The following is a 111681-nucleotide window of genomic DNA, read 5'->3' as shown; positions in this document are numbered from 1 at the left end:
GATCGTTGGCCACGGTAGGCGCGATGATCTCGCCATCGGGCAGGGCCGGACCGTCATGGATGGTGACGATACCGATCATGTCCTCGGCATTGTGGATGACGACCGGCTCGAAGCCGCCCCGCTCCGAGATCAAGCTGGACATGTTGGAAAAAAGGCTTTGTTCCGACGAGCTCAGGTTGACGGCATAGGTCGATTGAGCGGTGAGCACGACGAATTGCGCGAGATTGATGGCATAGGTGCCCTCACGCAAGATCTTGCGCTGCGGTCCTTTCTGTCCGCCCTTCTCGAGAAAGCCGCGCACATCCTGAAAATCATCGGCTTCTGTGTTGGAAGCAAGTGTCTGCGTCGGAGGCAGCGGCTTGCCGTCACGCGCAAAGACATAGCCGATTTGGCCCTGCGGGATGGTGACAAGATTGGCGCGGTGCATCGAATATTGGAACGGCATGAAGAAATGCAGGCCGCCGCGCACGACTTCCGGCTGGTAGCCTGCCTCACGGTTGAGCGCTATGAAGCCATCACTGACGGAGCCGCGAAAGCTCCATAGTTTTTCCAGGATGCCGAGCCTGTCGTTCGGGATGTAGCGGACCATGCCGCTCCGCCAGAACAGGATCGCCAGCACGATAACCGGCACGGCGATCTCGATCGCCGTCCATTTCATCGGGCCGAGATATTCTAGGGCTTCCATCTCTTGTCTCCTAAGGGCGCGCGGGTTCGTTCACCCGACCGCCACCCGGCTGGTGTTGATTGACAAAGCGGGGAGATTTCGCGCCGAGATGCTCGACGCACCAAAGGGCGTGTCGAACGTTCGGGCTGCTCATTGTTTGGGAAAGTGGCCCCGCCTCCCGAGTCCCCCGTGAGAAAGGCGTGGCCATAAGCGATGTTACATCGGTGTTGCCTTGCTAGACATAACAGCGATGACGTAGGAATAGCGCCAACAGGTTTAAAGATACTTCACGCCGAAATCGTATAAGTATTTTCAATGCTCTGTTGCTTCGAAAGCGTTGGCTTCTAGAAAATTAGCAGAGAGCGGAACGGCGCTATTGACGAGTCAAAACGCCGGCTTCCGATCCGACCTGACGCGGCATCTGGAAACCAACAGCACCTCAATATACCGCGCCATCGCCGACGCAGCATATTAATTTCAAAAGCGTTTTACGACCTAGCGCCGCAGCGCGTAGACATTGTCCATCGACGCGCCACTCAGTGGCAGCGCCATGTCGTCGTCCAGCAGCCGGGTGATGCGGGCAAAGCCGACAAAGGCTTTCCTCGCTTCCTCGGCCGACATCTTGCCCGACATAGCCGCCGCACAGCAATTCAGGGCGCATTGATAGACAGGGCCACGCCGTCCCGTGGGCCACTTCCGCAGGAACACCATCGCCTCGGAGACGCTATCGACTTCCTCCACAGGGTATCCCTGCCCACGCGCAATTCGCACTGGGGTAAAGAAATGCAAGCGATCCATGATTATCCTCCCGGCCGACCGCAGCGCAGTCGAACCAGCATAAACGCACGTCCGGCGGATTGGTTCCAAACAAATTTGGTTGCCGATGGAAAAAGTTCGGAACCCGCCCTCCGGCACCCGCGTGATCAAAGGCGTTATTGCGACTCAGCCCGATGCAGGCTTGGCGGCGGCGGATAACGGCGATTCTCATTGAATATCTTTAAGGCGAAAGCCGGCAAATGGATTGCTTGCCGGTTCCCCGGCGTCAGGCTTAACCTTCGCGGTCAAACGCGTGAGGGCGCGTTTGCAACAAGGGGAACACTTGCAATGACCATTCAAGGCGCATCGCCTGACCTCTATAACGAGGATCTGGCACCCGCAACGGTCAGGAACTGGGGACCGTTTTCGATCTTCAATGTCTGGACCTCGGACGTCCACAGCCTCTGGGGCTACTATCTGGCGGCCAGCCTGTTTCTGTTCTGCGGCGGCTTCGTCAACTTCATCATCGCCATCGGCATCGGCTCGCTGATCATCTACGCGCTGATGAACATGGTCGGCTATGCCGGCGTGAAGACCGGTGTGCCCTACCCCGTGCTTGCCCGTGCCTCCTTCGGCATCTGGGGCGCCAACATTCCGGCGCTGGTGCGCGCCATCGTCGCCTGCTTCTGGTACGGTGCCCAGACGGCAGCCGCATCGGGCGCCATCGTGGCGCTGCTGACGCGCCTGCAATGGTTCGACGAGTTCAACAAGAGCTCGCATCTTTTGGGGCACTCGACCCTTGAGGTGATCTGCTTCGTCGTCATCTGGGCGCTGCAGCTCCTGATCATCCAGAAAGGCATGGAGACCGTGCGCCGCTTCCAGGATTGGGCCGGCCCCGCCGTCTGGGTGATGATGCTGCTGCTTGCGATCTATCTCTGCGTGAAGTCGGGCAGCTTCGCTTTCACCAGCGACATCCCGATGGATGTGCTGCGCGACAAGACCGCCGATGCCGGCATTCCGGGCGATCCGGGATCTTGGACCGCGCTCTTCGGTGCCGCCGCGATCTGGGTAACCTATTTCTCGGCGCTCTATCTCAACTTCTGCGATTTCGCCCGCTACGCGCCGGACAATGCAGCGCTGCGCAAGGGCAACATCTGGGGCCTTCCGGTCAACCTCATCCTGTTCTCGCTGGTCGCCGGCGTCACGACGATCGCCGCCTACGACGTCTACCATGAAGTGCTGCTCCACCCCGACCAGATCTCGGCCAAGTTCGACAGCTGGTTCCTGGCAGCCCTTGCCGCGCTCACCTTCGCGGTGGCGACGTTGGGCATCAACGTGGTGGCGAATTTCGTTTCGCCGGCCTTCGACTTCTCCAATGTCTTCCCGCGCCAGATCGACTTCAAGAAAGGCGGCTACATCGCGGCATTGATTGCGCTGGTGCTCTATCCCTTCGCGCCGTGGGAAGGCAGCGCAGCGCACTTCGTCGGCATCATCGGCGCGACGATGGGGCCGATCTTCGGCGTGATGATGGTCGACTATTACCTGATCCGCAAAAGCGAGGTCGATGTCGAAGCGCTCTACCGCGAGGACGGCGAGTTCCGCTTCCAAAGCGGTTGGCACGTCAACGCCTTCATCGCCGCCGGCATCGGCGCGATCTTCTCCTCGGTCCTGCCCAACTTCACCAACTGGCTGCCCGCTTGGTGGGGCGTCTATGGCTGGTTCTTCGGTGTGGCCATCGCCGGCGCCGTCTATTACGTCCTGCGCACCATGGCGCTCGGCGCGGGTGCAAAGGTGGCAAAGGCTTGAAAGTGAGGCAGTAGGAATTAGGCAGTAGGCGATAGCAGGCTCTCGCGCCTACTGCCTAGTGCCGACCATCTCCGCCAGCCGGCGCACTGTGTTCCAGTTTCGCGACGTGCCGACGCCGAATCGCTTGTGATTGGCGGCTGCAAGCAGCCGCGAGTTCGGCCGCTCGCGTGAGAAGACAAGCCAAATGTCGCCGTCGACCAAAAGCACCTTCTCATCGTCGGCCGCGCGGGCCTGAAGTCCCGATAGCGCTTCGTCGGCGACAGGTTGGCGCATCACCCGAATCGCGACCTGGTCGCCGGCTTCCGCCGATTCGGCAGGGAACGGATTAGACGCCGCGAGCTTCAACCAATCCTCTGCGCGGCGCACGATAATATCGACATGGCGGCCGAAAGTTTTCTCGAAGGCCTTTTCCAGCCGACGCTCAAGTCTCGAAATTTCGCCAGCTCGCGCCTCGAAGACCAGGTTGCCGGTCGATACCAGCGTGCGGATATTGTTGAAGCCGAGACCTTCGGCCATCGCCTTGAAGTCCGACATAACGAGGCGCCGGCCCTCGCCGAGGCCTATGCTGTAGAGCAGCGCGACATAGGTTTGCATAGCTGGTTCGCCAGCCGATGGTTCAAACCAGGCGCGACTGGTCCACTGCCGCCGAGATGAAGCTGGCGAACAGCGGGTGCGGCTCAAGCGGCCGGCTCTTCAGTTCAGGGTGGTATTGCACGCCGATGAACCAGGGATGGTCGGGATATTCGACCGTCTCCGGCAGCACGCCGTCGGGCGACATGCCGGCGAAGACCAGGCCGCAATCTTCCAGCCGCTGCTTGTAGTCGACATTGACCTCGTAGCGGTGCCGGTGGCGCTCGGAAATCTGCGTGTCGCCGTAAATGTCGGCGATTTTCGAGCCCTTGGCGAGTTCGGCCTGGTAGGCGCCGAGCCGCATTGTGCCGCCGAGATCACCCGTGGCACGGCGCTTCTCCAGCATGTTGCCTTTCAGCCATTCGGTCATCAGGCCGACGACCGGCTCGTCTGTCGGGCCGAACTCGGTCGACGACGCGTGATCGACGCCAGCCAGCGAGCGTGCCGCCTCGATGCACGCCATCTGCATGCCGAAGCAGATGCCGAAATAAGGCACTTTCCGCTCACGCGCGAACTTGGCGGCCAGGATCTTGCCCTCGGAGCCGCGCTCGCCGAAGCCGCCGGGAACGAGGATGCCATGCACCTTTTCCAGCCAGGGAGCGGGATCCTCCTTCTCGAAGATCTCGCTCTCGATCCAGTCGAGCTTGACCTTGACGTGGTTGGCCAGGCCGCCATGCGACAGCGCTTCGATCAGCGACTTATAGGCATCCTTGAGGCCGGTGTATTTGCCAACGACGGCGATGGTCACCTCGCCCTCCGGATTGTGGATGCGCTTGGACAGCGCCTGCCACGGCTCCATGCGCGGCTTCGGTGCCGGATCGATGCCGAAGGCGGCGAGCACCTCCGAATCGAGCCCTTCCTGGTGATAGGCCATCGGCACGTCATAGATGTGCGGCACGTCGAGCGCCTGGATGACGGCGCTTTCGCGCACGTTGCAGAACAGCGACAGCTTGCGGCGCTCTTCCTTCGGGATCGGCCGGTCGGCGCGCACCAGAAGGATGTCGGGCGCAATGCCGATACCGCGCAGTTCCTTGACCGAATGCTGCGTCGGCTTGGTCTTCAGTTCGCCGGCGGTCGGGATGTAGGGCATCAGCGTCAGATGCACATAGACCGCATTGTTGCGCGGCAGGTCGTTGCCGAGTTGGCGTATAGCTTCCAGGAACGGCATCGCCTCGATATCGCCGACCGTGCCGCCGATCTCGCACAGCACGAAGTCGTAGTCGTCATTGCCATCCAGCACGAAATGCTTGATCTCGTCGGTGACGTGCGGGATCACCTGCACGGTCGCGCCGAGATAGTCGCCGCGCCGCTCGCGCTCGATGATGTTCTTGTAGATGCGGCCGGTGGTGATGTTGTCCTGCTGGTTCGCAGAGCGCCCGGTGAAGCGCTCGTAATGGCCGAGATCGAGATCGGTCTCGGCGCCGTCATCGGTCACGAACACTTCGCCGTGCTGGTACGGCGACATCGTCCCGGGGTCGACATTGAGATAGGGATCGAGCTTTTTGATCCGCGCGCGATAGCCTCGCGCCTGCAGAAGAGCCCCAAGAGCTGCTGCGGCAATGCCTTTTCCGAGTGAGGAAACCACGCCGCCTGTGATGAATACATATCGCGCCATGGGAGTCATCGCTTAACGCGGCCTGATTGATTCCGCCAGAGAAAAAACCGCCGCGAAGGCTTTTTCCCAAAATGGCGCCGGTGCCGATGATCGGCATTTTCACTATTCAAAACAAAAGGGCCGGCGGTGCCGGCCCTTTCGGCAGTATGATTCAACGCGTCAGATGATAACGACCAGTTGTTATATAATAACAACTTTGGTGCCGATCTTGACGCGGCTGTAGAGGTCCATGACGTGCTCGTTGATCATGCGGAAGCAGCCGTTCGAAGCGCTGGTTCCGATCGACTGCGGCGCGATCGTGCCGTGGATGCGCAGATGCGTGTCCTTCTTGCCGTCATAGAGATAGATGGCGCGCGCGCCGAGCGGGTTCTCGCCGCCGCCGGGCATGCCGTCCTTGTACTGGCCATAGTGCTTCGGCTCGCGCTTCTGCATATCGAGCGTCGGGATCCAGCGCGGCCATTCCTGCTTGTCTCCGACCGCCACGGTACCCTTGAACTGCAGGCCTTCGCGGCCGACGGCGATGGCGTAGCGGCGGGCAGTGGAAAACGACTCGACGAGGTAGAGGCGGCGGGCACTGGTGTCGATGACGATGGTGCCCGGCTCATAGCCGGTGAACATGACGTCCTGCGGCACGAATTCGGGCTTCACTTTGAACGGCCGCTTGGCGTCCTTTTTGGCGAGCGCCGAATCAAGTGCGCGGGTCTCTGGCAGATAGCTGATCGAAGACACCGAGGCACCGCCGAACAGGCCTGCGAACAGCCCGCCGCTGCTCGTCTGCTTCTGCCCGGGTTGCTCGCTGCGGAGCTCGCCATTGTTGCCGGTGGCGGTGATGTTCATGGCTTCGGCGGGGATCGGCTCTTCGGCCTTGACCTGACCGAGCGGCGCTATCGGCTCCAGCGGCGCGAGGATATTGGTGGTCTTCTTGGCCGGTTTGGCGGCGGCGACTTCAGATGCGGCCGCCCCGCCGCCCTTCTTGGCGATCCATTCCTGGCGCGCTGCGTCCGCCTTGGCCTTCGCCGCTTCCCGCATCGCCAGCTTGCGAGCCTCGAGCGCCTTTTCCTTGGCGGCCTCCTTGTCGGCCGCGATCTTGGCCTCGAGCTTGCTGATCTGCGCAAGGTCGTCCGAGGTCGGGCTTTTCTTCTTCTTGAGAAGCTTCAGCTGCGATGCGTCGCTCTTGGCGGCGACGACTGGAATTGCGTCGGTCGTCTCTACCGACGGGGAAGTGGCCAGGTTTGCCGGTCCGGCAAAGGCCGCGGAACCCATGCCGAGGACGGCACAGACTCCCAGGAGGATGAAGCTGCGAAGCTGCATGGCGAAGATCCGATTGTTCAAAAGCAAGTTGCCCACGGCGTCGCCCGGCGCCCCCCAAGGACGCCGATAATGTGCCGCGCGCAATCTATAATCGATTAGCCGTCACCGCCTCAAGCTGAGGCAGGCGCCACGCCCAGTTGAATCTTTGTGATCGGACGCGCATTTGCCGCGACTGTGTTCAAAGAACAACAGGTCGCGGCCCGGTCCTTGGCCGGCTATTGGTTCGGAACCTGCGGGGTGACCGGCAGTGTGACGCCGTTGGTTGCCGGCGCCGGCGCAGCCGGAGCAGGCATTGTCGCCGGAGCCGGCGCAGGCGCAGTGCTGCCGTTGGCAAGAGGCGTCGTGGTCGTCGTACCGCCCGACGGAGCCGCGGGAGCCGTGCCGCTGGCCGGAGCCGCGAGCTTGGAGGTGCCCACCGGTCCATTGGAACCCGGCAGCTGGTTGAGCACGCCGCTGCCCTGGCTCGACGTCGCCGGACGGTCGAGAATGTCGATCGGCTTTTCGCCGTAGCGGGCAAGGATCGACAGCGCCAGCGATGTCACGAAGAACGCAGCCGCCAGGATCGCCGTCGCGCGAGTCAGCGCATTCGCAGCACCTCGCGCGGTCATGAAACCGGAACCGCCGCCGATGCCCAGGCCGCCGCCTTCGGAGCGCTGCAGCAGCACCACGCCGACAAGGGCGAGCACGACCATGAGGTGGATGACGATCAGTACGGTTTCCATAATTTATCCTGGCGAGGCCTTGCGCGGCCGCGCATACGACCGGTGTTTTGGAGGCGGCTCCTTACAATGCTTTGGCGGCATTTCCAAGCCCGTGGCCGGGAATATGGGAAGCAATGCGGCCAATACAACGATTTATGCCGCGGAAGCCCGGGCGACGGTCTCTAGGCAATGTTCATGTAGGCTTCCGCGATAGCGAGGAAGTCGGCCGCCTTCAGGCTGGCGCCGCCGACCAGCGCGCCATCCACATTCTCTACGCCGAGCAGTTCCACCGCGTTGGACGGCTTGACCGAGCCGCCATAGAGAATGCGCATCCTGGCCGCGGCATCGCCGAGCAAGCCGGTCAGCTTGCCGCGGATATGCGCATGCGCCTCGGCGACGTCGGCCGCCGTCGGGGTCAGGCCGGTGCCGATCGCCCACACCGGCTCATAGGCGATGATGGTGTTCGCCGCGGTGGCGCTGCTCGGGACGGAGCCCTCGAGCTGACGCGACAATATATCGAGCGTGGCGCCCGCCTCGCGTTCGGCGCGCGTCTCGCCGATGCAGATCATGGCCACCAGCCCTGCCCGCCAGGCGGCCGAAGCCTTGGCATGGACCATCGCGTCGTCCTCACCGAACAGTTCGCGGCGCTCGGAATGGCCGACAATGACGTGGCTCGCGCCGGCATCCTTCAGCATCTCGGCGGAAATCTCGCCGGTAAACGCGCCGCTTTCCTTGGGATGGCAATCCTCTCCGCCGGCCCGCACCGGCGTGCGCGACAGGATCTCGGCCGCGCGCTGGAGCAACGTCGCCGGCACGCACACCACCGCTTCGGTCTCGGCGTCGAGTCCGCTCATGAACCCGTTGCCGATCGACCGCAGCTCGTTGAGCGAGGCGCTGGTGCCGTTCATTTTCCAGTTGCCGGCGACAAGCGGGCGGATTCCAGGGGTCATGGGACGCGTTCTCCGAGCGACATTAAGCAGCGCCCTCACTACCAAAATCAGGTCACAAAGCAATCGACAGTGGACCGGAAGGGCGCTATTGCGCTTGTTTCAAACTCGGCGCATGCGAAAATGCGCAAAACTCGGAAGTATGCATGCTTGGTATATTGAGAAGCGCGGCGGGCACCTGGGTCGCGAAGGCGTTGCTGTCCTTGCTGGTGGTGAGTTTCCTCGCCTGGGGCGCCACCACACGCATGGTGGGTGGCGTGCTGGGCGGCCATCACGCGGTGATCACCGCCGGCGGCACCGAGGTCTCGATCAACGAGTACCGCCTGGCCTATAATCGCCAGCTCAGCCTGCTTTCCCAGCAATATGGCCAGCGCGTTACCCAGGAACAGGCCAAGCTGCTCGGCGTCGACAATCAGGTGCTGGCGCAGCTCGTTTCGGGCGCCGTGCTCGATGAACAGGCGCGCAAGCTGGGCCTCGGCCTTTCCAAGGACCGGCTGGCGGAGCTGACGCGCGAGGATCCGGCCTTCAAGGGCCCCAGCGGCCAGTTCGATCGCCGCACCTTCGAGTATCTCCTTCGCCAGCTCGACATGCGGCCGGAGGACTATCTCAGGAACCGCTCGCAGGTGGCTGTGCGCCAGCAGATCGTCGAGGCGATCTCCGACGGCCTCAAGGTTCCGCAGACCTTCTTGAAGGCGGTCTCGCTCTATCGCGGGGAGGATCGCACGATCGACTACCTCGTGCTGCCCAAGACGCTTGTGCAGCCGATCGAGGCTCCGTCCGACATCGCCCTCAATGCCTATTTCGACGCCAACAAGAAGAACTACGCCGCGCCGGAATACCGCAAGTTCTCCTATGTCCGGCTCGAACCGCAGGACATCACGGATCCATCCGCGGTGACCGACCAGCAGGTCAGCGACGAGTATAAGAAGAATGTCGCGCGCTACACGACGCCCGAGATGCGCACCATCGATCAGCTGGTGTTCAAGACGCCGGACGCGGCCAAGGCGGCTTTGGATTCGCTGAAGGCTGGCGCCACCTTCGACAAGCTCGTCACCGCCGAAGGCAAGACGCAGGCCGACACGCTGCTCGGCACGCTTTCCAAGGACAAGATCGCCGACAAGGCGGTTGCCGACGCGGCCTTCTCGCTCAATGCCAACGAGGTAAGCCAGGTCGTCCAGGGCGCTTTCGGTCCCGTGCTCCTGCGCGTCACCGAGATCAAGCCGCAGGTCGTGAAACCGCTTTCGGAAGTGTCCGACCAGATCCGCAAGGACCTGGCGCTCGGCGAGGCAAGCCGCATCCTGCTCGACGTGCATGACAGCTACGAGGACACCCGCGCCTCGGGCGCCTCGCTTGCCCAGGCCGCCGACAAGCTGAAGCTCAAGGTCGTCACCATCGACGCTATCGACCGCACCGGCCAGCGGCCGGACGGCACTGTTGTCAACGACCTGCCGCAATCGGCCGATCTCATCAAGGCAGTGTTCGCGGCCGAGCCCAATACCGAGAATGAAGCCCTGACGACCGCCGACAACGGTTTCGTCTTCTACGAGGTGCAGTCGATCACGCCGGCGCGCGACCGCACGCTGGATGAGGTCCGCAAGAAGGTCGTGGCCGACTGGACCGAAGCCGAGACCGAAAAGCGGCTCGACGCGAAGGCTAAGGAGCTCGAGAAGCGCCTCAAGTCCGGCACCACGCTCGACGTCATCGCCGGCGAGCTCAAGCTCGACAAACAGACCAAGCGCGGCCTGAAGCGCGAAGCCGACGATGCCGATTTCGGCAAGGAGGGTGCCGCGGCCATGTTCGGCGTCGGCGAAGGCGGCACCGGGCTGATCCCCTCGCCCACCGGCGACGGCCAGATCCTGTTCAAGGTCGCCGAGGTCTTCGAGCCGGCTGGCGCCGACGGCAGCACCGTGCCGGACGAGGCGCAGAAATCCTTCGGCGCCGGCATGTCCGACGACCTGCTCGACCAGCTGGTGGCGCAGCTGCAGTCGCAATACAACGTCCGCATCGACCCGAACGCCGTTTCGCAAGCACAGACACGATGAGCGAGCTGAAGACACACATAGCCAAGGTCGCGACCGGCACCGCGCTGTCTTTCGAAGAGGCGCGCGAGGCGTTCGACATCATCATGTCGGGCGACGCGACGCCCGGCCAGATCGGCGGCTTCCTGATGGCGCTGCGCGTGCGTGGCGAGACGGTAGGCGAGATATCCGGCGCGGTCGCCACGATGCGCGCCAAGATGCTGCGTGTCGAGGCACCGCACGGCGCCATCGACATCGTCGGCACCGGCGGCGACAATTCGCACTCGGTCAACATCTCGACCGCTTCGGCCTTCGTCATCGCCGCCGCCGGCGTGCCAGTCGCCAAGCATGGCAATCGCGGCCTGTCCTCGCTGACCGGCTCCGCCGATGTGCTGACGGCGCTGGGCGTCAAGATCGATATCTCGCCGGAGATGATCGGCCGCTGCATTCACGAAGCCGGTGTCGGCTTCATGTTCGCGCCGGCGCATCATCCGGCGATGAAGCATGTCGGGCCGACCCGCGTCGAGCTCGGCACGCGCACCATCTTCAATCTGCTTGGACCGCTGTCGAACCCCGCCGGCGTCAGCCGCCAGATGGTCGGCGTCTTCCTGCCGGAATGGATCATGCCGGTGGCCGAGACGCTGAAGGCGCTGGGCGCCGAGCACGCCTGGGTCGTCCATGGCGATGGCTATGACGAGATCACAACCACGGGCGAGACCCAGGTTGCGGAGCTTGCCGGCGGCGAGATCCGCACCTTCACCCTGACGCCGGAAGCCTTCGGGCTGAAGCGGCACACCAAGGAAGAGCTGCGCGGCGGCGACGCAGCCTATAATGCCAAGCAATTGCGCGATATGTTGGGTGGCGCCGCCGGCGCCTATCGCGACACGGTGCTGATGAACGCCGGCGCCGGTCTGGTTGTGGCCGGCAAGGCGACGACGCTTGCCGACGGTATCGCGGCGGCAGCGCAAGCGATCGACAGTGGCCGCGCTCTTGCGGTGCTGGACAAGCTTGTCGAGATTTCGAACGGATAAGGCCTTGTCGGACATCCTGCGCAAGATCGAAGCCTATAAGCGCGAAGAGATCGCCGCGGCAAAGGGGCGCGTGCCTCTGGCCGAAATCAAGGCGCGTGCGAAGGACGCGGACGCGCCGCGCGGCTTTCTCGCGGCCCTGGAGGCAAAGCGCAGGTCCGGGAACTTCGCGTTGATCGCCGAAATCAAGAAGGCGAGCCCGTCCAAGGGCCTGATCCGAGCCGATTTCGATCCGCCGGCTCTCGCCAGGGCCTATCAGAAAGGTGGCGCCGCCTGTCTTTCGGTACTGACCGACGCGCCATCCTTCCAGGGCGCGCCGGAATTCCTGACGGCCGCGCGGGCAGCCGTGCGCCTGCCGGCCCTGCGCAAGGATTTTCTCTTCGACACCTATCAGGTCCACGAAGCGCGCGCCTGGGCCGCCGATGCGATCCTGATCATCATGGCTAGCGTCGACGACGCGCTGGCCAGGGAATTGGAAGCGACCGCCTTCGAGCTCGGCATGGACGCGCTGATCGAGGTGCATGACGAAAAGGAAATGCGGCGCGCGCTTACCTTGTCGTCGCGGCTGATCGGCATCAACAACCGCGATTTGAGAACCTTCGAGACCAGCCTCGATGTTTCGGAGCGTCTGGCCGCCATGGTGCCGGCGGACCGGCTGCTGGTCAGCGAAAGCGGTATCTTCACCCATCAGGATTGCCGCCGGCTGGAGAAGAGCAAGATCGGTACATTCCTCGTCGGCGAGAGCCTGATGCGGCAGGCGGACGTGGCCGCGGCGACCGGGCTTCTGCTGACGGGCAAGGCGCCGGCCGAGGCCATCTGAGCATGGCCCTCACCCATCTTGGCGCCAAGGGCGAAGCCAACATGGTCGATGTCGGCGACAAGGCCGAGACGACCCGCACGGCGATCGCCGAAGGTTTTGTCTCGATGCGGCCGGAAACGCTGGAGATGATTCTGGCCGGCGACGCCAAGAAGGGCGATGTTCTGGGCACCGCCCGCATCGCCGGCATCATGGCGGCGAAGAAGACGCATGAGCTGATCCCGCTTTGCCATCCGCTGCTTCTGACCAAGGTCGCTGTCGAGATCGAGCCGGACCGTGCGCTGCCCGGCCTCAAGGTCACGGGGCTCGCCCGTGTCACCGGCAAGACGGGGGTAGAGATGGAAGCGCTGACCGCCGCCTCGGTCGCCTGCCTCACCATCTACGACATGGCCAAGGCGGCGGACCGCGGCATGGTGATTTCCGGCATCCGGCTGGTCGAGAAGACCGGCGGCAAGTCGGGTGACTACAAGGTCGGTTCCTGATGGCGCTGGTACCGGTCGCCGAAGCGCTCGCGCGCCTGCTCGACGGCGCATCCCCTTTGCCCGGTGAGAGCGTTCCGCTGGCGGAAGCGGCGGGGCGGGTCCTGGCGGAACCGGTCGTGGCTTTGCGCACGCAGCCGCCATTCAACGCCTCCGCGATGGACGGCTATGCCGCGCGTTCCGCCGACGTCGCTTCAGCGCCAGCGCAACTGGAAGTGACAGGCATGGCGCCTGCCGGGCGCGGCTTCTCCGGAACAGTCGGCGAAGGCCAGGCCGTACGCATCTTCACCGGCGCGCCACTGCCTGAAGGCGCCGACACCATCGTCATCCAGGAAAACGTCCGCGACCTCGGCAACCGCAAGATCGAAGTGACGGAACCGACCGCGGGAGGACGCAACATCCGTCGCCGCGGGCTCGACTTCGGCGAGGGCGATGTGCTGCTCGAAAAAGGTCGCTTGCTCGATGCGCCGGCTCTTTCGCTGGCGGCTTCTGCCAACCACCCTGCCTTGAATGTCGTGCGCCAGCCGGTGGTCGCGATCATCGCCACCGGCGATGAATTGCTGCCGCCGGGCAGCACGCTCGGCCCAGATCAGATCATTTCCTCCAATGCCTATGGCGTTGCCGCCGCCGCCCAGTCGGTCGGCGCGCGGGCGCTCGATCTCGGCATCGCCGCCGACCGCAAGGAGTCGATCGCCGCGCTGGTCCGGAAAGCGGTCGAGGCGGGCGCCGACGTCATCGTCACGCTGGGCGGCGCCTCGGTCGGCGATCACGACCTGATCCATGACGTGCTGACCGGCGAAGGCATGCGGCTCGACTTCTGGAAGATCGCAATGCGCCCCGGCAAACCGTTGATGTTCGGCCGGCTCGGCAATGTCCGCTGCATCGGCCTGCCAGGCAATCCGGTGGCAAGCATCGTCTGCTCGCAGCTCTTCCTGAAGCCGCTGCTTGCCCGGCTCGGCGGCCGCAATTTCAGGCAGGACGTGCGAACGGCCAGGCTGGGCGCCGCGATGCCGGCCAACGATCTCAGGCAGGACTATGTTCGCGCCGTCGTGCGCGAAGATGCCGGCGCGCTGAACGCGACCGCCTTCGGCATCCAAGATTCCTCGATGCTCAGGATGCTCGCCGACGCCAACGGCCTGATCGTGCGCGAGCCCTTCGCTCCGGCCGCGGAAGCCGGCGCCGAATGCAGCGTGCTTATGCTGCGCTGATACATCGACAACGCCGATCGTTTGTATGTCGACGAAGTCGATCGTTATTCGTCCACCAGCGTTCGGGTCAGGGGATGGTCCGGATCTGCGAGACCATCGACGACGTTGAAATGATGCCGGTCCGGCTCGACAACTGACTGGGTAGCGGCGCCAAGCCCCGTCCAGATGTTGGCGAGCAATGCGCTCTGGCGCAGGAATTCCGAGCGCTCGCCGCCGCCGACCCAACAGGTGATGCGGGTTCCTTGCGCGGGCCGCAGCAGCGCTGGGCTTTCGCTCAACGCTTCCCGTTCGTCGATGTTCAGCGTCTCGTTCAAAGCCGTGAACATCAACGGCCGAAGGTCGTGCAGGCCTGAAATCGAAACGACCTTGCGTATGCGTTGCGCCACCATGGCGCCCAGCGGCGAAGTCGCCGTCACCATCCGGCTGGCGAGATGTCCGCCGGCCGAGTGACCGGTCAGCATCAGCGGGCCATCGACCATGGCCGCCGCCTTGCCCATCGCGGCCGCGACTTCATTGACGATGCCGCCGATCCTGGTCCGCGGGCACAGCGTATAGGAAGGCATGGCGACGGCAAAGCCGCGACCGACAGCGCCGGCGGCCAGATGCGACCAGGATGTCTTGTCCGATTCCATCCAGTAGCCGCCATGGATGAACACGACGAGCCCCTTCGGCGCGGCAGCCGGAAGGAAGAGATCGAACCGGCTGCGCGGCGCCTCGCCATAGACGATGTCGAGCCGCGCCCTGCCCTCTGCCAGCAGCCTTTCGCGAAATGCCTGAGCTGGGCCGTCCCAGGCCGCCGGCCAGCGGTCGCCGCCAGCGATGTTCGCGCCGTTGGCATAGGCGTCATCCCAGTCGACAATGCGGTGTCCCAGCATCGGCCCCTCCAGCGATCAGATCAAATTCGAGTTGTCTTTGTTCGGCAAGCCATTGGAAGTCAGGTGACGGCCTCCTTGATCGCATAGCGCGCTTCCTGCCAGGCGCCCGTGCGTAGTATGTCTTCCAGCACCTCGACGGCGTTCCAGACATCCCTGTAGCCGACATAGAGCGGCGTGAAGCCGAAGCGGACGGTCGACGGCGCGCGGAAATCGCCGATCACGCCGCGCTCGATCAAGGCGCGCATCACCTGGTAGCCATGCGGATGAGCGAACGACACCTGGCTGCCGCGCTCGGCGCCATCGCGCGGGCTTTCCAGCTCGAGACCGAACGCGCCGCATCTCGCTTCGACAAGCCGGATGAACAGATCCGTCAGCGCGACGCTCTTCTCGCGCACGGCCGTCATGTCGACCTCGTCCCAAAGATCCAGCGCGCCTTTCAGCGCGCGCATCGACAGCACCGGCTGCGTTCCGCACAGGAACCGCCGGATGCCTGAGCCGGCGGCATAACCCTGCTCGAACGCGAACGGCCTGGCATGGCCCCACCAGCCGCTGAGCGGCTGGCTTATGTCGGGATGATGGCGGGTGGCGGCATAGATGAAGGCCGGCGCGCCCGGCCCGCCATTGAGATATTTGTAGGTGCAGCCGATGGCGAAATCGGCATTTGAGCCGTCGAGATCGACCGGCAGGGCGCCGGCCGTGTGGCAGAGGTCCCAGACGATCAGCGCACCGGCGTCATGGGCCTTGCGGGTCAGGGCGGCCATGTCGCGCAGCCGGCCGGACTTGTAGTTGACGTGGTTGACCAGGATGACGGCAACATGGTCGTCGATCAGGTCCTCGATCGCCGGGGCATCGACGCCTTCGAGCCGCAGCACCGTGCCGGGCCGTGTCGAGGCAACTCCTTCCGCCATGTAGAGGTCGGTCGGGAAGCTGTCGCCCTCGGCAACGATCGTCGGGCGCTCGGGCCGGATCGCGAGCGCCGCATGCAGGACCTTGTAGATGTTGATCGAGGTTGTGTCGCACACCACCGTCTGGCCAGGCGCGGCGCCGATCAGACGCCCGAGCCGGTCGCCCAGCTGGACAGGCATGTCGAACCAGCCGGCGGTGTTCCATGCGCGGATGAGATCCCGCGCCCATTCCTGCTTCGCTGACTTCTCGATCTCGTTGAAGACATTGATTGAAGCAGCGCCCAGCGAATTGCCGTCGAGGTAAATCACCCCTTCCGGCAGAACGAAGCGATCGCGCAGGGCGCGCAGCGGATCCGCGGCATCCATAGCCTCGACCTCGGCAAGATCGGGAATTCCCCTCATTGTGCTACCGCCTCCGCTTCGAACCAGGCCGCTACATCCTCAGGCGACCGAGCGGTTGTCTCATCACCGTCCGCGGCACGGCAAGAACCTTCTGTCCTATGTTAGCTGGTCCATAGACGGCAAAGGCTGAGGGCCGGAATCGTCGCCAAGGTTGGCATTTTGGGTTCGTTTCGTTCACGGTACGGTGCATGCATGAATGAGCCGACGCGAAACTCTCGGTGCCTCAGCGACGGTGTCGCCTCTCAATTTCAGCTTAAGGAGAATTGCAAAATCGAGCGGAATCAATGACACAGCCCAGCCGCCGGCGGCCGGGCACCGTCGGATGCAACATTCTTTCGGCAGCCTTAAGAAATTCATTAAACTTTAAACGGTTGCGGAACACAACTGGAACAGATAGTGTTTGTTCTGGGTTTGTTTTTCTGATTCTGGTTTCTGAACCCATGGGGGCCGCCAATGCTGACGCGCAAGCAACATGAACTCCTGATGTTCATCCATGAACGCCTGAAGGAGAGCGGGATTCCTCCATCCTTCGACGAGATGAAGGAAGCGCTGGACTTGGCCTCGAAGTCCGGCATCCACCGGCTGATCACGGCGCTGGAAGAACGCGGCTTCATTCGCCGGCTGCCAAACCGGGCGCGCGCGTTGGAGGTCTTGCGGCTGCCCGACTCGATCGCGCCCGGCCTGAATGCCGCAAGGAAATTTTCGCCAAGCGTCATCCAGGGCGGCCAGGGCAATCTAAGCCGCCAGGTCAAGCCGGCAGCGCCTTCACGTACGCCGACGCCGAGCAATGACGACGACGCCGTTTCGGCCGTGTCCATTCCGGTGATGGGCCGCATTGCCGCCGGTGTGCCGATCGACGCCATCCAGCACCAGACGCATTCGATCTCGGTGCCGCCGGACATGATCATGGGCGGCGAGCATTATGCGCTGGAGGTCAAGGGCGACTCGATGATCGAGGCCGGGATCTTCGACGGCGACACCGTCATCATCCGTAACGCCAGCACGGCGAGCCCGGGTGAGATCGTTGTGGCGCTGGTCGACGATGAGGAAGCGACGCTCAAGCGCTTCCGCCGCAAGGGCGCCTCGATCGCGCTGGAGGCTGCCAACCCGGCCTACGAGACCCGGATCTTCGGACCGGATCGGGTCAAGGTGCAGGGCAAGCTCGTCGGGCTGATCAGGCGCTACTGATCCGGCTGCGAGGGCTTGGCCCTCTCAGGGCTTTTCATAAGGCGGCAGCCCCCTCGCCTCGCGCGAGTATTTGCGCTGCTCGTGCCAGGGCCGATATGGCTTTTCGACGGCATATTGGATGGCTGGGCGGGCCGTTGCCGATTGTGGATCGAAGAAGACGGCGGCGCTGCCGTCACGCGCCAGCTGGCGCTTGGTGACGACAAGCACACGCGGATCCCAGCAGGGATTGTAGGCCGTCGCATCGTTGATGACGATGAGGTCGGCAAAGCCGCAGGCAGGCCGGGCGCTGTCGCGGTTTTCGGCAAGCGCGACGATCGCGCCGGAAGGGTGCCGGCCGATGCAGAGGTCACCGGTGCAATAGAAGGGCGATCCTGGTGGCAGGTCGACAGGATCGGCGATGTCGAGAGCGTCTTTGGCAAACGTCTCCGGCGGCACGATTTCCTCGGCTTTCAGCGCCCGCTTCCAATTGTCGGTGGTGAACTCGTTGGAGCGTTCGCGGTTGACGGCAAGTTCGCCGCCGCCGATCGGCATCGCCACCAGATGCGCATCCTCCGAGATCAGCACATCCGGCGTGCGCACATGCGGGATCGCCAGCAGCGCGGCGAGGGCGAAGGGAACAGCGGCGAGCCTTAGCCAGGTGGTGGCCATGGTCGCGATGACCAGCGCGATTGTCGCCAGCAGCACCGACTGGATCGAGATCAATCCCACGGCATCGACCGGCGAGCGCTCGGAAATCCATGCCGAAATGGCAATCATCGCTGTCAGTCCCTTGCCCATCACATAGAGGAAGGGACCGTCGAAGCCGAACGGCATGGCCAGCGCGCTCAACACGGCGAACGGCATGACGATCAGCGAAACGATCGGCATCACCGCCAGATTGGCGAGCAGGCTGAGCGGCGACACGCGCTGGAAATGCCAGATCGCAAACAGCAATGTCGCGCTGCCCGCGATGAGCGAGGTTACAGCGGCGCCGCCCACGCCAACCGCCAGTTTTCGCGACAGGTATCCGAGGAACGAACGCTTTGCCGGCGGCGCGGTCGTTTTGCCGGCGCGATAGTCGGCAAAGCCGGCATAGGCGCCGACCAGGGCCGCGGTGGCCGCGAAGGACATCTGGAAGCTCGGGCCGACCACTTCATGCGGCGAGACAATGATGACGGCAATCGCCGAGATCGCCAGGTTGCGCATCGTCAGCGCCGCGCGGTCGAAAAGCACCGCGATCAGCATCACAGCGAGCATGATGAAGCTCCGTTCGGCCGCCACCACGATGCCGGAGATGACGAGGTAGGCGGCAATCGAGGCAAGCGCAATCGCAGCGGCGTATTTCTTCACCGGGCGGCGCGACGAGAAATCCGGAAACAGCGCGAAAGCGCCGCGCAGCAGGAACATGATCGTACCGGCCACCAGCGCCATGTGCAGGCCGGAGATCGAGATGATGTGATAGATGCCGGTGCGCCGCATCGACTCGTTGATTTCTTCCGGAATGCCCGCGCGCACGCCGACGATCAGCGCCGCCGCGATCTCGCCTTCGGACCCGCCGATGCTGCTCCGGATGTGGTCGGCGATCCCTTCGCGCGCATTTTCCACGGCCGATGCGATGCGCGCTCCGAAAGGTGCTCCCGTGGGCGCCGTCGAAGCCGGAGCTAACAGCTTTGGATCGCCCAGGAAAAAGCCGCTACCGCCGATGCCGCTAAAGTAGCTGTCGAAGGAAAAATCGTAACTGTCCGGCCGAACCGGGCCGGTCGGCGGCAGCAGCTTGACATAGCCGATCAGCATCGACCCAGCCGTCATGCCGGACGGGATTCTGCGCGCCGAAACCCTGACGCGGTCCGGTGCGTAACGCAGCGTCGGGTGCTCGGTGGAGATGAGATCGATGGTCAGCCGCACACGGCCATTGGCCATCGCTTCGGCGGTGACCAGGCGGCCGGTCAGCCGTGTCTGGATCTCGGCCCCCAGCATCGGCGTCGCCATCCGCCAGGTCTCCACCTTGGCCGCCAGAAAGCCGAGCGCGCAGAAAAGCGATGCCAGGAAGACAAGGTGCGTCCGCTGCCAGGAACGCGAGACTGCCGCGCAGACAGCCATCAAAGCCACCGCCGCGAGCGGCCTGTAGAGATCAGGCTCGGTGCTCAGCGAGAAATAGTAGATCACGCCGGCGGCCAGGAACACCGGCACCAGCAGGAAGCCGACGCCGCGGTCGAGCTCGGTGGTGGCAGCGACCGCAACGCTTCGCCGCAGCGCAGGGAGCGAAGCGCGGCCAAGCTGTTTTCGGATCCTGCCGACGATGGCTGTTGCCGAGGCTGGCTGCAGCGCACCGCCACCGGGTGGCGGTAGCTCGGCGGGCGGATGGAGTTCCGGAAGCGAAACCGGCACTTCTTCCGCAGGCTCGGCATGGGCAAACATCAGGCGTTCGCTGACGCCAGCTGTCATTCCCTCGCCCTCTCCTGCGCCCCGGCCACGTCCAGCCATCGGGTCTGCCCCTTGCGCCCCAGACCGCCTATGCTACATGAACGCGCAAAGCGCGAAAGTCCGCGCGAAACATGCATTTTTTCAGTGCTTCTTCGAGAGTTCCATGTCCGACAAGGTCGTCACCCGTTTTGCCCCCTCGCCCACCGGCTACCTGCATATTGGCGGGGCGCGCACGGCGCTGTTCAACTGGCTCTATGCCAGGCATACCGGCGGCACCATGCTGCTGCGCATCGAGGACACTGATCGCGAGCGCTCCACCGAAGCCGCTACGGCCGCCATTCTCGACGGACTGACCTGGCTTGGCCTCTCCTGGGACGGCGACGCCGTATCGCAGTTCGAGCGCGCCCCGCGCCATCGCGAGGTGGCCGAGGAGCTTGTGCGCTTGGGCAAGGCTTACTACGCCTTCGAGACGCCGGCCGAGCTCGAGGCAATGCGCGAGGCGGCCCGCGCCAAGGGCCTGCCGCCGCGTTACAACGGCCAGTGGCGCGACCGCGATCCGTCCGCGGCACCGGCAGGCGTCAATGGCGCGATCCGCATCAAGGCGCCGACCGAGGGCGTGACGATCGTCAACGACCGCGTTCAGGGCGAGGTTCGCTTCCCGAACAAGGATCTCGACGACTTCATCATCCTGCGTTCCGACGGCGTCCCGACCTATATGCATGCCGTCGTCGTCGACGACCACGACATGGGCGTCACGCACATCATCCGCGGTGACGATCACCTGACGAATGCCGCGCGCCAGACGGTGATCTACAACGCCATGGGCTGGGACGTGCCGTCGATGTCGCACATCCCGCTGATCCACGGCGCCGACGGCGCCAAGCTGTCGAAGCGGCACGGCGCGCTCGGCGTCGAGGCCTACCGCGCCATGGGCTATTTGCCGGAGGCGCTGCTCAACTATCTGGCCAGGCTCGGCTGGAGCCATGGCGACGATGAGGTCATGTCGATCAAGGACATGGTCGCCTGGTTCGACATCGGCGACGTCAACAAGGGCGCTGCCCGCTTCGACTTCGCCAAGCTCGAGGCGCTGAACGGCGTCCATATGCGCAAGATGGACGACCAGGCGCTGTTCGACATCTTCGTCGCCACCTTGCCCTACCTCGAAGGCGGTCCGGCGCTCGCCGCAAAGCTCGATGACAAGCGCAAGGCGCAGTTGCTTGCCGCCATGCCCGGCCTCAAAGAGCGCGCCAAGACCCTGGTCGAGCTGGTCGACGGCGCGGCTTTCCTGTTCGCCGAGCGGCCACTGCCCCTGGACGAGAAGGCGGCGGGCTTGCTCAACGCGGATGCGCGCGCGATTCTGCGCGGCGCGCATGGCGCGTTGTCTTCCGTTCAAGGCGAGTGGAGCGCGGCCTCGGCGGAGGCTTCGATCCGCGAGTTCGCGCAGGCCGGCGGGCACAAGCTCGGCGCCGTGGCCCAACCGCTGCGGGCCGCGCTGACCGGCCGCAGCACCTCGCCCGGCGTGTTCGACGTGCTTGCCGTGCTGGGCCGCCAGGAAAGCCTGGCGCGCATTGGAGATCAAATCGATTAGGAGCGAGCTGGCCCAAAAAGATTGGCATTGAAAGGTGTGTTTCGCAGTGCAACATTAGGCCTTGGCCCAATCTGGCACGCACCTCCTAAAATGCGGTGGCGAGTTCGCGCATTCCGGTGACTTCGACGTGCCGTTTGCAGGAATTGCCTTGCCGGCATGAGGACACAAAAGGAGTTTGAGAATGAGCGAAGCTGCGACAAAACTGGAACCGGGCAGCAAGGCGCAAGGGTCGACCGCCAGGCTCGAACTCGCCGGCAAGACGCACGAATTCAAGGTGCGAAGCGGCTCGACCGGGCCTGACGTGATCGATATCGGCGCGCTCTACAGCACGACCGGCGCCTTCACCTACGACCCCGGCTTCACCTCCACCGCAAGCTGCGAGTCGGCGATCACCTTCATCGACGGCGATGCGGGTATCCTGCTGCATCGCGGCTATCCGATCGACCAGCTTGCCGAACATGGCGACTTCCTCGAGGTCTGCTACCTCCTGCTCTACGGCGAGCTCCCGACCAAGGCGCAGAAGGAGGATTTCGACTACCGCGTGACCCGCCACACCATGGTGCATGAGCAGATGTCGCGCTTCTTCACCGGTTTCCGCCGCGACGCGCATCCGATGGCCGTCATGTGCGGCGTGGTTGGAGCGCTGTCGGCCTTCTATCACGACTCGACCGACATCTCGGACCCGTATCAGCGCATGGTCGCCTCGATGCGCCTGATCGCCAAGATGCCGACGATCGCCGCGATGGCCTACAAATACCACATCGGCCAGCCCTTCATTTATCCGAAGAACGAGCTGAACTTCGCGGCCAACTTCCTGCACATGTGCTTCGCCGTGCCCTGCGAGGAGTACAAGATCAACCCTGTTCTGGCACGTGCCATGGAGCGCATCTTCATCCTGCACGCCGACCACGAGCAGAACGCCTCGACCTCGACCGTTCGCCTTGCCGGCTCGTCGGGCGCCAATCCCTTCGCCTGCATCGCCGCCGGCATCGCCTGCCTGTGGGGCCCGGCGCATGGCGGCGCCAACGAAGCGGCGCTCAACATGCTGGGCGAGATCGGCCATGTCGATCACATCCCGGAGTTCATCGCCCGCGCCAAGGACAAGAACGATCCGTTCCGGCTGATGGGCTTCGGCCACCGCGTCTACAAGAACTACGATCCGCGCGCCAAGATCATGCAGAAGACCGCGCATGAGGTGCTGGGCGAGCTCGGCATCAAGGACGACCCGTTGCTCGACATCGCGATGGAGCTGGAGAAGATCGCGCTGACCGACGCTTACTTCATCGAAAAGAAGCTCTACCCGAACGTCGACTTCTATTCCGGCATCACGCTGAAGGCGCTGGGCTTCCCCACCACCATGTTCACCGTGCTGTTCGCGGTTGCCCGCACCGTCGGCTGGATCGCGCAGTGGAAGGAAATGATCGAGGATCCTCACCAGAAGATCGGCCGTCCGCGCCAGCTCTACACCGGCGCCACGGAACGCGATTACGTGCCGATTGCGAAAAGGTAATCGAGCGAATAGCGAGGTAGCGAGTAGCGAATAGGGGCAGAAGGGCAAAGCCGACACAGCCCTACTCGCTATTCGCTACTCCCTATTCGCTTTCTTGACGCACCCCAGCACCACTTCCGCGGCGATCTCGCCGGCAGGCCGCTCGGTCGCCATGCGCCGGGCAATTTCGGCAAAGCCGGCCTTTTGCCAGGCGCGCATGCCGGTGTCGGCAAACAAGGCTTCCAGCTGCCGGGCGAGGTTCTCCGGCCGGACATACTGGTCGTAGAATTCCGGAACCAGCGTGCGGTCGGAGATCAAATTGGGCAGCAGCGCCGACCATGTCGTGACCAGATGCTGCAGAAGCTGGCGCGCAATCGGATCGAGCTTGTAGCAGGAAACCATCGGAACGCCGGCAAGCGCCAACTCGAGCGACACCGTTCCCGACGCGATCAATGCCGCATCGGCCTTGCCGAAGGCCTGCCATTTGCGCTCCGGCTCGGTGATGATTTCCGGCTTGTCGTCCCAACTGGCGACCGAAGCCTTCACCAGCTCGGTGACATGCGGCACCGTCGGCAACAGCAGGCGCAGCCGATGGCCGCGTTGGCGCAGCGCCGACATCGCCTTGCCGAAGGGTTCCATCAGCCGGCGGACCTCGCCGCGGCGCGAGCCGGGCAGCACCAGCAGCGTCTTGACGCGGTCGTCGGAGAGGTCGCGCGGCTGGCTCTGCGCCTTGGCGGCGCCAAGCACGCCCGGATCCCGCGTCAGCCGGTGACCGACATAAGTGCCCGGTGGTCCGCCGAGACGGGCAAGCGCCTTCACCTCGAACGGCAGGATGCACAGGATATGGTCGACATAGGGCTTCATCGCCACCGCCCTGCCCGGCCGCCAGGCCCATACGCTCGGGCAGACATAGTGAACGATAGGAATGGCGGGCGCCGTTGCGCGGACCTTCCTCGCCACGCGCAGCGAAAAGTCGGGACTGTCGATGGTGACGAGGCAATCAGGCCGCTCGGTCGCGATCATCGCCGCCGTCTGGCTGATGCGACGCATCAGCCGCGGCAGGTCGCGCAGCACCGCGCTGAAACCCATCAGCGCGATCTCTCCGCCGTCGAACAGCGGCGTCAGCCCTAATTGCTGCAGGTGCCGGCCACCGATGCCGACAAGCTGAACCTTGCGGCCAGTCGTACGCTCGAGCGCCCGCACGATATCGGCACCGAGCAGATCGCCGGATTCCTCGCCGGCGACGATCGCGAGCTTGAGCGGCTTGTCAGCGGCCATCAGCCGGCTCCCGTTTGACCAGCTCCGTCGCGGGCAGGCCGACGATGAACAGGCCAAAGGCATTCGCGCGGGCAAGCGTGATCGGGCCTTCAAGGATAAGCGAACGGCCGGCCTCGACGGCTATGCCGGCAAGGCCTGCCGCATGCGCGGCCTCGATCGTCTGCGGGCCGATGGTGGGCAAGTCAGCCCGCAATTCCTGACCCGGCTTGGCGCATTTGACCAGCACGCCGCGCGTCTTGCCGGCGAGCCTGCCATGGTTGCGCAATTGCCTTGTTCGCTCGAGCAGTCCGTTGGTGCCTTCGATGCCTTCCAGCGCGATCGCCCGGCCGCCGATCGCGACCGCGGCCTGGCCGATATCCAGCGCGCCGATCGCCTTCGCCGCAGCCCGCGCCGCCTCGATGTCACGCCAGTCGGATTTGCGCGGCTCCGCCTTGGTCAGCGGGCCGCCGCCCGCAAGCAGTTCAGGCACGATCTCGTGCGCTCCGACGACCTTGATGCCCCGCTTTTCCAGAAAGCGCGTCAGGATCTTCAGCAAGCCATCGTCGCCGCGCGCCAGTCCCATGACCACTGTAGGCACGACGGCCAGCAGGCCAAGGCTCGGCCGCATGCCAGTCAATTTCGGCCTGCGCCTGATCTCGCCGGCCAGCACGAGATGGCTGATCCGTTTGCGCTTTAGCAGCGGCACCAGCGAGCCGAAGTCTTCAAGAGCAAGCTTCTCGGTTTCGTAAGCGGCGAGGTCCGACTTGCGGTCGACTTCGCCCTCGGCCGCGATGATGACAGGCGGGTACCCTTGCTCTGCCAAGCTCGCGGCGACTTCCACCGGCAGACTGCCGCCGCCGGCGATAATGCCGATCCTGGCGCCCGGCGCGAAGTTTAGTTTCGTCCCGGCCGCCTCAGCCTTCGTCATCTGCATCGTCGCCGCCACCCTTCAGCGGCGGGACCGCATAGTGCCGCTTGCCGCCGCTGGCGATGAAGTCGATCATCTTCGTGGCGGCAGGAGACGAGGAGCCGAATTCCGCCCTGGCGAGATCGATATTCTCCGCGACGCTGCGGGAACGGTCGAAAATCGACCGGTAAACCTTGCGCAGCAGGTAGATTTCCGAGCGCGGCAGGCCGGAACGCTTCAGCCCGACGATGTTCAGGCCGCGCAGCTTGGCGCGATTGCCGGCGGCGATCGCATAGGGAATGATATCGCCGACAACCGCCGAGCAGCCGCCGATGAAGGCGTTGTCGCCAATGCGCACGAACTGGTGAACGGCGGTCAGGCCGCCGATATAGACGTTGTCGCCTATCTCGCAATGGCCGCCGAGCGTCGCGCCATTGGCGAAAGTCGCGTTCTTGCCAACGACGCAATCATGGGCGATGTGGGCATAGGCAAGGAAATTGCCGTTGTCGCCGACACTCGTCTCGCCACGGCTGGAATCGGTGCCGACATGCATCGTGACGGCTTCGCGGATGGTACAGTTCTCACCGATGACGAGCGTGGTGCGCCCGCCCTTGTGCTTGGTGTTCTGCGGCGGCGCGCCGAGCGTCGCCATCGGATAGACTTTCGTCCCCGCTCCGACGGTCGTGGCACCCATCACCGACACATGGCCGACCAGCTCGACGCGGTCGCCGATGATTGAATCGGCGCTGATATGGCAGAAGGGTCCGATGCGGACGCCCTCGCCGAGCCGGGCTCCTTCTTCGACGACCGAGGAAGGATGGATGAATGTCGCGACTTTCATGAGCATTTCGAACCGTCAGCCGGTAACCATCATGGCCGAAACCTCGGCTTCTGCCGCCTTCGCGCCGTCAACCATCGCCTCACAGGCGAATTTCAGCAGGTTACCGCGTTTCTTGATCTTCTTGACGTGGATCCTGAGCTGGTCTCCTGGAACCACCGGCTTGCGGAATTTGGCGTTGTCGATGGTCATGAAATAAACCAGCGAGGGCTTTTCAGCATTGAGGGTGCGAATGCAGATCGCTCCGGCGGTCTGGGCCATCGCCTCGATGATCAGCACGCCGGGCATGACCGGCTGTTGCGGAAAGTGGCCCTGGAAATGCGGCTCGTTGATGGTCACGTTCTTGATGCCGATGGCGGATTCGTCGCCGTCGATGTCGACGATGCGATCGATCAGCAGGAACGGATAGCGGTGCGGCAGGAGCTTCATCAGCCCCATGATGTCGACCGCCTCGAGTGTAGTTGCCACCATATCAGCCATTTCCGCCGCCTTGCTTGCGCGTCCTGGCCATCTTGCGCAGCATCGCTATCTCGCGCATGGCTTCCGCCATCGGCTGTGCCGGATAGCCTCCCCAAATCTCGCCTGCCGGCACGTTGTTCATGAATCCACTTCTCGCAGCAAGCTTGGCCCCCGGCCCGATGGTCAAATGATCGGCGAGGCCGACACCGCCACCCATGGTGACGTTGTCGCCGACGACGACGGAACCGGAAATACCCGAAAGGCCCGCTATAATGCAATTGCGGCCGATGCGAACATTGTGGGCGATCTGCACCAGATTGTCGATCTTGGTGCCTTGGCCGATGATGGTATCGGACATCGCGCCGCGGTCGACGGTCGAATTGGAGCCGATCTCGACGTCGTCCTGGATGATGACGCGACCGATCTGCGGCACGCGTTCAGGCCCCTTGGCGCCGCCCACGAAGCCGAAACCGTCCTGGCCGATCCTCGCGCCGCCATGGATGATGACACGATTGCCGACAAGCGCATATTGGATGCTGGCGCCCGGACCGACGAACCCGTCGCGGCCGATCTGGCAGGAGCGGCCAACAACGGCGTGAGGCGCGATGACCGTGCCGCTGCCGATGGACACGCCGGGACCGATCACGGCGCCCGCTTCGACGATCGCCCCTTCCTCGATATGTGCGGACGGATCGACAAAGGCGTGCGCCGAGATGCCGGTTTCTCCGGTCATCGGCCCCGGAGTTGCGGCGTGCGGAAACAAAAGGCGCCCGACCATCGCGAAAGCCTGTTGCGGGCGAGGATGCATAAGCACCGCGACCCCTGGCGGTGCCTTGCTGGCAAAATCGACGGGGCACAGGACCGCGGCCGCCCTCAGCGACTGCATCAGCGCGAAATTGCGCTTGCCGTCGACAAAGACGAGCGCGCCGTCGCCGCCCTCATTGGCGGGAGCCAGCGCCTCGATGGCAATTTCAGCCTGGGCGGTATCAAGCAGGCTGGCGCCGGTCAGATTCGCGACCTCGCCAGCCGTATACCGGCGTGAAGGCGCGAAGAACACCGGATCGGTCATTCCAGAAGCAATATCCAGCTGGGTCGGATCAGTCTAGTCCGGGCCGTCAGCCGGCCCGGAAACTCGCGACCACGAAATCAGAAGCGGGTCGCGATGCCGAAGTTGAATTCCTGCACGTTGTCGGTCGACTCTTTCTTGACCGGGATCGCATAGTCAATGCGGATCGGGCCGAACGGCGAAGCCCACATCAGGCCGACACCGACCGAAGCGCGGAGCTTCATGCCTTCTGAAGACGGCTCGACACCGGCAAGCTTGTTGCCATAAAGCGTCGCCGCATCCGCAAAGACGGCCCCGCGCAGTCCGAAGCTCTCCGGAATAACTGGAAGCGGGAACTGGGCTTCCGCGGAGGCATTGAAGTAAGTCGTGCCACCGAGATGGTCCCCGCTGCCGTCGTTGGCAACGGGACCAATACCCCCATATTCGAAGCCCCGGATCATCCGATCGTTGCTCTGGAAGTAGTCAAAGATACGCAGATCGCCATTGCCGTAGCCCGCAATGTAGCCTGCTCCACCCGAAACCAAGCCGACGAGATCAAGCTGTTCGGACAACGTCTGGTAGACGCTTGCGCGCCCGGTCACCTTGACCCACTTGGCATCGCCGCCCAAACCGGCGAACTCGGTCGTACCGGTGACATAAAGGCCTTCATGCGGATTCTTCATGTCGTCGATGGTGTTGTAAACCAGACCAAGGCTGACCGACGACTTGAGCCAAGGGCTTTCTGCCACACCATCGCGAATCGCCTGGGAGATGGTGCACTTGGTTGGATCGTAGATCCCGTTGGTCGTGCAATTGTCCGCAAGCGAGTACTTCTCCTGCGAGATATTGTACGCCAGCTGCGTCGAAATGCTGTCGGTGATCGGCAGACCGAAACGGATAGTCGCGCCTGTAGTGTCGGTGTCGTAGTGGTCGTACTCGCGCGTCGATTTGTAGATATCGAAACCCGCCGCGATGCGCCGGCCGAGGAAGTAGGGCTCGGTGAAGGAAACGGCATAGTCGCGCGAATGCCTGCCGCCGCCCGCCGACAGCTTGATGTACTGGCCACGGCCGAGGAAGTTGCGCTCGGTGACCGAACCCTCGATCGACGGGCCGGGCGTGTCGCCACCGGTCGAATAGCCGGCGCCGATGGAGAACTCGCCGGTCGACTTCTCGACCACGGTCACGACCAGCACGACCTGGTCGGGCGCCGAGCCAGGAACCGTCGAAATGTCGACAGACTGGAAGTAATTAAGGCCCTCCAGCCGCTTCTTCGCGCGCTGGATGAGAACCTGGTTGAAGGCATCGCCCTCGCTGACATCGAATTCGCGACGGATGACATAGTCGCGCGTGCGGTCGTTGCCGCGGATTTCGATGCGCTCGATATAGGCCTTGGTGCCTTGGTCGATGGTGTAGACGACCGAAATGGTGTGGTTCTCGAAATTGCGATCGCCGCGCGGCGTCACCTGGGCGAAGGCATAGCCCGAGCCCGCGACCTTCTCGGTCAAGGCGACGATCGAATCCTCGACATCCTTGGCGTTGTAGACATCGCCCTTGTGGGTTTCGACGACGGATTCCAGCGCCTTCGAATCGACCTCCGGAATGGTGCTTTCCACGCTGACGTCGCCGAACGTGTAGCGATCGCCCTCCTGAACCGTGATGGTGACCGTGTATTTATTGGTGGCGTCGTCAAGCTCGCCGACGGCCGAGACGACCTGGAAGTCGGCATAGCCATGATTGTAGTAGAAGCGGCGCAGCAACTCCTGGTCGGCGCGCAGCTTGTCCTCGTCATAGACGTCGTCGCGCAGCACGAAGGACAGCCAGGACGAACGCTTGGTGTTGATGACGTCGGACAGGCGGCGGCTGGAATAAGCGTGGTTGCCGACGAAATTGATCGCCGCGATCTGCGTGCGGCCGCCTTCGTTGATGTTGAAGACCACGTTTACCCGATTGTCGCCGAGATCCATGATCTGTGTGGTCACGGCGGCATCGTCACGGCCGATGCGCTTGTAGGCGGACTTGATCGCCTCGACATCGGCATCGAGCGTTTGCTGGGAGAAGGTCGCCCGCGGCTTCAGCTGGATACCCATCTGAAGCGCGTTATCCTTGATCTTCTTGTTGCCCTGGAAAAGGACCTGGTTGACGACCTTGTACTCGGAAACCTTGACGACCAGACTGGAACCGACCTGGTTGATCTGAACGTCCGAGAACAGCCCAGTGCCGAACAACGCCTTGACGGCTTCGTCGATATCGGAGCTGGAGAAGGGCTTGCCCGGCTTGATCGAGATGTAATTGCGGATGGTCTCCGCATCGACCCGCTGGTTGCCGCTGACCTCGACACGCGAAATGACCGCGGCCTCGGCCACCGAGGTGGCAGCGAACTGCACTGCGAGCGCGCCTGGCACGACCAGAGCGGCGGACAAAGCCGCCGCGGAAGCGGCGCTCAGAAACTTGGATGCTGCCTTCATCGGGCTTTTGTACCTTTTTCTCGTAGTCCCCACGGCGAGAAAACCGGACGTGCGGTATTTTCCCTTACCGTATTAACCGGATTTTCCCTACACGCAAGGCTCCCGGTTAATTTGTATTTACTTAACCGTACCGCGTGGCTTTCGCGTCACGCATATCCCCACGCATGGTAAACGGCATCTCAATATGGGTGGGGCTGAAGCCAAATTTCTTCATGATTTCAGCACCCAAACAGATCATTCCAAAAAACGAAGCCCATGAAACCGAGCACCAGGAACAGCCCGGTCCGATAGGCCATCTCCATCATTCGCTCCGAAACGGGCCGCCTTATGACGGCCTCCACGCCGTAGAACAACAGGTGGCCGCCGTCGAGAGGGGGAATCGGCAGGAGATTGAGAAATCCTATCCCGACTGACAGAAATGCAACAAGCTGCACCAGCCACTCGAAGCCCAGCTTTGCCGCCTGACCGGACATCTTGGCGATCTTGATCGGGCCGCCCAACTGGCATTTGTCCTCGCGTCCAAGCGCAAAGCGCTGCAGGAACTGACCGGTGCGCTCGATCACATGGCCGGTTTCCTCGACCGCCGCCACCACGGCGCCGGCCGGCGTATAGGAGATCAAACGTGGCTGGCCGAGCTCGGCATTGTTGACGACGCCGATAACCGCGACCTTGACCTTGTTGCCCAGCGCATCCTGCTGCTCCATGGGCTCCGGTGTCGCCGTGACGGCGATTTCCTTGCCGTCGCGCAGCATGGTGAAGGTGATGGCATCGCCTGCCCTGCCTGAAACCAGGCGCTGCACATCGGCAAAGGTCTCCACCTTGCTGCCGTCGACTTTGACGAATCGGTCGCCAGGCAGGATTCCGGCTTTCTCGGCCGGACTGCCCGCGGTGACCTGGGCCACCGTAGGTTCCAGAACCGGACGGCCATAGAGGGAAAACAGCACCGTAAACACGGCGATCGTCAGCAGGAAATTGAACAGCGGCCCCGCAACGACTGTCGCGGCGCGTTTCCATATGGGCTGCGTGTGGAAGGCGACCTCGCGCTCGGCGTCGGTCAGCGATTCGATCTCCTCGGCGCTCGGCTGGCTCGACGTCGCATTCATGTCGCCGACGAATTTGACGTAGCCGCCGAGCGGAATGGCGCAAAGCTTCCAGCGCGTCCCGTGGCGATCGTTAAAGCCGACGAGCTCGGGGCCGAAACCGATGGAAAAGGCCTTCACGCCGATGCCGCACCAGCGGCCGATGAGATAGTGCCCCATCTCGTGGACGAACACGACGACGGTCAGCACGAACAGAAACGGCACGAGCGTGCCAAGGACGAAGCCTTGCGTGCTGAAGACCGCGTGAAAAATATCGTTCAAGTCATGCCCTCAAATTCGCCCGCACACGACACTCCGCCGCGACTGTGGCATCAATCCGGGCGAAACCGTGGCGCGCGCCATTTTTCGCCTTGACCGTATCGTCGTTCAGTTCGGAAACAGCCCCAATGCCGGATGCTCGGCGCCCGCCGCGACCCAACCAATGACGTACAGCGCGAACGCGGCCGCGACAAGCCCGTCGACCCGGTCCATGACGCCGCCATGACCGGGAATGAGGTTGCTCGAATCCTTGGCACCTTGCCGGCGCTTGACCCAGGATTCGAACAGATCGCCGATCTGGGAAACGATTGACAGCACCAGCGCCGCGAGGCCGAGTTGGACGAGATTGCCGGCGCCGGCTGCAATTGCCAGCAGCAGTCCGGCGGCAAGGCCGCCAACCGCGCCGCCAAGCGCGCCGCTCTGCGTCTTGCCGGGCGAAATCGACGGCGCAAGTTTCGGGCCGCCAACCGCGCGGCCAACGAAATAGGCCGCAATATCGGTCGCCCAAACCACGGCGAACAGGAAGAGAATCGCAATCAGTCCGGAATGGTTGTCGTCACGAAGATAGGCGAGCGAAAAGCCGGATAGCGCCGCATAGGCCACGCCGGAGGCTTCCCACTGGGCAGCACCCCTGATCCGGGCGGCAATGGCCGCGACCGCCACGAGGATCACGACGAGGAGCACCAGCCACAAGGCCGGCAGTCCGGCGATCATCGCGACGATGAAAACCAGAATCAGCGCTTCCGGCAGGAAGCCGAGCGCCGCGCCGTTGCCCGAGCGCGCCATGCGCGTCCATTCATAAAAGATCAGCGCCGCTATTCCCGCGCAGAACAGCCGGAACGGCAATCCGCCGAGCCAGGTGAGCACAAGCGTCAGCGCCGCCATCACGATTGCCGAGATGACACGTTGCTGAAGGTTGCTCATGCGTGGCGGCGCCTAAAGCGCGACATCGCGGGCGGCAAGCCCGCCGAAGCGCCGTTCGCGGCCGGCAAAGTCGCGCAAGGCATCGGCCAGATGTTCGCGGCTGAAATCCGGCCAGTAGCAAGGCAGGAAGACAAGCTCGCTATAGGCCGCCTGCCACAAAAGGAAGTTCGACAGCCTGAGCTCGCCGCTCGTCCGGATCACAAGCTCAGGATCAGGAATGCCCTTTGTATCTAGCGAAGCGGCAAAGCTCTCCGCCGTTATCGCGTCGCTCGCCATGTCGCCGCGCGCGACGGCATCCGCCAGCTTGCGGGCGGTGCGGACGATCTCGTCGCGGCCACCATAGTTGAAGGCGATGATGAGCGTCAGCGACTCGTTGCCCGCCGTCAGCGATTCGGCTTCCTGCAGCAGGCCTCTGATGTCTGGCTGCAGCCCTTGCTTGTCGCCAATTATCCTCACCCGCACGCCGTTCTGATGCAGTTCGGCAAGATCGCGGCGGATGAACAGCTTCAACAGACCCATGAGGTCGCTGACCTCGGATTTCGGCCGCGACCAGTTCTCCGAGGAAAAGGCGTAGACGGTCAGGTAGGAGATGCCGAGCTCCGGCGCCGCACGGACTGTCTTGCGCAGCGCCTCGACGCCCGCCCGGTGGCCGGCAAGGCGCGGCAGACCGCGCGCCTTGGCCCAGCGTCCGTTTCCATCCATGATGATCGCGACATGCGCGGGCGTTGCCATAATCTCGCTTTCGAGCCGGAAAACCCGACCCTAAACCTGCATGATTTCAGCTTCCTTATCGGAAAGCAGGTGATCGATCGTGCTGATCATCTCGTCGGTCAGCTTCTGCACCTGGTCGGAGCGCTTGCGCTGATCGTCCTCGCTGATGGTGCCATCCTTCTCGGCCTTCTTGAGGAAATCCATGCCGTCGCGGCGAACATGGCGAACCGCGACGCGCGCATTCTCGGCGTAACCATGCGAGATCTTGACCAGCTCCTTGCGGCGCTGCTCGTTGAGCTCGGGCAGCGGAATCCTGAGCGTGGTGCCGTCGACGATCGGGTTGAAGCCCAGATTGGCTTCGCGGATGGCACGGTCGACCGCGCTGACCATCGACTTGTCCCAGACCGACACCGAAATCATGCGCGGCTCCGGCACCGATACGTTAGCCACCTGGTTGATCGGCATCGCCGTGCCATAGGCCTGCACCTGGATGGCATCGAGCAAGTTGCTGGAGGCTCGGCCGGTGCGCAGCGAAGCCAGATCGTGCTTGAAAGCGGCGATCGCCCCGTCCATGCGTCGCTTCAGGTCTTCGTACTCGCCACTCATGATCATCTCCTCGACCCGTTAGCCGGGTTCACTGCTTCTATCGTTTCTCGCCCGCGGTTCCGTCGTCGCTTGGCGGATCCCGGCGCCTGTTACTTGTCGGTGACGACCGTGCAATGGCCGCCGCCCCTCAGAATATCGCCGAAACCACCTTTTTCGTGGATCGAATAGACGATTATCGGAATGTTGTTTTCGCGCGCAAGTGCAATCGCTGCGGTATCCATGATCGCAAGCCCGCGTTTGATGACTTCGGCGTGGCTGATGCGGTCGAAGCGGACCGCGTTCGGGTCTTTCTTGGGGTCGGCCGAATAGACGCCGTCGACCTGCGTGCCTTTGAACAGCGCATCGGCACCGATCTCGGCGGCGCGAAGCGCGGCGGCCGAATCGGTGGTGAAGAACGGATTGCCGGTGCCGCCGGCGAAGATGACCACCTTGCCCTGGTTCATGTAGGCGGTCGCCTGGCGCTGCGAGAAACTCTCGCAAAGTTCCGGCATGGCGATCGCCGAAAGCACCACGGCGTCGACGCCGATCTTGTTCAGCGAGGTGCGCAACGCCAGCGAGTTGATGACGGTGGCGAGCATGCCCATGTGATCGCCGGTGACGCGGTCGCCGCCTTTGGAGGCGACGGCGACGCCGCGAAAAATGTTGCCGCCGCCGATGACGACGCCCACTTCCACGCCCAGCGCGCGCGCCTCGGCGATGTCTGCGGCGATGCGGTCGACCACCGAGACGTCGATGCCGAAATGCTGCTCGCCCATCAACGCTTCGCCGGAAGCTTTCAGCACGACACGTCGATAGAGGGGCTTATCCGTCATCTTGATCCTCGAAAATCTCGGCGCGGCAATTTTGGAGGCAAAACCGCCCCCGCTTCACCTGGCGATGCTGTCATGACTGGCTGACCCGATACACGAAGGGCGCGGCGATGTCACGCCGCGCCCTCGTGCAAAATCCCAGGCTTTTTCGGTCAGTTGCTGGCTTTTGATCTTTGCCCTTTTCAATCAGTCGCTTGAGATGCTGACCGCATCGCCTTCGATCACGACCGCGGGCGAATAGCCGGCCGGCTTGTCACCGGTGACCGCGCCGCCGGTCACCCGCACCTGGATCTCGGAGCCGAAATAGGGATGCGGGAACGGCGCCGGCGTGGCGCTGACCTTTTCCAGCCGCGTGCGAAGCTCCGCGGGGATCGAAAAATCGAGCGCGCCAAGATTGTCCTCGAGCTGGCTGAGCTTGGTCGCTCCGAGGATGACGGAGGCGACTCCGGGCCGCGTCGCCACCCAGTTGAGCGCAACCTGCGCCATGCTGCGGCCGAGCTCGGCCGCCACCTTCTCGAGCTCCGCCACGATCGCCCAGTTGCGGTCGCTGAACTTCTGGAAGCCGGGATGCGTGGTGTTGCGGAAGCCATCGAGACGCCCTGCGTTGCCGTCCTGTATCGGTTTGTACTTTCCGCTGAGCAGGCCGCTGGCTAAAGGGCTCCACACCATGATCCCGGCGCCATGACGGGTCGCGAACGGCACATACTCATGTTCGATCGTTCGTTCCGCCAGCGAATATTCGAGCTGCAGCGCCGAGACCGGCTCGTAGCCGCGCAATTCGGCGATCGCCTGGGCGCGGCCGGCATACCAGGCCGGCACGTCGGAAAGGCCGATATGGCGAACCTTGCCGGCGCGCACGAGGTCATCCAGCGTGCGCAGCACCTCCTCCGCCGGTGTGATCCTGTCCCAGACATGCAGCAGGTAAAGGTCGATATAGTCGGTGCCGAGCCGCTTCAACGAGGCATCCACCGCACGCAGGATGTTCTTGCGGCCATTGCCTCCGGTGTTGGGATTGCCCGGTTCCGCGTTGAAGGTGAATTTTGTGGCGATCACCGCCTTGTCGCGCAAGCCACGCTCGGCGACGAACTCGCCGAGCCAGGTCTCGGCCGTGCCGCCGGTATAGAGGTCGGCGGTGTCGAAGAAGTTGCCGCCCGCTTCGACATAGGCGTCGAATATCGCACGGGCGGTGTCCCTGTCCGCGCCCCAGCCCCACTCGGTGCCGAAGGTCATGGTGCCGAGCGCCAGCCGGCTGACGCGCAGCCCGCTGTTGCCAAGCGTGTAATAGATCATGCTCATGGTTGTCTTCCGATTCTGAACTGATGTGCTGCCGGTCACTGTCCAGGCGTCGCCTTTACCCAGGGATTGCCGCGCTCATGCGTCATGCGGAAGGGGAAGCCGTCGACCTTCCAGCCGGCAGCCGAGCGCGTCAGATGGTGCTCATAGGTGCCCCAGACCTCCCAGAGCGGGTCGCCATTGCCTTCCATGCGGTTCCAGGCATACCCGTTGGAATGAACGGTCGCGGCATTGGCCTCGAGCACAACCTGATGGTTGGTGCGCAGATGCAGGCTGGTCTTGCTGCCCTTGAGGTTGCCCGCCCAGGCGCCGATCAAGTCGTCGGAGGCGATGTTGGCCGCGGGCTGACCGGACAGGCTGCTGAAATCGGCGGTGACGCGGTCGGCGAAATAGCTGCGCGCCAGCGTCCAGTCCTGTGCATCCACCGCGCGGTCGATGGCGTCGGCGATGCGGATCACCGCGCGCTCGTCGGCAAGCGCCTGCCAACCGGCCGGTTCGGCGCCGCCGGCATCGACCGGCGCCAGCGCCATGCCTGCAACGAAAGTTACGTGTCTCAAGGCGTTCATGTCTCTTCTCCTTGTGTGGGTAGCTCTGCGAACGGATGGATGATTGTCGGCGCGGGAGGGTTTGCCTTCAGCCCTTCGCCAGCGCGTCAACCACAACCTGAAACCGGCGCGGGTCGAAATAGTCGTGGTAAGCGGCGATAAAGCCGTTTTCGAAACGGAAGACCGCGATGTTGCTGTTGGTGTATTCGGTGCCGCCCTTGATCACGGCGCGATTGCGGTATTCGACCACGACGGCTTCGGAGTCCGCCGCCGGATAGATGGCTGTCAGCTCGGATTCGAAGGATTCGAAATTGCCGAACAATCCTTTGAAGGCGTCCACGATCGCGGCCTTGCCGTCTATGCTGTCGCCAAATCCTGCCGACGGATAAGGCACGATGATCCGGCCGTTCTCGGCCCAAAGCCCAGCCCAGTTGTCGATGTCTTTATTGTGCAGCAGGTCGAAGAAGCTGCGGACGGTTTCGAGATTGCGGGCCTGATTGGCGTGTAGGTCGGTCATTTGAGGTCTCCCTGGCTCGGCTCGATCTGTGCTGTTTGATGCGCCTTAGATGCACCTCATTGGCTCCCTCGATAAGGTTGCATGATGCGATATCATTCATGAATGGATCGCGATCTGCTCACACATCTGCCGGTCATCGTCGCCGTGGCGCGGCGCGGCGGCTTCGCGCTTGCCGCGGCTGAGCTCGGCATGAGCCCATCTGCCGTCAGCTATGCGGTACGGTTGGTGGAGGAGCGTATCGGCCAGCCGCTCTTTGCCCGCACGACGCGCAGCGTCTCGCTGACGGAAGCCGGCAAAGCGCTGGTGGAGACGGCGGCCCCAGCGCTCCAGGACATCGCCGAGCGGATGGACCGCATCCGCGGCGTGAAGGGAAGGCCGACCGGCCTGCTCAGGATCAACGCCTCCAACATCGCGATTCCCCTGGCGGTGACGCCGGTGGTCGCGGCCATGGCCGAACGCTTTCCAGATGTGACGGTCGAGGTCGTCGCCGACCAGGGACTTATCGACATCGTCGGCGAAGGTTTTGACGCCGGCATCCGGCTCGGTGAAATGATCGCGCAGGACATGGTCACGGTCAGGATGACGCCGCCGTTCAAGGCCGTGATCGTCGCCTCTCCCGCTTATATCGGAAAGCACGGCCGCCCACGCGACGTTGCCGATCTCGCCAATCACAACTGCATCGGCTACCGGCTGGTTCGGTCCGGCGCGCTTTACCGCTGGGATCTGAGCGAAAACGGCAAGGACGTCGTCGTCGAGACGCGCGGCACGGCCGTCGTCACGGATTCGCTTGGCGCCGTCGACTTGGCCCTGGCCGGCGTCGGGCTCGCCTATGTCTTCGAGCCGCTTGCGCGCGCCGACCTTGCCGCCGGCCGCCTCGTCCAGATCCTGCCGCAGACGGCGATCGAGGAGCCGGGTCTCTTCCTCTATTTCCCGCGCCGCGCGTCGATGGCGCCGAAGCTCAGGGCCTTTATCGACACCGCACAAGAAATCGGCCGGGCATCCATGCGGACACCCGGCCGAGTTGCCTGAGCTTGTAAGCTCTCATTTCAGGGAGCGCGGCGCGTCCCCTGGATCGGAGCTATTTCTTGACCGCTGCCGCGACTTCCGCCGCGAAATCGGTCGTTTCCTTCTCGATGCCCTCGCCCAGCGCGTAGCGCAGATAGGCAGTGATCTTCGCCGGAGCGCCGATCTCCTTCTCGGCATCCTTCAGCGCCTTCTCGACGGTGATGTCGGGATTGAGCACGAAGGCCTGCTTCAAAAGCACCACCTCTTCGTAGAACTTGCGCAGGCGGCCCTCGACCATCTTCTCGATGATGGCTTCCGGCTTCCCGGACTGGCGCGCCTGGTCGGAGAAGATCGCCTTCTCGCGCTCGACCAGCGCCGGATCGACTTCCTCCGCGCTCAACGCGACCGGGTTGCTGGCGGCGACATGCATCGCGACCTGGCGGGCAAAGGCATTAGCGGCGTGTTCGTTACCCGTGGTCTCGATCGCCACCAGCACGCCAAGCTTGCCGAGGCCGTCGGCAACCGCGTTGTGGACATAGGTCGCCACCGCGCCATGCGGCACGGTGAGCTTCGCCGAACGGCGGAAGTTGATGTTCTCGCCGATCGTGCCGACCGCGTCCTTGACGGTCTCGGTGACCGTCTTGTCGGAGCCCGGATATTTCGCGGCGGCGACGGCCTCGGTCGTGCCATAGGCGAGCGCGACCTTGGCGATGTTGCGCACCAGTTCCTGGAACTGCTCGTTGCGGGCGACGAAGTCGGTCTCGGAATTGACCTCGACAATGGCCGCTTCACGCACACCGGCGTCGACGCCGATCAGCCCCTCGGCGGCGGTGCGGCCGGCCTTCTTGTCGGCCTTCGAGATCCCCTTCTTGCGCAGCCAGTCGACGGCCGCTTCCATGTCGCCGTTGGTCTCGTTCAACGCCGCCTTGCAGTCCATCATGCCCGCGCCGGTCAAGTCGCGGAGTTCTTTGACCTGTGCAGCCGAAATCGTCATTGTCGCCTCTTTGTTTCAAATGCGCCGACGCACCAACCGGGACTCGGGTGATGCGCTCGGCAAAAGCGCTTTAGCGCGCCAACTTATTGGAAAGATGAAGGCCGGGTTCCGGCCTTCGATATCAAGCTTCCGGAGCTTCGCTGGCCGGAGCGTCGATCGCTGGCTCGACCGGAGCCTCGGCCGAAGCGCCGATATCGACGCCGAGCGCGCCCTGCTGGCGGGCGATGCCGTCGATGGCCGCCTTGGCGATCAGGTCGCAATAGAGCTGGATGGCGCGGGCCGCGTCGTCATTGCCGGGGATCGGGAAGTCGATCTTGTCCGGGTCGCAGTTCGAATCGATGATGGCCACGACCGGGATGCCGAGGCGCTTGGCCTCGAGGATGGCGATCGCTTCCTTGTTGGTGTCGATGACGAACATCAGGTCCGGCGTCGAGCCCATGTCCTTGATGCCGCCGAGAGCCTTGTTGAGCTTCTCGCGCTCGCGATCGAGGTTCAGGCGCTCCTTCTTGGTGAGGCCCTGGGCCTCCCCGGCCAGCGTCTCGTCGAGCTTGCGCAGGCGCTGGATCGAGTTCGAGATCGTCTTCCAGTTGGTGAGCATGCCGCCCAGCCAGCGCGAGTTGACATAGTACTGGGCCGAACGCTGCGCGGCGTCGGCGACGATGTCGGAGGCCTGGCGCTTGGTGCCGACGAACAGCACGCGGCCGCCCTTGGCGACGGTGTCGGACACCTGCTTCAGGGCCTGGTGCAGCAGCGGCACCGTCTGCGACAGGTCGATGATGTGGATGTTGTTACGGGCGCCATAGATGTAGGGCGCCATCTTCGGGTTCCAGCGATGGGTCTGGTGGCCGAAGTGAACACCAGCTTCCAAAAGCTGGCGCATGCTGAAATCTGGCAGAGCCATTCTTTAGTTCCTTTCCGGTTGGCCTCCACGGACACAGGCATTTCGGACGGGATGTCCTGATGCCACCGGAGGTTTCAGCCGGATTTCTCCCGGGCAGACACCAAAGTCCGTGTGTGGAATGAGCGCGCATATAGAGGGGAAGTCCCATAAACGCAAGCCGTGCATCGCTGCGCGGCTCAACGTGCGGCAATCAGCGCACCCGTGCCGATCATCGCGCCGCCGGCGAACCTGTTCATCAGGCGCATGCGCCTCGGGGTGTTGAACCAGCCGGCTGCCCGGCCGGCCATCGCGGCGTAGATGCCCATGGTGATGACATCCACGCTGACCACCACAAGCACCACCAGCAAGCCATCGGCGAAGGTCATGGTATCGAGGTTCAAGATCAGTGGCATGATGGAGGCGTGGAACAGGATCGCCTTCGGATTACCGAGCGCAATTGAAGCACCGAGAACGAAGGACCGCGACAGCCGCGCCTGCGACCGAGGAGATTCGTCCGGTTGTTTGGCAGCGGCCCGCCACATCCTGATCCCGAGAAAGACGAGGTAAGCGGCGCCCGCGTATTTCAGCAGAAGAAAAATCCATTCGAAGGTCTGGGCAAGCGCCACCAGTCCGAGCAGCGCCAGGGTGACCAGCACGGCGTCGCCCGCGGCGACGCCCACGCCGGTCATGAACGCCCGACCGAAGCCGCGCGACAAACCGTTGGTGATAACCGCGAACATCGCCGGTCCGGGCGTGGCGGCTGCCAATGTGATTGCAGCGCAATAGGCCAGGAACGCCGTCACCGTCATCGTCTCACCTTCCCATTCGGCACCCGCACACGGCGGAAGACCGCCACGATCTCCTCGCGGCTGCATTCGACCGCGCCAAGCCTGACCGCGCGATCACGCTCGAAGCCGGTTATATCGTAGTGCGGCGCCGACGTCTTGGGCGGCCCCTGGTAGGACGAGCGTTTGATGCCGAGTTCGGCAGCGAAGCGATGCAGTTCATCGACCTCGTCGGCAAGCAGATGGCACCAGCGGTGGCCGGCCCATTTCCAGATCGCCGCATCGACATAGATCGCCATCAGGCTCGCCGCACTGGGTAAGCCTCACACATGGCGTCTTGAGGCCGGGCCCACAAGCCGGGTCGCCAATCGTCGGGAATCGCTATTTCGAAGCCGGGCAAGGCTTGGTCTGATCGAACAGCGACAGGTTCACGAGCTTGCCGGTCATCGAGAAGTCGCCATAGTCCATGACGAGGTCACGGGTGATGCCGTTCTCGTGCAGCTTGAAGCTGATCCGGTATTCCGGCACCTCTTCGCCGCTTTTGTCGGTATCGTCGAAATAGGCGATGTCGACCGGCCAGTATTTGTCGGCAGCGAGCTTGGCCAGCGCCGGCGCTTCCGGATCCGTCTTTTCCGCGTCCGTCTTCTTGCCGACGACAACGGTGGTGGTCATCACCTTGTTGGCGTCCTCGGAACCGTCGAACAGGTTGGTCTGATAGAAATTCTCGCCCTTCTCGGCCTTGCCGATCAGCTCGACCAGATGCTGGGTCGGGAACTGCGTGGCCGCGAGCTCGAGGCTGCTTTTCTCGGGCTTGTCGATATCGACCTTGAGGCCCTTCGGTTCCCTGGTGGCTACCCCCTTCACCTCTTTGTCGAGGTTCTGGTCGACGAAGGATTTCGTCACGAAGGAAAAGGTCTTGCCTTCGGCATCCTCGAAAGTCGTCGTCTGCTGGTCGGTGAGCCTCGTGTTGTCGTTGGTCACGATCTGGGTGACGAAGCGGAACTTGACCGTGTAACCCTCGCAGGCTGAGCCGTTGAACTCGTAGACCATACGGCCGGTGATGCCGGTAATGCCCGAGCGATCGGATGCCTTGTTTAGCGTGAGATCGTAGACGGCGCGATGCGCCTGCAGCGCGGGCACCGCAAAGGCCGGCGCCATTGGGAACGCCGCAGAAAGACAGGCAGCGGCAAGAAAAAGGCGCGTTGCGCGCATACGTTGCTCCGATCGTCGCGGCCGCGAGGCAGGCCGCAGGGAAAGATGGTCCAGCTTAAAAAAAGTCGTGGCGGAAGCGAGGCAAAAATAGCAATTTCGGCCCGGCCAACGCGGCGCCTTCCAGCAATAGGGAAAACCAATGAGCGAAACAATCGAAAAGCGGCTAAGCGATCTGGGCGTCACCATTCCGGCCGCTGCCGCGCCCGCCGCGAACTACGTGCCCTATTGCCGCACCGGCAACACGCTGTTCACCGCCGGCCAGCTGCCGCTGAAGGACGGCAAGCTGCAGGCAAGCGGACTGCTCGGCCGCGACATCGACACAGCGGGAGGCAAGGAAGGCGCTAAATTCTGCGCCATCAACATCCTGGCGCAGGCCAAGGCGGCCCTCGGCGATCTCGAAAAGATCCGGCGTCTGGTCAAGATCACCGTCTTCGTCGCTTCCACGCCTGATTTCGTCGAGCAGCATCTTGTCGCCAACGGTGCCTCCGACTTCCTGGTCGCGGCGCTGGGCGAGCGCGGCAAGCACGCCCGCTCCGCCGTCGGCACCGCGTCGCTGCCGCTCAACGCGGCAGTCGAGATCGAAGCGATCTTCGAAGTCGAGTGAGATTTACTATGACCGATCTTTCCTGGCTGATCGCGCAGCCTGTCGCGCATCGCGGCTTCCACGACATGAACAAGACGCGCTGGGAGAACACGCTGTCGGCTTTCGCCGCCGCTGCCGAGCGCGGCTACGCGATCGAATGCGACGTCCACATCTCGGCCGACGGCGTTCCGATCATCATCCACGACAATGACCTTAAGCGCCTGACCGGCGAGGACGGGTTCATTTGGCAGCGCACTGCGGCGGAACTGACGTCGCTGAAGGTGGGCGGCACCAAGGACCATCTGCCGACGCTGCAGGAAGCGCTCGACCTGATCGACGGCCGCGTACCGCTGGTGGTCGAGTTGAAAGGCGTTCCCGGCCACGACGCGGGGCTGGTGGCAAGCGTCGGCCGGCTGCTCAAGCGCTACACGGGCAAGGTGGCGATCATGTCGTTCGATCACTGGCTGATCCGCGACTTCGCCAAGGATGCGCCGGGCATTCCCGGCGGGCTGACCGCTTACGGCACGGAGAACCAGTTGATCGAAGCGCATTTCGCCATGCTCGCGCATGACCTTGCCTTCACCTCCTACGCCGCCGGCGACCTGCCCAACCCCTTTGTCAGCTTCGTGCGCGAGAAGCTCAAAATGCCTGTCATCACCTGGACCGTGCATGACCAGCCGGCGGTCGACCTCACCTTCAAATATGCCGACCAGATGACCTTCGAGGGTTTCGAGCCCGATCTGGTCAAGGTCGCCTAGAGCCGGATGATTTCAGGTCGAAGCGACCTGAAATCTGATCCGCCTCTAAATCAATCAAAGAGAGAGCATGGTGTCGTCCGAAAAACCGCTTCACACTTTTCGGCATCATGCTCTAGGCGGTGCCTGAAACGTGACTTGTAGCAGCCCTGAGGACGCTTAAATAAGCCGCATGGATCAAGGCGACGACGACGATGGACGGGCAGCGAACGCGGATTATGCGATCCGCGTCGCGGCGGGCATCGGTGCCTTCACCTGCGAGGAATGGGACGGCTTTGTCGGCACCACGCGCAGCGATAAAGAAAACGGCTACAACCCGCTGGTTTCATTCGCTTTTCTAAGCGCGTTGGAGGACTCCGGCTGCGCTGTCCGGCGCACTGGCTGGCAGGGCCATCACCTGCGGCTGGAAACGGCGCAAGGCAGGCTTCTCGGCGCTGTCCCTTGTTATCTGAAATCGCACAGCCAGGGCGAATATGTCTTCGACCATGGCTGGTCCGACGCCTTCGAGCGCGCCGGTGGCCGCTATTACCCAAAGCTGCAATGCTCGGTGCCGTTCACGCCGGTCACCGGCCCTCGCCTGCTGGTCAGCAAAGGCGAGGACGCAGGCGCCGTGAGGGCCGGCCTGGCGGAGGGGTTGAAGCTCGTGACCGACAAGCTCGGCGTCTCTTCCGCGCATGTCACCTTCGCCAGCGAGCCCGATGTCGCGACGCTGGAAGCGGCAGGGTTCCTGCATCGCATCGACCAGCAGTTCCATTTCTTCAACGAAGGCTTTTCGACCTATGACGACTTCCTCGCCACGCTCGCCTCACGCAAGCGCAAGGCGATGAAGAAGGAGCGCCGCGAGGCACTTGCCGACGGCATCTCGATCGACTGGCTGACCGGCAAGGACATCACCGAACGCGCCTGGGATGATTTCTTCGCCTTCTACATGGATACCGGCGGCCGCAAATGGGGCCGGCCCTATCTCAACCGGCAGTTCTTCTCGCTGATCGGCGAGCGCATGGCCGATGACATCCTTCTGGTGATGGCGAAGCGCAACGGCCGCTACATTGCCGGCGCCATCAACTTCATCGGTTCCGACGCGCTTTACGGACGCAACTGGGGCTGCATCGAGGATCACCCCTTCCTGCATTTCGAGGTCTGCTACCACCAGGCCATCGACTTCGCCATCGAGCGCAAGCTCAAAGTGGTGGAGGCAGGCGCGCAGGGCGAGCACAAGCTGGCGCGCGGCTACCGGCCGGTGACCATGCATTCGGCGCATTACATTTCGCATCCCGGCCTGCGCAACGCCGTCGCCGACTATCTCAGGCGCGAGCGGCGCGAGGTCGAGCGCATGGGCGAATATCTCGAAGAGCACACGCCCTTCCGCAAGGACCTCGGGGATTAATCCTGGGCGACGAAAAAGGCGGCTTGGCGGTCGATCTCCCCTGAACGCCTTGCCGCCCACCGGCGGCTTCGCTACACCGGACGGCGAATGCAATTGGGAGTGTCACCCCATGGCCGAAGCCTATGATCCCGGCAACATCTTCGCGAAAATCCTGCGCGGCGAGATCCCCTCGCACCGAGTCTATGAGGACGACGCCGTCGTCGCCTTCATGGATGTGATGCCGCAAGGCACGGGCCATACGCTGGTCGTGCCCAAGGCGCCGTCGCGCAACATGCTCGACGCTGATCCGGCAACGTTCGCTCCGCTGTTTGCGGTCGTGCAGAAGGTGGCGGTGGCGGTGAAAAAGGCCTTCAACGCCGACGGCGTCACCATCATGCAGTTCAACGAGCCGGCTTCCGGGCAGACCGTCTACCATCTCCATGTCCACGTCGTGCCGCGCTTCGAGGGCGTGCCGCTGAAGCCGCATTCCGGGCAGATGGAGAAGCCGGAGGTGCTGGCCGAGAATGCCAGCAAGGTCCGGGCGGCTCTGGCGGGCTGAGATGGGGCGAAATCAAAAGTTCAGATAAAGTCCCGCCAGCAGCAAAAACTCGGCTGTGGCGATGCCGACGACCATGCGCTTTCCCGACACCAGATAGGCGACGAAACCCAGGGCCGCCGCCGCTATCCTCAAGCCAAACGAAGTGTGCGCAAGCGCGCCGCCTGGAAAGACAATCAGGTTGCCGATGACGGCGGCAACAAGCGCCGTCGCCATGGTGCGAACCAGTACCAACAGGTCTGAATCTTCGGAAAGCTTGCCGCCAAGATAGACACCGAGGAAGCGCCAGATATCCGTCGCGGCGAAACCGGCGACGAGAATGAACAGGTATGGCCACCACCAGGCGCCGCTAGAAAAGTAGCTCACGCCACGCGCACCTTGCGCCGCCGCAAGTGCAAGCCATAGGCGACCGTGCCGCCGATCAGTCCGGCAACCAGCAGATCGATCTGGGGCAACACTATGTGGAAGACCGGTCCGAGGACGAGGCCCAGGACCGTTGCCACATGCCCTGCCCGTTCGCGTGCGGACCCCCACAACGAGGTCAGAAAATACATCGGCGTCAACATCAGCAACGCCGCCGAAACGGCGGACGGCAGCGCATCCGCCACTGCATAGACGACGGTCACGACGATGACATTCGTCGTCACCAGCGTGCCGCCGAGGCCGGCATAGTAAGTCGTACGCATGTGAGGCGGGACGCGCTTGAGGCGCTCCATGGCCAGCACCCAGGAGGTCACGGCCACGAAATGCGCCAGGAGATAGAGCACGCCTTGCCGGGTCTTCCCGGCGCGCATCTCGGGTGCTAGCGCCATCACCATCGGCATCAGACGTATGGCGGACAGCGTGACGGCGAACATCGCCGCCGGCAGCGCCGCTCCCGAGGCGATCGCGCCCACCAGCACGACCATGGATGGCAGCGCCCACACCGTTGCGGTCATGAAAGCGGCCTGTACGACCGTGACCCCGGCGCCTTTCGCCAAGGCGGCAAAGCCAATGAACGAGCTGATGAGGATCAGGCCAGGCAGGGAAAAGGCCGCGCGGACACCACCCAGGAACCAGGTGGAACGAGGCGCTGTGGCGTCCGAGATCCAAGTCGACATGTGCCGGCCATAGCATGCGCGGCCGTAGGATGCGACCGCACCGAAAGCGGCGCATCGTCTTTCCATTGATCCAGGAAAATCTGTTGTGGGTTGGAGGACATCGGCCACGGGCAGCCACAAACCCTGCCCGAAAACGCCGGCAAGATCTGTGCGGCATTTCCACGTTCTTCCTTGCAACAAAAAAGCCCCGTCGCCGGGGCTTTTCTGCAATTCGGGATAAGGCCGATCAGCTCTTGCGCGGCAGTTGCGGCACCAGGCTGCGCTTATTGCCGTCCTTGCCCTTCGGCTCCGGCTTCTGCGCCACCGCCTTCTTGGGCGCCGGCTTCTTGGCCACCGCCTTCTTCGGCTTCGGCGCGTCTTCCGGCTCTTCCTTCTTCGGCTGCACCGGCGACTCGTCGGCGAGCGATTCGAGCTTCAAGCCGGACTCGCCGGTTTCCTTCTTCTCGACGGTGACGCGCACCGTGCCGCCCTTCTTGAGCTTGCCGAACAGCACCTCGTCCGCCAGCGGCTTCTTGATGTGCTCCTGGATGACGCGGCCGAGCGGACGCGCGCCCATGCGCTCATCATAGCCCTTGTCGGCCAGCCAGGCGATCGCGTCCGGCGACAGGTCGAAGGTGACGCCACGCTCGGAGAGCTGGGCCTCGAGCTGCATGACGAACTTCTGCACCACCTGATGGATGACCGGCACCGGCAGCGAGCCGAACGGGATGATCGCGTCGAGACGGTTGCGGAACTCCGGCGTGAACAGCCGGTTGATCGCCTCGACGTCGTCGCCTTCGCGCTTGGTCGAGCCGAAGCCGATCGCCGCGCGCTGCGCATCCGACGCGCCCGCATTGGTGGTCATGATCAGGATCACATTGCGGAAGTCGATCTGCTTGCCGTTATGGTCGGTCAGCTTGCCGTGGTCCATCACCTGCAACAGGATGTTGAACAGGTCCGGATGCGCCTTCTCGACCTCATCGAGCAGCAGCACGCAATGCGGATGCTGATCGACGCCGTCCGTGAGCAGGCCGCCCTGGTCGAAGCCGACATAGCCGGGAGGCGCGCCGATCAGCCGCGAGACGGTGTGGCGTTCCATGTATTCCGACATGTCGAAGCGGATCAGTTCGACGCCGAGCGAGGCGGCAAGCTGCTTGGCTACTTCCGTCTTGCCGACGCCGGTCGGGCCCGAGAACAGGTAGGAGCCGATCGGCTTCTCCGGTTCGCGCAGGCCGGCGCGCGCCAGCTTGATCGCCGAGGTCAGCGCTGTGATGGCCGTATCCTGGCCGTAGACGACGCGCTTCAGCTCGACGTCCAGGCCTTGCAACACCTTCTCGTCGTCCGCCGAAACCGTCTTCGGCGGGATGCGCGCCATGGTGGCGATCGTCGCCTCGATCTCCTTGATACCGATCGTCTTCTTGCGCTTGGCCTCCGGCACCAGCATCTGCGAGGCGCCGGTCTCGTCGATCACGTCGATCGCCTTGTCCGGCAGCTTGCGGTCGTTGATGTAGCGCGCCGACAGCTCGACCGAGGCCTTGATCGCCTCGCTCGTGTAGCGGACCTTGTGGAACTCCTCGAAATAGGGCTTCAGGCCCTTCATGATCTCGATGGCGTCCTCGATGGTCGGCTCGTTGACGTCGATCTTCTGGAAGCGCCGCACCAAAGCGCGGTCCTTTTCGAAGAACTGCCGGAACTCCTTATAGGTGGTCGAGCCGATGCAGCGGATCGCACCGGAGGACAGCGCCGGCTTCAGGAGGTTCGATGCATCCATGGCGCCGCCAGAGGTGGCGCCCGCCCCGATCACGGTGTGGATCTCATCGATGAACAACACCGCGCCCGGATAGTCCTCGAGCTCCTTCACGACCTGCTTCAGCCGCTCCTCGAAGTCGCCGCGATAGCGCGTGCCGGCCAACAGCGTGCCCATGTCGAGCGCGAAGATGGTGGCATCCTGCAGCACTTCCGGCACATCGCCCTCGACGATGCGCTTGGCCAGCCCCTCGGCGATCGCCGTCTTGCCGACGCCAGGGTCGCCGACATAGAGCGGGTTGTTCTTGGAGCGGCGGCACAGCACCTGGATGGTGCGGTTGATCTCGCTGTCGCGGCCGATCAGCGGGTCGATCTTGCCGGCGCGCGCCTTGTTGTTGAGATTGACGCAGTAGGCCGTCAGCGCGTCCTGCTGCTTCTTCTTGCCGTTTTCCTCCTGCGGCTCGGCACCGTTCTGGCCGCCCTGCTCGTCCTCGGCGCCGCGCGGGGTGCGCGATTCCGAAGCGCCCGGGCGCTTGGCGATGCCGTGCGAGATGTAGTTGACCGCGTCGTAGCGGGTCATCTGCTGTTCCTGCAGGAAGTAGGCGGCGTGGCTTTCGCGCTCGGCGAAGATGGCGACGAGCACGTTGGCGCCGGACACTTCCTCGCGGCCGGACGACTGCACATGGATCACGGCGCGCTGGATGACGCGCTGGAAGCCTGCCGTCGGCTTGGAATCCTCGTCGTAACCGGTGACGAGGTTGTCCAGTTCGGTGTCGATATAGGTGAGAACCGTGTGCTTGAGCTCATCGAGATCGACGTTGCAGGCGCGCATGACGGCGGCCGCCTCGGTGTCGTCGATCAGGGCAAGCAGCAGATGTTCGAGCGTCGCATACTCGTGATGCCGCTCGTTGGCGAATGTCAGCGCCTGATGTAGCGCCTTTTCCAGGCCTTGGGAGAAAGCCGGCATGTTACCTCACTTCTTCTCCATCACGCATTGCAGCGGATGCTGATTCTGTCGGGCGAAATCCATGACCTGGGACACTTTGGTCTCGGCCACCTCGAATGTGTAGATACCGCACTCGCCCACTCCATGATTGTGAACATGAAGCATGATGCGCGTGGCGGCCTCGCGGTCCTTTTGGAAAAAACGCTCCAGGACGTGAACGACGAACTCCATGGGAGTGTAGTCGTCGTTCAGAATGAGAACCCGATAGAGACTGGGCTTCTTGGTCTTGGTTTTGGTGCGCGTGATGACAGCGGTACCGCGACCGGGATCGTTGCGGTCCCCGTCACTTTGCATTCGCACCACGCCCGCCGTGGCAGTCAAACCGATCGTCACGTAGTCCAGCCTTTTCGAATCCTCATGCGAGTTCAACATGTAGGTTCTCGATGGACGATTTTAAGCCCTTCTGTTTAGCTGACAATATGGCTAGGTGGGCAAACCTCAGCGAATTTCTCAATCGTGAATGCGGCAATGTGCATCGGGTTGCGATCACGCATGAAAAAACCCGGCCGCGTTTCCGCGACCGGGTCCTTTCTGCAGGCCGGTTGGCCGTATCGGCTGCGATGGGACGAAATTACTTCGCCTTGGCGACGACCGATTCGAAGGGCTTGTAAGCTTCCTTGGCGAGTTCGGCATAGAGATTGCCGATCTTGCTGGCTTCGGCCACGAAGCTCTCATAGCTCTGCTTGGCGTAATCGGTCTGGATCTCGATGGCCTTCTCGATCGACTTGGCCGCGAACAGCTTCTCGACGGCGGCGCTGCCGGCCTCGAAGCTCTTCTTGGTGTATTCGCCGGCTTCGGTGGCGATCGCCTGCGCGCCCTTGGTGAGGGAGGCAAAGCTCTTCAGCCCGGTGTCGGCAAACTCCTTGCCGTATTTCGAGAAGTCCTCATAGGTCTGGGTCATTTCATTCTTCCCTTGGTTGAAACGCCCTTTTGGCCCCGGGCGCCCTTGTGCAATGCACCTCAATATATTGTGCGTTGCACAAAAGTCAAGAATCCCTTGGGTAAGCCGGCGCTCCGGCCCCGCCGGCCGGTAAAATTCGATTAAAGAAAAGTTCGATTTGCCGAAAAATGGTGAACGCGGCGGTTACCATAAACGGATTGGTAACGCTGCGCGCGATAGCTTGGCCAGAAGTGAGGCAGGCACTCCCTTTGCCGCCTCCGGGGCAACGAAAATTCAGGGTAAGTAACGGTGCGTCAGGCGTTGTCGGGCTTCGTCTCCAAATCTTCATTCTCCATCAAGGCAATCATGGTTGCCGCGCTCGCGGTAACGATTGTCGCCGCCGATGTCGCGTCGGCGCTTGCCGCCAAGTCCGCGGCCATCGTCGTCGACGCCAAGACCGGCAAGGTGCTCTATTCGGCCGACGCCAATGGCAGGCGCTATCCGGCGTCGCTCACCAAGATGATGACGCTCTACCTCACCTTCGAGGCGCTGGCGAAGGGCAGGATCAGCAAGAACACGCCGGTTCCTTTTTCCGCGCATGCCTCCGCCGAGGCGCCGACCAAGCTTGGCGTGCGCCCCGGCGGCTCGGTTCCGGTCGAGACCGCGATCCTCTCGATCGTGACGAAATCGGCGAACGACTCGGCCACCGCGCTTGGCGAGATGCTAGGCGGCAGCGAAGACAATTTCGCCCGCATGATGACGGCCAAGGCGCGTCAGCTCGGCATGAACGGCACCGTCTTCCGCAACGCCAACGGCCTACCCGATCCGGGCCAGTTCACCACCGCGCACGACATGGCCATGCTTGGCATCGCGCTGCGCGAGCACTTCCCGCAATATTACGGCTATTTCTCGCAGCGCTCGTTCCTGTATGGCCGTCAGCGCATCAACGGCCACAATCGCCTGCTCGGCCGCATCAAGGGCGTCGACGGTATCAAGACCGGCTACACCCGCGCCTCGGGCTACAATCTGGTGTCCTCCGTCGCCGATGGCGATCGTCGGCTTGTCGCTGTGGTGATGGGCGGCGCTTCCGGCCGCAGCCGCGACAACCAGATGGCCGCGCTGATCAACACCTATCTACCGCGCGCCTCGACACGCGGCGGCGGCGATCTCATCGCCAAGGGCAACGACAACCCGATCAAGACGCTGGCCAAGGTCTTCTCGCCCAAGCAAGACGCTCCGACTCCGGACGAAAAGCCGGCGACGGACGACACTGTCGTCGCCTCGGCCGATGACGCCGCCGATAGCGTTGAGGACGACACCCAACAGGTCGCCGAAGAGACGAAGCCCGTGATCCAAGTCAAGAAGGTGAAGACGGTTGCCGTGGCCGCCATGACGCCGGCTCCCAAGCCGCAGGAGACCACGTCGCAGGCGGTCACTGCCTATGCCGAACAGGCACCCGCCGCGCCGGCGATCGATCCGGTCAAGACGTCGTCGGTTCCGTCCGGCTGGGTGGTTCAGGTTGCCTCCTCGCCCACCAAATCCGGAGCGCAGACCCTGCTCGACCAGACAGCCAAGCAGGCGCCGAAGGTCCTGGCCGACGCTTCCGGTTTCACCGTCGCCTTCGACAAGGACGGCACCACCTACTACCGCGCCCGCTTCGGCGGCTTCGGCTCGAAGAATGCCGCTTGGAAGGCCTGCGATGCGCTGAAGCGCAAGAAAATTTCGTGCTACGCCGTCGAGCAATAGGCGGCTGTTGAAATCTCCCGGAAGGTACCGGCGTCGAAGGAGACTAATCGTGATTGGAGAGCAGGACGTCCTTGGCTTCATTGATTCGCGCCGCCAGGACAGACGTGCCGCCGACATCGGCGTTCAGGCGCTGCATCAGGCGGCGGTGCGCCTTGCGGATATCCGCCGCGGCAGCCCCCGCTTCAAGACCAAGGACCTTGTAGGCCTCCTCCTTAGTCATGGCGCCCGCACCTGGCGCAACACTCAGCCCTTCGCCACCGTGCGGCTGCGCGTCCTTGCGCCAGACGGGAAAACGGCCGTCAAGATACGTCTCTAAAAGCTGGCGGCTCTCCGGGTCCGGATTGAGCTCGCCATGAAGCTGGCGCAGATCCGTCAGCCCCATCGCACCAAGCATCTTGCCTTCATAGCGACCGGCCAGAACGAGCCCCTCGAGCCTGCCGCTGTCATGGTCGAGGTCCATTTCGAGTGCAGCGGTGCGCACCGTCGAATGCTTGGAAGCGGCGGCCCGCGCCGGAGGTCGCCTCGTACGAATCCAGACGACCCAGGCGAGCGCCGCCAGCAGGAGCAACCCGCCGATAAGGCTGCGGCCGAAGATCAGCATCGGCGCGCCGACCAGGCCAAGCAAGGCCGGCCCAAGCGACCTGAGGCTGTCCGCCATCCTTGCAGGATCCGCGCGCACAAAAAGCACCGCGGCGCCGAAAAGCACCACGAGCACCGCTGCCAAAGCGAGGATCACGCCCATCGGTTAGCGCCATACGGATGACTGAGCATAGGAAATAGGATGGGACCTAGGTCCGGCGCTTGCAAGCCCCACGCTGGACGAGCCGAAGGGCCAGCGCGGGACAGCGATACACAAGCCGCTTTAGAGCAGCCCGAGTTCGGCGAGTTCCAGTCTCAGCTTCGGCGGCATTTCGGCGAATGCCAACCTGCCCTTGCCGAGATCGGCCGGCGCATCAGCGGGCTTGAGGTAACGCCAGCCTTGGAAAGCGCGCCGCGGCTGCCAGTCGGTGCGCACAACCTCGGGATCGAGCACCAGATGGCAGCGGCTGATACCTTCAGCGTCAGTAAAAGGCCGAATCTCGGTGATCAGCTGTCGGCACTGCACGCTGCCCTTGATCACCCAATAGAGCGATCCGCCATCCGTGATCTCGCTGCCGCGCGTCGGCACCATGCGGGTGGTGTGCCAATGCTCGGCCGGCTCGCCGGCGCGGCGCCGCTCGTCGAGGCGGAAGGCGATCCACTCTTCGAGATCCTCGACGCTGTCGCAGCCGACGCAGAGTTTTAGGAGATTGAGAGACATGCCCCAAGATTTAGCCGCAGGGGTTGACGCGTCAACGCCTTGAGCAACTTCTCCACAGGGCCAGCCTTGATCTCGGCAAGACCTCAGCACTCCACCACGTTCACCGCCAGGCCGCCGAGGCTGGTTTCCTTATATTTCTCGTTCATGTCGAGGCCGGTTTGGCGCAGGGTCTCGATCGCGGCGTCGAGCGGCACGAAATGCGTGCCGTCGCCCTTGATGGCCAAGGAGGCGGCGGTCACCGCCTTGACCGCGCCCAGCGCGTTGCGCTCGATGCAGGGCACCTGCACCAGGCCGCCGACCGGGTCGCAGGTCATGCCGAGATGATGTTCGAGCGCGATCTCGGCGGCATTCTCCACCTGCTCGGGCGTGCCGCCCATGACGGCGCACAGGCCGGCGGCGGCCATCGCGGAAGCGGAACCCACCTCGCCCTGGCAGCCGACTTCGGCCCCTGAGATCGACGCGTTCGATTTGATGATGCCGCCCACGGCGGCCGCCGTCAGCAGGAAGTCGCGGATGCTTGGCTGGTCGGCTTCGGGATGGAAATGCAGCCAATAGCGCAGCACCGCCGGCAGCGTACCGGCAGCGCCATTGGTCGGCGCGGTGACGACGCGCCCGCCGGCCGCGTTCTCTTCATTGACCGCCATGGCGTAGATCGACAGCCAGTCATTGGCGAGCAAGGGGTTGGGCCGGTTCTGCTGCCACTGTTCCTGCAGCTTGTCGTGGAGCTGCCGCGCGCGGCGGCGCACCTTCAGCCCGCCCGGCATGATGCCGTCCTGCGACAGGCCGCGATCGATGCAGCCCTTCATCGCGCCCCAGATCGCGTCCAGCCCCGCATCAAGCTCCTCGCGCGACATGTGTTTTTCTTCGTTGGCGCGCTTCATTTCGGCGATTGAAAGCCCGCTCTTGGCCGCCATCGCCAGCATCTCGACGGCATTCTTGAACGGATACGGCACTCGTCTGCCCTCGGTCGTCACCGAGCCCTTGGTCTTCATGCGCTGCAGCTCTTCCTCGGAAACGACGAAGCCACCGCCGATCGAATAATAGATGCGTTTGAGGAGCAGCCGATCGGAAGCGTCATAGGCATAGAAGGCCATGCCGTTGGCGTGGCCGGTCAGCGGCGTCTTGCGGTCGAGCACAAGGTCCTTGGCAGGGTCGAACCGGTAGGTCGGATGCCCAGGCGGCGAAATGCGCTTCTCCGCCCCGATGCTGGCGACGATGCCGTCGGCCTCGTCCGGATCGACCGTCTGCGGCGTCTGGCCGGCCAGGCCGAGGATCACGGCGCGGTCGGAACCATGGCCGATGCCGGTATAGGCGAGCGAGCCATGCAGGCTGGCGCCGATACGGTCGACTTTCACGCCCGCCGGCCGTGGCCAGTCGCCGGCCACGATCTCGTCGAGGAAACGGCGCGCGGCCGTCATCGGCCCCATCGTGTGCGAGCTCGAAGGGCCGATGCCGATCTTGAACAGGTCGAAAACCGAAAGGAACACGGGGCCGTTGTCTCCTGGGGCCGATCAAGGCTTACATATAGGAACTCCCGCGATGTTTCCGCTGTTTTGCATGTCGCGGCGCAGCGGCTGCCGACCTTGTTTGCTCCGCCAGCGACATTGCCCTCCGGCAACTTCGAACGCCCGTCGAAGCGCCGGCTCGGCCTGTGTTACAAGAACGCATGGGCGACTCACTTCACCTCTCAATGGCAGATCTGACGGCTTTGATCTTCTTCCTGGTTGTCTGGGTGCTTCATACGCTCGCCTCCGACGGTAGGCTGATCAGCCGCGTGTCGCTGACGACCGCGATGAACGCCCAGCGCGAAGCCTGGATGCGCAATATGGCCGAGCGCGAAATCCGCATCGTCGACACCGCCATCATGGGCGGCCTGCAGCAAGGCACCGCCTTTTTTGCCTCGTCTTCCCTGATTGCGCTCGGCGGCTGCTTTGCCCTGCTCGGCGCCTCCGACCGCGTGCTGCAGGTTCTGGCCGACCTGCCCTTCGGCGCGGCTTCCTCGCGCGAAGCCTTCCAGACCAAGGTGTTCGGCCTGGTGCTCATTCTCGCCTTCGCCTTCTTCAAATTCGGCTGGGCCTACCGGCTGTTCAACTATTGCTCGATCCTGATCGGCGCGGTGCCGACGCCGCATGGCCCGGCTTCGCGCAATCCGGTCAGCGAAACCGCGGTGTGGCGGGCGACACGCATGAACGTGCTCGCCGGCAAGCACTTCAATTCCGGCCTGCGCGCCGTCTTCTTCTCGATCGGCTATCTCGGCTGGTTCGTCGACCCGGTCGTCTTCGTGATCTCGACGCTGGTGCTTCTTGCGGTGCTGGTGCGCCGCCAGTTCTTTTCAGCGGCGCGGCAGGCGGTGCTCGGTCAGCCGCCCGGTCCTGAGAAGAGCTGATCGATCTTGCCGACGAGCCTGTAGGCGAAAAGCCCAATCCACTCGCGGACGGCGATTGTGGTCGACTGCAGCGAGTCGACTGGATTGTCGCGGTAGAAGCCGACGCCTTCCTTGCCTGAGGTTCGATAGTCGACCGGCCACGGAATGGTCGCAAAGCCCGCCTTGTCGAACAACGCCTTGGCGCGCGGCATGTGGAAGGCCGAGGTGACCAGCAGCCATGTCTCGCCCGGTTTCGGCTCGACAAGCTTTCGCGAGAAGACAGCATTCTCGTAAGTGTTGCGCGACTTGTCCTCGAGGATCAGGCGATCGGCCGAAACGCCGAGCGCCCCGAGTAGCCTCGGCGCCGTGTCGGCATCGCCCTCGCCGTCGAGGAAAAGCGAACCGTTGCCGCCGGACACGACGATCTTCGCCTGGGGAAAGCGCCTGGCCAGGATCGCCGTTTCGACCATACGATCGCCGCTGCTGTTCAGCTCATAACCGCCGCGCGCCAGATTGATGGCGCCCTCGAAGCCACCGCCAAGCACGACGATGCCGTCGACCTTCTCGGGCAATGGCGGCTTCGGAAAGCGTTCTTCCAGCGGGGTGAGCATCATCGCGCCGACCGACGTCCAGGCCGAAAGAACCAGGATCGCGATGCCGAGCACAGTGCCCGTCGCTGCCAGCCGGCGCCGCCGGAACAGCGCTGCCAACAGGCCGGCAAGCAGCAGAAAGATCGCGAGGTTGATCGGCTGGCCGAAAAACCAGAAGATTTTGGACAGGTAGTAGAACATCCCTCACCCTCTGTCAGATGAGGTATGACCTTACCACCACTTTTCCGGCTGAAATTTGCCCGCCGCCTGCTCGATAACATGCGCCGTCTGGAACAGCGTTTCCTCGTCGAACGGGCGGCCGATCAGCTGCAGGCCGAGCGGCAGGCCCTTGCCGTCGAGGCCGGCAGGCACGGAAATGCCGGGAAGGCCCGCCATGTTCACCGTCACGGTGAAGATGTCGTTGAGATACATCTTGACCGGATCGGAGGCCATGTCCTCGTCGGCGATGCCGAAGGCGGCCGACGGGGTTGCCGGCGTCAGGATGACGTCGACGCCTGCTGCAAAGACATTCTCGAAGTCGCGCTTGATTAGCGTGCGCACTTTCTGCGCCTGCAGGTAATAGGCATCATAATAGCCGGCCGACAGCACATAGGTGCCGATCATGATGCGGCGCTTGACCTCGCGGCCAAAACCGGCGGCGCGCGTCTTCTCATACATGTCGATGATGTCCTTGCCGGGCACGCGCAGGCCGTAGCGCACGCCGTCGTAACGAGCGAGGTTCGAAGACGCCTCGGCGGGCGCCACGATGTAATAGGCCGGCAAGGCATATTTGGTGTGCGGCAGCGAGATATCGACGATCTCGGCGCCGGCATCCTTCAGCCAGGCAATGCCTTTCTGCCAGAGCGCCTCGATGTCTTCCGGCATGCCGTCGACGCGGTATTCCTTCGGAATGCCGACCTTCATGCCCTTGATCGGCTTGCCGATCGCCGCCTCATAATCCGGCACCGGGCGGTCGACCGAGGTCGTGTCCTTCGGATCGACCGAAGCCATCGACTTCAACAGGATCGCGGCGTCGCGCACGTCGCGGGCGATCGGCCCGGCCTGGTCGAGCGACGAGGCGAAGGCAACGATGCCCCAGCGTGAGCAGCGCCCGTAGGTCGGCTTAATGCCGACCGTGCCGGTGAAGGCGGCGGGCTGGCGGATCGAGCCGCCGGTGTCGGTTGCGGTGGCGCCGGCGCACAGGAATGCGGCCACGGACGACGCCGAGCCGCCGGACGAGCCGCCCGGCACCAGTTGAGCGTTGTCGAGCGTGCGCTGAGTCTTGGTGCCGCCGGCGGAGACAAAGCCGCCATCGCCCTGATGCGTCGTCGGCATGACGACCGTATCGACGCGCGAGCGGCGCCACGGATTGATCACCGGCCCGTAATAGGAGGTCTCGTTGGATGAGCCCATGGCGAACTCGTCCATGTTGAGCTTGCCGAGCATAACGGCGCCGTCGGCCCACAGATTGGCGGTCACAGTCGATTCATAGCGCGGCTTGAATCCGTCCAGCACATGGCTGCAGGCCTGGGTGTGGATGCCTTCGGTGGCGAAAAGGTCCTTGATGCCGAGCGGGATGCCCTCCAGCGCCCCGCCTTCGCCCTTGGCGAGCTTGGCATCCGAGTTCTTGGCCATGTCGCGCGCCTTATCAGCGGTGACAGTCACATAGGCGTTCAGCACCGGATTGGCGCGCTCGATCGCCGCGAGATAGGCCTCGGTGATCTCGGCCGCGGTGATCTCCTTGCCGCGCAGCTTGGCGCGGGCCTCGGAAATGGTGAGATGTGTGAGATCGCTCATCAGGCAAGGCTCTTTTCGTAAAACACCGACCATTCGGAGTCGGGATAATCCAGCACCGGTCCGCAACGCGTGAATCCGGCGCGCTCATAAACGGTCCAGGCGGCGGGGTGGCGATCGCCGGTTTCGAGCACCAGCCGCGTCAATCCTTCGTGGCGGGCAAGCGCCTCGACGCGTCCGACGATCTCGGCGCCGATCTTTTGGCCGCGATGCGACGGCCGCGTGTACATGCGCTTGACCTCGCCGATCGCCTCGTCGTGCCGCTTCAGCGCGCCGCAACCTACCGCAAGGCCGTTGTCGCGCGCGATGAACACCGTCGTATCCAAACCAGCCATCTGCTCGACGGTCAGATGATAGCAATGCTCGGGCGGCGTCAGTTCGAGCAGCGCGGCATTGAGTTCGGCGACCAGCGCGCGCACGTCGTCCTGCAAAGGCGTCTCGACGGCGATCTCGACAGCCACGGCCTACTCCACCACCTTCGGAACGAGGAAGAAGTTCTCTTCGGTTGCCGGCGCGTTGGCGACGATGTCGGCGGGCTTGTTACCGTCGGTGACGACATCCTGGCGCTTCTTCATCTCCATCGGCGTGACCGAAGTCATCGGCTCGACGCCCGAGACATCGACCTCGTTCAGTTGCTCGACGAAACCGAGGATGGCGTTCAATTCGCCAGTCATGCGCTCGGCGTCCTCCTCGCTCACCGCGATACGGGCAAGGTGCGCGACGCGCTTCACGGTCTGAAGATCAACGGACATGTTCTTTTCGCCTCGGGAAAACCAGTGCGGGCTATAGCGGCGTGGCGCTCAGCGCGCAACATGGATCATGTCGGCCCGATCGGCCCGGAGATGCCCAGGGGTCGCCCAGGACAGTGCGACCCCATCGCAGAAGAGCGAAGCGCCTTAGATCGTGATCGCCTTGCCGATCTCGGGCAGCGCCACCTTGACGCCCGAGCCATCCATGCCGGCGACGAACTTGTCGGCGGTCTGGTCGATCATCGGGAAGGTGCCGAAATGGCAGGGAATGACGGTGTCGAAGCCGAAGAAGCGGCGGCAGGCAAGGGCCGCCACCGCGCCGCCCATGGTGAAGCGGTCGCCGATCGGCACGATGCCGATCTTCGGTTCGTGCAGCTCGTTGATCAGCCCCATGTCGGAGAAGATGTCGGTGTCGCCCATGTGGTAGAGCGTCTTGTCCTCGGGAAAATGCAGGACGAGCCCACCCGGATTGCCGAGATAGGTGTTCGTGCCGCCTTCGCCGCCGAAAGAAGACGAATGCAGCGCCTGGACGAAGGTCGTGGTGAATGGTCCGCAATCGACCGTGCCGCCGATATTGCCGGGATTGATCTTGTCGCTGCTAACGCCCTGGCCGACCAGGTACATGCAGATCTCGAAATTGGCGACCAGCGTGGCGACGCTTTTCTTCAGCACCTGGATCGCGCCGCTGACATGGTCGTTGTGGCCATGGGTCAGGAGAACATGCGTGACGCCTTCCGCCGGGCCTTCCCAGCCGCCCGTCCAGGACGGGTTGCCGACCAGATAGGGGTCTATGAGAATGGTGGCATCCTTGGTCTCGACGCGGAATGCCGAATGTCCATACCATGTCAGTTTCATCAATGCTTTCCTCGATTTTTCTGTTGCCGAAGGATAGAACGCTGGCGGCAAATTGAAAGTAGCGCGGCGTTCTCTACCGTCAAAAGGATGTGTGACGCCCGGATGTCAGAGGAAGCCTTTGGCCATTATTTCAATCGAGGAACTGCCGGAGCGGCTTGCCGACGGCAAGACGCTCGCCGGGCTCGATCTCGGCGACAAGACGATCGGCGTGGCGGTCTCCGATCGCGGGCTGTCCTTCGCCCATCCGCGGCCGGTGATCCTGCGCAAGAAGTTTTCGCTCGACGCCGCCCAACTGCTCGCTCAGCTCGAGAAGGATAATGTCGGCGCCATCGTGCTTGGCCTTCCCGTCAACATGGACGGCTCGGAAGGGCCCCGTGCGCAAAAATCGCGTGCCTTCGTCCGCAACATGGCGCCGCTTTCGGACCTGCCCTTCGTGCTGTGGGATGAGCGCCTGTCGACGGTCGCGGCCGAGCGGACGCTGATCGAGATGGATTTCTCGCGCAAGAAGCGCGCGGGCAAGATCGATTCGGCGGCCGCCGCCTTTATTCTGCAGGGAGCGTTGGACCGGCTTCAGTCGCTCCGGCAAGACCGTCTTCGCTGATATTGCCCTGCCGGCGCTGCCTGATCCATTCGGCGATGTTGCGCCGGCGGCGGAAGGCCCACAGCCCCATCAGCAGGAAAAAGTCGAAAACGCAGGTTCGCGCCACCATGCCAGGGATGATGGCCGGGTCGACGCCTAGCATCTGGCCATAAAGCTGGAAGGCGAAATCGTGCACCTGTCGGCTCAGCATCACATAGCCGAAATTCATGTCGTTGGCCGACAGGAAGAACCATCCCCAGAAGATGGCCATCGGAGCAGCCCAGAGTGTGAACAGCGTGCGCATCAGCGGCTGCCTCCAGGTTTGTTTTCCGGACGGCCTGATATGCGCGAAAGCAAGGAGCTGTGCGCAGCCCCCATCGCCATGCGCGAGGCGGCACGAACATCGCCTTGGGGCAGATTCATTGCGGCGGCAATGGCGGAGCGGCGTTCGGCCGTCACCGCGACATAGGAGGCAAGCAGTGCCGTCATCTGAATGCCGACGATCACGAACAGGCCGTCGATGCCTTGCGCCACGCCGCCGATGAGAATCAGCGAAAGCAGGGACGATGCGAAGATGAAGGCGACCCGGGCGACGCTCTCACCCGCGTCCAGCCTTGCCGCGCCGTTGAGCAGCGTTTCGACAAAGGCCCAGCAGAACAACACCGCGACGGTCAGGAGCGCGACCGAAAGCGGCGCGACCACGGCAACATTTTCAAGCTGCGGAAACCGGCCGCCCTGGATTGAGAGGCCAAGCACGCCAAGCGCCGCTGCTATGCCCCGGCTGCCGTCCATGCAGACATAGGCAAGCAGGGCGAAAACCACCGCCCAATGCAAGGCCAGAACTGAGCTCAACACGTGCCGCATAAGGATCCTGCTTCGCGGAGCCCGGGCCATGGTTAACCCTTCCCTACTCCAGCAAGCGGAGATTGGGCTTTGCGAAGGTCCGCCGCAATGGAAACCATTTGTTAAGGTTAACGGCTATCCACAGGCCGGCAATCGGCGTTGGAAAGGTGGATCAGATCACCGGCGGATAGAGCGTATCGATGATCATGCGCGCATCGTGGCGCGAATCGAGCATGCCGTAGGTGGTGCGCCACTGGCCGCCGAGCCGCGTTTCGACGAAGGCGTCGGCGATCCGCCCTGCTCCCAGCCGGCGCAGCTCCGCCGCGGCGGCCGAAAGCGCGAGTTGTTCCGTCAAGAGGCGCGCCGACCCCTGGTCGGTCGAGGCGACCTGCATCGCCGCCTTCAGCACGCCGATCGTGCCGCGTCCGCCGGTGCCGAGATCGCGGTCGATGCCGGCCAGCACTTCCTCGAACAGCCCGGGCGCGCGGCCAAGCACGCGCAGCACGTCGAGCGCCATGACATTGCCCGAGCCTTCCCAGATCGCGTTGACCGGCGCTTCGCGATAATAGCGGGCAAGCGGCGCTTCCTCGACATAGCCGTTGCCGCCGAGGCACTCCATCGCCTCGTAGAGCAGCGCCGGCGCGATCTTGCAGACCCAGTATTTGACCACAGGCGTCATGGCGCGGGCAAAGGCCGCCTCGCCACGATCGCTCGCCGCCTCGTCGAAGGAGCGCGCCAGCCGGAACGACAGCGCCGTGGCCGCGGCGACGTCGAGCGCCATGTCGGCCAGAACCCGCTGCATCAGCGGCTGGTCTATCAGGTTTGAGCCGAACACCTGGCGGTGGCGCGTGTGGTGGACGGCCTCGGCGAGCCCGGCCCGCATCAGCGCCGAGGAAGCGACCGCGCAGTCGAGCCTCGTCAGCGTCACCATGTCCATGATGGTCTTCACGCCCGCGCCCGGATCGCCGACCATCTCGCCGATCGCGTTGACGAACTCCACCTCCGACGAGGCGTTGGAGCGGTTGCCGAGCTTGTCCTTCAGCCGCTGGAAGCGGAAGCCGTTGCCGGACCCGTCGCCCAGGATGCGCGGGACGAGGAAGCAGGACAGCCCCTCCGGTGCCTGACCGAGCACCAGGAAGGCATCCGACATCGGCGCCGACATGAACCATTTATGGCCGGTGAGCCGATAAAAACCGCTGCCGGTGCGCTCCGCCCTGGTGGTGTTGGCGCGCACATCCGTACCGCCCTGCTTCTCGGTCATGCCCATGCCGAGCGTCAGCCCGGTCTTCTGCACCGGCGGCTTCTGCGTCTGGTCGTATTTGCGCGTCGTCACGCGCGGCGCCCATTCGCGGAAAAGTTTTGGGCTTGCCATCAGCGCCGCCAGTGACGCGCTGGTCATGGTGATGGGGCACAGATGCCCGGTCTCGAGCTCAGCGGTCAGATAGAAGCGCGCCGCCCTCACCTGGTGGCGGCGGCCGATCTCGGCATCGCCGTTCTCCCAGACGGAAGAATGCAGGCCGCCGGCAACCGAGCGGCGCATCAAGGCGTGATAGGCTGGATGGTATTCGACCAGGTCGAGGCGCCGGCCCTGGCGGTCATGCGTGCGCAATTTCGGCGTGTCGGTGTTGGCGAGGCGGGCAAGCTCCTGCGCCTCCTGCGTCATCACGAACCGGCCAAGCCCGTCGAGATCCTTGCGCACGGGGTCGGAAAAACGCTCGGCAAGCTGGATGAGCAACGGATCGCCCCGCCATGCGTTGCCGCCCGTCAGCGGCGGCGGCTGGTTGATCACCTCGTCGGTCACGCGTCTTCCTTACATCCCAAGGCCGCGATCACGAATCCGAGGCCATCCGGCCTTATAGCCCAAGCGTTACGGCACGCGCGACGAAAATACCGGGGAGAACGCCCGCAATCCAAAGCTGGCGCTTGCGGCAGGCCGGAGCGCACCCTATAGCAGCGCCTTGAGATGACCGACGCTTCGTCCCTGCCGCTCTTCCCCCACCGCCATCTTCTGGGCATCCGCGATCTTTCCCCGGCCGACATCGAGCTGCTGCTCGATCGCGCCGACCGGGCCGTGTCGATCTCGCGCCAGCCAGAAAAGAAGACCTCGACGCTGCGCGGCCGCACGCAGATCAACCTGTTCTACGAGGCATCGACCCGCACGCAATCCTCCTTCGAGCTGGCCGGCAAGCGTCTCGGCGCCGACGTCATGAACATGTCGGTGGCAAGTTCCTCCGTGAAGAAGGGCGAGACGCTGATCGACACGGCGATGACCCTCAACGCCATGCGGCCGGACATCCTGATCATCCGCCATCAGTCGGCGGGTGCCGCTGCCCTGCTCGCCCAGAAGGTCGGCTGCTCCGTGGTCAATGCCGGCGATGGCGCGCATGAGCACCCGACGCAGGCGCTGCTCGACGCGCTGACCATCCGCCGCGCCAAAGGCCCGCTGTCGAAGCTGATCGTGGCGATCTGCGGCGACATCCTGCATTCGCGCGTCGCCCGATCCAACATCATGCTGTTGAACGCGCTGGGCGCGCAGGTGCGCGTCGTGGCGCCTTCGACGCTGCTGCCCTCCGGCATCGACCGGATGGGCGTGATCGTGTCACGTTCGATGGCCGAAGGCCTCAAGGATGCCGACGTGGTGATGATGCTGCGCCTGCAGCGCGAGCGCATGGAAGGCGCCTTCGTGCCGTCGATCCGCGAATATTTCCGCTATTTCGGCCTGGATGCCGAAAAGCTGAAAGCCGCCAAGGACGATGCGCTGGTCATGCATCCCGGCCCGATGAACCGCGGCGTCGAGATCGCCTCCGAAATCGCCGACGGACCGCAAAGCGTCATCCAGGAACAGGTGGAGATGGGGGTCGCCGTGCGCATGGCGGTCATGGAGGCGCTGCTCGACCCGCGCCGCAACCATGAGGGGCGCGGCGCATGAGCGTGACCGTCTTCAGCAAGGCGCACATCGTCGACCCGTCGCGCGGCGTGGACGAGATCGGCAGCGTCATCGTCGACGGCCGCAAGATCGTCGCGGCCGGGAAAGCCGCATTGAACCAGGGCGTGCCGGAAGGCGCCACCGTCGTCGACTGCGCCGGCAAGACGATCATTCCGGGGCTTGTCGACGCTCGCGTCTTCATCGGCGAACCCGGCGGCGAGCATCGCGAGACCATCGCTTCGGCAAGCGTGGCGGCGGCGGCGGGCGGCGTCACCTCCATCGTCATGATGCCGGATACCGATCCGGTGATCGACAATGTGGCGCTGGTCGAGTTCGTGCTGCGCACGGCCCGCGATACCGCAAGCGTGAACATCTTCCCCGCGGCCGCGATCACCAAGGGCCTCGAAGGCCGCGAGATGACCGAATTCGGCCTGCTGCGCGAGGCCGGCGCCGTCGCCTACACCGACGGCCGGCACACGATCGCCAACGCGCTGGTGATGCGCCGCGCGCTGACCTATGCGCGCGATTTCGGCGGCGTGATCGCGCATGAGACGCAGGACGCCAATCTTGCCTCGTCCGGCGTCATGAATGAGGGGCTCTATGCGAGCTGGCTCGGCCTGTCGGGCATTCCGCGCGAGGCCGAGCTGATCCCGCTCGAACGCGACCTGGCATTGGCCCGGCTGACCGGCGGCGCCTATCACGCCGCCAAGATCTCGTCCGAGATGGCGGCCGGCGCGGTGAACCGGGCCAAGACCGACGGCGCCAATGTCACGGCTGGGGTCGCCATCCACAATCTGTCGCTCAACGAGAACGATGTCGGCGAATACCGCACCTTCTTCCGGCTGACCCCGCCCTTGCGCGCCGAGGACGACCGCCTGTCGATGATCGAAGCGGTCAAGGACGGCACGATCGACATCATCGTCTCCTCGCACGACCCGCAAGACGTCGACACCAAGCGCCTGCCCTTCGCCGATGCCGCTGCCGGCGCCATCGGGCTGGAGACGCTGCTTGGCGCGGCGCTTCGGCTCTACCACAATGGCGATGTGCCGCTGCTCAGGCTGATCGAGACGCTGTCCACCGCGCCGGCGAGACTGTTCGGCCTGCCGGGCGGCACGCTGCGGCCGGGCGCGCCGGCCGATCTCGCGGTCGTCGATCTCGACGAGCCATGGATCGTAAGCGAAAGCGGCCTGCACTCGCGCTCGAAGAACACCTGTTTCGAAGGTGCGCGCCTCCAGGGCAAGGTCCTGCAGACGGTGGTCGCGGGCCGCACGGTGTTTTCCGGATAGACCGCCCTTCGGCCCTGGCGAGCCTGTAGGCACAGAGTTGCTTGGCGAACCCTCTCAACTCTACCATTATGCCCGACCGATGCTCGAGCAGCGCCAGCTATTGCAAACCAGAGTTGCATAACGCAAATTGGATCAATCGTAAGGTGAGAGCCGGGACAAAAGAATAAGGGGGAAACGATGGGTTACGCGATCGCGCTCGTCTTCGGCTATCTGCTCGGCTCGATCCCATTCGGGCTTCTGATCACCCGCGCTGCCGGTCTCGGCGACGTCCGCAAGATCGGTTCCGGCAATATCGGCGCGACCAATGTGCTGAGGACGGGCAATAAGGGGCTCGCTGCCGCAACACTGCTGCTCGACGCGCTGAAGGGCACGGCCGCCGCGCTGGTCGCCGGGCATTTTTCGCCGGACTTCGGACTGGCGGCCGGCTTCGGCGCCTTCCTCGGCCATCTCTTCCCGGTCTGGCTCGGCTTCAAGGGCGGCAAGGGCGTCGCAACCTATCTCGGCGTGCTGCTCGGCCTCGCCTGGCAAGGCATGCTCGTCTTCGCCGTCGTCTGGCTCGCGATGGCCTTCCTGTTCCGCTATTCCTCGCTGGCCGCACTGACGGCGGCGTTCATCGTGCCGGTCGCGCTCTATTTCATCAGCACGCCGCAGATCGCCGGCCTGTTCGCCGTGATGAGCCTGATCGTCATCATCAAGCATCATGCCAACATCTCGCGGCTGCTGGCCGGCACCGAAGGCAAGATCGGGGCGAAGGGATGAGCGCTCCGGCCGCCGGCCCGCGTCTCAGCGACCGGCAGCGGCTTGCCTGGCTTCGGCTGATCCGCACGCCCAATGTCGGGCCGGCCTCGTTTCGCGAGCTGATCAACCGCTTCGGCTCGGCCGAAGCAGCACTCGAAATGCTGCCCGAATTGATGATCTCCGGCGGCGCCAACCGTATCGTCCGCATCCCCTCCGTCGCCGAAGCCGAGGCCGAACTGGACGCCGCCCGGCGCGCCGGCGCGCGCTTCGTGGGTATCGGAGAAGTAGATTATCCGCCCTTGTTGAAGACCCTCGACAACCCACCGCCGCTGCTGGCGGTGAGAGGCGAAGGCGCGGTCTTCCGCCTGCCGGCAGTGGCGATCGTCGGCGCCCGCAACGCCTCGCTGGCCGGCATCAAGATGGCACGCATGCTGGCAGCCGACCTCGCCCGTGAAGGCTACGCCATCGTGTCGGGCCTGGCGCGCGGCATCGATACGGCCGCGCACAAAGGCAGCGTTTCGACTGGAACCATCGGCGTTCTGGCCGGCGGGCTCGATGTCCCCTACCCGCCCGAGAATGCCGGCCTGTGCGACGAGATCGCCGATCGCGGCGGCGCCATCGTTTCGGAAATGCCCTTCGCCTGGCAGCCGCGCGCCCAGGATTTCCCGCGCCGCAACCGCCTTGTCGCCGGCATGGCCCTCGGCCTGGTGGTGGTCGAAGCCGCGCAACGCTCCGGCTCGCTGATCAGCGCACGCCTCGCCAATGAAATGGGCCGGCTGGTCTTTGCCGTGCCAGGCTCGCCACTCGACCCACGCGCCGCCGGCTGCAACGCCCTGCTCAAGGACGGCGTCACGCTGGTCACCGAAGCCGCCGACGTGCTCGGCGCGCTGGCACCGCTAGCCGGCACCCGCGCTCCAAGAACCACGCCGCTGGCCGAGGCGCCCGACATGTCGGCCATGCCGCCACCCGGTGAAAACGACCGCGCCGACGTGCTGGAGGCGCTCGGGCCCACGCCCATCGCAGTGGACGACATCATCCGCCACACCGGAGTGAGCGCCGCGCAGATTGCCATGGTGCTTCTGGAACTCGACCTTGCCGGGCGGCTCGAGCGCCACGCCGGCGGAAATGTATCGCTGATCGCGTGACCTCGGCGTCGCCTGCCGGCCCGAATTTCCCTACCGAAACAAATATTTCGACACTTCCGGATTGCCGCGGCGCCACATCACATTGTCGAGGAAGTAGTGGTGCACGTTGATGAAGATCAGCACGATGAAGAAGAACAGCGACGAACCGAGCACCTGTTTGTCGTAGGGGACCAGGGCGGTCAGCACGAACGGGATCAGCCAGAAGCCGAGATAGCCAAGCGCCCCACCCCCGATGATGAACCCCAGCACCCGCAGCCTGTAGCGAGGCCCGAGCACCGATAGTATTTTCGGCTCCGGGTCGCTCGCGGCATCCGAGACGTCACGCTCGACATTGGTCTGATAGCGCCACACCACGGCCAGATATTGCAGCGAGTGCAGCGCCGGCACCACCAGCAGCCAGAGCGGGTTTATCCTGGCAATCAGGATCCAGAGATAGAGCGAGGCGCTATAGGCGACGATGCCATTGTAAGGCAGGCCGCCGCCATTCCGTCGCCAGCGGTTGATCAGCATCAGAACCGTGGCCGCCGTCGATCCGACGGCCGCAAGGACGGCAATATCGGTGATCCAGGACGGCGCCGCGAAGGTGTAATATTGAAGGCCGTAATACTGCCCTTGTGTCACGGCCGTGTTGGTCTGCAGCCAGGCAAGGATCCACACCGCGTAGCTGTTGACGAGCAGCACCTTCTTGTCCCGGTCGTCGAAGCATTTGCGCTTCAGGACGGCGTCGACCATCAGCATGCCGTAGCCTTGCTTGACGTAGTGCCAGCCGACGAAGAAGAACATCGCATTTGCCGCGAAGCCGAGCAGCCGCGTGTTCGACGTCGCCGCGCCATAGGCGAAGAACAGCGCCATGATCACCGGGACGATGACGCCGGCGAAAATGTAGCGAAGCTGCAGGCTCCTGTCGTATCCCTCGCCGCGCGCCTTGCGGCCGAAATTGCGATAGAAGATCTGGTAGGAATGGGCGAAATGCGGGTAGTTCACCAGATAGGCCACGACAACCATCGTCGCGGCCAGCGGGCCTTCGTATTCGCGGGGCACGAAGAACAGCACGGGCAGGATCAGAAACGCGCTGCCGCCGAGCATGAGGAAATCGGCGACCGGGCCGAAGAGATATCTGCCGGGCGGCGTCGCCGCTTTACGGGCCGTGGTCTCTACCGAAAGGTCAAGTGCCATCCTGGAGCCTCCCTCGGGGCCCCGAGTTTAACAATGCCCCTGTCCAGGGACAAGGCAACGCGGCGGGATCACCTTTGTCTTGGGGAAGTCACACCGCCAGGCTGAGGCAGTCGAAGCGATCTTCACCAGCCGCTTCCTGGCCTCGCGACCCGCTGCTGTTCCGCCCTTATGCGGTCGCACAGGACAAGATTGATCCAGAGGGCCCCATCGACTTCGGTCCGTCGCCCTATCTCCCAAGTAGCCGACGGGATTTTTCGTTAAAGCAGCCAATCGATCACAAAAGCGGGAATGTGCGAGCCATGGTCTGCTAGAGCGGTGCTCGCGTTTTCCGGCAACGAAACGTCCGCATGTGGAGCGAAATGATCGCCGGCAGAGGCGGTCTCAACAGCGGCGCCAAAGGTGGCCGGTGGAAGGTGGCCGGCGGCTTGATCGGGAAGCTTGCTTAGCACGTCGCTTGGCATCGGGAATGAGGGTGGTTTACCTGACATCGATTATCCTCCAACACGACACCCCCGCGAATAACTTTAGGTTCAACTAATATTAAAAATCAAGAATGCTTATCGGAATCGGAACCCCACTGCGGCCCGCGAATTGCATAAGCAAGCGGTCGAGCCCGTTGCCAATCTCTCCCGAGTGGCAGCGGGCTCTTCATTTCGGACTCGTAGGGGCGCGCCGCTAGTCAGCCGTCTTAAGCGGGATTTGAAATCGATAGATTACGCCGCGCTCGCTATCCGTCACTCTAACCCATTTCTCGTCGGCGCCTGCTTCCCACTCTGGAGCTACAACAGCATCGCTGATGACGCGGGCGACGGCCTCTTCAGGGGTCTCCGCGGTAATCTCGCGGCCTGCGGTCGGCAAATCGCCGGCCATCTCTTCGACGAAAAACCTTTTGGACACCTGGTCCGTCCTCGCTGAGAGCTTGGCTGGCCCGTACGTATCGTTCCATCCGATTTGTTTGGTCATTTGCGCTCCGAAACGTCATGGGTAGCGTTCAACGTTCGTGCGACTTGGAGGTTCAACGCCGGGAGCGAAATAGAAGGGGCAGGGATCGGCCTGTGGAACCACGCCTTGTCCATAAGCGGCCCGACAGTTCCGCGCTCTGTTGGGGTGCGTTGGATTGAACCGCCGGGCCTAGCCGACTCCCGGGTTGGGGAGTCAGCCGATGCAGAGGTTACATTAGCAAGGCTGCATGAATATCACGGTTGGTTACATTCCACCGGTTTCATGGAACTCGCCGGGCGAGGCCCCCAACAGCTGCCTCAAGCCCGACGAGCTGCCGGAGATCAACCCGGCAATGGCTGCCTTGCAAGGCCGGTGCCAGTATTGCCGTCCTGAAACGATACGCCTCCGCGGTCTTGGCTTTCGGGTGCGGGGCCGCGTGTTCGACATCGCCGCGCCGTAGGCGAAGAACAGCGCCATGATCATCGGAACGATGACGCCGGCGAAAATGAAAATGTAGCGAAGCTGCAGGCTCCTGTTGTATCCGCGGCAAGATCGCCCTTGTCTTGGGGACGTCACACCGTCAGGCTGAGGCAGTCGAAGCGATCTTCACCAGCCGCTTTCTGGCCTCCGCGACCCGCTGCTGTTCCGACCTTATGCGGTCGCACAGCACAAGATTGATCCCCACGCCGCATTCCTCGTCCAGCAGTTCTTTTGGGTGATTGAGCGAAATCTCCGCGCGCTTGACGTGCTGCCTGGCCCTGGCCAGTTCCAAGTTCAGTACATCCACTGTATCGGCATCCCAAATTGCGGTCCCTTCGGCAGGGAAACAGCCGCGCATGGCTTTTTGTTCCGATTGCTGGAAACGCTGAAGTCGCGCTGGGAGTGCCACGCCGTTCTCGATGTCGCCGAACTGGTCAGGCGGTTCGGGCCGGACCAGCCCTGCCTTCATTGGGATCTGCTCAAGATCATCTATTGCAGCGAATGCCGCGGCGCCGGCCGCGATGATCGGAACCTGCAGTTCACCAGCCACGCGCTGACACCAAGAGCTGGACGCCTTGTCCGTGAGCGGCCCGACTCTTCAAGAGGCTGAGCGGAGCATCCTAGAATCTGATCATGCTGTGCCATTGCAGCAGATAAAGGATCACCAAGATCACCACTCCCACGGCAACCGAGATCGCGAAGCGACTCATGCCTTGCCCGCAACCATGGAGCGCCCTCACGGTGCGCTGCCGGTGTTAACAGCGGTGGCAATCGAAACAAACTCGGCATTGAGCGCGCCGCCCAGTGAGCTGGCCCCAAGCATGATTCCCAAGGCGATAAGCGCTGCAATCAAACCATACTCGATGGCCGTTGCTCCGGAATCGTCACGCAGAAAATTCGCTATCAATTGCATCTTTGCACAAGCCCCTGAACCGCCGATCAAGCAAGTATTAGGGCTTACTAATTTAGATAGGGTAAACGGACGTTCCCAGTTTTTATCCAGTTAGGGAAAACGTAGCGAAGCTGCAGGCTCCTGTTGTATCCGCGGCAAGATCGCCCTTGTCTTGGGGACGTCACACCGTCAGGCTGAGGCAGTCGAAGCGATCTTCACCAGCCGCTTTCTGGCCTCCGCGACTCGCTGCTGTTCCGACCTTATGCGGTCGCACAGCACAAGATTGATCCCGACGCCGCATTCCTCGTCCAGCAGTTCTTTTGCGTGATTGAGCGAAATCTCCGCGCGCTTGACGCGCTGCCTGGCCCTGGCCAGTTCCAAGTTCAATACGTCCACTGTATCCGCATCCCAAGATTGCGGTCCCTTCAAGAACTAAACAGGCGCGGATAGCTTTTGTTCCGGTTGGCAGGACATCAAAGCCGGCCGGCCCGCAAAGCGCGACTATTTCCCCGGCCCGTCGTTCCTGGAGCCGATTTCAGCGGAACCAAAGCCGGTGGACCCGTTGGTGCTGGCCTAACCTACCCAATTACCGATCGTTTCGTCGTCAATGTTGACTATCGGTATTCCGGCTATGGCAGCACCACCTCAGTCCAGCTAATACTATAGGGGACACTAAGGACACTGAAACATTCTCCAAGAGAATCGTAAGCTTGGTGTCCACGCGCGAGGCTTTTGCCTATGCCCTCGCAACAGGGAGGGCGGGCTGATGCTGATGGCTTCAAAGCCCAAGCGTCCAGTCGGCCATTGGCAGTCTGATCGGCCGATCCGGCTCGACCAATGCAGCCTCGACCAACTCGGCCGCCGCCTTCAAGACCAAATCAGCACCGTCGTCAATTTGGTCGAGGCGTTTGATTACCCGGTCATGCAAAAGCGAAAGGCGCGCGGCCCGGTGAAGAGCGGCTCGCCTTTCGCCATCCCGATCCAAAGGAGCAAAGTGCATAACAGCATCTACTCGAAACGCAGTGGTGCTGACGGCGACCCTCGCTCAGATCGATCGTGCCGACGAGATCGCCATATGGCTGTTAGTCACCTACGAATGGAGTATTTCATGCCAATCGGAGCGTTCATTCGTCTTAATCTTGCTGGCCAGGTAACCTCGTCATTATCGTCGAAGCTCTGCAAGACGGGTGGCCTCAACCAACTCCAGTAGTGCCTGCTGCACAGCGTCGGCCGAGGCGTCGGTCAACTGCATTTGGTGGTCGACCCGGAACTGCAGCGGCGCCAGCTTGGCCGACAGGTACAGGCCGCCGCCGTGTGCATGCCCCTTGGTGTCGAAACTTCCGATCTGCATGAGATGAAAACAGAGCCACGCACTCTTGGTTCCGGGACCGCTGGCTCGCCTGATGACGACGCTCGACATCATGTTCCTCGGAACCGTGCTCGACGGTTGGCTGGCGCAGCGCCTAATGGCCGGTGATCATTCCGCACTCGGAACGTTGGCCGCAGGGAGAGCGAAGGGTACTGCGCGCTAACCGGCGCTGAATTGCCAAGCCAAAGCTCAAGATCGAAAACAAGGGAGTCGTTACTTCGGGGAAAAGCACAAACTGGTTGCTTAGCCTGCCATTGGCGGCAAGCAAGGCACCGTGTTTGTCGTAGACTGAGCCCTTGAGGTCGAGCTGAAGCGATTCCTGCGTCTCAAGTAGGATTGCTTTTTGTAGCGGAGCCTCCCCCACACCCCAACTCATCAAAAGTCATCTGGTTAGCCGCCCGTTAGACCGTGTGGACGGCTGCCCCTGTTCGTTTCGGGTCGAAACATAAATACTGAATTTATTAGGAGATTTGGTGAGCGCGATGGGATTCGAACCCATGACCTACTGATTAAAAGTCAGTTGCTCTACCGGCTGAGCTACGCGCTCCCGCGGGCTCGAAACGCCGCCCTCGAAATTGCGCGGAACATAGGGAGAGTGCCGCGGCCGGTCAACCGGAAAAAGATGGCTTTCCCGCCGCAGATTTTCGGGGTTTCCGGCGCCCCTTTCGGCGGTCGGGGCACTTGTTTCAAGCAAGCCTCAGCCGGTCGCCTATGACCACCCGCATATTTCAGAAATCCATTGAATAACAACAGGTTGAGATTCAAACGGGAACCGTCGCGGCGATTTTCCGTTTTTCGGGCACAGGGACGCCAACCATCGTTTCAAGGAGAAGACCCATGAGAAAAATCGTATCGGGCTTGCTTGCCGCCACCTTGTCGGTTTCGTTCGCCGCCGCTGCGGCGGTGCCCGCCAATGCCGCGCAGGTGTTCGTCCCGCAGGCTTCGCCTGCGTCGCCCGATGTCCAGAACGTCGCCGAACGCGACTGGCGCTGGAGACACAACGGCAATTGGCGCGGCGGGCAGCGCTTCTCGCGCAACGACGGCATGTATTGGAACGGCCATCGCGGCTATCGCGAATACCGGCACGGCTATCGCCGCCATGGCGACTATTGGTTCCCGCTTGCCGCTTTCGCCACCGGCGCGTTGATCACCGGCGCCATCGTCAACAGCGAGAACAACCGCGTCTACCGCGGCGATGCGCATGTGCAGTGGTGCTACGACCGCTACCGTTCGTATCGCGCCTCGGACAACACCTTCCAGCCCAACAGCGGCCCGCGACGGCAGTGCGTGTCGCCCTACTGACGGCCTCCAGTCAGTACCAAAGCAATTCCAGGAAAAGTGCGTAGCGGTTTTCCCTCCGGAATTGCGGAAAGCACATATTTTGGTCGTTGACCGAGCCCGTGCCTCGAGAGGCCCGGGCTCTCTCGCCATGCCTCGCGGCGAAGGACTGTGTCAGTTCGCCCATCGTATGTTCTTGAAGACCAGATAGAGAGCGCCGCCCTCCCCGCGCGAGGAGCGATAAGCTCCAAGCGCGTTGCAAACCCGAACCATCGCTGCCGTCAGTTCCCAGCCGAGCGCATCCAGATCGCCGCTCGTATCGTCCACATAGGCCTGGGCGAGGTCGTCCACGCCCTTTTTCTCCCCGAACGCCCGCATCAACTTCGCGTCGCCGACAAGGTCGCCCGGTAAGTTCGAATTGGCCCAAGCCCAGAGCCAATTGCCCGCCTTGGCGCTGGTAGAGCCGGCAATCTGGATTTCCGAGATAACCTTGGCGCCCGCTTTGTCAGAGAAAATCAGCTTCCCGGCCGCCAGGTCGTAGTTATAACGCATCCAGTGGCCGAGGCGGAAATCCTGCTCCAGGCGTGCGTTCTTGGCGGCAAGCTGTTCGAAGGCTTCGTCGCGCCAGGCAGGATACCAATCCGGTTGCATTCTCCCCCGGTCCAGCGATCGTTACTGCGTACTCAGCGTCCTGCGCACCGCGTCGCGCCATCCGGCCAGTTTTGCCCCGCGCGTGGCCGCATCCATCTCCGGCTTGAAGCGGCGTTCCAGCGCCCAGCTTCTCGCGAATTCCTTTGCCTTCGGCCAGACCCCCGCCTTCGATCCCGCGAGCCACGCCGCGCCCAGGGCGGTCGTCTCCAGGATCGTCGGACGATCGACCGGCGCGTCGAGAATGTCGGCCAGCCGCTGCATGGTCCAGTCGGACGCCACCATGCCGCCATCGACCCGAAGCACCGTCTTGGCCGAGGCGCCTTTCCAATCCTTGCGCATCGCGTCGAGCAGGTCGCGCGTCTGGAATGCGACCGACTCGAGTGCCGCGCGCGCGAACTCGGCCGGGCCTGAATTGCGCGTCAGCCCGAAGATCGCGCCGCGCGCCTCCGCGTCCCAATGCGGCGCGCCAAGGCCGACAAAGGCCGGCACCAGATAGACGGCTTGCGCTGGATCGGCAGTCGCCGCGAGCGCACCGCTTTGCTCAGCCTTGCCGATCACCTTGATGCCGTCGCGCAGCCACTGCACGGCGGCGCCCGCGATGAAGATCGAGCCTTCCAGCGCATAGGTGGTCTTGCCGTTCAGCCGGTAGGCGATCGTGGTCAGAAGCCGGTTCCTCGAGCGCACAAGGTCCGCGCCGGTGTTGAGCAGCGCAAAGCAGCCGGTGCCGTAAGTCGACTTCATCATGCCGGGCTCGAAACAGGCCTGGCCGATGGTCGCCGCGTGCTGGTCGCCGGCAACGCCGAGGATGCGCATCTCGGCGCCGAACAGGCTCTTTTCGGTGACGCCGAAGTCGTCGGCGCAGTCCTTAACCTGAGGCAGGATCGCGGCCGGTATGTTCAGGATCGAGAGCAGCTCTTCGTCCCAGACATTCTTCTCGATGTTGTAGACCAGCGTGCGGGAGGCATTGGTGGCGTCGGTCGCGTGCACCTGGCCGCCGGTCAGCCGCCAGATCAGGAAACTGTCGATCGTGCCGGCGAGCAGTTCGCCCTTCTCGGCGCGCTTCCTGGCTCCTTTCACCTTGTCCAGCATCCACGCGATCTTGGTTCCGGAGAAATAGGGATCGAGCAGCAGCCCGGTCTTCTTGGTGAATTTTTTCTCGAGCCCCTGCTTCTTCAGCTTCTGGCAGAGCGACGCCGTGCGCCTGTCCTGCCATACGATGGCATTGTGGATCGGCTGGCCGGTCGCTTTGTCCCAGATGACCACAGTCTCACGCTGGTTGGTGATGCCGATAGCGGCCACATCCGAAGCGGTACGGCCGGCGGACTTAAGCGCCGACTTCACCGTGGCGAGAACGCTTGCCCAGATATCTTCCGGGTCGTGTTCGACCCAGCCGGACGCCGGATAACTCTGCGCGAATTCCTGCTGGCCGGTACCCGCGACCTTCATCTTGTCGTCGAACAGGATCGCCCGGGTCGAGGTCGTTCCCTGGTCGATCGCCAGCACAAAACCGCTCATTCCGTTCCCTCCACTACTCATGCAACAGGGGAGACGGCCAAGCCGCCTCCCCTGCATTCCCTACGCGGGCGAACGCGCCCACGTCATGCAGCTACTTCTGCCAGCTCTTCACCAGCTCGTCGTAGTTGATGGTAATCGGCTTTTCCTTCTCGTTCTCGATCTTCAGCTGAGGCGCGAGATTGCCCTTCTTGACCGCGTCGGCGTTCCAGTAGGCGAGGTCATGCTCTTCGGCCATCTTCGGGCCGATGTCGCCCTGGACGCCCGACTTCTCGATGCGGCTCATGACCTTTTCCTGCTCGGCGCAGAGCGAATCCATCGCTTCCTGCGCGGTCTTGGCGCCCGACGATGCATCGCCGATCGCCTGCCACCAGAGCTGCGCCAGCTTCGGATAGTCAGGCACGTTGGTGCCGGTCGGCGACCACTGGACGCGGGCCGGCGAACGGTAGAACTCGATCAGGCCGCCAAGCTTAGGAGCGCGCTCCGTGAAGCTCTTGTCGTGGATCGTGCTCTCGCGGATGAAGGTCAGGCCGACATGGCTCTTCTTCACGTCGACGGTCTTCGAGGTGACGAACTGCGCATAAAGCCAAGCGGCCTTGGCGCGGTCGGTCGGTGTCGACTTCATCAGCGTCCAGGAACCCACGTCCTGGTAACCGAGCTTCATGCCATCCTTCCAGTAGACGCCATGCGGCGACGGCGCCATGCGCCATTTCGGCGTGCCGTCGTCGTTCATCACCGCCTTGGCCCCGGCGTCGACCATCGAAGCGGTGAAGGCCGTGTACCAGAAGATCTGCTGGGCAACCGCGCCCTGGGCCGGAACCGGGCCGGATTCGGAGAAGGTCATGCCTTGCGCTTCGGCCGGGGCGTAAGCCTTCAGCCAGTCGAGATATTTCTGGATCGAGTAGACCGCCGCCGGTCCATTGGTGTCGCCGCCACGCGCGGTGCAGGAGCCGACCGGGCGCGAATTCTCGTCGACCTTGATGCCCCATTCGTCGACCGGCAGGCCGTTCGGAATGCCCTTGTCGCCGTTGCCGGCCATGGAGAGCCAGGCATCGGTGAACCGCCAGCCGAGCGACGGGTCCTTCTTGCCGTAGTCCATGTGGCCATAGACCTTCTTGCCGTCGATCTCGCGGCCGGTGAAGAAGGCGGCGATGTCCTCATAGGCCGACCAATTGACCGGCACGCCTAGATCGTAGCCGTACTTGGCCTTGAAGTCCGCCTTGTTCTTCTCGTCGTTGAACCAGTCGTAGCGGAACCAGTAGAGGTTCGCGAACTGCTGGTCGGGAAGCTGATAGAGCTTCTTGTCCGGCGCCGTCGTGAATGACGTGCCGATGAAGTCCTTCAGGTCGAGATTCGGGTTGGTGACGTCCTTGCCGTCGCCCGCCATCCAGTCGGTCAGGTTGCGCACCTGCTGGTAGCGCCAGTGCGTGCCGATGAGGTCGGAGTCATTGACCCAGCCGTCATAGAGGTTCTGTCCTGTCTGCATCTGGGTCTGGATCTTCTCGACGACGTCGCCTTCCTGGATCGTGTCGTGAGTGACCTTGATGCCGGTGATGGCCGAGAAAGCGGGCGCCAGCACCTGTGACTCATAGGAATGGGTGGCGATGGTTTCCGACACCACCTTGATGTCCATGCCGGCGAACGGCTTGGCGGCGTCGATGAACCACTGCATTTCCTTTTCCTGATCGGCGCGCGAAAGCGTCGACAGGGGGCCTATCTCCTTGTCGAGAAAGGCCTTTGCCTCGTCCATCCCGGCGTAGGCGTGGCCCGCTCCAAGCAATAGGACAAGGGCGGTCGTCGATGTAAGAAATTGCCGTCGCATGTGTCTCCTCCAGTCTTAGGTTTTGAAGTGTGATCCGAAGTGGCCGCCAGCACGCGGCCGCTCCGACTGTTTCCCCCTCTATACGTATCGGAACACGCCAATGGCGTAGACCACGGAGAGAGCGAGAGCCCACCACAGGTTGGGCCCAACCAGACCCAGCCAAGCGAGATGGATGAAGGCGCTGCCGAGCAGCGAAAGGAAGAGGCGATCGCCGCGCGTCGTCTCGAAGCGCAGCACACCGACGCGCGGATTGCCGCCCGGCGAGACGTATTCCCAGGCCGCCATGCCGCACAGCAGCAGCAGGATGGTTCCGAAGAAGGCCGCTGTCGGCCAGGTCCACGCCATCCAGGAGAAGTCGAGATTCATGGTCACACCCTCCCCAGGGCGAAGCCCTTGGCGATGTAGTTGCGGACGAACCAGATAACGACCGCGCCGGGGATCAGCGTCAGCACGCCGGCCGCGGCGAGCAAACCCCAGTCCATGCCGGCGGCCGAGACGGTGCGGGTCATGGTTGCGGCGATCGGCTTCGCGTCAGTCGTGGTCAGCGTGCGCGCGATCAGGAGCTCCACCCACGAGAACATGAAGCAGAAGAAACAGGCGACGCCGATGCCGCTCGCGATCAGCGGCATGAAGATCTTCACGAAGAAGCGCGGGAAGGAGTAGCCGTCGATATAGGCGGTCTCGTCGATCTCCTTCGGCACGCCGGACATGAAGCCCTCGAGGATCCACACCGCCAGCGGCACGTTGAACAGGCAGTGGGCGAGCGCCACGGCGATATAAGTGTCGATGAGCCCGAAGGCCGAATAGAGCTGGAAGAACGGCAGCGCGAACACCGCCGGCGGCGCCATGCGGTTGGTCAGCAGCCAGAAGAACAGATGCTTGTCGCCGAGGAAGCGGTAGCGCGAGAAGGCATAGGCCGCCGGCAGCGCCACCGCCACCGAGATCACCATGTTCATCACCACATAGGTGATCGAGTTGATGTAGCCCGAATACCAGGATGCGTCGGTGAAGATGGTGCGGTAATTCGCGAGCGTCGGATTGTGCGGGAACAGCGTCAGCGACGACACGATCTCGGCATTAGTCTTGAAGCTCATATTGATGAGCCAGTAGATCGGCAGGAGCAGCACGACGATGTAGAGCGTCGGTACGATCCACCACCAGCGCGATTCCTCGCCGCGGCGGCGCATCAGCTTCGCCACCTCGTCCTGCGACAGCGTGCTGCCCACTTCGGTGATCGCAGTTTCGCTCACGCGTGTCGTCTCGTTGGCGCCTGTCATCTGTCAGCGCTCCGCGTCGTAGTTGGTCATCACGGTGTAGAACACCCACGACAACAACAGGATGATCAGGAAGTAGACCAGCGACATGGCTGCTGCCGGTCCGAGGTCGAACTGGCCGAGCGCCGTCTTGACGAGGTCGATCGACAGGAACGTCGTTGAATTGCCGGGGCCGCCGCCGGTGACGACGAAGGGCTCGGTGTAGATCATGAACGAGTCCATGAAGCGCAACAGCACGGCGATCAAAAGCACGCGCTGCATTTTCGGCAGCTGGATGTAGCGGAACACCGCCCAGCGCGAGGCGCCGTCGATCTTGGCCGCCTGATAGAAGGCATCCGGAATGGAGACCAGTCCGGCATAGCAGAGCAGCACCACCAGGCTCGTCCAGTGCCAGACATCCATGATGATGACAGTGACCCAGGCGTCGAACGGGTCCTGGACATAATTGTAGTTGAAGCCCAGCGCATTGACGTAATAGCCGAGCAGGCCGATGTCGTTGCGGCCGAACACCTGCCAGATCGTGCCGACGACGTTCCATGGCACCAGCAGCGGCAGCGCCATCAGCACCAGGCAGACCGGCACGCCCCAGCCTTTCTTCGGCATGTTGAGCGCAATGAAGATGCCGAGCGGCACTTCGATCGCCAGGATGATGAAGGAGAAGATCAGGTTGCGCACCATCGCTTCCCAGAAGCGGTCGGAGTGCAGCAACTCCTCGAACCACTCGGTGCCGGCCCAGAAGAAGACGTTGTTGCCGAACGTGTCCTGTACCGAATAGTTGACGACGGTCATCAGCGGGATGACGGCCGAGAAGGCCACCAGCACCAGCACCGGCAGGACAAGGAACCAGGCCTTGTTGTTCCAGGTCTTGTCCATCTACGCCCCCATCTCGACACGCCAGGAATCGGCGTAGATGTTGATGCCGGCCGGATCGAAGCGGACTTTCGGCTCGGCAGGCACTTCGTCGTCCTCGCCGATCACCGCGGCAATCTCCCTGCCTTCCAGATTGGCGCGCACGACCTTGTGGCGGCCGACGTCCTCGACCTTGGAGACCTGCACCGCCATGCCTTCGCGGCCGAGCCGCACATATTCGGGACGGATGCCGAGTTCGACGGCGCCGGCTTCGGCCTTGGGCACGCCGGGCAGCTCGATGCGCTGCGCGCCGAGCTTCGCCGTCCTGCCTTCCAGAGCGACCGGCAGCACGTTCATGCCCGGCGAGCCGATGAAATAACCGACGAAAGTGTGGCGCGGCCGCTCGAAGAGCTCGGCCGGCGTGCCGATCTGCACGATCTCGCCGTCATACATGACCACCACACGGTCGGCGAAAGTCAGCGCTTCGGTCTGGTCGTGCGTGACATAGACCATGGTGTAGCCGAAGCGGCGATGCAGCTGCTTCAACTGCGAACGCAGCACCCATTTCATATGCGGGTCGATCACCGTCAGCGGCTCGTCGAACAGGATGGCGTTGACGTCCGAGCGCACCAGGCCGCGCCCGAGCGAGATCTTCTGTTTCTGGTCGGCGGTGAGCCCGCGCGCCTTCTTTTTTGCCAGCGAGGCGAGATCGATCATGTCGAGCGTCTCGCGAACCTTGCGGTCGACGTCAGCCTCGGGCACGCGGCGGTTGCGCAGCGGGAAGGCCAGATTGTCGTAGACGGTCATGGTGTCGTAGATCACCGGGAACTGGAACACCTGCGCGATGTTGCGCTCCTGCGTCGACAGATTGGTGATATCCCGGCCGTTGAACAAAAGCTGGCCGTGCGAGGGATGCAGCAGGCCAGAAATGATGTTGAGCAAGGTGGTCTTGCCGCAGCCCGACGGCCCGAGCAGCGCATAGGCGCCGCCATCCTCGAAGGTATGATGCACCTCCTTCAGCGCGAAATCCGAATCCTTCCGTGGATTGGGCAGGTAGGAGTGGCGGATATGGTTGACGTCGATTCGCGCCATCTGATCCTCCTCAGGCCGCCAGCTTCGACGCCGTCACGGCGCGGCCGTTCTGGTCGAACACCATGATGTGGCGCGGGTCGATGAACACCTCGACCTCGTCGTCCGTCTCGAAAGCGAGAATGCCATGCGCAAGCATCACCCAGCGCGCATCGGCGAAATCGAGATGGACGAAGCTTTCCGAGCCGGTGATCTCGGTGATGGTGACCTTGGCCCGCACCGGCACGGCGCTGGCGTTCGGCCGCTCCAGCGACAGATGATGCGGCTGGAAACCGATCGTGTAGCTGGCGTCCGCAATGCCGCTGAGCTCCGGCGGAACCGGCAGCTTGACGCCGCCTTCGAGCAGGAAGTCCGAGCCCTTCTTGGAGAGCACGATGGTGTTGAGCGGCGGGTCGGCGAAGGTCCTTGCCGTCACCAGGTCGACCGGCTTGCGGAACACGTCGACGGTCTGGCCGAACTGCGTGACACGGCCCTCCGAAAGCGTCGCCGTATTGCCGCCGAGCAGCAGCGCCTCGTGCGGCTCGGTCGTGGCATAGACGAAGATCGTGCCTGCGGCGGCGAAGATCTTCGGCAATTCGGCGCGCAACTCCTCGCGCAGCTTATAGTCGAGATTGGCCAAAGGCTCGTCGAGGAGCACCAGGCTGGCGTTCTTGACGATGGCGCGCGCAAGGGCCGTGCGCTGCTGCTGGCCGCCCGAGAGGTTGAGCGGCGTGCGGTCGAGATAAGGCGTGAGCTTGAGAAGCGCGGCGGCATTGCGCACCTCCTTGTCGATCCTTGCCTGGTCGACGCCTGCAACCCTGAGCGGCGACGCGATGTTCTCGTAAACCGTCATCGCCGGATAGTTGATGAACTGCTGGTAGACCATCGCGACATTGCGCTTCTGCACCGGCTGTCCGGTGACGTCCTTGCCGTCGAACCAGACCGAACCGGAAGTCGGCGCGTCGAGACCCGCCATCAGCCGCATCAGGCTGGTCTTGCCGGAAAGCGTCGGTCCCAGCAGAACATTCAGTGACCCGTGCTGAAGCGTCAGCGACACGTCGCGGATATGCTCCTGCGCACCGATCGTCTTCGTCACGTTCCTCAGTTCTAGCATCACGCCTCCTCCCAGGCCTTGCGCTTCAGCGGTCGATCGTCATTCCGCCGCCGCGACGTGACGGCTGCTCAGTCCTCGCATGAATTCTTCCAAGGCCGCCGTCTGCTCGCGGCTGAAATGCAGGCCCCGCTTGGTGCGGCGCCACAGCACGTCCTCGGCGGTGACCGCCCATTCGTTCTCGGCGAGATAGCGAACCTCCGCCTCGAAAAGGTCGGCGCCGAAATTGCGGCCGAGATCGGCATTCGAATTGGCGAGCCCGAGCAGCTTCTCCGCGCGCGTGCCGTAAAGACGGGTGAGCCGGCGCGCCAGCCGCTGGTCAAGGAACGGATAGGTCTTTTTCAGCCTGGCGACCTGGGCATCGAAACCAGTGGCCGGGAAATCACCGCCCGGCAGCGGCGCGTCATGCGTCCAAGGCTTGCCGCGCTTGCCGAGAAAGCCCTCGATCTTCTCAAGCATCGATTCCGCCAGCCGGCGGAAGGTCGTGATCTTGCCGCCGAAGGCGTTGACAAGCGGGGCGACACCCTCCCCGCCATCGGCCTTCAGCACATAATCGCGCGTCGCTTCCTGCGCCTTGGAGGCGCCGTCGTCATAGAGCGGGCGCACCGCCGAATAGGTCCAGACGATGTCGGAGCGCTTCACGGCGACCGCGAAATATTCGCTTGCCGCGGCGCACAGATAGTCGATCTCGGCGTCGGAGATCTTCACATCGTGCGGGTCGCCCGGATAGTCGCGGTCGGTCGTGCCGATGAGTGTAAATTCTTCCTCGTAGGGAATGGCGAAGATGATGCGGCCATCCTTGTTCTGGAAGAAGTAAGCGCGCGGATCGTCGAACTTCTTGGCGACGACGATGTGGCTGCCTTGCACGAGGCGGACATTGTGGACTTCGTTCTGGCCGACGGCTGCCTGCAGAACGTGATCGACCCACGGGCCGGCGGCGTTGACGAGAAGCCGTGCGCGAACCTCTTCGGTGTCACCGGTGAGCACATTCTGCACCTTGATGGTCCAGGTCGGACCGTCGCGGCGCGCGCTGACGACCTTGGTGCGGGTACGGATGATGGCGCCCCGGTCGGCGGCATCACGAGCGTTCAGCGCCACCAGGCGAGCGTCGTTCACCCAACCATCCGAATATTCGAAAGCCTTGCGGAACAATGGCTTCAGCGGCTTGCCGGCCGGATCCTTCGCCATGTCCAGCGTCTTCGTCGCCGGCAGCAGTTTGCGCCCGCCGATGTGATCGTAAAGGAACAGCCCGAGCCGGATCAGCCAGGCGGGCCTGAGGCCCTTGGCGTAAGGCAGAACGAAGCGCATCGGCCAGATGATGTGCGGCGCATTCTTCCAAAGAACCTCGCGCTCCATCAGCGCTTCGCGCACCAGCCGGAATTCGTAGAATTCGAGATAGCGAAGCCCGCCATGGATGAGCTTGGTCGAGCCTGAGGACGTCCCGCTCGCCAGATCGTTCATCTCGGCGAGGTAAACCGAAAATCCGCGGCCAACGGCGTCGCGGGCAATGCCGCAGCCATTGATGCCGCCGCCGATGACGAAAATGTCATGGATCGGTGATGCGTCCAAAGTTTCCTCCACCGATTTCGCATTGCACCATTTTTGTGTTTTACGAAACCGTAGCGGAATTATTTCGAACTAAAAGCGAATGTCAAACGAAATTATTGCCGCTGCATCAAACAGCCATGACGCACGCCTATTCGAGCGCCGTCTCGATCAACCGGACCTCGGCCTCCTCACAAATCCGGCGGATCGACGGGATATCGCAACGATCGGTGATGAAGGTATTCACCTGCGAAAGGTGGCCGATTCGAACCGGCGCCGTGCGCTCGAATTTGGTGCGGTCGGAGACCAGGATGACGTGGCGTGCATTGGCGATGATCGCCTGCGCCACCTTCACCTCGCGAAAATCGAAGTCGAGCAGCGCGCCGTCATGGTCGATCGCCGAAGCGCCGATGACGGCGTAGTCGACCTTGAACTGACGGATGAAATCGACGGCCGCTTCGCCGACAATGCCGCCGTCTGAACCGCGCACCACGCCGCCGGCTATCACCACCTCGATCGTAGGATAGATGCGCATCCTATTGGCAACATTGATATTATTGGTGATAACCATAAGCCCGTTGTGGTCGAGCAGCGCCTTGCTGACGGCCTCGGTGGTGGTGCCGATATTGATGAACAGCGAAGCGTTGTCCGGGATCAGCCGCGCCGCCGCGCCGCCGATCGCCTCCTTCTCATCGGCCGCGATCTTGCGCCGCGCCTCATATTCCATGTTCTCGATGCCGGACGGGAACAGCGCGCCGCCATGGATGCGGGTGAGCAGCCGCTGATCGCACAGATCGTTGAGGTCCTTGCGGATGGTCTGTGGCGTCACGTTGAAATGCGTAGCCAGATCCTCGACCAGGACCCGGCCGTGGTCTTTCGCCATCTGGATGATTTCGGCGTGGCGTGGCGAAAGAAACATCCGGCGTTCCTCCATTTTCGTTTTTCCCGTCTATATCGGAAAACGAAAGCAAAGAAAAGGTATAAGCCGGCTAACGAAAATCACCTGATTGCAAAAGGCAAACCAGCGCGGAATGCGTCTGCCGCCTCAGGATAGGCGCCGCGCAATCTCGGTTATGACGTCGAACGCCGCATCCACATCGGCTGCCGTCGACTCGAACTGCCCCGCCTGAAAGCGGATCGCCACGCGCCCGTCGACCCGCGTTTGCGTCAGGTAGATGCGGCCATCGGTGTTGATGGCGTCGACCAGCCGCAAATTATGCTCGTCTGGATCGGTACCCGAAGGCGCTTTGTGCCGGAACGAGAACAGCGACAGCATCGGCTCGCTGACGAGCTCGAAATCCGCTTCGCCGGCCAGCCGCGCGGCAAGCCCTTCGCTCCAGGCAACGTGGTTGCGGATCATGGTGCGCAGGCCTTCGAGGCCATGGGCACGCAGCAGGAACCAGAGTTTCAGCGCACGAAAACGGCGTCCGAGCGGCACCGACCATTCGGAATAGTTGATGATGCCGTCATGGCCATGTGTCTTCAGGAATTCGGGCCTGATCGCCAGCGTGCGCACCAGGTCTTCCGGCTGGCGCACGAACTGGATCGAGCAATCGAACTGCGCGCCGAGCCACTTGTGCGGATTGAAGACAATGGAGTCCGCACCTTCGACGCCCGCCCAAAAATGCCGGTATTCCGGGCAGATCATCGCCGATCCGGCCCAGGCGGCGTCGACATGCAGGTAAAGCCCGTGCCGCTTTGCGACCGCAGCCACCGCGGCGATCTCGTCGGTGCCTCCAATGCTGGTGCCGCCAACACAAGCGATGATGCCCGAGGGCAGCAGGCCGGCCTCGCGATCGGCGACGATCGCGGCCTCAAGCGCGGCCGTATCCATCGCGCGAAAACGTCCTGAGGCCGGAATCCGGACGAGGTTTTCCTCGCCGATGCCTGAGACCCAGATGGCGCGGTCGATCGAGGTATGGACCTGGTCGGAGGAATAGACGCGCAGCTTGCCCTGTCCGGCCAGCCCCTTTTTGTTGCCTTGCCAGTCGAGCGCCCGCTCGCGCATGGTGAGCACCGCCGCAAGCGTCGCCGACGATGCCGAATCCTGGATGACGCCGGAAAAGCCCTCGGGCAGGCCAAGCGCCTGGCGCATCCAGTCGACGATACGCATTTCGAGCTCGGTCGCCGCCGGCGAGGTCTGCCACAGCATGCATTGCGCGGCCATCGCCGAGACCAGATACTCCGCCACGACCGAGACCGGCGCCGCATTGGCCGGGAAATAGGCGAAGAAGCGCGGATGCTGCCAATGCGTCATGCCCGGCGCGATCTTGGCTTCGAAATCGGCGAAGATCTTCTCCATCGGTTCGGGCATTTCGGGTGGCGAGGCCTCGATGCTCCTGAAGATTTCGCCCGGCGCGATGGCCGGCCGCACCGGCCGGTCGCGCAGGCCGGCGCGGTAATCGACGCCCCAATCGGCCGCCCGCCTCGACCAGTCGCGGAATGTCTCGTTGTCCATCTATCCTCCCGAGCCCAGCCGCAACGCGGCCGGTAAGCCAGCTTCAATATTGATTGACATGTTAAATATAGGCGCAACCGGCTGCGAAGCACGGACCCTAGCCGGGGAAATCCGGCAGGCTGGCAAAGGCCGCCTTCAAGGCGTTCGACCAGCCGTCGGAGATGGTGCGGTAATAGGGATCGTCCTGGGCGATCCGCCTGTTGAGCCCAACCTTGAAGCTGTCCTTCTCCAGGAACAGCAGATCGAGCGGCAGCCCGACCGAAAGGTTGGATTTCAGCGTCGAGTCGAACGACACCAGAAGCAGCTTCACCGTTTCGGCCAGGCCCATTGTCCGGTCATAGGCACGGATGATGATCGGCTTGCCGTATTTCGTCTCGCCGATCTGGAAGAAAGGCGTATCGTCGGTCGATTCGATGAAATTGCCTTCCGGGTAGATCATGAACAGCCTGGGTGGGCTGCCCTTGATCTGGCCGCCCAGGATGAAGGAGGCATTGAAGTAGGAATCCGCCTTGTCGCCGTTCGGCGAGGCATGCTCGATGACTTCCTTGACCGTGTCGCCGACCAGCCGCACCGTCTGGTACATGGACGGCGTCTCGAGCAGCTTCGGATGGCGGTCGCCAACGGTCTTGTTGCGTTCGTCGAGCAGGCTGACCACGGCTTGCGTGGTGGCAAGGTTGCCTGCCGACATCAGCACGATGACGCGCTCGCCCGGCTCTTCCCAGATGTGCATCTTCTTGAAGGTCGAGATCGAATCCATGCCGGCATTGGTGCGCGTGTCCGACATGAACACGAGCCCGCGATCGATCTTGAGGCCGACGCAATAGGTCATGATTCTTCTTTAGCAGCGAATCCCGTCGGAAATTACTGCTCTACCGTGACGGAGACGGCAAGCTTCTCTTGCGCCTGCCCCAGCAGTATCCCCGACACTGGCGAGGCGTCGCGATAGTCGCGCCCCGTCGCCACCCGTACATAGCGTTCGTCTGGAGAGATACCGTTGGCTGGGTCGAAGGCAACCCATCCGAGCCCCACCACATAAGCCTCGGCCCAGGCATGGCTTGCAGCCTGCTCGACGGCCGCATCCATCATCAGGTAGCCGCTGACATAGCGAGCCGGAAAGCCAAGGGCGACGGCCGCGGCGATGAAGATATGGCTGTGATCCTGGCAGACGCCGGACTTCAGCGCAAGCGCCTCCTCCGCCGGCGTCACGACTCTGGTCGTGCCGGGCTTGTAGGCGACCCGTTCGCGGATGGCGACCATCAACCGGTGCAGCCGCTCGATCTCGGTTCCCTGCCCGAGCGTGCCGGCCAGTTCACGTATGCCTTCGCCGGCGGCGGTAAGCTGCGTGTGCTGGCCGAACAGCCAGAGCGGGGCAAAGCCCTGATGCGGGCCTGTCACGCCCGCCGTGTCATGCGTGGTCACCTCTCCCGCCGCCTCAACGGTGATCGCGCTGTGGCCGCTCTCGGCGCTCACCAGCCGCGTGTCGTTGCCGAAATGATCGGCAAAGCGTACCTCCTCGCGCGCGCCTTCGACCTTGATCGCCCAGGAGCCGACGGTCTGCGTACGTCCGCTCAGGGGCAGCAGGCGCAGCCGCTGCAGCAGATATTGCACCGGCGCATCGTAGTGGTACTCGGTGCGATGGGTGATCTTGAGCCGCATGACGCCCGCCCTCAGCCCCCTCAATGGAACCGGTAATCCTGGGCGATCTCGTCGCCCAGCCTGGTGTTGTCGCGAATGAACTCGGCCAGGAACTCGTGCAGGCCGTGATCGAATATATCCTTGATCGAGCCTCTCTTGAGCAACGCCTGGATCTTCTCGGCCGTGGCGTGGCAGGCATGGCGCTCGCCATAGTCGTCGGCGAGGAATTTCAGGTGCTCGCCGAGGAAGCGATAGCAGAAGGTCAGCGAGCGCGGCATGCGCACATTGAGGATCAGATAGTCGGCGATATTCGTCGGCTTGTAGTCGGCTTCATAGACCCAGCGATACGAGCGGTGCGCCGACACCGAGCGCAGGATCGACTCCCACTGGTAATTGTCCAGCGTCGAGCCGACCCAGGACAGCGAAGGTAGGAGCACATAATATTTCACATCGAGGATGCGCGCCGTATTGTCGGCGCGCTCGACATAGGTGCCGAGCTGCGAGAAGTCGAAAATCTCGTTGCGCAGCATCGTGCCGTAGAACGAACCGCGGATCAGCGCCGTCTCGCGCTTGATGGCATCGAGCACCGTCGGCAGGTCGCGCTCGTCGATCGGCCTCGCCAGCATGCGCTTCAGCGACATCCAGGCTTCGTTGATGCTTTCCCAGGTCTCGCGCGTCAGCGCCGTTCGCACCATGCGGGCATTGTTGCGAGCCGTCTCGATCGACGACATCGTGCTCGACGGGTTCGAAGTGTCGCGCAGCAGGAAGTCGGAGACGTTGGCGGCAGTGTAGTCCTGGTATTTCTGCGAGAACGCATAGTCGGAGCCGGCGCTAAGCAGCACCGAATTCCATTCCTCCGACGCATTCTGCGTGCGCGTCAGCGCCATGCGCAGGCCGGCATCGACGAGGCGCGCCATGTTTTCGGCCCGCTCTATATAGCGGTTCATCCAGTAGAGACCGTTGGCGGTGCGGCCGAGAAGCATGTGGCTTTGCCTAGCGAGTGGTGAATAGTGAATGGTGAATAGTGAGTAGTATCCAGCAACACTTCGTCATTGCCATCCTCTCGTAACCAGGCATCCGACCATTCACCATTTTACCATTCACCATTCACCGCTCTAGTCGTCGAGAACCCACGTATCCTTCGTCCCGCCCCCTTGCGAGGAATTGACGACAAGCGAACCCTGCTTGAGCGCCACGCGCGTCAAGCCACCCGGCACGATCTGGATTCGGTCGGAAACCAGCACGTAAGGCCGAAGATCGACATGGCGCGGTGATAGACCCTTTTCGGTCAGGATCGGGCAGGTCGACAGCGCCAGCGTCGGCTGGGCGATGTAGTTCGAGGGCTTCGCCTGCAGCTTCTTGGCGAACTCCTGGCATTCCTTCTTGGTCGCGGCCGGGCCGACCAGCATGCCGTAGCCGCCCGAGCCGTGCACTTCCTTGACCACCAGCTCGCTGATGTGCTCGAGCACATATTTGAGGCTGTCCGGCTCCGAGCAGCGCCAGGTCGGGATGTTGCCGAGAATGGCCTTGCGGCCGGTGTAGAACTCGACGATCTCCGGCATGTAGGAATAAATCGCCTTGTCGTCGGCGATGCCGGTGCCCGGCGCATTGGCGATGGTGATGTTGCCGGCGCGGTAGACATCCATGATGCCCGGCACGCCGAGCGCGGAGTCCGGGCGGAAAGTCAGCGGATCGAGGAAGGCGTCGTCGACGCGCCGGTAAAGCACGTCGATCTGCTTGTAGCCTTCGGTCGTGCGCATCGCGACATGGCCGTCGACGACGCGCAGATCCTGCCCCTCGACCAGTTGCACGCCCATCTGGTCGGCGAGGAAGGCATGCTCGAAATAGGCCGAGTTGTAGGAGCCTGGCGTCAGCACTGCGATGGTCGGCGCGCCCTTGGCGCTTTGCGGCCTGACCGCTGCGAGCGACTGGCGCAGGAGCTGCGGATAGTTCTCGACCGGCCGCACCTTGATCTTCTGGAACAGCTCCGGAAAGAGCTGCATCATCGTCTCGCGGTTCTCCAGCATGTAGGAGACGCCGGACGGCGTGCGGGCATTGTCCTCCAGCACGTAGAACTCGTTCTCCGATATGCGGACGATATCGACGCCGATGATATGGGTGTAGACGCCCGCCGGCGGCCTCACCCCGATCATCTCGGGCAGGAAGGCCTCGTTCTTCGCGACAAGCTCCCTCGGCACCCGTCCGGCGCGCAGGATCTCCTGGCGGTGATAGATGTCGTCGAGAAACGCGTTCAGCGCCTGCACGCGCTGCTCGATGCCCTGCGTCAGCCGGCGCCATTCCTGGCCGGAGAGGATGCGCGGCACGATGTCGAAAGGGATCAGCCGCTCGGAAGCTTCCTGCTCGCCATAGACGGCAAAGGTGATGCCGGTCTTGCGGAAGACGCGCTCCGCGTCCTGCATTTTCTGGGTAAGCCTGGCCGGGTCCTGCTCCTTCAGCCAGCGATCGTAAGCCTCGTAAGGTCTTCTCAATCCGGAAACTTCCGGAAGCATTTCGTCGAACGCTGCCAATCGTGTACTCCCCTATGAGGCCATTTCACTGGCCTCGCCGGAGAAAATCAAGGGCAATCGATGATTTAGGAAGCCGTGACGGCCACTCTATGCAAATTGCCTAAATTTAAGGCACAGGCGGCAAGGTCGGGTCAGCCCCTGCTTGCCAGCGGGGCATCGCCAGGCCGGTCAGAACGCCCGGAAGGTCACGATGGTGAAGGTGTCTTTGATTCCGGGCAGGATCTGCACCCGCTCATTGACGAAGTGGCCGATATCCTCCTCGTCGTCGACGTAGAATTTGGCGAGCAGGTCATAATTGCCGGCGGTCGAGTAGATTTCGGACGCGATCTCGGCGTCGGCAAGCGCGCTGGCGACCTCATAGGCCTTGCCCAGATCGCATTTAATCTGCACGAAAAATGCCTTCATTGCCCGGTCCTGCCGCCTGCATCATGAATGAGCGGCCCTTGTGGCAGACTGCCGCCCGGCTTTCAAGCTTCACGCGCCGCGCGGCTCAAAGAGCACCCGGTTCCGCCTCCGGCGGCGAAATAGGCGAAATCTTCGCGGGTCGGTGAAACCACGCCACGCCGCTACGCGTATGTTAGAGTCGTTCGCCAAGCGAATTCCGGGAGGCAGGCCATGCGCCGCGCTTTGTTCGCAATAGCTCTTGTTCCGATGTTGATGACCACGCTTGCCTTCGCCGGCGATGCGGAGGTCAAGGCCGCGCAGACGGTTATCGACAGCCAATTGAAGGCCTTCATCGCCGATGACGGCACCGCCGCCTATAGTTTCGCCGCGCCGAACGTGAAGCAGATCTTTCCGACCGTCGACACCTTCATGAACATGGTGACGAACGGCTATGCGCCGGTGCGAAAGCCCCAATCCTATTCCTTCGGCAAGGTTGAGGAGACAGGGCCTGGCTCGATCGTCCAGCAGGTGCTGATCGTCGGACCGGACGGCAAGGAGTACGAGGCGGTCTATACGCTTGAGCAGCAGGCGGATGGCAGTTTCAAGATCACCGGCTGCAGCCTGCGCGCCTCGACTTCGGTCAGCACCTGAGCAATTCCGGGACCGCGTGCGACGTCCGGAATTTGGCTGGCCTCGCACTCAATCCCGGCGCTGATACAGCGTCCAGGCCAGGCCTGAAAGACCCCAGCTCGTCGAAGCATCGACACGCTCATAGGCCGATCTGCAGGCCGGCGCGGCGTCGACATATTGCGGCTGCCGGTCGATGGACCCCTCGAGGATCAGCCAGGACGGATGTTCGTCACATATCTTGTCCATGGCGACAAACGAGGCCTGACGCCCGAGCCGTTTGGCAAAATAATCGACGGTCATGACGGTCCGGAATTCCTGGTTGGTAGCGTAGTCGGCTGCGCCGTCACGCGTCATTTTGTCGACCATCGCGGCGTAGGACCCCCGCCCATATTCGTAGAATGGCAGCAGAAGCGTTGTCGTGCCGGCGAGGATTGCCGCCATTGCGGCCGCCGCGAACAGACGGTACCTGCCTCCGGCGGCGAAACCACGCCCAAGCAGCTCGCCCGCCCACAGCAGCATCAATGTTGCGGGAACGAGGAAGTAGCGCGGGAATTCGGCATTGGGCGGTCGTGCCATCGCCATGATAACGGGCAATCCGACGATCCCAATGACATAGAGGCTGGCTCGCCGATCGCGCCAGGTGGCGGCGCAGACGCAGACGAGCCCGCAGGCGGCAACGATGGATACCCAGTCGCCGATCCAATCCAGCACGTCAAACAGGTAGCGGATCATTCCGCCATAGCCCTGCCCGAAGGCGTGAAGCGAGAATGGCAGGACGCCACCGATCCTGAAGCCGAACAGCAGCGAGCCAATCAGCATGCAGGCGGCAAGCGGCAGCACGGCCAGGAAGGCTGGCGCGAAGATCTGACCGAGTTCCACATTGACCCGCCCGAGGCTGCCGGTGCGCCGCCAGACGATCCAGGCGGCCCAGGCAACCAGGACAGCCACGGTTTCCACCATGATGAGATGGGACAGAAAGCCGAGGAGGACGATCGCCCCGAACGCGACGCCCGAACCTCTTCCGTCGAGCCGGCGCTCCAGGAACATGACGGCAAGAAGCGTGAACAACACCAGGCCGGCATAGCCTCTCGCTTCCGAGCCATAGTGAACCATCGGATAGCTGATGGCGAACAGCAGGCTTGTGGCGACAGCTGCCCACCGGCCTCGAGCAGCCGCTCCCGCGGCAAAGACGGCACCGACACCCAGCGCTATCGACAGTCCGCGCTGGAGCAATGGCGAGGCATCGGCGCCGACAAGGTAGAGATAGATCGAATTGAGGAAATGGTTGTTGTCATGATTTATGCGCCAGAATATCTGGTCGATCGAGGTGAGCGGCTCAAGCTGCACCAGGCTCCAGATCTCATCTAGCCAGAGGTCGCCACGCGCGCCGAGCACCCGCAGGGCGAGGCCGGCGAGCCCGATGACCGCGACGGCCGGCAACACCGCTCCCGTCCATTGCTGAACGGCGGCAGCAGACTCGCGAGAGCCGCTAGCGCGATTTGTCTGCGCCTCGCCTGACACCGAGGCTTGTTCCGAGACGAGCAAGGTCTGCGCCTTTGCCTGAGATCACCCCGGCAATCTTTATATTCGCAGTCGTTTCAAAATAGTTCGCACGTGCCTCAAGCAGAGGCTTGGGGACCTCGGCCTCAGCACATAAACCGGTGTTCAGTAGCGAGCCCTGCCGCCGGACATGTCGAATACCGCGCCCGTGTTGAAGCTGACGGCATCCGAGCAAAGCCAGAGCACCAGCGCCGCGACCTCGTCGACGGCGCCAAGGCGCTTGAGCGGACTTGCGCCGATCATGTCGCTGACGACTTGATTGCCAAGTCGCCTGATAAGCTCGGTATCGATCGGCCCCGGCGCGACGCAATTGACGCGGATATCGGTGTCACTGACTTCACGGACAAGGCTTTGGTAAAAGCGATGATACCTGCGCTCGCCGCCGAATAGGCCGCAAGGTTAGGCAATCCCTCCTTGCCGGCCAGCGACCCCATATTGACGATGCGGCCGCTGCCGGTCTTGCGCATGAACGGCAAAACCTGATGTGTGACCTCGAACGTCCCGATGAGATTGATCCCGATGATGCGCTGCCACTCGGCCGGCTCGAAACCCTCGAAGCTGCGATACGGGCCGAGATAGCCGGCATTGTTGACGAGAATATCGACCCGGCCGCTCTCGGCGATCACTTCGCTCAGCGCATTTCCGATATCGCCTGCCTTGGTTACATCGACTGTCTGGCTGCGGGTTCCGTCGAGTGGCGCTGGATCGGCATCCCATATCCAGACGTCACATCCGGATCGCGCCAGTTGCATGGCTACGGCCTTGCCGATGCCCCTCGATCCGCCGGTCACGATCGCCGTCTTGCCGGCGAAATCGAACGTCACAGCCATGGCTGATCCCTCAAGACAGGACTCTGCTCCCAGGCAGAACGTCCGTCAATCGGCGGGACCAGCGGCTAGATCGCCGGAATGTCGCCCCTCGCCCAGCCTTCGGCGATCTCGGCGGCGCGCGCTTCAAAAGCCTGCGCCTCGATGGCCACCCGGATGTCCTGCATCAGCTTCTGATAATAGGACAGGTTGTTCCAGGTCAGCAGCATGGCGCCAAGCGATTCCTGCGAACGCACGAGGTGGTGCAGGTAGGCGCGCGAGTAATCGCGCGCGGCCGGGCAGTCGCTTTCCTCGTCGAGCGGCCGCGGATCGTCGGCATGGCGGGCATTCCTGAGATTGACTTTGCCGCGGCGCGTATAGGCGAGGCCATGGCGGCCGGCGCGCGTCGGCATCACGCAGTCGAACATGTCGATGCCGCGCGCCACCGATTTCAAGATATCGTCCGGCGTGCCGACGCCCATCAGGTAGCGCGGCTTGTCGGCCGGCAGTTCCGGACAGGTGATGTCGAGCATCTCCAGCATCACTTGCTGCGGCTCGCCGACAGCCAGCCCGCCGACGGCATAGCCTTTCAGATCCATCGCCTTCAGCGCCTGAGCCGAACGCACGCGCATCGGCGCGCTGTCGCCGCCCTGGACGATGCCGAACATCGCCTTGCCCGGCTGATCACCGAACGCAATCTTGCAGCGCTCGGCCCAGCGCAGCGACAATTCCATGGCTCGCTCGATCTCCTTGGGCTTGGCCGGGAGTGCCGTGCACTCGTCGAGCTGCATCTGGATGTCGGAATCGAGCAGTCCCTGGATCTCGATCGACCGCTCCGGCGACATTTCGTAAGGCGCGCCGTCGATATGCGAGCGGAAGGTGACGCCCTGTTCGGTCAGCTTCCTGAGCTTCGACAGCGACATGACCTGGAAGCCGCCGCTGTCGGTCAGGATCGGATGCGGCCAGCGCGCGAACTCGTGCAATCCGCCGAGCCTGGCCACGCGCTCGGCGCCGGGCCGCAGCATCAGATGATAGGTGTTGCCGAGGATGATGTCGGCACCGACGCCGCGCACTTGATCCATATACATGGCCTTGACGGTGCCGCCTGTGCCGACCGGCATGAAGGCCGGCGTGCGGATCTCGCCGCGCGGCATCGAGACAAGGCCGCGCCTGGCCTTGCCGTCGCTGGCAAGCACCTTGAAGGAAAAAGTTTCAGCCATTGAATTCCTTGTCGTGCACCGGCGCATCGGGCGCCTGCTCGTCGAGCGACTGCCGGTAGCGGATGCAGCCGCGCATGAATTTCGGCCAGGGCGGCACAGCGATCGCAGGCTCGGTCTTTTCCGGCAAAAGGTCCCATAGATCGGGATGATGCCAGCACAGATCATGCCCGGTCGTATCGCGATGCGCCCGGATGCCGGCGCGCAGCTTCCTCACTTCCGCGATCAGCGTGTCGCGGTCCATGCCGTCGAGATCATCGTCCATCGCTCGTCTCCGCTCGGTAAAGCAGGCTGGCGTCGCCATAGGAGTAGAACCTGTAGCGGTTCTCGATGGCATGCACATAGGCCGCACGCATCGTCTCCAGCCCGCTGAAGGCCGAGACCAGCATGAAAAGCGTCGAGCGCGGCAGATGGAAATTGGTCATCAGCATGTCGGCGGTGCGGAACTGGTAGCCGGGCGTGATGAAGATGTCGGTCGGTCCGGACCAGGGCTCGATCCTGCCGTCGTCACGCGCCGCGCTCTCCAGAAGCCGCAGCGACGTCGTGCCGACGCAGACGATCCGCCCTCCCCGCTCCTTGGCCGCGTTGAGCGCCGCCGCTGTCTCGGCATCTACCGAGCCGGTCTCAGCATGCATCTTGTGATCGGCCGTGTCGTCGGCTTTGACTGGCAGGAAGGTGCCGGCGCCGACATGGAGCGTGACGAAGCGGCGTTCGATGCCTTTGGCGTCGAGCGCGGCAAACAGCTCCGGCGTGAAATGCAGCCCGGCGGTGGGAGCCGCGACGGCGCCTTCTTCTCTGGCGTAAATGGTCTGGTAGTCGGCGCGGTCGCGCTCGTCGTCGTCGCGCTTCGAGGCGATATAAGGCGGCAGCGGGATATGGCCGACGGCATGCAGCGCCTCGTCGAGGAACGGCCCGGAGAGGTCGAAGCCGAGCAGCGCCTCGCCCGCCTCGCCCTTTTCGATCACCGTCGCGTCGAGCTGGCCGAGGAAGCAGGAATTGCCGTCATGGCCGAAATGGATGCGGTCGCCAGCGGCGATGCGCTTGCCCGGCCGCATGAAGGCCTGCCAGCGATCCGGCGCCACGCGCATATGCAGCGTCGCCTCGACCTGCGCCACGGCCTCGCCGCGCTTGCGCACGCCTTTGAGCTGCGCCGGAATGACCTTGGTGTCGTTGAACACCAGCACGTCGCCTTCGCGAAGCACCGACGGCAGGTCGCGGACGACGCGATCCTGCAGCGTTTCGCCCGGTTTGACGACCAGCAGCCTGGCGCTGTCGCGCGGCTCCGCCGGGCGAAGCGCTATGCGCTCCTCCGGCAGGTCGAAGTCGAACAGGTCGACGCGCATCAGAAAAGCCGGATGAGCAGCGCCCCGGCGAGCAGCATTACCGCGCCGGCGACACGGCCGAGCGAAATTTCGCGCACCGCGACGCCAAGGAAGCCGACGCGGTCGATCAGCATGCCGGCGAGCAACTGCCCGGCGACCAGGAAGGCCATGAGAGCCGCGGCGCCAATGCGCGGCGTGAGAATGGTGGAGAGCGTGACATAGAAGCCGCCGAGCATGCCGCCGGCGATGAACAGCCAGGGCGCCGGCGCCTTCCAGTCGAGCGAGATGCCCTGCAGCCTCACCACCGCGAAGGCAATGATGCCAAGCACGATAGCGCCCGACAGGAAGGAGAACGCCGCCGCCGCGACCGGGAGGCCGAGGCCGCGCGCCAGCTGCGAATTGATAGGCGCCTGGACGGCGATGAAGGCGCCGGACAGGATGCCAAGCAGGGACCAGACTGCGCCCATCGTTCCGCCTTTACTTGACGTCGGCCGCGACCTTCAGCGACACGATCTTGTCGGGATCCTGCACCGGCTCGCCGCGCTTGATCTTGTCGACATTCTCCATGCCTTCGATGACCTGGCCCCACACCGTGTACTGGCGGTTGAGGAAGGCGGCGGCGTCGAAACAGATGAAGAACTGCGAATTCGCCGAGTTCGGGTTCTGGGCCCGAGCCATAGAGCAAGCGCCGCGGCCGTGATTGGCGTTGGAGAACTCGGCCTTGAGGTCCGGCTTGTCGGAGCCGCCCATGCCCGCGCGCGACGGCGCGTAGGTGGGCTTGCTCGAATTGCCGAACTTGACGTCGCCGGTCTGCGCCATGAAGCCGTCGATGACGCGGTGGAACACCACGCCGTCATAGGCGCCCTCACGCGCAAGCTCCTTGATGCGGGCGACGTGGCCGGGGGCCAATTCGGGGTACATTTCGATGACGACCTGGCCCTTGGTCGTTTCCATGATGAGCGCGTTCTCGCGGTCCTTGATCTCAGCCATGTCAGAAATCCTTTTTGAAAATTGAGGGGTTTATTTGCGGTCGGCGGCGATGCGAACCTTGATCATGCGGTCGGGGTCGGCGACCGTGCCGTTGTTGGCCTCGTCGCCCTTCTTGATCTTGTCGACGAGGTCCATGCCGCCAACCACCTTGCCGACGATCGTGTACTGGCCGTCGAGGTTCGGCGCTGGCGCGAACATGATGAAGAATTGCGAGTTGGCTGAATTCGGGTCCTGCGAACGAGCCATGCCGACCACGCCGCGGGTGAACTGCTCGCTCTGCGAGAACTCGGCCGGCAGGTCGGGCAGGTCGGAACCGCCGGTGCCGACGGCTTCGGCGTTAAAGCCCTTCTTCATGTTGCCAAACTTGACGTCGCCCGTCTGCGCCATGAAGCCGTCGATGACGCGGTGGAAGGCGACATTATCATAGGCGCCGTCGCGCACCAGCTTCTTGATCTGCGCGACATGCTTGGGCGCCAGATCGGGGCGCAGCGCGATGGTCACGTCGCCATCCTTGAGCGTGATGATCATGGCGTTTTCCTTGTCGGCGGCAACGGCCGGCCCAGATACCGAGAAAAGGGATGCCGCAAAAAGGCCGGCAAGCACGACGAGGAACGAAGCAAGCTTCTTCAGCTGCATGGGGATCTCCGGGAAAGCCTATTTGGTGAACTTGGCGGTAAGCGCGCCGGCAACAGCCGCCGGCACGAATGGACGGATGTCGCCGCCCATCGAGGCAATCTGGCGCACGAGTGTGGCGGTAATGGTGCGCACCGACGGGCTGGCGGGGAGAAAAACCGTCTGCAGTTCCGGCGCCATCGTCTCGTTCATGCCGGCCATCTGCATCTCGTAATCGAGGTCGGTGCCGTCGCGCAGTCCCCGGATGATGATCGAGGCGCCGTGCTTGCGGGCCGCGTCGATGACCAGCCCATCGAAGGAAACGACCTTGATGCGACCGCTATCCTTGCCGAATTCGGCCTTGGTCGCGGCCTCGATCAGTTGCACGCGTTCCTCGAAGGAAAACAACGGCTTCTTGCCTGGATGGATGCCGATTGCAGCATAGACGGTGTCGGCCACCGCCAGCGAGGCTTTCAGCACATCGAGATGGCCGTTGGTCAGCGGGTCGAAGGAGCCAGCGTAAAGGGCGGTGCGTTCGGTCATGGCAGGCTTCTAGCGGGCGGGCGTACGGAAGGCAAATCCGATTAATTGCGGGCATCCGTGAACCATTTCGCGGACATGAACGACAGATGAATGCGACGATCACGAACGTTTCACGCAGCGTTCACTAGGTTGCCGCTTCAAGAGGTGAAACCAAATCACCATTTGATCCGTTGTAAGCGCAGGAGAACACGCAAATGCTGATCTACATGCTTGCCACAGCAATGACCATCGTGATGCTCATCGCGACCGCATTCGGGTTGCATCAGGAAGCGGCGCGGGTGCGCGTCAAGGCCAACACCAAGCGCCTCGATGGTTTCGCCCACCGCAACGTCTACCGCCGCCACTGATCCCCATCATGACCGAACCGGCCCAACGGGCCGGTTGAGCCGGACGAGATCCTATTCGCTCCCGCCCGTATCGTCCGCACCGGCCTCGTTCGAAGCCACGTCTTCCGCCTCTTCGTCCGACTGCGGCTCCGAAATCCGCTCCACCGAGACAACCTTTTCGCCTTCGGCCGTGTTGAAGATCGTCACGCCCTTGGTGGCGCGGCTGGCGAAGCGTATGCCGTTGACCGGCACCCGGATCACCGTGCCGCCGTCCGAAACCAGCATGATCTGATCGTCATTGCCGACGGGGAAGGTCGCGACCAGGCGGCCGATCTCGGCCGTCTTCGACACGTCGGTGGCGCGGATGCCCTTGCCGCCGCGACCCGTCAGGCGGAAATCATAGGACGACGAGCGCTTGCCGTAGCCGTATTCCGTTACCGTCAGCACGAGCTGCTCATGCGCCTTGAGGAACTCGTAACGCTCGTCGGAAAGCTCGGCTTCCTCGCCGACCTCCTCATTGGTGAGCGCGATCTCCTCTTCCTCGCCCGCTCCGCCGGCGGCAAGCCGGCGCTCGGCCGCCGCACGCTTCAGATAGGCGGCGCGCTCTGCGGGTGACGCATCGACATTCTCGATGATCGACATCGAGATGATGCGGTCGGTCTCGGCCATGCTTATGCCGCGCACGCCGACGGAATTGCGGCTCTGGAAGACGCGCACGTCGGAGACCGGGAAACGGATGCACTGGCCGGAATTCGCCGTGAGCAGCACGTCGTCATTGTCGGTGCAGGTCTCGACGCCGAGGATCTCGTCGCCCTCTTCCTCCAGCTTCATGGCGATCTTGCCGTTGCGGTTGACCTGGACGAAGTCGGACAGTTTGTTGCGGCGCACGGTGCCGCGCGTGGTGGCGAACATCACGTCGAGCTCGCCCCAGCTGCTCTCGTCCTCGGGCAGCGGCATGATCGTGGTGATGCGCTCGCCCTGCTCGAGCGGCAGCATGTTGATCAGCGCCTTGCCGCGCGATTGCGGGTTGCCGATCGGCAGCCGCCAGACCTTTTCCTTGTAGACGATGCCGCGCGAGGAGAAGAACAGCACCGGCGTGTGCGTGTTGGCCACGAACAGCCTTGTGACGAAATCCTCTTCTTTGGTCGACATGCCGGAGCGGCCCTTGCCGCCGCGGCGCTGCGCCCGGTAGAGCGACAGCGGCACGCGCTTGATGTAGCCGGAATGGCTGACGGTGACGACCATGTCCTCGCGCTGGATCAGGTCCTCGTCTTCCATATCCGCTCCGCCCTCGGAGAGCTCGGTGCGGCGCGGCGTGCCGAACTCGTCGCGGACCGCGATCAGCTCGTCCTTGACGATCTGCTGGATGCGTGCGCGAGACGACAAAATATCAAGGAAATCAACGATCTCAGCGCCGATCTTGTTCAACTCGTCGGCGATCTCGTCGCGGCCGAGCGCGGTCAGGCGCTGCAGGCGCAGATCGAGGATGGCGCGAGCCTGTTCCTCGGAGAGATTGTAGGTGCCGTCCTCGTTGATGCGGTGGCGCGGGTCGTCGATCAGCTTGATCAGCGGAGCGACGTCATGCGACGGCCAGCGCCGCTCCATCAACTGCTCGCGCGCCGTCTGCGGATCGGGCGCGGTGCGGATGAGCTTGATCACCTCGTCGATGTTGGCGACGGCGATCGCCAGGCCGACCAGCACATGCGCCCGCTCGCGCGCCTTGCGCAGCAGGTATTTGGTGCGGCGGCTGATCACCTCCTCGCGGAAGCCGACAAAGGCTTTCAGCATGTCGATCAGCGTCATCACTTCCGGCTTGCCGCCGTTCAGCGCCACCATGTTGGCGCCGAACGACGTCTGCAGCGGCGTGAAGCGGTAAAGCTGGTTGAGGATGACGTCGGCGACGGCCTCGCGCTTCAGCTCGATGACGACCCTGTAGCCCTGGCGGTCGCTCTCGTCGCGGATGTCGGAAATGCCGTCGATGCGCTTTTCGCGCACCAGCTCGGCCATCTTCTCGATCATCGCCGCCTTGTTCACCTGATAGGGAATCTCGGTGACGACGATGGATTCACGGTCGTTGCCGCGCCTTTCGATCTCGACGCGGCCGCGCATGACGATCGAGCCGCGGCCGGTGGAATAGGCGCTGTAGATGCCGGAGCGGCCAAGCACGATGCCGCCGGTCGGAAAATCGGGGCCGGGCACGATCTCCATCAGCGCCGGCAGATCGATGGCCGGGTTGTCGATGAGGGCGATGGCGCCGTTGCAGACTTCGCTCAGGTTGTGCGGCGGAATGTTGGTGGCCATGCCGACGGCGATGCCGCCGGAACCGTTGACCAGAAGGTTCGGGAAGCGCGCGGGCAATACCTTCGGCTCTTGTTCGGCGCCGTCGTAATTGTCCTGAAAATCGACCGTTTCCTTGTCGATATCCTCCAGGAGCTCATGCGCGACCTTGGTGAGCCGCGACTCGGTGTAGCGCATGGCCGCGGGCGGGTCGGCGTCGATGGAGCCGAAATTGCCCTGCCCGTCGATCAGCGGCACGCGCAGCGACCAATCCTGCGCCATGCGCACCAAAGCGTCATAGATCGAGGCGTCGCCATGCGGATGGTATTTACCCATCACGTCGCCGACGATGCGCGACGATTTCACATGCTTGCGGTTCCAGTGGTAACCGCCCTCTTGCATAGCGTAGAGGATGCGCCGGTGCACCGGCTTCAGGCCGTCGCGCACATCGGGCAGCGCGCGGCTGACGATCACGCTCATGGCGTAATCGAGATAGGAGCGCTGCATCTCCTCGATGATCGAAATCGGCTCGATGCCGGTGGGGCCGCCGTCCGGCCCGCGCGGTGTCTTCTGGTCGGTCAAATCAGGTCACAATCCAGTCGGGAATCACTGCATGCTTATATAGGAAGCCTCGCCGAAACTCCAATGTCGGCCGGACTTTTCCAGAGACAATTTTGATGGTAATTTCAAATGGATACCGCAGATTGCGACGATATGGCCACAGTGCATTTCGCCCCGAAGTCGCGGTTGAAGGGGCATAGGCCGGCAATGGATCGTCACCCTGAGATGGGCGCGGCAGTCGCGGCGAACTCCTGGTTGCCCCTGCGCGCCTTGAGCGGCTGGACGACAAAAGACCTCAACGGCGACCTAGCGGCAGGCATCACGCTCGCGGCGATCGCCATTCCCGAACAGATGGCGACGGCGCGCCTCGGCGGTTTCGCGCCGGAGATCGGCTTTTTCACTTTCGTCGCCGGCTCGGTCGCCTTCGCGCTGCTCGGCGCCAACCGCCAGTTGTCGGCGGGCGCGGATTCGACGATCACGCCTCTGTTCGCCGGCGGCCTGGCGCTGATCGCCACCGCCGGCTCGCCGCATTACCTGGCGCTGGCTGCCATGCTGGCGCTGATGGTGGGGCTGCTGGTGGCGCTCAGCGGCATTTTCCGTCTCGGCTGGATTGCCGATCTCCTGTCCGTGCCGGTCACGACCGGTTTCCTCGCCGGCATTTCCGTCCATATCATCGTCTCGCAACTGCCCTCCTTGCTCGGCCTGCCGGCCGAAAGCGGCGAGACGGTGCGGCGCGCTGGCGAGATCGCCGCCAATCTCCACCTCACCAATCCCTGGAGCCTGGCAATCGGCCTCGGCGTCTTCGCCATCGTCTTCGCCGCCGGACAGGTCAGCGCGCGGATCCCGGCGGCGTTGATCGGCATGGTCCTGGCGACGCTTGGCTTTGTCGCCTTCGACTTGAAGAGCAGGGGCGTCGAGGTGCTCGGCGCCTTGCCGAACGGCTTGCCGGTCCCCGGCATGCCGACCGCCGACTTCCACGACGCGCAGGCCCTTATCCCGCTGGCATTGCTGATCGCCATCGTCGTCATGGTGCAGACGGCGGCCACCAGCCGCTCCTTCCCGCCGCGGGATGGCGAAGCGCCCGACGTCAACCGCGATTTCGTCGGCGTCGGCGCGGGCAGCATCCTGGCCGGCCTGTTCGGCGCCTTTGCCGTCAACGCCAGCCCGCCGCGCACGGCCATCGTTGCCCAGACAGGCGGCCGCTCGCAGCTTTCGGGCCTGATCGCGGCGGCCATCGTGCTTGCGCTCGGCGCTTTCGGCGGCAGCCTGCTTGCCAATGTGCCGCAGGCTGCGCTTGCCGGCGTGCTGATGTTCGTGGCCCAGCACATCCTGCGCTGGCAGGTCTTCGCCAAGGTCTGGCGCCAGGCGCCGGTCGAGTTCGCGCTGATCCTGATCACCATGATCGCGATCGTCGTCCTGCCGATCGAAACCGGCGTCGCGATCGGCATCGGCCTGTCGCTGCTGCACGGCATCTGGGGCTCGACGCGCACCGAGCCGATCGAGCTGGCGCAGGTGCCGGGCACCTCGGTCTGGTGGCCGCCGAGCAGTTCCAGCCCGGGTGAACAGCATCCTGGCGTGCTGGTGGCGGCGTTCCAGGCGCCGCTTTCCTTCGTCAACGCCGACCGTTTCAAGCGCGGCCTCGCCGACCTGATCGACGCCAGGAGAGACGACGTGAAGCTGGTGGTGCTGGAGGCCAGCAACATCGTCGAGATCGACTACACCGCCGCCCAGGCGCTGATCGACACCATCCGCCATTGTCGCGACAAAGGCGCGGTCTTTGCTATCGCGCGCATGGAATCGCTGCGCGCCCAGGCGGCGCTCAAGCGGTTCGGCATCGCTGAAATCGTCGGCACAGAGCGGATATTCCACAGCGTCGACGCGGCGATCAAAACACTTGGTCCGGGGAAACCGCAGCAGCAAGAACAGGATAGCGCGCCATGATCGACCCCCGAGAGCCCATCGTCACTCCGGTCCCCGTCGAGGACCTAAGGCCGACGCAGATCACGGTCGGCATGAGGGAAGTTGCGTTGAAGCGCCAGATGATCCGGGCGCAGGACGCCAAGAGGAAGACCGGCGTCTTTGTGGGCAGGCACATGGTGCCGGTGGTGCTCGGTCCGAAAAACCGCTACTACGTCACCGATCACCATCATCTCGCCCGCGCCCTGCTCGAGGAAGGCGTCAAGGACGTGCTCGTGACCGTGATCAGCGACCTCTCCGCGCTCGACAAGGACGCGTTTTTCTTCGTGCTCGACAATCGCGGCTGGATGCACCCGTTCGACGAGAACGGCCGGCGCCGCGATTACTCGGCCATTCCAAAGACCATTGGCGAGCTGGTCGACGATCCTTACCGGAGCATGGCGGGCGAACTGCGCCGTCAGGGCGGCTTCGCCAAGGACACGACGCCGTTCAGCGAATTCATCTGGGCTGATTTTTTGCGCCGGCGCATCGACCAGGATGCGGTTGCCAAGAACTTCGACAAGGCGATGAAGCAGGCGCTGATTCTGGCCAAGGGCAAGGATGCGGATTACCTGCCCGGATGGTGCGGTCCGACCGACGATTGAAGGCAAAACCTACCGGGCGCCGGTCAGCTTGGCTCTGTAACTGCCCGGCGTCTCCCCCATCTGGCGCCGGAACCGGCGATTGAAGGTCGACAGGTCGTTGAAGCCTGCATCGAAAGCGATCGTCGAGACCGACGCGTCCGAGCTAGCCAGGCGCACCGCGGCGCGGTGCAGCCTGATCTTCAGCAGGAACTGATAGGGCGTCATGCCGGCAACCTGCCGGAAAATGCGCAGGAAATGATACGGGCTGGTCGCCGTGCCGTCGGCGAGCTCGGCCAGCGAGAGCGGCCGTTCGGCGTTGAGCTCGATCAGCCGCACCGCTTCGGCAACCCGTTTCTGGTCGCGGCGGCTGGGTGCCCGTGCCGTTCCGGAAGGACCGGCGGCAGCCGCGACCACCGCGCCGGCAATGCGCAGGCCGAGTTCCTCGAACGCCTCGTTGTCGCCCCTTTCCCGCGCAGCCTCCGCCTCTGCCAGCACCGGAGTCAGCGACGGCAAAGGCGGCAGGCGCGGATCGGCGAAGCCCAGGCGCTTCGCGCCCGGCAGTTCGGCCACGACGCGCTCTAGATAGGCCGGTGAAAAATGGAAGGAAAGGCAGCGGTCGCCGGCGCCGTGCTCATGCCCGCATTCATAGCAGGCGCCAGGATTTCCAAGCAGGATGGCGCCTGGCGCCAGCATCGCGGTACCCTGGCTCGTGCGATAGCGGAACGTGCCATTGGTCACCGCGGCGACGCAGAAGGCGCGATGCTCCTCCTCGAACGGCCTGTCGCCGGCGGCGGCGGTACAGATCACGTCGGACACCTGCCAACCAGGTCCCGAAGCAACGGTTTTATCAGTCGTCGCCATCACCGAAAGATAGCAATTTTTCCCAAGCGCAGAACCCCGCAATGCCGTTACTGCTCGCCCTCTCCTGACAAACGAGGCAGCAGCCATGATCGATTCTTTTGCCGAAGCCCTGCACAGCGGTAGCCCCAATCCGGATCTCGCCGAAAAGCTGAAGCTCTACGGCCGCTTCATCGGCGCCTGGACGTTCGATGCCACACGCATCCTGGATGACGGGACCAGACTGACGGGCCGCGGCGAGGTGCATTTCGGCTGGGTCCTGGAAGGCAGGGCGGTACAGGACGTATGGATCCTGCCCGCGCGCGACGCCGGTGCCCAAAACTCGCTCGGGCCGTGGACCTTCTACGGCACGACATTGCGCGTCTACGACCCCGGCGCCGACGCCTGGCACATCTTCTGGAGCGACCCGCGCAACCAATACTACAGCCGGCAGCTCGGCCGCGCCGAGGGCGACACGATCGTCCAGGTCGGTGCCGACGGCACCGGCGCGTCGGTGCGCTGGAGCTTTGCACGCATCACCGAAAACTCGTTCCGCTGGCTCGGCGAGCGCTCCCACGACGGCGGCGCGACCTGGCGCATGGAGGTCGAGTTTCTGGCGCGGCGCGTGAATGAAGCTCGATAGCGATCGAAAAGCCGCGATCCTTCGCGCCCCCCCTGCCCTGCCGGGCATCTCCCCCACTTGCGGCTAGGGCATGCACACTTTGGTGATGGCGTGCATGGCAGCTTGGCGCATGCATTTCTTCTGCCGCGCTGGTCGACCCCCACTCCGTCTCGGCTTCGCCGAGCCACCTCTCCCCCGATCGACGGGGTAGAGGAAAGGCGCCAAGCTTTTTTTGCCATCAACGCTCGTCCAGCAACGCTCCCTTCCTTTCCCTCCGGAGGGGGGAAAGGTGGCGCTGCGAAGCAGCGACGGATTGGGGGAACCACGCGGCAATCAAGCCTCGGCCTGATCAGTCACGCCAGTCACGAAAGATGTGCATAGCGTAGCCACTTTGGGGCAGATTGGCAGCTTTGGCGACGGCGAGGAGGGCGCTGTCCCGCCTGCTTTCACAGCTTCGCGCACCCATTTCCCCTCCCGGCTGTTTCCAGCGCCCGGGCTTTGCTCTACCAATTGCAGAGGCTGGGCTTCGCCTGGCGGGAGGGGACCAGCGATGCCGAGTTTCGACAGCCTGTTCAACGCCTTCGTCACCATCCTGGTGACCATCGACCCGCCGGGACTGGCGCCGCTCTTCCTCGCCGTCACGCGCGGCATGAACCGCGAGGAGCGCCAGCAGGTCTCGGTTCGCGCCTCGGTGATCGGCTTCCTGGTCATGGCGCTGTTTGCGATCGCCGGCGCCTCGATCCTGTCGGTGTTCGGCATCACGCTGCCGGCCTTCCGCGTCGCCGGCGGTTTTCTCCTGTTCTTCATCGCCTTCGAAATGGTGTTCGAGCGCCGCCAGGACCGCAAGGAGAAGATCGGCGACGTCGCCATCACCAAGGACATGATCCACAACATCGCCGCCTTCCCGCTGGCGATCCCACTGATCGCCGGCCCCGGCGCCATCTCGGCAACCGTGCTCTTATCGGGGCATTTTGACGGCTTTGCCGCCCAGGCAGCCCTGGTCGGCATCATCTTCCTCTGCCTCGTCATCACCTATCTTGTGTTCGTGCTGTCGGAACGCATCGACCGCATCCTCGGCCAGACCGGCCGCTCGATCCTGACCAGGCTGCTGGGCGTGATCCTGGCGGCGCTCGCCGTGCAATTCGTGGCGGACGGCGTCAGAGCGCTGATGGCCGCTTGAGCGACACCCCTACTGCCTTACTTGGCCCCCGTCTCGATCACTTCGAAATCATGCGTAAGCGTCGCGGTCTTGGCCATCATGGCGCTAGCCGAGCAATATTTCTCGATCGAGAGGTTGATCGCCCGTTTCACCTTGTCGTGCGACAGGGCTCTGCCCTTGACGATGAAATGCATGTGGATGCGGGTGAACACTTTCGGGTCGGTCTCGGCCCGATCGGCGTCGAGTTCCACGACACAATCCTCGATCGCCTCGCGGCCTTTCTCGAGGATGTGCACGACATCATAGGCCGAGCAGCCGCCGGTGCCGATCAGCACCAGTTCCATCGGACTCGGTCCAGGCGTCTTGCCATCCGGCCCATGCGCGGTGCCAAGCACGACCTTATGGCCGGTGCCGGACTCGCCGACAAAAGTGCGTTCCTCAACCCATTTGACGCGTGCTTTCACGATGATCTTCCTTACGGGGTTACTGGCCGAGCACCACGGCGTGCATAATTCGCCCCGGCAGCAGCGTGAAGACGCCCGCGCCGATCAAAGCGAAGAAATAGAGCGAGATCATCACCTTGCGGTGCTTCGCCACACGGTGGTTGCGCGCATGCCAGACCGCCAGCGGCACGGTGACCAGCACCAGGATCGACAACAGATGGATCGGGCTGAACGGACCGACGAGCCGTATCTGCTGGATCCAGAAGCTCGATATGGCGATGACCAGCATCAGCGCCACCCAGGCATAGCCCAGCACGCGGTGACGCACATTGCCTTTCGGCAGCGCCAGCTGGGCGCCGCCGATGGCTAATGCGGCGAAGGCCGCGAAGGCATGCCATGGAATGGGAGGAGGCGCCGACAGAAGCGGTCCGAGCGACATCGCGCCTTCCCCCTAAACGATCATGTCGAGAGACGCTTAGAACGGGATCTCGTCGTCCAGCTCGCGCGACGAGCCGCCGCCACCGCCGCCCCTGGAACCGCCGCCGCCGCCCCGGCTGAAACCTTCGTTGGGGCCGGACTGGCCGAAATCGGAACCGCGGCTGCTGCCGCCGCCGGAATAGTTGCCGACCTGGCCGCCGCCGCCCTCGCCGCGCGCGTCGAGCATCTGCAATTCACCGCGGAATTTCTGCAGCACGATCTCGGTCGTGTAGCGGTCATTGCCGGTCTGATCCTGCCATTTGCGGGTCTGCAGCTGGCCTTCGACATAGACCTTCATGCCCTTCTTCAAATACTGCTCGGCCACCTTGGCGAGCTGGTCGTTGAAGATCACGACATTGTGCCACTCGGTCTTTTCCTTGCGCTCGCCCGAGTTCTTGTCGCGCCAGCTTTCCGAGGTGGCGACGCGGATGTTGACGACCGGATCGCCGGAATTCAGGCGGCGGATTTCCGGGTCCGCCCCGAGATTGCCGACCAGAATGACCTTGTTGACGCTACCCGCCATCTTACTTCTCCGCGCTCATCCGAAACAAATTTTAAGTCGCTCACCTTACAGCCTTGAGGCCACCCATGCCCGTAAAGGCTGGCTTTTCCCACAAGGTTTTTGTTCTCTTTTCGTTCTAGTCTTGACTGCTACTTCTGTCAAGGATTGTCACCAAGAGGTAATGTTCTTCCATTGAAAACAAAGGGGACATTCGAATGAACATCATCACCCATAAGGATCAGCCGCGGGAAACGTGGCGGGCCGGAGGGGAAACCCGCATGCACATTGCTGCCGCCAATGGCGGGGCCGAGCTCTGCATATTCGAGCAGTGGGTGGAACCGGGAACCGGCGCGCCGACGCATTCGCATACGGTCGAGGAAGTGCTGACGGTGATTGCCGGCGAAGCCGAAATGTGGATCGACGACCGACGGGCCGTGCTCGCCGCGGCACAGTCGCTGATCATTCCCGCGCACCGCAAACATGGCTTTCGAAACGTCGATTCCGGCATGCTTCACATCCATGCCGTGCTTGCCTCGCCGATCTTCGAGGCAAGCTTCGACGGAGCCGCGCAGCCGGTGAAACGCTGGACGCCGTAAAACGGCGCTTGCCAAATCAATAAGTATCGACTTATGCTTTATCCATGATCGAAGCAGAGATTTTCCGAGCCTTGGCCGACCCGACACGACGCGCCGTCTATGAGCGGCTGACAGCCAGCGAGATGAGCGTGAGCGAGCTGCGCGCCGGCATGAGTGTGTCGCAGCCGGCGGTCTCGCAGCATCTTGCCGTGCTGCGCGGCGCCGGCCTGGTGGTCGAGCGGCGCGCCGGCCGCAACGCTTATTACCGCGCCGATCCGCAGGGGCTCGACCCGCTGCTCGGCTGGGTCGAACGCTACCGCGCCTTCTGGCCAGAGCGCATCGAGAAGTTGAAGACGGTTCTGAAGGGAATGGACCAATGACCAAGGTAGAGAACCCGACAGCGACCGAGGCGCCGCTCAGCTTCGAATGCGACCTTCCCGATCCGCCGGAGAAAGTATGGAGGGCGCTGACCGAGCCGGAGCTCCTCGCCGCCTGGATGATGCCGAACGACATCAAGGCGGAAGGCGGCAGCCGCTTCGCCTTTGCCGGACCGGATGCGCCGATAGAATGCGAAGTGCTCGAGGCCGAGCCCGGCAAGCTGCTGCGTTATTCCTGGCGCGAGTGGCCCGGCGCGAAGGACGCGGACCAGCTCCCTGCCTTTGACAGCATCGTCACCTTCACGCTCGCCCGCACCGCCTCCGGAGGCACGCATCTCCGCATCGTCCATGACGGTTTCGTGCCGGTGGCCGAGCCCGTCATTGCCATTGCCGGCGCCGGTTGCAGGCTCTCGCTTTATGCCCGCAAGAACCCGGTCGCGGCCAATGCGCCTTGCATGATGCTGCGCGCCGCCTAATCAAAAGGACTGAGGAAACCCGTCATGAGCATTGCCAATCTGGTGCCGATGGTCATCGAGCAATCGAGCCGCGGCGAACGTTCCTTCGATATCTTTTCGAGGCTGCTGCGCGAGCGCATCGTCTTCATCAACGGCGAGATCAACGACACCGTTTCGGCGCTGGTCTGCGCGCAGCTGCTGTCGCTGGAGTCCGACCATCCCGACAAGGAGATCTCGCTCTACATCAACTCGCCCGGCGGCATGGTGACCAGCGGCTTCGCCATCTACGACACGATGCAATACATCTCCTGTCCGGTGTCGACGGTCTGCATGGGCTTCGCCGCCTCGATGGGCTCCTTCCTGTTGATGGCAGGCACGCCGGGGCGGCGCATTGCGCTGCCCAACACGAGGATCGTGCTGCACCAGCCGCTGGGCGGTTTCCAGGGCCAGGCCTCCGACATCCAGCGCCATGCCGAGGACATCGTGCGCACCAAGCAGCACATGACCGAGCTCTACGCCAGGCATTGCGGCCGGACCTATGAGGAAGTGGAGCGCACGCTCGACCGCGACTATTTCATGAGCGCCGCGGAAGCCAAGGAATGGGGCCTCGTCGACCACGTCTACGACACGCGCAAGAAAGCGGCCTGACATCGCGGGGCGGACGCGCGGCAGCAATTTGATCGCTGCGCGTCTGGCATCGCTCCAGTTGCGTCAATATAGTCCGCGCATGATCAGGTCCGTTCAGCCCAGACATTTATGCGCCACGCTCGCCGCTCTTGCCGCCGCGCTGATGGGCGGCACAGCGCTTGCCGATGACAGCTCGACGCAAAAACTGCCCGGCGTCAGCGACAACTACCGCATCGCCAAGCCGGCGCCGCAGCCCGAGCCGGATGACGCGCAGCCCGCCAGCAGCGACGGCTCGTTCAAGATCGGCAACACCGATGTCAGGATCGGCGGCAGCATCACCGTTGACATGGCGACGGGCGGCACCAGGATTCCGAACCACTGAGCGTTCTCGACCCCTGCCCGTAAGGCTGAACCCACCCCCCAAAATATAAGCCCCATCCCTGCTGAGCAGACGGATGGGGCTTCATGGATCCAAAAATCCAACTTTAGCCGGGAGTGGACTGCCGGCGTTCTGTTTCGGATGCAACGCGGCGTTCGGCCGACGATCCGACTATGGTCTCTGATTGTAGGGAATCGGCAAGTCACGGTTTGTCGGGCTGGCGTTTCAAGTCTGCCCTGGCACTTATGCCCGCCGCGGCTCCATCTCCGTGTGGAGCCTCAAGGGACTGTCCGGTGGCGTCATGCTCCGCTCCTGGGTCCGTTGCGACAATGTCGTTCGAAGCGCTAATCGCTATCACCTGCGGCGTCTCGCAGGTCACCAGTTGGGCGGCGAGGCCATCGAAAGACGGCCGGCTTCGTTGACGCCTTTGAGACTGCCCCCGTGAGTCGCCGACGTCAACCGTTGAATAGCCGGTTACCGAAAAATGTGATCGCCGGGAGGTTACGTACGGGTAAGTCGAGTGGCTCCGTGAATCAACGACGCGGGCATCGGCGGCACCTGTCTTCGCGACGCTTTGGGCGATTGTTTCCACAACGCTTAACGCGACTGTTTCCACAACGCTTTGTCAGGAGCGTGTTCGGCCTTTGTTCTTTCCGCTTGCCCGCTCGCGCGAAAGGCGGTTAAACCCAGGATTGGCTTCTTCCGTCGAGATTGTGGTGTCTCTCGACGTGGCGGCGAAAATACCTACATAGGGGATGGCCGGGACGAACCCGCCCAATCCAGCAAATTCCAGATCTGAGGCGGCGACCGGCGATGGCCGACCATAAATATCTTTCCATTCGCGGGGCGCGCGAACACAATCTCAAGAATATCGATCTCGACCTGCCGCGCGACAGCCTGATCGTCATGACTGGACTGTCGGGGTCCGGCAAGTCGTCGCTCGCCTTCGACACCATCTATGCCGAGGGCCAGCGCCGCTATGTCGAGAGCCTGTCGGCCTATGCCCGGCAGTTCCTGGAGATGATGCAGAAGCCGGACGTCGACCAGATCGACGGCCTGTCGCCCGCCATCTCGATCGAGCAGAAGACCACCTCGCGCAACCCGCGCTCCACGGTCGGCACCGTCACCGAAATCTACGACTACATGCGCCTGCTCTTCGCGCGTGTCGGCATCCCCTATTCACCGGCCACCGGTCTGCCTATCGAGAGCCAGACCGTCAGCCAGATGGTCGACCGCGTGCTGGCGTTGGACGAAGGCACGCGTCTCTATCTGCTGGCGCCGATCGTGCGCGGCCGCAAGGGCGAATACCGCAAGGAACTGCTTGAGTTGCAGAAGAAGGGATTCCAGCGCGTCAAGGTCGACGGCGTCTTCTATGAGATCGCCGACGTGCCGGCGCTGGACAAGAAGTACAAGCACGACATCGACGTCGTCGTCGACCGCATCGTCGTGCGCGGCGATCTGGCGACCAGGCTTGCGGACTCGATGGAAACCGCGCTGAAGCTCGCCGACGGCTTGGCCGTGGCCGAGTTCGCCGACCGGCCGCTCGACGCCAGCCTGACCGGCGAGGACTCGGTCAACAAGTCCAAGAACGAGACGCATGAGCGCATCCTGTTCTCGGAAAAATTCGCCTGCCCGGTGTCCGGCTTCACCATTCCCGAGATCGAGCCCAGGCTGTTCTCCTTCAACAACCCGTTCGGCGCCTGCCCGACCTGCGATGGCCTCGGCAGCCAGCGCGCCATCGACCCCAACCTCGTCGTGCCGGACGAGAACGTCTCGCTGCGCGACGGCGCCATCAGCCCGTGGGCGAGGTCGACATCGCCCTATTACGCGCAGACGCTCGAAGCGTTGGGCAAGGCCTATGGCTTCAAGCTCGGCGACAAGTTCAAGGATCTGAGCGCACAGGCGAAAGAAGCCGTGCTGCACGGCACCGGCGAGCGCGAGATCACCTTCCAGTATGACGACGGCCTGCGCTCCTACAAGACCACCAAGACCTTCGAGGGCGTGATCCCCAATCTCGACCGGCGCTGGAAGGAAACGGAATCGGCCTGGATGCGCGAGGAGATCGAGCGCTTCATGTCGGCCACCCCCTGCCCCGCCTGCAACGGCTACCGGCTGAAGCCGGAGGCGCTGGCGGTGAAGATCGCGGGAAAACACATCGGCGAAGTGACCGAGCTGTCGATCCGCAAGGCCGACCATTGGTTCACCGACCTGCCGGCGCAGCTGAACGAGAAGCAGAACGAGATCGCGGTGCGCGTGCTCAAGGAGATCCGCGAGCGGCTGCGCTTCCTCAACGATGTCGGCCTCGACTATCTGACGCTGTCGCGCAACTCCGGCACGTTGTCGGGCGGCGAGAGCCAGCGCATCCGGCTCGCCTCGCAGATCGGCTCCGGCCTCACCGGCGTGCTCTATGTGCTGGACGAGCCGTCGATCGGCCTGCACCAGCGCGACAATGCGCGCCTGCTGGACACGCTCAAGCACCTGCGTGACATCGGCAACACGGTGATCGTCGTCGAGCATGACGAGGATGCGATCCTGCATGCCG

At 63.3% G+C, this 111681-nt stretch carries 116 protein-coding genes, 1 tRNA gene and 1 pseudogene (2 of these 118 running past the window's edge); 35 read left to right on the top strand and 83 right to left on the bottom strand.

All coding sequences use genetic code 11. The annotated features are described in order from the left end of the window. Together EN862_RS10210 and EN862_RS10205 are read right to left on the bottom strand one after the other, a co-directional pair. On the bottom strand, positions 1 to 685 hold the start of the coding sequence (locus EN862_RS10210) for a flotillin family protein (protein ID WP_127863947.1). 1364 nt of this gene lie to the left of the window's left edge; only the first 685 of its 2049 coding nucleotides appear in the window; its start codon is at positions 683 to 685; the stop codon falls past the left edge of the window. Positions 686 to 1159: 474 nt separating this feature from the next. Then, the gene (locus EN862_RS10205; RefSeq protein ID WP_127863946.1) at positions 1160 to 1462 is read right to left on the bottom strand and encodes a DUF982 domain-containing protein; all 303 of its coding nucleotides are present in this window, start codon (positions 1460 to 1462) and stop codon (positions 1160 to 1162) included. A 306-nt stretch (positions 1463 to 1768) separates the two neighbouring features. Between EN862_RS10205 and EN862_RS10200 the strand changes: the two genes are divergently transcribed. Continuing rightward, complete coding sequence (locus EN862_RS10200; RefSeq protein ID WP_127863945.1) at positions 1769 to 3226, top strand: NCS1 family nucleobase:cation symporter-1; 1458 nt, start codon at positions 1769 to 1771, stop codon at positions 3224 to 3226. Positions 3227 to 3274: 48 nt separating this feature from the next. On the opposite strand, the gene EN862_RS10195 is transcribed toward EN862_RS10200, so the two are convergent. The 5 genes from EN862_RS10195 to tpiA all read right to left on the bottom strand — a co-directional run bounded on the left by EN862_RS10195 (position 3275) and on the right by tpiA (position 8433). Next, entirely contained in the window at positions 3275 to 3820 is a 546-nt protein-coding gene (locus tag EN862_RS10195) for a DUF1697 domain-containing protein (protein WP_127863944.1), read from the bottom strand. 22 nt (positions 3821 to 3842) lie between these two features. Beyond that, a complete protein-coding gene (locus tag EN862_RS10190) occupies positions 3843 to 5480 on the bottom strand; it encodes a CTP synthase (RefSeq protein ID WP_127863943.1) in 1638 nt (545 codons plus the stop codon). Positions 5481 to 5651: 171 nt separating this feature from the next. Then, the gene (locus tag EN862_RS10185) at positions 5652 to 6782 is read right to left on the bottom strand and encodes a L,D-transpeptidase (protein WP_127863942.1); all 1131 of its coding nucleotides are present in this window, start codon (positions 6780 to 6782) and stop codon (positions 5652 to 5654) included. Between the two features lie 215 nt (positions 6783 to 6997). After that, on the bottom strand, positions 6998 to 7504 hold the full coding sequence (secG, locus tag EN862_RS10180) for a preprotein translocase subunit SecG (RefSeq protein ID WP_127863941.1): 507 nt from the start codon (positions 7502 to 7504) through the stop codon (positions 6998 to 7000). Positions 7505 to 7665: 161 nt separating this feature from the next. After that, on the bottom strand, positions 7666 to 8433 hold the full coding sequence (tpiA, locus tag EN862_RS10175) for a triose-phosphate isomerase (RefSeq protein ID WP_127863940.1): 768 nt from the start codon (positions 8431 to 8433) through the stop codon (positions 7666 to 7668). A gap of 143 nt (positions 8434 to 8576) precedes the next feature. On the opposite strand from tpiA, the gene EN862_RS10170 reads away from it, so the two are divergent. The 5 genes from EN862_RS10170 to glp are packed head-to-tail and all read left to right on the top strand — an operon-like array spanning position 8577 to position 13980. Beyond that, a complete protein-coding gene (locus tag EN862_RS10170; protein ID WP_127863939.1) occupies positions 8577 to 10472 on the top strand; it encodes a peptidyl-prolyl cis-trans isomerase in 1896 nt (631 codons plus the stop codon). Next, positions 10469 to 11479 carry an anthranilate phosphoribosyltransferase gene (gene trpD, locus EN862_RS10165; protein WP_127863938.1) on the top strand — a complete coding sequence of 337 codons (1011 nt, stop codon included), beginning with the start codon at positions 10469 to 10471 and terminating at the stop codon, positions 11477 to 11479. Before EN862_RS10170 ends, trpD begins: the two co-directional genes overlap by 4 nt. Before the next feature lie 4 nt (positions 11480 to 11483). After that, positions 11484 to 12296 (top strand): indole-3-glycerol phosphate synthase TrpC, encoded by an 813-nt coding sequence (gene trpC, locus EN862_RS10160; protein ID WP_127863937.1) that lies wholly within the window; start codon positions 11484 to 11486, stop codon positions 12294 to 12296. Further along, positions 12293 to 12775 (top strand): cyclic pyranopterin monophosphate synthase MoaC, encoded by a 483-nt coding sequence (gene moaC / locus EN862_RS10155; protein ID WP_127864043.1) that lies wholly within the window; start codon positions 12293 to 12295, stop codon positions 12773 to 12775. The genes trpC and moaC overlap by 4 nt, the downstream gene beginning before the upstream one ends. Continuing rightward, complete coding sequence (gene glp, locus EN862_RS10150) at positions 12775 to 13980, top strand: gephyrin-like molybdotransferase Glp (protein WP_127863936.1); 1206 nt, start codon at positions 12775 to 12777, stop codon at positions 13978 to 13980. Before moaC ends, glp begins: the two co-directional genes overlap by 1 nt. Positions 13981 to 14024: 44 nt before the next feature. Here the strand turns inward: glp and EN862_RS10145 are convergent, their stop codons facing one another. Continuing rightward, on the bottom strand, positions 14025 to 14855 hold the full coding sequence (locus tag EN862_RS10145) for an alpha/beta hydrolase (protein WP_127863935.1): 831 nt from the start codon (positions 14853 to 14855) through the stop codon (positions 14025 to 14027). A 59-nt stretch (positions 14856 to 14914) separates the two neighbouring features. Further along, positions 14915 to 16162: a kynureninase gene (kynU, locus tag EN862_RS10140; RefSeq protein ID WP_127863934.1), complete on the bottom strand. Its 1248-nt coding sequence runs from the start codon at positions 16160 to 16162 to the stop codon at positions 14915 to 14917. Positions 16163 to 16615: 453 nt separating this feature from the next. Between kynU and lexA the strand changes: the two genes are divergently transcribed. Further along, entirely contained in the window at positions 16616 to 17350 is a 735-nt protein-coding gene (lexA, locus tag EN862_RS10135) for a transcriptional repressor LexA (protein WP_127863933.1), read from the top strand. A 24-nt stretch (positions 17351 to 17374) separates the two neighbouring features. On the opposite strand, the gene EN862_RS10130 is transcribed toward lexA, so the two are convergent. Continuing rightward, positions 17375 to 19813 carry a ComEC/Rec2 family competence protein gene (locus EN862_RS10130; protein ID WP_127863932.1) on the bottom strand — a complete coding sequence of 813 codons (2439 nt, stop codon included), beginning with the start codon at positions 19811 to 19813 and terminating at the stop codon, positions 17375 to 17377. Positions 19814 to 19916: 103 nt separating this feature from the next. Here EN862_RS10130 and gltX point away from each other — a divergent pair, with 103 nt between their 5' ends. Both gltX and gltA read left to right on the top strand, forming a co-directional pair. Continuing rightward, positions 19917 to 21341, top strand: a complete 1425-nt coding sequence (gene gltX / locus EN862_RS10125) for a glutamate--tRNA ligase (protein WP_127863931.1) — start codon at positions 19917 to 19919, stop codon at positions 21339 to 21341. Between the two features lie 181 nt (positions 21342 to 21522). Then, on the top strand, positions 21523 to 22851 hold the full coding sequence (gene gltA / locus EN862_RS10120; RefSeq protein WP_127863930.1) for a citrate synthase: 1329 nt from the start codon (positions 21523 to 21525) through the stop codon (positions 22849 to 22851). A gap of 75 nt (positions 22852 to 22926) precedes the next feature. Here the strand turns inward: gltA and lpxB are convergent, their stop codons facing one another. The 14 genes from lpxB to EN862_RS10050 all read right to left on the bottom strand — a co-directional run bounded on the left by lpxB (position 22927) and on the right by EN862_RS10050 (position 36564). After that, the gene (lpxB, locus tag EN862_RS10115) at positions 22927 to 24108 is read right to left on the bottom strand and encodes a lipid-A-disaccharide synthase (RefSeq protein WP_127863929.1); all 1182 of its coding nucleotides are present in this window, start codon (positions 24106 to 24108) and stop codon (positions 22927 to 22929) included. Continuing rightward, positions 24098 to 25015 (bottom strand): UDP-2,3-diacylglucosamine diphosphatase LpxI, encoded by a 918-nt coding sequence (lpxI, locus tag EN862_RS10110; protein WP_127863928.1) that lies wholly within the window; start codon positions 25013 to 25015, stop codon positions 24098 to 24100. The genes lpxB and lpxI overlap by 11 nt, the downstream gene beginning before the upstream one ends. Beyond that, positions 25002 to 25835 (bottom strand): acyl-ACP--UDP-N-acetylglucosamine O-acyltransferase, encoded by an 834-nt coding sequence (gene lpxA / locus EN862_RS10105; protein WP_127863927.1) that lies wholly within the window; start codon positions 25833 to 25835, stop codon positions 25002 to 25004. The genes lpxI and lpxA overlap by 14 nt, the downstream gene beginning before the upstream one ends. 15 nt (positions 25836 to 25850) lie before the next feature. Continuing rightward, positions 25851 to 26312, bottom strand: a complete 462-nt coding sequence (gene fabZ / locus EN862_RS10100; RefSeq protein WP_127863926.1) for a 3-hydroxyacyl-ACP dehydratase FabZ — start codon at positions 26310 to 26312, stop codon at positions 25851 to 25853. Further along, positions 26305 to 27360, bottom strand: coding sequence for a UDP-3-O-(3-hydroxymyristoyl)glucosamine N-acyltransferase (lpxD, locus tag EN862_RS10095; protein WP_127863925.1), 1056 nt, complete (start codon positions 27358 to 27360; stop codon positions 26305 to 26307). Before lpxD ends, fabZ begins: the two co-directional genes overlap by 8 nt. 77 nt (positions 27361 to 27437) lie before the next feature. Next, positions 27438 to 29801, bottom strand: coding sequence for an outer membrane protein assembly factor BamA (gene bamA / locus EN862_RS10090; RefSeq protein ID WP_127863924.1), 2364 nt, complete (start codon positions 29799 to 29801; stop codon positions 27438 to 27440). A 218-nt stretch (positions 29802 to 30019) separates the two neighbouring features. Next, positions 30020 to 31162, bottom strand: coding sequence for an RIP metalloprotease RseP (rseP, locus tag EN862_RS10085; protein WP_127863923.1), 1143 nt, complete (start codon positions 31160 to 31162; stop codon positions 30020 to 30022). 105 nt (positions 31163 to 31267) lie between these two features. Then, entirely contained in the window at positions 31268 to 32083 is an 816-nt protein-coding gene (locus EN862_RS10080) for a phosphatidate cytidylyltransferase (RefSeq protein ID WP_127863922.1), read from the bottom strand. A gap of 12 nt (positions 32084 to 32095) precedes the next feature. Next, positions 32096 to 32815: an isoprenyl transferase gene (locus EN862_RS10075; protein ID WP_127863921.1), complete on the bottom strand. Its 720-nt coding sequence runs from the start codon at positions 32813 to 32815 to the stop codon at positions 32096 to 32098. Positions 32816 to 32845: 30 nt separating this feature from the next. Continuing rightward, positions 32846 to 33400 carry a ribosome recycling factor gene (gene frr / locus EN862_RS10070; RefSeq protein WP_127863920.1) on the bottom strand — a complete coding sequence of 185 codons (555 nt, stop codon included), beginning with the start codon at positions 33398 to 33400 and terminating at the stop codon, positions 32846 to 32848. Positions 33401 to 33489: 89 nt separating this feature from the next. Continuing rightward, positions 33490 to 34212, bottom strand: a complete 723-nt coding sequence (gene pyrH / locus EN862_RS10065; RefSeq protein WP_042642552.1) for a UMP kinase — start codon at positions 34210 to 34212, stop codon at positions 33490 to 33492. Between the two features lie 183 nt (positions 34213 to 34395). After that, on the bottom strand, positions 34396 to 35505 hold the full coding sequence (locus tag EN862_RS10060; protein WP_127863919.1) for an aldo/keto reductase: 1110 nt from the start codon (positions 35503 to 35505) through the stop codon (positions 34396 to 34398). Between the two features lie 35 nt (positions 35506 to 35540). Then, the gene (locus EN862_RS10055; RefSeq protein ID WP_127863918.1) at positions 35541 to 36068 is read right to left on the bottom strand and encodes a nuclear transport factor 2 family protein; all 528 of its coding nucleotides are present in this window, start codon (positions 36066 to 36068) and stop codon (positions 35541 to 35543) included. 67 nt (positions 36069 to 36135) lie between these two features. Beyond that, the gene (locus EN862_RS10050; RefSeq protein WP_127863917.1) at positions 36136 to 36564 is read right to left on the bottom strand and encodes a nuclear transport factor 2 family protein; all 429 of its coding nucleotides are present in this window, start codon (positions 36562 to 36564) and stop codon (positions 36136 to 36138) included. Positions 36565 to 36666: 102 nt separating this feature from the next. Here EN862_RS10050 and EN862_RS10045 point away from each other — a divergent pair, with 102 nt between their 5' ends. Next, positions 36667 to 37593: a LysR substrate-binding domain-containing protein gene (locus tag EN862_RS10045; protein ID WP_127863916.1), complete on the top strand. Its 927-nt coding sequence runs from the start codon at positions 36667 to 36669 to the stop codon at positions 37591 to 37593. Between the two features lie 49 nt (positions 37594 to 37642). On the opposite strand, the gene tsf is transcribed toward EN862_RS10045, so the two are convergent. From tsf to EN862_RS10020, 5 genes are all read right to left on the bottom strand, one after another. Next, the gene (gene tsf, locus EN862_RS10040) at positions 37643 to 38563 is read right to left on the bottom strand and encodes a translation elongation factor Ts (RefSeq protein WP_127863915.1); all 921 of its coding nucleotides are present in this window, start codon (positions 38561 to 38563) and stop codon (positions 37643 to 37645) included. Positions 38564 to 38684: 121 nt separating this feature from the next. After that, a complete protein-coding gene (gene rpsB, locus EN862_RS10035) occupies positions 38685 to 39464 on the bottom strand; it encodes a 30S ribosomal protein S2 (RefSeq protein ID WP_127863914.1) in 780 nt (259 codons plus the stop codon). Positions 39465 to 39640: 176 nt separating this feature from the next. Continuing rightward, positions 39641 to 40252 (bottom strand): LysE family translocator, encoded by a 612-nt coding sequence (locus tag EN862_RS10030; RefSeq protein WP_127863913.1) that lies wholly within the window; start codon positions 40250 to 40252, stop codon positions 39641 to 39643. Next, complete coding sequence (locus tag EN862_RS10025) at positions 40249 to 40527, bottom strand: DUF4031 domain-containing protein (RefSeq protein ID WP_127863912.1); 279 nt, start codon at positions 40525 to 40527, stop codon at positions 40249 to 40251. The genes EN862_RS10030 and EN862_RS10025 overlap by 4 nt, the downstream gene beginning before the upstream one ends. 82 nt (positions 40528 to 40609) lie before the next feature. Then, complete coding sequence (locus EN862_RS10020; protein WP_127863911.1) at positions 40610 to 41440, bottom strand: cell envelope integrity EipB family protein; 831 nt, start codon at positions 41438 to 41440, stop codon at positions 40610 to 40612. 139 nt (positions 41441 to 41579) lie between these two features. On the opposite strand from EN862_RS10020, the gene EN862_RS10015 reads away from it, so the two are divergent. The 4 genes from EN862_RS10015 to EN862_RS10000 all read left to right on the top strand — a co-directional run bounded on the left by EN862_RS10015 (position 41580) and on the right by EN862_RS10000 (position 44703). Further along, on the top strand, positions 41580 to 42044 hold the full coding sequence (locus tag EN862_RS10015; protein WP_127863910.1) for a RidA family protein: 465 nt from the start codon (positions 41580 to 41582) through the stop codon (positions 42042 to 42044). A gap of 8 nt (positions 42045 to 42052) precedes the next feature. After that, entirely contained in the window at positions 42053 to 42781 is a 729-nt protein-coding gene (locus tag EN862_RS10010; protein ID WP_127863909.1) for a glycerophosphodiester phosphodiesterase, read from the top strand. Positions 42782 to 42950: 169 nt separating this feature from the next. After that, entirely contained in the window at positions 42951 to 44165 is a 1215-nt protein-coding gene (locus EN862_RS10005; protein WP_127863908.1) for a GNAT family N-acetyltransferase, read from the top strand. A 109-nt stretch (positions 44166 to 44274) separates the two neighbouring features. Further along, positions 44275 to 44703, top strand: a complete 429-nt coding sequence (locus tag EN862_RS10000) for an HIT family protein (RefSeq protein ID WP_127863907.1) — start codon at positions 44275 to 44277, stop codon at positions 44701 to 44703. Positions 44704 to 44715: 12 nt separating this feature from the next. Here the strand turns inward: EN862_RS10000 and EN862_RS09995 are convergent, their stop codons facing one another. The 5 genes from EN862_RS09995 to EN862_RS09975 form a co-directional block, all read right to left on the bottom strand. Next, positions 44716 to 45066, bottom strand: a complete 351-nt coding sequence (locus tag EN862_RS09995; protein ID WP_127863906.1) for an AzlD domain-containing protein — start codon at positions 45064 to 45066, stop codon at positions 44716 to 44718. Continuing rightward, positions 45063 to 45800 (bottom strand): AzlC family ABC transporter permease, encoded by a 738-nt coding sequence (locus EN862_RS09990; RefSeq protein ID WP_127863905.1) that lies wholly within the window; start codon positions 45798 to 45800, stop codon positions 45063 to 45065. Before EN862_RS09990 ends, EN862_RS09995 begins: the two co-directional genes overlap by 4 nt. A 226-nt stretch (positions 45801 to 46026) precedes the next feature. After that, positions 46027 to 48492, bottom strand: a complete 2466-nt coding sequence (clpA, locus tag EN862_RS09985; protein WP_127863904.1) for an ATP-dependent Clp protease ATP-binding subunit ClpA — start codon at positions 48490 to 48492, stop codon at positions 46027 to 46029. Positions 48493 to 48498: 6 nt separating this feature from the next. Beyond that, positions 48499 to 48825 (bottom strand): ATP-dependent Clp protease adapter ClpS, encoded by a 327-nt coding sequence (clpS, locus tag EN862_RS09980; protein WP_036258315.1) that lies wholly within the window; start codon positions 48823 to 48825, stop codon positions 48499 to 48501. A 277-nt stretch (positions 48826 to 49102) separates the two neighbouring features. Further along, positions 49103 to 49432: a phasin family protein gene (locus tag EN862_RS09975; protein ID WP_095818678.1), complete on the bottom strand. Its 330-nt coding sequence runs from the start codon at positions 49430 to 49432 to the stop codon at positions 49103 to 49105. Between the two features lie 288 nt (positions 49433 to 49720). Here EN862_RS09975 and EN862_RS09970 point away from each other — a divergent pair, with 288 nt between their 5' ends. Continuing rightward, positions 49721 to 51157, top strand: a complete 1437-nt coding sequence (locus EN862_RS09970; RefSeq protein WP_127863903.1) for a D-alanyl-D-alanine carboxypeptidase family protein — start codon at positions 49721 to 49723, stop codon at positions 51155 to 51157. Positions 51158 to 51200: 43 nt separating this feature from the next. On the opposite strand, the gene EN862_RS09965 is transcribed toward EN862_RS09970, so the two are convergent. From EN862_RS09965 to EN862_RS09955, 3 genes are all read right to left on the bottom strand, one after another. Further along, positions 51201 to 51899 carry a molecular chaperone DnaJ gene (locus tag EN862_RS09965; RefSeq protein ID WP_127863902.1) on the bottom strand — a complete coding sequence of 233 codons (699 nt, stop codon included), beginning with the start codon at positions 51897 to 51899 and terminating at the stop codon, positions 51201 to 51203. Between the two features lie 120 nt (positions 51900 to 52019). Then, positions 52020 to 52457, bottom strand: a complete 438-nt coding sequence (locus EN862_RS09960) for a DUF1489 family protein (RefSeq protein WP_127863901.1) — start codon at positions 52455 to 52457, stop codon at positions 52020 to 52022. Positions 52458 to 52540: 83 nt separating this feature from the next. Beyond that, on the bottom strand, positions 52541 to 53944 hold the full coding sequence (locus tag EN862_RS09955; protein WP_127863900.1) for an L-serine ammonia-lyase: 1404 nt from the start codon (positions 53942 to 53944) through the stop codon (positions 52541 to 52543). 179 nt (positions 53945 to 54123) lie between these two features. Between EN862_RS09955 and EN862_RS09950 the strand changes: the two genes are divergently transcribed. Beyond that, positions 54124 to 54843: a DUF599 domain-containing protein gene (locus EN862_RS09950; protein ID WP_127863899.1), complete on the top strand. Its 720-nt coding sequence runs from the start codon at positions 54124 to 54126 to the stop codon at positions 54841 to 54843. On the opposite strand, the gene EN862_RS09945 is transcribed toward EN862_RS09950, so the two are convergent. From EN862_RS09945 to EN862_RS09925, 5 genes are all read right to left on the bottom strand, one after another. Then, on the bottom strand, positions 54816 to 55613 hold the full coding sequence (locus tag EN862_RS09945; protein ID WP_127863898.1) for a YdcF family protein: 798 nt from the start codon (positions 55611 to 55613) through the stop codon (positions 54816 to 54818). The genes EN862_RS09950 and EN862_RS09945 overlap by 28 nt on opposite strands. Positions 55614 to 55643: 30 nt before the next feature. Continuing rightward, positions 55644 to 57209 carry an amidase family protein gene (locus tag EN862_RS09940; protein ID WP_127863897.1) on the bottom strand — a complete coding sequence of 522 codons (1566 nt, stop codon included), beginning with the start codon at positions 57207 to 57209 and terminating at the stop codon, positions 55644 to 55646. Further along, complete coding sequence (locus tag EN862_RS09935; protein ID WP_127863896.1) at positions 57209 to 57667, bottom strand: GNAT family N-acetyltransferase; 459 nt, start codon at positions 57665 to 57667, stop codon at positions 57209 to 57211. The genes EN862_RS09940 and EN862_RS09935 overlap by 1 nt, the downstream gene beginning before the upstream one ends. A 3-nt stretch (positions 57668 to 57670) precedes the next feature. Then, positions 57671 to 57958: an Asp-tRNA(Asn)/Glu-tRNA(Gln) amidotransferase subunit GatC gene (gatC, locus tag EN862_RS09930; protein ID WP_127863895.1), complete on the bottom strand. Its 288-nt coding sequence runs from the start codon at positions 57956 to 57958 to the stop codon at positions 57671 to 57673. A gap of 144 nt (positions 57959 to 58102) precedes the next feature. Further along, complete coding sequence (locus tag EN862_RS09925; protein WP_127863894.1) at positions 58103 to 58810, bottom strand: metal-dependent hydrolase; 708 nt, start codon at positions 58808 to 58810, stop codon at positions 58103 to 58105. Between the two features lie 118 nt (positions 58811 to 58928). Between EN862_RS09925 and ruvX the strand changes: the two genes are divergently transcribed. Then, a complete protein-coding gene (gene ruvX, locus EN862_RS09920; RefSeq protein ID WP_127863893.1) occupies positions 58929 to 59411 on the top strand; it encodes a Holliday junction resolvase RuvX in 483 nt (160 codons plus the stop codon). On the opposite strand, the gene EN862_RS09915 is transcribed toward ruvX, so the two are convergent. From EN862_RS09915 to EN862_RS09905, 3 genes are all read right to left on the bottom strand, one after another. Continuing rightward, positions 59353 to 59694: a DUF6105 family protein gene (locus EN862_RS09915; protein ID WP_127863892.1), complete on the bottom strand. Its 342-nt coding sequence runs from the start codon at positions 59692 to 59694 to the stop codon at positions 59353 to 59355. The genes ruvX and EN862_RS09915 overlap by 59 nt on opposite strands. Next, entirely contained in the window at positions 59694 to 60254 is a 561-nt protein-coding gene (locus tag EN862_RS09910) for a hypothetical protein (RefSeq protein WP_127863891.1), read from the bottom strand. The genes EN862_RS09915 and EN862_RS09910 overlap by 1 nt, the downstream gene beginning before the upstream one ends. 151 nt (positions 60255 to 60405) lie before the next feature. After that, a complete protein-coding gene (locus tag EN862_RS09905; RefSeq protein WP_127863890.1) occupies positions 60406 to 62034 on the bottom strand; it encodes a DNA alkylation response protein in 1629 nt (542 codons plus the stop codon). A gap of 162 nt (positions 62035 to 62196) precedes the next feature. On the opposite strand from EN862_RS09905, the gene EN862_RS09900 reads away from it, so the two are divergent. From EN862_RS09900 to dprA, 4 genes are all read left to right on the top strand, one after another. Next, positions 62197 to 63162 (top strand): aspartate carbamoyltransferase catalytic subunit, encoded by a 966-nt coding sequence (locus EN862_RS09900; protein ID WP_127863889.1) that lies wholly within the window; start codon positions 62197 to 62199, stop codon positions 63160 to 63162. Then, positions 63159 to 64445: a dihydroorotase gene (locus EN862_RS09895; RefSeq protein ID WP_127863888.1), complete on the top strand. Its 1287-nt coding sequence runs from the start codon at positions 63159 to 63161 to the stop codon at positions 64443 to 64445. The genes EN862_RS09900 and EN862_RS09895 overlap by 4 nt, the downstream gene beginning before the upstream one ends. Before the next feature lie 177 nt (positions 64446 to 64622). Continuing rightward, a complete protein-coding gene (plsY, locus tag EN862_RS09890) occupies positions 64623 to 65204 on the top strand; it encodes a glycerol-3-phosphate 1-O-acyltransferase PlsY (protein WP_127863887.1) in 582 nt (193 codons plus the stop codon). Further along, entirely contained in the window at positions 65201 to 66328 is a 1128-nt protein-coding gene (gene dprA, locus EN862_RS09885) for a DNA-processing protein DprA (RefSeq protein ID WP_127863886.1), read from the top strand. The genes plsY and dprA overlap by 4 nt, the downstream gene beginning before the upstream one ends. Positions 66329 to 66358: 30 nt before the next feature. On the opposite strand, the gene EN862_RS09880 is transcribed toward dprA, so the two are convergent. The 3 genes from EN862_RS09880 to EN862_RS09870 all read right to left on the bottom strand — a co-directional run bounded on the left by EN862_RS09880 (position 66359) and on the right by EN862_RS09870 (position 68467). Beyond that, positions 66359 to 67504, bottom strand: coding sequence for a hypothetical protein (locus EN862_RS09880; protein ID WP_127863885.1), 1146 nt, complete (start codon positions 67502 to 67504; stop codon positions 66359 to 66361). Between the two features lie 257 nt (positions 67505 to 67761). Further along, positions 67762 to 67992 (bottom strand): hypothetical protein, encoded by a 231-nt coding sequence (locus EN862_RS09875; protein WP_127863884.1) that lies wholly within the window; start codon positions 67990 to 67992, stop codon positions 67762 to 67764. Positions 67993 to 68179: 187 nt separating this feature from the next. Continuing rightward, a complete protein-coding gene (locus tag EN862_RS09870) occupies positions 68180 to 68467 on the bottom strand; it encodes a hypothetical protein (protein ID WP_127863883.1) in 288 nt (95 codons plus the stop codon). Between the two features lie 226 nt (positions 68468 to 68693). Between EN862_RS09870 and EN862_RS09865 the strand changes: the two genes are divergently transcribed. Next, entirely contained in the window at positions 68694 to 68906 is a 213-nt protein-coding gene (locus EN862_RS09865) for a hypothetical protein (protein WP_127863882.1), read from the top strand. Positions 68907 to 69026: 120 nt separating this feature from the next. On the opposite strand, the gene EN862_RS36780 is transcribed toward EN862_RS09865, so the two are convergent. The 5 genes from EN862_RS36780 to EN862_RS09840 form a co-directional block, all read right to left on the bottom strand. Beyond that, positions 69027 to 69476 (bottom strand): hypothetical protein, encoded by a 450-nt coding sequence (locus EN862_RS36780; RefSeq protein WP_245519534.1) that lies wholly within the window; start codon positions 69474 to 69476, stop codon positions 69027 to 69029. A 186-nt stretch (positions 69477 to 69662) separates the two neighbouring features. Continuing rightward, positions 69663 to 69839 carry a Flp family type IVb pilin gene (locus EN862_RS09855; protein WP_127863881.1) on the bottom strand — a complete coding sequence of 59 codons (177 nt, stop codon included), beginning with the start codon at positions 69837 to 69839 and terminating at the stop codon, positions 69663 to 69665. A 168-nt stretch (positions 69840 to 70007) separates the two neighbouring features. Further along, positions 70008 to 70214, bottom strand: a complete 207-nt coding sequence (locus EN862_RS09850) for a hypothetical protein (RefSeq protein ID WP_127863880.1) — start codon at positions 70212 to 70214, stop codon at positions 70008 to 70010. Positions 70215 to 70980: 766 nt separating this feature from the next. Continuing rightward, positions 70981 to 71238: a hypothetical protein gene (locus EN862_RS09845; protein WP_127878952.1), complete on the bottom strand. Its 258-nt coding sequence runs from the start codon at positions 71236 to 71238 to the stop codon at positions 70981 to 70983. A 420-nt stretch (positions 71239 to 71658) separates the two neighbouring features. Then, a tRNA-Lys gene (locus EN862_RS09840) sits at positions 71659 to 71734 on the bottom strand. Positions 71735 to 72024: 290 nt separating this feature from the next. Between EN862_RS09840 and EN862_RS09835 the strand changes: the two genes are divergently transcribed. After that, the gene (locus tag EN862_RS09835; RefSeq protein WP_127863878.1) at positions 72025 to 72489 is read left to right on the top strand and encodes a BA14K family protein; all 465 of its coding nucleotides are present in this window, start codon (positions 72025 to 72027) and stop codon (positions 72487 to 72489) included. A gap of 150 nt (positions 72490 to 72639) precedes the next feature. Here the strand turns inward: EN862_RS09835 and EN862_RS09825 are convergent, their stop codons facing one another. From EN862_RS09825 to EN862_RS09750, 16 genes are all read right to left on the bottom strand, one after another. Beyond that, positions 72640 to 73116, bottom strand: a complete 477-nt coding sequence (locus EN862_RS09825; protein WP_127863876.1) for a DUF6882 domain-containing protein — start codon at positions 73114 to 73116, stop codon at positions 72640 to 72642. Between the two features lie 21 nt (positions 73117 to 73137). Further along, positions 73138 to 74631 (bottom strand): glycerol kinase GlpK, encoded by a 1494-nt coding sequence (glpK, locus tag EN862_RS09820; RefSeq protein ID WP_127863875.1) that lies wholly within the window; start codon positions 74629 to 74631, stop codon positions 73138 to 73140. 91 nt (positions 74632 to 74722) lie between these two features. After that, complete coding sequence (locus EN862_RS09815; RefSeq protein ID WP_127863874.1) at positions 74723 to 76450, bottom strand: ABC transporter substrate-binding protein; 1728 nt, start codon at positions 76448 to 76450, stop codon at positions 74723 to 74725. Positions 76451 to 76528: 78 nt separating this feature from the next. After that, positions 76529 to 76816 carry a DUF2160 domain-containing protein gene (locus EN862_RS09810; protein WP_127863873.1) on the bottom strand — a complete coding sequence of 96 codons (288 nt, stop codon included), beginning with the start codon at positions 76814 to 76816 and terminating at the stop codon, positions 76529 to 76531. A 2-nt stretch (positions 76817 to 76818) separates the two neighbouring features. Continuing rightward, entirely contained in the window at positions 76819 to 77727 is a 909-nt protein-coding gene (locus EN862_RS09805) for a carbohydrate ABC transporter permease (protein ID WP_042642626.1), read from the bottom strand. Positions 77728 to 77730: 3 nt separating this feature from the next. Beyond that, positions 77731 to 78597 carry a sugar ABC transporter permease gene (locus tag EN862_RS09800; protein WP_127305969.1) on the bottom strand — a complete coding sequence of 289 codons (867 nt, stop codon included), beginning with the start codon at positions 78595 to 78597 and terminating at the stop codon, positions 77731 to 77733. Beyond that, positions 78598 to 79665 (bottom strand): ABC transporter ATP-binding protein, encoded by a 1068-nt coding sequence (locus EN862_RS09795; RefSeq protein ID WP_127863872.1) that lies wholly within the window; start codon positions 79663 to 79665, stop codon positions 78598 to 78600. A 10-nt stretch (positions 79666 to 79675) separates the two neighbouring features. Then, positions 79676 to 80755, bottom strand: coding sequence for an ABC transporter ATP-binding protein (locus EN862_RS09790; RefSeq protein ID WP_127863871.1), 1080 nt, complete (start codon positions 80753 to 80755; stop codon positions 79676 to 79678). A 39-nt stretch (positions 80756 to 80794) separates the two neighbouring features. Then, positions 80795 to 82321 carry a glycerol-3-phosphate dehydrogenase gene (glpD, locus tag EN862_RS09785; protein WP_127863870.1) on the bottom strand — a complete coding sequence of 509 codons (1527 nt, stop codon included), beginning with the start codon at positions 82319 to 82321 and terminating at the stop codon, positions 80795 to 80797. Positions 82322 to 82448: 127 nt separating this feature from the next. Next, on the bottom strand, positions 82449 to 83216 hold the full coding sequence (locus EN862_RS09780; protein WP_127863869.1) for a DeoR/GlpR family DNA-binding transcription regulator: 768 nt from the start codon (positions 83214 to 83216) through the stop codon (positions 82449 to 82451). Between the two features lie 126 nt (positions 83217 to 83342). Next, positions 83343 to 84755 carry a pyridoxal-dependent decarboxylase gene (locus tag EN862_RS09775; RefSeq protein ID WP_127863868.1) on the bottom strand — a complete coding sequence of 471 codons (1413 nt, stop codon included), beginning with the start codon at positions 84753 to 84755 and terminating at the stop codon, positions 83343 to 83345. Positions 84756 to 84852: 97 nt separating this feature from the next. Then, a complete protein-coding gene (locus tag EN862_RS09770; protein WP_095818647.1) occupies positions 84853 to 85584 on the bottom strand; it encodes a peptidase in 732 nt (243 codons plus the stop codon). A gap of 32 nt (positions 85585 to 85616) precedes the next feature. Beyond that, positions 85617 to 86411: a transglutaminase family protein gene (locus EN862_RS09765; RefSeq protein WP_127863867.1), complete on the bottom strand. Its 795-nt coding sequence runs from the start codon at positions 86409 to 86411 to the stop codon at positions 85617 to 85619. 20 nt (positions 86412 to 86431) lie between these two features. Next, positions 86432 to 87373 (bottom strand): alpha-E domain-containing protein, encoded by a 942-nt coding sequence (locus tag EN862_RS09760; protein WP_127863866.1) that lies wholly within the window; start codon positions 87371 to 87373, stop codon positions 86432 to 86434. 132 nt (positions 87374 to 87505) lie between these two features. Beyond that, the gene (locus EN862_RS09755) at positions 87506 to 88918 is read right to left on the bottom strand and encodes a circularly permuted type 2 ATP-grasp protein (protein WP_189400793.1); all 1413 of its coding nucleotides are present in this window, start codon (positions 88916 to 88918) and stop codon (positions 87506 to 87508) included. A 168-nt stretch (positions 88919 to 89086) separates the two neighbouring features. Further along, entirely contained in the window at positions 89087 to 89323 is a 237-nt protein-coding gene (locus tag EN862_RS09750; RefSeq protein WP_059185676.1) for an Lrp/AsnC ligand binding domain-containing protein, read from the bottom strand. A gap of 210 nt (positions 89324 to 89533) precedes the next feature. Here EN862_RS09750 and EN862_RS09745 point away from each other — a divergent pair, with 210 nt between their 5' ends. Further along, on the top strand, positions 89534 to 89953 hold the full coding sequence (locus EN862_RS09745) for a DUF4864 domain-containing protein (RefSeq protein ID WP_127863865.1): 420 nt from the start codon (positions 89534 to 89536) through the stop codon (positions 89951 to 89953). Positions 89954 to 90001: 48 nt separating this feature from the next. Here EN862_RS09745 and EN862_RS09740 read toward each other — a convergent pair whose 3' ends face one another. The 9 genes and pseudogenes from EN862_RS09740 to coaD form a co-directional block, all read right to left on the bottom strand. Beyond that, positions 90002 to 91375 (bottom strand): hypothetical protein, encoded by a 1374-nt coding sequence (locus EN862_RS09740; RefSeq protein WP_127863864.1) that lies wholly within the window; start codon positions 91373 to 91375, stop codon positions 90002 to 90004. A 222-nt stretch (positions 91376 to 91597) separates the two neighbouring features. Next, positions 91598 to 92244 (bottom strand): annotated as a pseudogene (locus tag EN862_RS09735) (SDR family NAD(P)-dependent oxidoreductase). A gap of 143 nt (positions 92245 to 92387) precedes the next feature. Then, positions 92388 to 93518, bottom strand: a complete 1131-nt coding sequence (tgt, locus tag EN862_RS09730; RefSeq protein ID WP_127863863.1) for a tRNA guanosine(34) transglycosylase Tgt — start codon at positions 93516 to 93518, stop codon at positions 92388 to 92390. Then, positions 93511 to 93780 (bottom strand): hypothetical protein, encoded by a 270-nt coding sequence (locus EN862_RS09725; RefSeq protein WP_127863862.1) that lies wholly within the window; start codon positions 93778 to 93780, stop codon positions 93511 to 93513. The genes tgt and EN862_RS09725 overlap by 8 nt, the downstream gene beginning before the upstream one ends. Further along, entirely contained in the window at positions 93770 to 94858 is a 1089-nt protein-coding gene (queA, locus tag EN862_RS09720) for a tRNA preQ1(34) S-adenosylmethionine ribosyltransferase-isomerase QueA (RefSeq protein WP_127863861.1), read from the bottom strand. The genes EN862_RS09725 and queA overlap by 11 nt, the downstream gene beginning before the upstream one ends. Next, entirely contained in the window at positions 94858 to 95304 is a 447-nt protein-coding gene (locus EN862_RS09715; RefSeq protein WP_127863860.1) for a DMT family transporter, read from the bottom strand. The genes queA and EN862_RS09715 overlap by 1 nt, the downstream gene beginning before the upstream one ends. Positions 95305 to 95314: 10 nt before the next feature. After that, positions 95315 to 95827 (bottom strand): peptidylprolyl isomerase, encoded by a 513-nt coding sequence (locus tag EN862_RS09710; RefSeq protein WP_127863859.1) that lies wholly within the window; start codon positions 95825 to 95827, stop codon positions 95315 to 95317. Positions 95828 to 95857: 30 nt separating this feature from the next. Next, positions 95858 to 96355 carry a peptidylprolyl isomerase gene (locus tag EN862_RS09705; protein ID WP_245519550.1) on the bottom strand — a complete coding sequence of 166 codons (498 nt, stop codon included), beginning with the start codon at positions 96353 to 96355 and terminating at the stop codon, positions 95858 to 95860. A gap of 126 nt (positions 96356 to 96481) precedes the next feature. Then, positions 96482 to 96982, bottom strand: a complete 501-nt coding sequence (coaD, locus tag EN862_RS09700; RefSeq protein WP_127863857.1) for a pantetheine-phosphate adenylyltransferase — start codon at positions 96980 to 96982, stop codon at positions 96482 to 96484. A 194-nt stretch (positions 96983 to 97176) separates the two neighbouring features. Here coaD and EN862_RS09695 point away from each other — a divergent pair, with 194 nt between their 5' ends. After that, complete coding sequence (locus EN862_RS09695; protein ID WP_095765297.1) at positions 97177 to 97329, top strand: hypothetical protein; 153 nt, start codon at positions 97177 to 97179, stop codon at positions 97327 to 97329. A 51-nt stretch (positions 97330 to 97380) separates the two neighbouring features. Here EN862_RS09695 and gyrA read toward each other — a convergent pair whose 3' ends face one another. Further along, on the bottom strand, positions 97381 to 100167 hold the full coding sequence (gene gyrA, locus EN862_RS09690; protein WP_127863856.1) for a DNA gyrase subunit A: 2787 nt from the start codon (positions 100165 to 100167) through the stop codon (positions 97381 to 97383). Positions 100168 to 100353: 186 nt separating this feature from the next. Here gyrA and EN862_RS09685 point away from each other — a divergent pair, with 186 nt between their 5' ends. Further along, complete coding sequence (locus tag EN862_RS09685) at positions 100354 to 102087, top strand: SulP family inorganic anion transporter (protein ID WP_245519533.1); 1734 nt, start codon at positions 100354 to 100356, stop codon at positions 102085 to 102087. After that, positions 102084 to 102707 (top strand): ParB-like protein, encoded by a 624-nt coding sequence (locus tag EN862_RS09680; RefSeq protein WP_127863855.1) that lies wholly within the window; start codon positions 102084 to 102086, stop codon positions 102705 to 102707. The genes EN862_RS09685 and EN862_RS09680 overlap by 4 nt, the downstream gene beginning before the upstream one ends. A gap of 9 nt (positions 102708 to 102716) precedes the next feature. On the opposite strand, the gene EN862_RS09675 is transcribed toward EN862_RS09680, so the two are convergent. After that, on the bottom strand, positions 102717 to 103547 hold the full coding sequence (locus EN862_RS09675) for an AraC family transcriptional regulator (RefSeq protein WP_127863854.1): 831 nt from the start codon (positions 103545 to 103547) through the stop codon (positions 102717 to 102719). 85 nt (positions 103548 to 103632) lie between these two features. Here EN862_RS09675 and EN862_RS09670 point away from each other — a divergent pair, with 85 nt between their 5' ends. Both EN862_RS09670 and EN862_RS09665 read left to right on the top strand, forming a co-directional pair. Further along, positions 103633 to 104166, top strand: coding sequence for a hypothetical protein (locus EN862_RS09670; RefSeq protein ID WP_127863853.1), 534 nt, complete (start codon positions 103633 to 103635; stop codon positions 104164 to 104166). A gap of 529 nt (positions 104167 to 104695) precedes the next feature. Next, complete coding sequence (locus EN862_RS09665) at positions 104696 to 105325, top strand: MarC family protein (RefSeq protein WP_127863852.1); 630 nt, start codon at positions 104696 to 104698, stop codon at positions 105323 to 105325. A gap of 17 nt (positions 105326 to 105342) precedes the next feature. Here the strand turns inward: EN862_RS09665 and EN862_RS09660 are convergent, their stop codons facing one another. The 3 genes from EN862_RS09660 to EN862_RS09650 are packed head-to-tail and all read right to left on the bottom strand — an operon-like array spanning position 105343 to position 106747. Then, positions 105343 to 105768: an OsmC family protein gene (locus EN862_RS09660; RefSeq protein ID WP_127863851.1), complete on the bottom strand. Its 426-nt coding sequence runs from the start codon at positions 105766 to 105768 to the stop codon at positions 105343 to 105345. A gap of 19 nt (positions 105769 to 105787) precedes the next feature. Next, on the bottom strand, positions 105788 to 106186 hold the full coding sequence (locus tag EN862_RS09655) for a DUF2306 domain-containing protein (RefSeq protein WP_127863850.1): 399 nt from the start codon (positions 106184 to 106186) through the stop codon (positions 105788 to 105790). A gap of 36 nt (positions 106187 to 106222) precedes the next feature. Then, a complete protein-coding gene (locus tag EN862_RS09650; RefSeq protein ID WP_127863849.1) occupies positions 106223 to 106747 on the bottom strand; it encodes a single-stranded DNA-binding protein in 525 nt (174 codons plus the stop codon). Positions 106748 to 106941: 194 nt separating this feature from the next. Between EN862_RS09650 and EN862_RS09645 the strand changes: the two genes are divergently transcribed. The 6 genes from EN862_RS09645 to uvrA form a co-directional block, all read left to right on the top strand. Beyond that, positions 106942 to 107322, top strand: coding sequence for a cupin domain-containing protein (locus tag EN862_RS09645; RefSeq protein ID WP_127863848.1), 381 nt, complete (start codon positions 106942 to 106944; stop codon positions 107320 to 107322). Between the two features lie 44 nt (positions 107323 to 107366). Next, positions 107367 to 107681 carry a metalloregulator ArsR/SmtB family transcription factor gene (locus tag EN862_RS09640; RefSeq protein ID WP_127863847.1) on the top strand — a complete coding sequence of 105 codons (315 nt, stop codon included), beginning with the start codon at positions 107367 to 107369 and terminating at the stop codon, positions 107679 to 107681. After that, the gene (locus tag EN862_RS09635) at positions 107678 to 108154 is read left to right on the top strand and encodes an SRPBCC domain-containing protein (protein ID WP_127863846.1); all 477 of its coding nucleotides are present in this window, start codon (positions 107678 to 107680) and stop codon (positions 108152 to 108154) included. The genes EN862_RS09640 and EN862_RS09635 overlap by 4 nt, the downstream gene beginning before the upstream one ends. Positions 108155 to 108178: 24 nt before the next feature. After that, a complete protein-coding gene (locus EN862_RS09630) occupies positions 108179 to 108781 on the top strand; it encodes an ATP-dependent Clp protease proteolytic subunit (RefSeq protein WP_127863845.1) in 603 nt (200 codons plus the stop codon). A 79-nt stretch (positions 108782 to 108860) separates the two neighbouring features. Beyond that, positions 108861 to 109142, top strand: coding sequence for a hypothetical protein (locus tag EN862_RS09625; RefSeq protein ID WP_127863844.1), 282 nt, complete (start codon positions 108861 to 108863; stop codon positions 109140 to 109142). 810 nt (positions 109143 to 109952) lie between these two features. Further along, positions 109953 to 111681, top strand: partial view of an excinuclease ABC subunit UvrA gene (uvrA, locus tag EN862_RS09620; RefSeq protein WP_127863843.1) — the 5' portion only. 1193 nt of this gene lie beyond the right edge of the window; only the first 1729 of its 2922 coding nucleotides appear in the window; its start codon is at positions 109953 to 109955; its stop codon lies off the right edge, out of view.

Source organism: Mesorhizobium sp. M2E.F.Ca.ET.219.01.1.1 (assembly GCF_004016445.2).
Classification (GTDB): Bacteria; Pseudomonadota; Alphaproteobacteria; order Rhizobiales; family Rhizobiaceae; genus Mesorhizobium.
The sequence above is the reverse complement of the archived record's forward strand: the minus strand, read 5'-3'. Positions and strand labels throughout refer to the sequence as shown.

Coding starts and splice junctions, on each gene's coding strand:
- tgt (WP_127863863.1), bottom strand. CDS start 93,518: ATGGCTGAAACTTTTTCCTTCAAGGTGCTTGCCAGCGACGGCAAGGCC.
- EN862_RS09855 (WP_127863881.1), bottom strand. CDS start 69,839: ATGCAATTGATAGCGAATTTTCTGCGTGACGATTCCGGAGCAACGGCC.
- EN862_RS09990 (WP_127863905.1), bottom strand. CDS start 45,800: ATGTCGACTTGGATCTCGGACGCCACAGCGCCTCGTTCCACCTGGTTC.
- EN862_RS09910 (WP_127863891.1), bottom strand. CDS start 60,254: ATGCGGCACGTGTTGAGCTCAGTTCTGGCCTTGCATTGGGCGGTGGTT.
- dprA (WP_127863886.1), top strand. CDS start 65,201: ATGAGCGCTCCGGCCGCCGGCCCGCGTCTCAGCGACCGGCAGCGGCTT.
- EN862_RS10080 (WP_127863922.1), bottom strand. CDS start 32,083: ATGAGCAACCTTCAGCAACGTGTCATCTCGGCAATCGTGATGGCGGCG.
- EN862_RS09705 (WP_245519550.1), bottom strand. CDS start 96,355: ATGATCATCACGCTCAAGGATGGCGACGTGACCATCGCGCTGCGCCCC.
- EN862_RS09835 (WP_127863878.1), top strand. CDS start 72,025: ATGAGAAAAATCGTATCGGGCTTGCTTGCCGCCACCTTGTCGGTTTCG.
- gatC (WP_127863895.1), bottom strand. CDS start 57,958: ATGTCCGTTGATCTTCAGACCGTGAAGCGCGTCGCGCACCTTGCCCGT.
- EN862_RS09965 (WP_127863902.1), bottom strand. CDS start 51,899: ATGGGCGTGATCCTCGCTTTGGCAGCGGTGCTCGTGGTGCTTTTCGGC.
- EN862_RS10025 (WP_127863912.1), bottom strand. CDS start 40,527: ATGGCGATCTATGTCGATGCGGCGATCTGGAAATGGGCCGGCCACCGC.
- lpxA (WP_127863927.1), bottom strand. CDS start 25,835: ATGAAAGTCGCGACATTCATCCATCCTTCCTCGGTCGTCGAAGAAGGA.
- fabZ (WP_127863926.1), bottom strand. CDS start 26,312: ATGGCTGATATGGTGGCAACTACACTCGAGGCGGTCGACATCATGGGG.
- EN862_RS09800 (WP_127305969.1), bottom strand. CDS start 78,597: ATGGACAAGACCTGGAACAACAAGGCCTGGTTCCTTGTCCTGCCGGTG.
- EN862_RS09655 (WP_127863850.1), bottom strand. CDS start 106,186: ATGTCGCTCGGACCGCTTCTGTCGGCGCCTCCTCCCATTCCATGGCAT.
- EN862_RS09815 (WP_127863874.1), bottom strand. CDS start 76,450: ATGCGACGGCAATTTCTTACATCGACGACCGCCCTTGTCCTATTGCTT.
- EN862_RS09975 (WP_095818678.1), bottom strand. CDS start 49,432: ATGACCCAGACCTATGAGGACTTCTCGAAATACGGCAAGGAGTTTGCC.
- EN862_RS09900 (WP_127863889.1), top strand. CDS start 62,197: ATGACCGACGCTTCGTCCCTGCCGCTCTTCCCCCACCGCCATCTTCTG.
- glp (WP_127863936.1), top strand. CDS start 12,775: ATGGCGCTGGTACCGGTCGCCGAAGCGCTCGCGCGCCTGCTCGACGGC.
- glpK (WP_127863875.1), bottom strand. CDS start 74,631: ATGAGCGGTTTTGTGCTGGCGATCGACCAGGGAACGACCTCGACCCGG.
- EN862_RS10060 (WP_127863919.1), bottom strand. CDS start 35,505: ATGAGCATGATCTATTACACGCTTGGCAACAGCGGGCTGCGCGTCAGC.
- EN862_RS09710 (WP_127863859.1), bottom strand. CDS start 95,827: ATGGCTGAGATCAAGGACCGCGAGAACGCGCTCATCATGGAAACGACC.
- gltX (WP_127863931.1), top strand. CDS start 19,917: ATGTCCGACAAGGTCGTCACCCGTTTTGCCCCCTCGCCCACCGGCTAC.
- EN862_RS10130 (WP_127863932.1), bottom strand. CDS start 19,813: ATGGCTGGACGTGGCCGGGGCGCAGGAGAGGGCGAGGGAATGACAGCT.
- bamA (WP_127863924.1), bottom strand. CDS start 29,801: ATGAAGGCAGCATCCAAGTTTCTGAGCGCCGCTTCCGCGGCGGCTTTG.
- EN862_RS09875 (WP_127863884.1), bottom strand. CDS start 67,992: ATGTCAGGTAAACCACCCTCATTCCCGATGCCAAGCGACGTGCTAAGC.
- tpiA (WP_127863940.1), bottom strand. CDS start 8,433: ATGACCCCTGGAATCCGCCCGCTTGTCGCCGGCAACTGGAAAATGAAC.
- lpxB (WP_127863929.1), bottom strand. CDS start 24,108: ATGGCCGCTGACAAGCCGCTCAAGCTCGCGATCGTCGCCGGCGAGGAA.
- trpD (WP_127863938.1), top strand. CDS start 10,469: ATGAGCGAGCTGAAGACACACATAGCCAAGGTCGCGACCGGCACCGCG.
- EN862_RS10010 (WP_127863909.1), top strand. CDS start 42,053: ATGACCGATCTTTCCTGGCTGATCGCGCAGCCTGTCGCGCATCGCGGC.
- EN862_RS09635 (WP_127863846.1), top strand. CDS start 107,678: ATGACCAAGGTAGAGAACCCGACAGCGACCGAGGCGCCGCTCAGCTTC.
- EN862_RS09790 (WP_127863871.1), bottom strand. CDS start 80,755: ATGCTAGAACTGAGGAACGTGACGAAGACGATCGGTGCGCAGGAGCAT.
- EN862_RS10005 (WP_127863908.1), top strand. CDS start 42,951: ATGGATCAAGGCGACGACGACGATGGACGGGCAGCGAACGCGGATTAT.
- queA (WP_127863861.1), bottom strand. CDS start 94,858: ATGCGCGTCGACCTGTTCGACTTCGACCTGCCGGAGGAGCGCATAGCG.
- lpxD (WP_127863925.1), bottom strand. CDS start 27,360: ATGACCGATCCGGTGTTCTTCGCGCCTTCACGCCGGTATACGGCTGGC.
- EN862_RS10170 (WP_127863939.1), top strand. CDS start 8,577: ATGCTTGGTATATTGAGAAGCGCGGCGGGCACCTGGGTCGCGAAGGCG.
- rpsB (WP_127863914.1), bottom strand. CDS start 39,464: ATGGCTCTGCCAGATTTCAGCATGCGCCAGCTTTTGGAAGCTGGTGTT.
- EN862_RS09945 (WP_127863898.1), bottom strand. CDS start 55,613: ATGTTCTACTACCTGTCCAAAATCTTCTGGTTTTTCGGCCAGCCGATC.
- coaD (WP_127863857.1), bottom strand. CDS start 96,982: ATGACCGAACGCACCGCCCTTTACGCTGGCTCCTTCGACCCGCTGACC.
- EN862_RS09715 (WP_127863860.1), bottom strand. CDS start 95,304: ATGGGCGCAGTCTGGTCCCTGCTTGGCATCCTGTCCGGCGCCTTCATC.
- clpS (WP_036258315.1), bottom strand. CDS start 48,825: ATGCAAAGTGACGGGGACCGCAACGATCCCGGTCGCGGTACCGCTGTC.
- EN862_RS09685 (WP_245519533.1), top strand. CDS start 100,354: ATGGATCGTCACCCTGAGATGGGCGCGGCAGTCGCGGCGAACTCCTGG.
- clpA (WP_127863904.1), bottom strand. CDS start 48,492: ATGCCGGCTTTCTCCCAAGGCCTGGAAAAGGCGCTACATCAGGCGCTG.
- EN862_RS09665 (WP_127863852.1), top strand. CDS start 104,696: ATGCCGAGTTTCGACAGCCTGTTCAACGCCTTCGTCACCATCCTGGTG.
- EN862_RS09775 (WP_127863868.1), bottom strand. CDS start 84,755: ATGGACAACGAGACATTCCGCGACTGGTCGAGGCGGGCGGCCGATTGG.
- EN862_RS09745 (WP_127863865.1), top strand. CDS start 89,534: ATGCGCCGCGCTTTGTTCGCAATAGCTCTTGTTCCGATGTTGATGACC.
- EN862_RS10195 (WP_127863944.1), bottom strand. CDS start 3,820: ATGCAAACCTATGTCGCGCTGCTCTACAGCATAGGCCTCGGCGAGGGC.
- frr (WP_127863920.1), bottom strand. CDS start 33,400: ATGAGTGGCGAGTACGAAGACCTGAAGCGACGCATGGACGGGGCGATC.
- EN862_RS09760 (WP_127863866.1), bottom strand. CDS start 87,373: ATGCTTCTCGGCCGCACCGCCAACGGTCTCTACTGGATGAACCGCTAT.
- EN862_RS09765 (WP_127863867.1), bottom strand. CDS start 86,411: ATGCGGCTCAAGATCACCCATCGCACCGAGTACCACTACGATGCGCCG.
- EN862_RS10055 (WP_127863918.1), bottom strand. CDS start 36,068: ATGAACGCCTTGAGACACGTAACTTTCGTTGCAGGCATGGCGCTGGCG.
- secG (WP_127863941.1), bottom strand. CDS start 7,504: ATGGAAACCGTACTGATCGTCATCCACCTCATGGTCGTGCTCGCCCTT.
- EN862_RS09645 (WP_127863848.1), top strand. CDS start 106,942: ATGAACATCATCACCCATAAGGATCAGCCGCGGGAAACGTGGCGGGCC.
- EN862_RS10205 (WP_127863946.1), bottom strand. CDS start 1,462: ATGGATCGCTTGCATTTCTTTACCCCAGTGCGAATTGCGCGTGGGCAG.
- EN862_RS10000 (WP_127863907.1), top strand. CDS start 44,275: ATGGCCGAAGCCTATGATCCCGGCAACATCTTCGCGAAAATCCTGCGC.
- EN862_RS09845 (WP_127878952.1), bottom strand. CDS start 71,238: ATGTCGAGCGTCGTCATCAGGCGAGCCAGCGGTCCCGGAACCAAGAGT.
- EN862_RS09695 (WP_095765297.1), top strand. CDS start 97,177: ATGCTGATCTACATGCTTGCCACAGCAATGACCATCGTGATGCTCATC.
- kynU (WP_127863934.1), bottom strand. CDS start 16,162: ATGAGGGGAATTCCCGATCTTGCCGAGGTCGAGGCTATGGATGCCGCG.
- EN862_RS10030 (WP_127863913.1), bottom strand. CDS start 40,252: ATGACGGTGACGGCGTTCCTGGCCTATTGCGCTGCAATCACATTGGCA.
- lpxI (WP_127863928.1), bottom strand. CDS start 25,015: ATGACGAAGGCTGAGGCGGCCGGGACGAAACTAAACTTCGCGCCGGGC.
- EN862_RS09680 (WP_127863855.1), top strand. CDS start 102,084: ATGATCGACCCCCGAGAGCCCATCGTCACTCCGGTCCCCGTCGAGGAC.
- EN862_RS09675 (WP_127863854.1), bottom strand. CDS start 103,547: ATGGCGACGACTGATAAAACCGTTGCTTCGGGACCTGGTTGGCAGGTG.
- EN862_RS10185 (WP_127863942.1), bottom strand. CDS start 6,782: ATGCAGCTTCGCAGCTTCATCCTCCTGGGAGTCTGTGCCGTCCTCGGC.
- EN862_RS09880 (WP_127863885.1), bottom strand. CDS start 67,504: ATGGCACTTGACCTTTCGGTAGAGACCACGGCCCGTAAAGCGGCGACG.
- EN862_RS09925 (WP_127863894.1), bottom strand. CDS start 58,810: ATGAAACTGACATGGTATGGACATTCGGCATTCCGCGTCGAGACCAAG.
- EN862_RS09725 (WP_127863862.1), bottom strand. CDS start 93,780: ATGGACGATGATCTCGACGGCATGGACCGCGACACGCTGATCGCGGAA.
- EN862_RS09650 (WP_127863849.1), bottom strand. CDS start 106,747: ATGGCGGGTAGCGTCAACAAGGTCATTCTGGTCGGCAATCTCGGGGCG.
- EN862_RS10075 (WP_127863921.1), bottom strand. CDS start 32,815: ATGGCAACGCCCGCGCATGTCGCGATCATCATGGATGGAAACGGACGC.
- EN862_RS09950 (WP_127863899.1), top strand. CDS start 54,124: ATGGGCGACTCACTTCACCTCTCAATGGCAGATCTGACGGCTTTGATC.
- plsY (WP_127863887.1), top strand. CDS start 64,623: ATGGGTTACGCGATCGCGCTCGTCTTCGGCTATCTGCTCGGCTCGATC.
- EN862_RS09960 (WP_127863901.1), bottom strand. CDS start 52,457: ATGTCTCTCAATCTCCTAAAACTCTGCGTCGGCTGCGACAGCGTCGAG.
- EN862_RS10200 (WP_127863945.1), top strand. CDS start 1,769: ATGACCATTCAAGGCGCATCGCCTGACCTCTATAACGAGGATCTGGCA.
- EN862_RS10145 (WP_127863935.1), bottom strand. CDS start 14,855: ATGCTGGGACACCGCATTGTCGACTGGGATGACGCCTATGCCAACGGC.
- EN862_RS09805 (WP_042642626.1), bottom strand. CDS start 77,727: ATGACAGGCGCCAACGAGACGACACGCGTGAGCGAAACTGCGATCACC.
- EN862_RS09895 (WP_127863888.1), top strand. CDS start 63,159: ATGAGCGTGACCGTCTTCAGCAAGGCGCACATCGTCGACCCGTCGCGC.
- EN862_RS09865 (WP_127863882.1), top strand. CDS start 68,694: ATGAATATCACGGTTGGTTACATTCCACCGGTTTCATGGAACTCGCCG.
- EN862_RS09770 (WP_095818647.1), bottom strand. CDS start 85,584: ATGACCTATTGCGTCGGCCTCAAGATCGATCGCGGGCTCGTGTTCATG.
- EN862_RS09810 (WP_127863873.1), bottom strand. CDS start 76,816: ATGAATCTCGACTTCTCCTGGATGGCGTGGACCTGGCCGACAGCGGCC.
- EN862_RS09795 (WP_127863872.1), bottom strand. CDS start 79,665: ATGGCGCGAATCGACGTCAACCATATCCGCCACTCCTACCTGCCCAAT.
- EN862_RS10045 (WP_127863916.1), top strand. CDS start 36,667: ATGGATCGCGATCTGCTCACACATCTGCCGGTCATCGTCGCCGTGGCG.
- EN862_RS10020 (WP_127863911.1), bottom strand. CDS start 41,440: ATGCGCGCAACGCGCCTTTTTCTTGCCGCTGCCTGTCTTTCTGCGGCG.
- EN862_RS09825 (WP_127863876.1), bottom strand. CDS start 73,116: ATGCAACCGGATTGGTATCCTGCCTGGCGCGACGAAGCCTTCGAACAG.
- tsf (WP_127863915.1), bottom strand. CDS start 38,563: ATGACGATTTCGGCTGCACAGGTCAAAGAACTCCGCGACTTGACCGGC.
- lexA (WP_127863933.1), top strand. CDS start 16,616: ATGCTGACGCGCAAGCAACATGAACTCCTGATGTTCATCCATGAACGC.
- gltA (WP_127863930.1), top strand. CDS start 21,523: ATGAGCGAAGCTGCGACAAAACTGGAACCGGGCAGCAAGGCGCAAGGG.
- EN862_RS09940 (WP_127863897.1), bottom strand. CDS start 57,209: ATGAGCGATCTCACACATCTCACCATTTCCGAGGCCCGCGCCAAGCTG.
- EN862_RS09870 (WP_127863883.1), bottom strand. CDS start 68,467: ATGACCAAACAAATCGGATGGAACGATACGTACGGGCCAGCCAAGCTC.
- EN862_RS09625 (WP_127863844.1), top strand. CDS start 108,861: ATGATCAGGTCCGTTCAGCCCAGACATTTATGCGCCACGCTCGCCGCT.
- EN862_RS09670 (WP_127863853.1), top strand. CDS start 103,633: ATGATCGATTCTTTTGCCGAAGCCCTGCACAGCGGTAGCCCCAATCCG.
- EN862_RS09630 (WP_127863845.1), top strand. CDS start 108,179: ATGAGCATTGCCAATCTGGTGCCGATGGTCATCGAGCAATCGAGCCGC.
- EN862_RS10190 (WP_127863943.1), bottom strand. CDS start 5,480: ATGACTCCCATGGCGCGATATGTATTCATCACAGGCGGCGTGGTTTCC.
- EN862_RS09780 (WP_127863869.1), bottom strand. CDS start 83,216: ATGTTTCTTTCGCCACGCCACGCCGAAATCATCCAGATGGCGAAAGAC.
- pyrH (WP_042642552.1), bottom strand. CDS start 34,212: ATGACGGATAAGCCCCTCTATCGACGTGTCGTGCTGAAAGCTTCCGGC.
- EN862_RS09915 (WP_127863892.1), bottom strand. CDS start 59,694: ATGCGCACGCTGTTCACACTCTGGGCTGCTCCGATGGCCATCTTCTGG.
- EN862_RS09750 (WP_059185676.1), bottom strand. CDS start 89,323: ATGAAGGCATTTTTCGTGCAGATTAAATGCGATCTGGGCAAGGCCTAT.
- EN862_RS10015 (WP_127863910.1), top strand. CDS start 41,580: ATGAGCGAAACAATCGAAAAGCGGCTAAGCGATCTGGGCGTCACCATT.
- EN862_RS09640 (WP_127863847.1), top strand. CDS start 107,367: ATGATCGAAGCAGAGATTTTCCGAGCCTTGGCCGACCCGACACGACGC.
- EN862_RS10050 (WP_127863917.1), bottom strand. CDS start 36,564: ATGACCGACCTACACGCCAATCAGGCCCGCAATCTCGAAACCGTCCGC.